Consider the following 113,366-nt stretch of genomic DNA (forward strand, 5'->3'; position numbering starts at 1 on the left):
ACGAGGACGGGCGGCCCGGCCGGGCGCCGGCATGGCGCGAGCGCGGCGGGCGCATGGGCGAGCGGATGGCGACGCCCGGATGCGGGCGCGCCGGTGCGGCCTCGGGACGGTGGTCCGGAGGGTGGGATGGGGCGGCGGCTGAGCGTGGTCAGTGGCTGAGCGGGGAAGGCGGGCTCGCCCGGCGAAGGGCGGAGGTCAGGCGGGCCTGCTCAGGGCCTGATCGAAGTCACGATGACGGAAGGGCGAGGGTCCGCATGCCGCGTCCCCTTGCTGCGGGTGACGAGGTCGGCGGATCGCAGGGACGGAGGACGATGGATGTCGGGCCGGTCCGGGCACAGCACCGCATGGTCAGAATCTGCCAAAGACAGGCGTCGGGGTCAACGGGATGGGGGCAGGCCGCCGCCCGGCCGGGCTCTCCCTCAATGCGGTCGCGGGCCTGCGACCTCGCCCTGGTCCGGCTTCACCCGGCCGCGGACGAAGCCCCGCGAGAGAGCGCCGGCGAGGCGGTCGATCTCGGTTTCGAGGTGGCGGATCATTACCAGAAGAGCACGCACGGCGGCGCGCGGGTCGCCGTCGCAGGCCGCGATCGCCTCGTCCACGGCGGCGTCCAGCGTCCCGATTTCATTGCTTCCGGTCATGGGGACGTCCTTGTCGTCGGGAAGTCCGGCGGCCGCCCGCCGGGCCCCGCGGTTCTAGGTCGGACAGGGCGGCGGAGTCTATAGAAATGTTCCATTTTTGTTCTTGATCGGAACCCTGTGCCGACCTAGCCTTGCGCAATCCGATCCAGGAGGCGCCATGCCAGCCACCACCCCCTCCATACCGGACGAGACGCCGATCCCGGCGGAGCGGCCTGGCGCCGCTCTCGCCGCGGAGCGGCCTGATGCCGCTCTCGTCACGGAGCGGTTCGACGCCGCCCTCGTCTTCGCCAGCCGGCTGCATCGCACGCAACTGCGCAAGGGCACGGCGATCCCCTATGTCGCGCATCTGATGGCGGTCTGCGCCCTGGTGTTGGAGAACGGCGGCACGGAGGACCAGGCCATCGCCGCCCTGCTGCACGATGCGGCGGAGGACCAGGGCGGCGAGGCCACCCTGGCGCGGATCGATCGGGAGTTCGGGCCTGCGGTGGCACGGATCGTCGCCGACTGCACCGATGCCTGGGTCGAGCCGAAGCCGCCCTGGCGCGCCCGTAAGGAGGCCTATCTCCGGCACCTGCCGGAAAAGCCCGCGGCCTCGCTGCTCGTCTCCCTCGCCGACAAGGTCCACAACGCCCGCTCGATCCTGGCCGACAGGCAGGCGGTCGGCGAGCGGATCTGGAGTCGCTTCACCGGCGGGCGCGAGGGCACGCTGTGGTATTACGGCGCCCTCAGCGAGGTGTTCCTGGCGCGCATGCCCGGCCGGCTGGCGGCTGACCTCGCCGCCGCCGCCGGGGCGCTGCGGGCCGGCTGATCCCGGCCGGCGCACCGGGGCTGCAAGTTGGACTGGAAAACGCGATGCACGGCAGTGTCCGATCGCCTCGGGACGTCTAAGATGCCCGCTGCACAACCCCGAGACGGAAGAGATTCGTGCTAGCCAAGGCCGAAGCGCAGACGCCATCCGCCGATCTTCTCGCCCTGGTTCGCGGCCGGCGGTTCTCGACCATCATGGCGGACCCGCCATGGCGCTTCCAGAACGCCACCGGCAAGGTGGCGCCCGAGCACAAGCGGCTCAACCGCTACGGCACGATGACGCTGGCCGAGATCCAGGCGCTGCCCGTCGCCGGCATCGCCGCCGACACCGCCCACCTCTATTTGTGGGTGCCGAACGCGCTGCTGCCCGAGGGGCTGGCCGTGATGCAGGCCTGGGGCTTCGCCTACAAGTCCAACGTCGTCTGGCACAAGATCCGCAAGGACGGCGGCTCGGACGGGCGCGGCGTCGGCTTCTACTTCCGCAACGTCACGGAGCTGATCCTGTTCGGCGTCCGCGGCCGCAACGCCCGCACGCTGGCGCCCGGCCGCAGCCAGGTCAACATGATCCAGACCCGCAAGCGCGAGCATTCACGCAAGCCTGACGAGCAGTACGAGGTCATCGAGGCCTGCTCGCCCGGTCCCTATCTCGAATTGTTCGGGCGCGGCGTCCGCAAGGGCTGGACCACCTGGGGCAACCAGGCCGACGAGAGCTACGAGCCGACCTGGAAGACCTATGCGCATCATTCCCAGGCCGGCCGCGGCCGCATCCTGGCCGATGGATAGCCTCACGCGTCGAGCTTCGCATCGGGCTCCGAGGCCTCGCCCTCGTCGATCAGGCGCTCGACCACCGCGTCCGGCTCGCCGAAGGTCACCAGGCTCGCGGGCAGGCCGATGAGCAGCAGCGGGCAGGGATTGCCGACACCGCGCTGCACCCTGTCCTCCAGCTTGCGCCAATGGGTCGTGGCGGCGCCGAACTTGTCCTGGACGAAGGAGGCGGCCCAGGCCTGGGCGAAGGAGACGCCGCCGCGCCGGCGCCGGTCATAGTCGGCGAGCTGGCGCCGGGTCGGGCTGAGGCCGATGCGCTCGAGGTCGGCCGGGCTCTCGATTCCCTTGTCGGCGGCGAAGCGCTGCACCATGGCGCGCATCTCGTTCTGCAGCGACACGCCGCGGGTGATCAGGATGCCGACCGAGATCGCTCCGTCGGCGTGCAGGCGCTTGTAGTTCTCCAGGTCGCGATCGAAGAACGGGTCCTTGTTGTTCCATTCGATCTCCAGCGCCAGCGTCCCGGCCGGGAAGCGGGCGATGTGGTCGACCTCGTGCGAAATCGACTCGCGCGCCACTCCGTCGATCGTCCGCTGCACCTCGAACTTGTGCTTGCGCCAGCCATGCTCGTGCAGGGCGCGGCGCAGGCGCTGCGTGCCCTTGGTCTCGCCGCCGCCCGAGCCGACGATCTCCTCGATCGGGATGGTGGCGCCGCGCAGGATCGCCTCCAGTTGCGCGCCGATCTCGGGAAAATCGACACTCAGGATCGCTTTGGCATGGGAATGGAACTCGACCTGGAAGCCATCGGCGCGCAGCGAATCGAACATGAGCCCGATGGTAGGAGCGGGCAGGGCGCCTGTCATCGCCCGCCGGGCAGCGGCGGCCGCTCGACCTGGGCAAAGTCGGCGAAGGCGCGCAGGGCCGGGCGTATCGGCCGCCGACCGGGACAGTGGAGACAGAGGCCCGGAAAGCGCCGGCGCCGCTCCCCGCCGCGCGCTTCAGCCGGCCGGCTGCTACGGCAGGTTGAGCTGCCAGGAGACGCCGTAGCGGTCGTTGACCCAGGCGAAGCGCCGGCTGAAGCCGGAACATCAGGAAGGGGTGGATCGTGTGCAGCGTTTGGCTGAAGCCCGCCCGGAGGGCGATGCCGCTCGGCGCCGACGTGGCCGGACCGCAGCCCTATCATGGCCCGGCCAGCCAGCTTCCGCCGCTGGCCGGGCGCTTCAGCCAGGATTTCGAAAGCCGGCAAACCACGGAATAGGCGGGATTGAACACGTTGGCGACGTCGTAGCGGACGGTCTGGCCGAGCAGGTGGCTGGCTGCGGTCTGGTCGAGGCCGAAATCCTCGCCCAGCCAGTGCAGCATCTCGGTGGTCGCGTGCTGCAGCGCCTGGTCGAGCGGCCGGGCATTGCCGACGGTGAAGATGTCGGTGGCGGTCTCGCCGCGCGGCCAGCCGAACTTCGCATGCTTGCGCAGGCTCACGGTGAACTCGATCTCGAAGCTGGTCTCGATGCCGGTGCCGGCGATCTCGCCGTCCCCCTGGCAGGCGTGCCCGTCGCCGAGGAAGAACAGCGCGCCGGCCGTGGCCACCGGGAAGGCGGCGGTCGTGCCCGGCCCGAAGCCGCGATAGTCCATGTTGCCGCCATGTTCGCCGCTGGTGGCGGTCGAGATCGCCTGGCCGAGCGCCGGCGCCACGCCGAAGCAGCCGATCATCGGCGCCAGCGGCAGGACGAGGTCGGCGACCGCGGCCGGCGCGTCGATGAGCCGGGCGGTGCCGGCCTGCCGATCGATCGCCCACAGCACTTCCTGGCGCTCCGGCAGCCGCGCCACCGCGCCCGGCTCGACCACGTTGGCGGCCAGCACCGAGAACGTCCAGCCCGTGTCGCGCGTCGGGGTCATCCGGTCGATCCGAACCAGCAGCGCATCGCCGGGCTCCGCGCCCTCGACGTGGAAGGGGCCGGTCATCGGATTGCCGCGCCGACCGCGCTGGGCGTTGTCCTGGTCACGGCCGGCCGCGTCGAGCGTGGTCGTCACCACGGTGTCGCCGTCGCCGATGGTCAGGACCGGGGCGAGGCTGGCCAGCACGTTGGAATAATGGGATGGCGTGAACCGATGCGTCGCCATGGCGGCCTCCTGCGCTTAACCACACAGGGCAAGGTCTGCCAGATCCGCCGGCGTCGGCAAAGCCCCTGTTGCGGATCGAGGACGGATCTGGCGGGGCGGAGTGTCCGCCCCGCGAGGTGGCTCCTGGCGGCTATTGCGCCTGGACGCGGAGCTGCCCCTTCATCTGCGGGTGGAAGCGGCGGCGTCCAGGCGGATCCCGTCGGCCGCGGCGTCGAATTCGGTGATGACACCGGTCGCGACGCTCGGCGCCGTATCGAAGTTGCCGTCGCCGTGCGCCTCGAGCGTTCGCACGTGAAGACGTCGCAGGCGATCGACAGGCTGAACGCCATCTCCTCGACCACGTCGCCGGCAGGGGATGAGGCCTGACGTCTTTACGATCGCCGGGAATGGCGCGGCGTGACGAACCGGCCCTGCGTGCTGCCGACGGCGAGCTCGAAGCTGTCGGCAATGCGGCGGGCGCGGTCGACGAACAGCTCCGCCGCCTCCGCCGGCAGCTCGGCCGCGGCCGTCGCCTCGAACAGGCCGAGCCAGCGGTCGAAATGCTGCGGGCCGATCGGCAGCGCCAGATGCGGCGCCAGCGGCCGGCCGTTGTAACGCCCCGCCTTCAGCATCACCGAGGCCCAGAAGTCGACGAGCTTGGCAAGATGCTCCGGCCAGTCGTCGACGGCCTGGTCGAAGATCGGGCCGATCAGCTCGTCGCGTCGCACCGCCGCGTAGAAAGCGTGCACCAGCCGCCGGATGTCGGCGTCGGTGACGAGGGGGCGGTCGACCGCCGCGGGGCCGCTTCCATCCATGTTCAGGCCATCTCCCACCGGGGCGAGCCCGGCGACGTTCCAAGCAGGGTCTCTCGAACCTGCTTGCAGTTGCAAGTTTGAGCCACGAGAAGCTGCTCAGGTGGCGCGGCCGTCGACAACCGATTGCTCGGTGACGATCGCATCCATTGGGATGTCGTGGGCCAGCGGGTGGATCGTCCGGATCGCCTGCTGGACATAGCCGACGCCCACGACATAGGGCTTCTTCGGCAGGGCTGCCAGCGTCCGGTCGAAATAACCGCCGCCATAGCCGAGGCGAAAGCGCGAACCGTCGAAGCCGACCAGCGGGGCGAGCACGATGTCGGGCGTGACCTCGGTGCCGCCCTTTGGCACCGGGATATTCCAGAAGCCGCGCTCCAGCAGCTCGCCGGGCTTCCAGCTGCGGAAAGCCATCGGTGCGTGTTTCTCCACCACCAGGGGAAGGGCGCAGGTCGCACCGCGCTCGGTGGCGGCACCGAGCCAGGCCCTGAGGTCGGGTTCGCCGCGCATGGGCCAGTAGAGGCTGACTACCCGCCCGGCGAGATCGGGCAACAGCGCGTCGAGGTGGCGGGCGATCCGTGCCGCGTGCTCCACCCGCACGGGCGACGGCAACTGCATGCGCTCGGCGATCAGCCGCTCGCGCTCGCCCTTGCGCCAGCGCAGGATGGCGCTGCGCTGCTCCGGAGGCGCCACCGCCACCGCCTCACCCATGCCCGGCGCAAGCTCGTGCATGAGACAGGCCGGCGAGGCATAGCCCTCGCCGGCTTCGTCGGCGTCCCTGCCGTCCATCGCCCATCCTCCTGTCCGTCAGCCGCGCTTCAGGTCGCGATTGCATCGGCGGCCAGGGCCTTGATCGCCCGCCGCAGCGACTTCAGTTCCTCGAAGCGCCGGGTGACGTCGCGCATCACCGCCGCCATGCCGAACGCCTCTCCGACCCCGTCGCGCAACAGCGCGACCGTGAACTCGACCGAAATCCGGCGGCCGTCCCTGGTCATCGCCGGCACGGCCAGGACGTCGCCTTCGCCGTAGCGGCTGTGGCCGGTGGCCATGACGCGGTGATAGCCCTGCCAGTGCCGTTCTCTCCACTCCTCCGGGATGACGATGTCGAGCGACCGCCCGAGCGCTTCGTCGCGCTCGAAGCCGAACAGCCGTGCCGCCCCGAGGCTCCAGAAGCGGATGATGCCGGCCCGGTCGGTGGCGACGATCGCTTCCGGGCCGTCCAGCAGGGCCTGGACGAGCGCCGGCGCCTCGAAGCCGGCGGGATCGGGAGGTGCGGCGGCGGTCATGATGGTCCTCCTCCCGCGGCGTCCAGGGCCTGCGCCAGGTCGTCGAGCAGGTCGGCCTCGCCTTCGAGGCCGATCGACAGGCGCAGCAGCGTGTCCGCGATCCCGGCCGCGCGGCGCGCCTCCGCGCCCATGCCGACATGGGTCATGGTGGCGGGATGGGCGACCAGGCTCTCGATGCCGCCGAGGGATTCGGCCAGGGTGAAGACGCGGACGGCCTCGACGAAGCGCCGGACGGCACCGGTGCCGCCGGCGATCTCGAAGCTGAGCATGGCGCCGAAGCCGCGCTGCTGCGCCGTCGCCACGGCATGGCCGGGATGCGAGGGCAGCCCGGGATAGTGCACGGCCGCCACCTGCCGGTGGCGCGCGAGGAAGGCGGCAACGGCGCCGGCATTGCGCTGCTGGTGCTCGATCCGCGGGAACAGCGTGCGCACGCCGCGCAGGGTCTGGTAGGCGTCGAAGGGCGAGCCGGTCACGCCGGTGACATTGGCCCAGGCGGCGAGGTTCGCCCCGTCCTCGGCGCGCGCCGCCACCACCGCGCCGCCGACCACATCGGAGTGGCCGTTGAGATATTTCGTGGTCGAGTGGATGACGAAATCGGCGCCGAGCCCGATCGGCTGCTGCAGGGCCGGGGACAGGAAGGTATTGTCCACGGCCAGTTCCGCCCCGGCGGCCTTGGCCTTGCGGGCGATGGCGGCGATGTCGACGACGCGCATCAGCGGATTGCTCGGCGTCTCGACCAGCACCAGCCTCGGCCGGGCGGCAAGGGCCGTGTCGAGCGCGGCTTCGTCGCTCTGGTCGACGAAGGTCACCTCGAACTGCCCCTTCGCCGCGCGCAGACCGAGCAGCCGGTAGGTTCCGCCATAGCAGTCGTGCGGCGCCACGACGCGCTCGCCCGGCTTGAGCCGCGACAGCACCAGGTCGACCGCCGCCATGCCGGTGGCGACGATGATGGCTGCCGCGCCGCCTTCCAGCTTGGCGAGCGTGTCGGCGAGCAGGTCCCGGGTCGGGTTGCGCGTCCGTGAATAGTCATAGGCGCGCGGCCGGTCGAAGCCTTCGAACGTGTAGCTCGAGGCCAGGAACAGCGGCGGGGCCACCGCGCCGTGGGCGGTATCCTGGCCGATGCCGTTGCCGGCGGCGATTGTTTCCAGCGATTTCCGCGACATGTCGGCTCTCCTCTCCCGCTCGTCCGTCAGCCCTGCAACTCGACCAGGCGCAGATAGGGGCGTTGCGCGGTCCAGCCTTGCGGGAAGCGCTCGCGGGCCGCGGTGTCGGACAGGCTCGGCGAGATGATCACCGCCTGCCCCGGCCGCCAGTTGACCGGCGTCGACACGGCCTGCGCATCGGTAAGCTGCAGGCTGTCGATGACGCGCAGGATTTCGGCGAAGTTGCGGCCGGCGCTCGGTGGATAGGTCAGGCTCAGCCGGACCTTCCGGGCGGGATCGATCACGACCACCGCCCGGACGGTGACGTTCGGGTCGGCGTCGGGGTGGATCATGCCGTAGAGGCTGGCGACCTTGCGGTCGGCGTCGGCGAGCAGCGGGAAATTCAGAGCGTGGCCCTGGGTCTCGGCGATGTCCTTGTCCCAGGCGGCGTGGGCGTCGAGCGGATCGACGGAAAGGCCGATGACCTTGACGCGCCGCCTTTCCCATTCCGGCTTGAGGCGCGCGACCTCGCCGAGTTCGGTGGTGCAGACCGGCGTGAAGTTGCGGGGATGGCTGAAGAGCACGCCCCAGGCCCCGCCGAGCCAGTCGTGGAAGCGGATCGGTCCATGGGTGCTGTCCTGGACGAAATCGGGGGTGGTCTGACCGAGCTGGACCGACATTGGAAAGTCTCCTTGCCTTGCATGCTGATCGCGGCCGGGCCGGATCAGCGGTTCGTGTCCGGTGGGGCGGTGCGGATGACGAAGTCGCCGAAATGCTCGTTGTCCAGCCGCTCGCGCGCGAACGCGCCGAGCCTGGCGTCGAGCTCGGCGAGGATCGCTTCCTCCCCGACATTCTCCAGCTGCATCCGGTTGAGGCGCTGGCCGTGGAAGCCGCCGCCGAGATAGAGATCGTAGCGGCCGGGTGCCCGACCGGTCAGCCCGATCTCGGCGATGTAGGGGCGCGAGCAGCCGTTCGGGCAGCCGCTCATGCGGATGGTGATCGGTTCCTCGGTCAGGCCGTGGCGCTCGAGGATCGACTCGATCCGCGTCACCAGGGCCGGCAGGTAGCGCTCGCTCTCCGCCATGGCGAGGCCGCAGGTCGGCAGCGCCACGCAGGCCATGGAGTTGAGGCGCAGGGCGCTCTCGCGGTTGAGGCTGCCGAGCCCGTTCTCGGCCAGCAGCGCCTCGATCTCGCCGCGCCGGTGCTCCGGCACCTCGGCGATCGTCAGGTTCTGGTTCGGCGTCAGGCGGAACCTGCCCTGGTGGACGCGGGCGACGGCTCGCAGGCCGTCCATCAGGGCGCGGCCGGGCCGGTTGGCGATGCGCCCGTTCTCCACGAACAGCGTGAGGTGGTGCAGGCCGTCCTCGCCGGTCTGCCAGCCCAGCGCGTCGCCGTTCGAGACGAAGCGATAGGGCCGCGCCGCGCCGAGCGGGAAGCCGAGCCGCCGTTCGATCTCCTCCTTGATCCAGGGCAGGCCGCGATCGTCGATCGTGTACTTGAAGCGGGCATGGGCGCGGTCCTTGCGGTCGCCGTAGTCGCGCTGCAGGCCGACCACGGCGTCGCACACCGCCAGCACCTGGTCCGGCTCGACAAAGCCGATGACGTCGGCGAGGCGCGCATAGGTCGACGGGGTCCGGTCGACGCGGCCCATGCCGCCGCCGATGGCGACGTCGAAGCCCTCGAGGCCGGTCGCGCCGGCAATGGCGATGAAGCCGAGATCCTGGGCGTAGACGTCGATGTCGTTGACCGGCGGGATGGCGAAGCCGATCTTGAACTTCCGCGGCAGGTAGGTGCGGCCGTAGAAGGGCTCCTCCGGCTCGGAGGTCGCCACCCGCTCCTCGCCGTACCAGATCTCGTGATAGGCCCGCATGCGCGGGATCGCATGGTCGCTCGCGCGCCGCGCCAGCTCGTAGACCTCGGCATGCAGCGCCGACAGATGCGGGTTGACCGAGCACATCACGCCGCGACAATCGTCGCCGCAGGCGGCGATGGTGTCGAGGAGCACGGCGTGCAGGCCCTGCAGCGTCGGCTTGAGGTCTTCCTTCAGCAGCCAGTGGAACTGGAAGGTCTGGCGGGTGGTCAGCCGCAGCGTCTCGTGCCCGTAGGCGCGGGCGAGCTCGTCGAGCTTCAGCCATTGCGCCGGCGTGCACACGCCGCCGGGCAGGCGCACCCGGGCCATGAACTGGTAGGCCGGCTCGAGCTTCTGGCGCCGGCGCTCGTCGCGAAGATCCCGGTCATCCTGCTGGTAGATGCCCTGGAACTTCATCAGCTTGGTGTCGTTCGGCGAGACCGCGCCGGTGAGCCGGTCGGTCAGGCTGTCGAGGATGGTGCCGCGGAGCTGGTCGCTGCCGGCCTTGAGGCTTTCGTCGGGGCCGAGCCGGTCGAGCGGCTGCGACAGGTCGCGGCTGCGGTCGGCGGGCGAGAGCAGGGCTGCCATGGCGGTGTCCTCAATACACGTCACGATGGTAGCGGTCGTCTCGTTGCAGACGCTGGAGATAATCCTCCGTCGCATCGGCGCCGAGGCCGCCCTGCGTCGCCACGATGCTGGCGAGAGCCAGATGGACGTCGGGGGCGAAGCGGGTCGCATCGCCGCAGACATAGAGATGGGCGCCATCCTCCAGCCAGGCGAAGACGTCGCGAGCCTGCTCCTTCAGCCGGTCCTGCGCGTAGACGCGGCCCTGGCGGTCGCGCGAGAAGGCGACGTCCATGCGGGTGAGCAGGCCGGCCCCGAGGAGCGCCTGCCACTCGGTCTGGTAGAGGAAATCGGTGCGGAAATTCCGTTCGCCGAACACGAGCCACGAGCGGCCTGGAGCGCCGCGCGCCTCGCGCTCCTGCATGAAGGCGCGATAGGGCGCCACCCCGGTGCCGGCACCGATCATGATGATCGGCACGTCGTCGGCCGGCAGCCGGAAATATGGAGTCTTCCGCACATAGACCAGCACCCTCGTATCCGCGCCGCAGCGCTCGGCCAGGTAGCCGGAAGCGACGCCGCACCGGGGTTCGCCGTGCAGCTCGTAGCGCACGGTCGAGACCGTCAGGTGGACCTCGTCGGGAATGGCCGCCAGGCTCGAGGCGATCGAATAGAGCCGCGGCTGCATCGGCCGCAGGCTGGCGACGAAGCCGGCGGCGTCGATGCCCTGGACCGGGAAACGGCGGACCACGTCGACGACATGATGGCTGCGCGAGAAGGCGGCCCGTTCGTCGGCCTGGCTCAGCCGCTGCAGCGCCTCGGCGCCCGACAGGGTCGCCCAATGGTCGAGGAAGCGCGGGGTGAGGAGGCCGATCTCCAGCTCCGTCTCCAGGGCCTGGCCGAGCGGCATCGTCCGCCCCTTGAGTTCGATGGGCATCGAGGCGGCGAGATCGAGCCGGGTGAGGAGGGTTTCGACCAGGGCGGGATCGTTGCGCGCGACGATGCCGAGCGCGTCGCCCGGCTCGAAGCTCAGGCCGGAACCGTCGAGGGTGAGTTCGACATGCCGGGTTTCCTTCGACGACCCCCGGCCGGTGAGGGCAATGTTCTCGATGACCGCGGCTGGAAACGGATTGTGCTTGCCGAAGGATTCGGCGGGGTCGCCCGGCGTTGCTGGCCGGAGCGCGGCGGCCGGGGCGCGAGGCTGTCCGGGCGCCAGGGCGGCGAGGGCCTCGGCCATCCAGGCGGATGCCGGCTCGTCGTCGCCGATGTCGCAGTCGATGCGCGGCTGCAGCCGGATGGCGCCGAGCTCCTCGAGGCGCCGGTCGAGCCGCTTGCCGGCCTCGCAGAACCGGTCATAGGTCGAGTCGCCGAGCGCGAGCACGGCAAAGCGCAGGCCCGGCAGCTTGGGCGCCTTGCGCCCTTCGACGAACTCGAAGAAGCCCGCAGCCGGCTGCGGCGGATCGCCGTCGCCGTAAGTGCTGGTGACGATCAGCAGGTCCTGCTCGTCCTTGAGCTGCCGGGTCTTGTAGGCCGCCATGTCGTGGAGGGCGACGGCGAGGCCGCGAGCCCTGGCCCGTTCGGCGAGATCCGCGGCCGCGGCGGCGCCGTTGCCGGTTTCGCTGCCATAGAGGATGGTGAGGCTGCGGTCGGCGGCGCCGGCCGGCAGGCCGGGGACGGGAGGCTCGGCTTCGACGGCGGCAGTGGCTCCGCCCGCCGCGCGCGCACCGTGCTCGAGGCCGGCCAGGAAGCCGCTGACCCAGACGAGTTGCCGGGGCGAGAGCGTCGTCGCCAGAGCCGTGAGCTGCTGCCACTGCGCTTCGATCAGCCCCGGCCCCTGAAGTTCGGAAATGCTCATGCTCGAGGTCGGTCTCGTTTTTTGACAGGAAAAATACGGGGTTTATTCCATTTCCATCCTCATCGTGGCATTTGCGATCACTGCAGACAAACGCATTTTGATTGCAAATAAACGCAGAAAATTTCATATGAATCCATGGATATCGGATTGGCCCGGACCTTCCTGGAAGTGGCGGCCAGCGGCAGCTTCATCGCCGCGGCCGAGCGCATGCATCTGACCCAGACGGCAGTCAGCGCCCGGATCCGCACGCTGGAGGATCTCCTCGGCCGTCGCCTCTTCGTCCGCAACAAGGCCGGCGCCCGGCTGACGCCCGCCGGCGAGCGCTTCGTGCGCCACGCCACCACTCTGATCCAGGTCTGGGAAAGGGCACGCCACCAGGTCGCCCTGCCGCCCGGCCGCAAGGACGGCGTCAGTCTCGGTGGCGAACTCAGCCTCTGGCATCCGCTCCTGGCCGACTGGCTGGTGTGGATGCACGGCCATTGCCCCGAAGTTGCTCTGCGCACCGAAATCGACGCGCCGGCGCGCCTGCTCGACCGCGTTCAGGACGGCTCGCTCGACCTCGCCGTGCTCTACAACCCGCCGCAACGCCAGGATCTGGTTGCGGAACTCCTGGTTGAGGAAAAGCTGGTGCTGGTGACGAGCGCCGCCGACGGCGTGATGCACCCCGAGCACTATATTCATGTCGATTGGGGCCCGGCCTTCGCGGCGAACCACCAGGCCGCCTTTCCCGAGCTTGGCAGTCCCCCGGTGTCGATCTCGCTCGGGCCGCTGGCGCTGATCTACCTCCTGAGCGTCGGCGGCTCGGGTTATTTCCGCATCGGCACGGCGCAACCTTTCCTCGACGACGGCCGCCTGCGCCGGGTAGCCGGAGCGCCGGAATTCTCCCACTCCGCCTATGCCGTCTATGCCATGCAGCGTGAGGGGCGCGTCGTGGAGCGCGCCCGCGAAGGCCTGCGGCAGGTGGTGGCCGGGCGTGAACGGCCGGGTCTCGCGGCCGTCATCGCGCCACGCCCGTTTTTGCCCCCTCCCTGAGGTCGGCCGGGACCATCCGTCTTGGGGGCCGTCCCGACGAGACCCTCCACCGCCGTCGGGAACGCGACTGGGACGGCGGCCGGCTAATTGTCTCCTAACAAACCATCGCAATCTTCCCCGGCGCGCGTTGCTGCAAGGGAGGTTCGGCCGTGGCCCTCTTCACCATCCAGATTGGCGAAGTTGCCGTCCTCACCTTTGGCGCAAGGGATCTCGATGAAGCCCGGATCTACACGCAGGCGCCTCGCTTCCGCGCCGAGATCGGCGTTCTCGACCATGCCGACGCCCCGCTCTGGAACGGCCGCGCCCGTTTCCTGACGCGACAGGCGTCCGAGCCGGAGCGCGACCGTTGGCGGGCCTCCTACAGGCGCGCGGTGCGGCAGGGGGAAATCGTTCCGGACGAGCGCGGCTTCGGCCTTTTCCTCGTGCCGGTGACCTGCAGGCCCTGCTGAGCCGTACATCCCGGCGTCGGCTGTGGCCGCCGCGATCCCGGCGCCGCGACGGCGCCTCAGCTTCTCGCGGGTCCGCTCGCCCCTCGCCTGACGATACGGTAGACGGACGCTGGAGGCAGGTTGCGCAGCGTCGAGCCGACGCGCACGGCCTCGAGGCCGGCGCGTTCGAGGATCGCCCCGGGGATCGGGCAGGACGGGCCATAGGTGAACTGGTAGAAGGCGCCGCCGGCCCGCAGATAGCCGAAGGCGCCGCGCAGGATGGCGATGACCGTTCGCGGCGACATCGACAGCATCGGCAGGCCGCTGACCACCGCGCCGACGGTCGCGGCCTGGAACAGGGCGGCTTCGCGCAGACGCGCCGCGTCCATGCGGAGCACGCGGGCCTGCGGAAAGCGCCGCTCGAGCAGCAGCGCGAAATCAGGACCGGCCTCCACGAGCGTCAGATCCCGTTCCGCCACGCCCTGCTTCAGCAGCGCGTAGGTGAAGACGCCCGTTCCGGGGCCGAGCTCGACCACCGGGCCGGTCTCCGCCGAGAGGTCCCGGGTTATCAGGGCGGCGAGGGCCGGGCTTGACGGCGTGACCGATGCGACGCGCAGCGGAGCGCCGAGCCAGGCGCGGAAGAAGGAAAGGGCGTCGGAAACGGGCATGTCGGCAGTCCCTCGCGAAGGCATCGCATGCCGATCCCGTCGAGGCGTCGTCGGCCGGCAGTAGCGGCCTTCGGCGGCGGACTGGTCGGGAATCGGCCCGGCGATGCGTCTTCGATCGGCGATTCCTTGTCTCGATCGCATGGCTGGATTGCGGCAGCCTGTCATTCCACGAGCGGTGCCCCTGGTCGCTCGGGTCCGTCCGGCGCGCCTGCCCTGTCATTTCCATGGCGAGCATCTAATGTGGCAGCGATGAGTCCCGGCGCGAGCACGGCCGGCGACCGGGAGGAAACCGCATGAGCGAGTCCAGTGCCGCCGAGGCGTTCGAGGCTTTCGAGCGCGCCGTCCATGATCGGATCGCCGCCGGCTATCACGAGGCGTTCACGCCGGTGACCGAGCGCGCCCATCCGCTGCTCCTGGCGCAGGCGGCCATCGGCGGAGGCGACCGGGTGCTCGACGTCGCCTGCGGTCCGGGCGTGCTGGCGGGCAGGGCCGCGGCCCTCGGGGCAGCCGCCACCGGCGTCGACCTGTCGCCGCGCATGGTCGGGCTGGCGGCCGGGCTCCATCCCGCGGCCAGGTTTCATGTGGCGAGCGCCGAGGCGCTGCCCTTTGCCGATGCATCCTTCGAGGCGGTGTTGTGCAGCTTCGGCATCGGCCATTTTCCTGTGCCGGAGCGGGCCTTCGCCGAGTTCGCCCGGGTCCTGGCGCCCGGCGGGCGCCTTGCCGTGTCCTGGTGGGAGGGGCCGTCGCGCTCGCGCATCAACGGCGTGTTCTTCGATGCGTTGCAGGAGGAAGGGATCCGCATCCCCGAATCCCTGCCGCCCGGGCCGGGCGCCTTCCGCTTCTCGGATGACGAGGCGCTACGCGCGATCTTCGCCGGCGCCGGCTTCTCGGCGCCGGCCATCACCGTGGAGGAGGGCATGCACCGCCTCCCGGACTTTGCGGCGCTGTGGTCGCTGGCATGCACCAGCTTCGCGCGGCTCGGCACGATCATCGCCGGGCTGGACGAGGCCGAGCGCGAACGCTTCCGGGCCGCCGTCGCCGCCCGGACGGCGGCCTACGGCTCCGGTCCGCTCGCCGTGCCCATCGCCTTCAGGGTGGCGTCGGCACGGCTTGCCGCCGAGGCCGCTTGATCCCTCCCTCGGGAGGCCCGGCCACCGGCGTGGCGGATCTTCAGTCCCAGTCCGGCGTATCCGAGCCCATCGGAGCGGCCGCCCGCGACCAGCGCATCGGCACGTCGTCGATGTGCAGCGGCGGCAGCAGCCGTCGGGCAGGACCCCAGGCCGTGGGCTCGGCGTTGCCCAGGTCCGCCTCGCTCTCGGCGGCCGGCGCTCCTTCGGAGACCGGCGCGGCATGCCCGGTCAGCAGCAGCCCGGTCCGCGCCAGCGAGGCCCTCGCTTCGAGGCCACACCCGGTTTCGTGCCGGGCGAGGAGGCCCAGCACGGCCGTAGCCGCCATGATGTAGCCTGTGGCGTGGTCGAGCGCCTGGACCGGCAGCGGCGTCGGGCGTCCGGCGCCGGCCGCGCGCATGCCCGCCTCGGCGATGCCCGTGCTCATCTGCACCAGGCTGTCGAAGCCGCGTCGGTTTCGCCACGGGCCGGACCAGCCATAGGCGTCGAGGCGGACGTCGATGAGGCCGGGCCGTATGCGGCGCCGGACCTCGGCGCCGAGCCCCCGCCGCTCCAGGGCGTCGCCGCGATAGCCGTGCACCAGCATGTCGGCCCCGGCCATGAGCTCGATCAGCCGGGAGTGGCCGGCCTCCGTGCCGAAATCGAGCCGGGCGGTCCGCTTGCCGACCATCAGCTCGGGAACCAGGGCCGGCTCGTCCCAGTCCGGAGGGTCGATGCGCAGGACCTGCGCACCATAGCCGGCCAGGAAGCGCGTCGCCACCGGGCCGGCGAGGACACGGGTCAGGTCGAGCACTTTCAGTCCCGCCAGCGGCCGGACCGGGGCGAAGGACCGGTCGGCCATGGCGCCGGCCTCGGTGAGGGTCCGCCCGACCAGGGGTTCCGCCGCGACGCAGCGCCCCTGTTCGTGGGCGGCCCATTCCGACATGGTGCGCATCCTCGCGGCGCAGCCTCCCGCGGCGACGATCGCAGTTTCCAGCGCCTCGGTGGGCCAGGCCGCGACCGCTCGGCGCACGCTGTCCTTGTCGGCCTCGACCGCCAGCACCGCGAGGGCCGCCCGGCGATGAGGCGGTGCATTGGTGTGCAGGCGGATCCAGCCGTCGGCGCCGGGGTAGTCGCCGGCAAGCGGGTCCCACGGCGGCGGTGGCGCCCATCCCTGCGGCCGCAGCGACATGTCGAACCAGAACGAGGCGAGCCGCCGGTCGACCGTGACGGCCGGCGGGGGCAGGCCGCGGACGCGGCTCAGCTCGGAGACGGCCAGCCCGGCCGCGGCGATGGACGCGGCGGCGAGATCGGTGACGGCGAAGGCCGACGGCAGGCTGCCGCGACCGGCGACATGCACGCGGCCGAGCGCGGCCGATGCGCCGCCTGCGGCCTGCCAGATCGCGGCCAGCATGCCGCCGAATGCCGTGCTGTCGCCCGTCTCGATTTCGTCCCGTCCGGTGGAATTCTGCGCCATGGCGCGCCTCCCGTTGCGATGAAAGCGGCGACACCGAAGGACGATTGAAATTAATCGTCAATCTTGATTACATGAATCAATCTGTTCCCGGAGCGTCGGCATGATTGCGTCCCTGTCCGCTGCCGAGGCGGCCGCCCGGCTCGGGGTAACGAGGCAGACGCTCTATGCCTATGTCAGCCGTGGTCTGCTTGCGGCCTTGCCCGGTCCCGACCATCGCGAACGGCACTATTCCCTTGAGGCGGTCGAGGCGCTCGCATCCGACAGGCGCCGCGGGCGCCGGCCGAAGGAGATCGCCAAGGCAACCCTCGACTGGGGGCTGCCCGTGCTCGAGTCCGGCCTGACGCTGATCCGCGACGGCCGGCTCTATTATCGCGGCCGCGATGCCGTGGTGCTGGCGCGGACCCACAGCGTCGAAGCGGTCGCGTCGCTGCTCTGGCAGATGCCGGAAGCCGAGGCCTTCGGTCCGATCGTGCCGTTCGGAAACGGCCTCCCGCTGCCGTCGCAGGAGGAGGGGCCGGACGACCTGATGCGCCGTTTCGTGCTTATGGCCGCCGACGACGGCACTGCGGCCTGGCAGGAGAGCCCGGGACGGGTTGCGGCCGGCTGTGGCGGGTTGGTCCGCAGCCTGCTGGCCTGCCTGCTCGGCCGGGCTCCGGACACGGCGCCGCTGCACGAGCAATGTGCCGTCGCCTGGGGCCTTGATGCCGTGGGTACCGACCTCGTGCGCATGGCGCTGATCCTCTGTGCCGACCACGAACTGAACGCGTCGAGCTTCACCGCCCGCTGCATCGCCTCGACCGGGGCGAGCCTGCGTGCCGCCGTGGTCGGTGGGCTTGCCGCCCTCTCCGGCGGCCGCCATGGCGGCATGACCACCCGGGTCGAAGCCTTCTGCCGCAGCCTGGCGGGCGAACGCCGGCCGGCTGCGACGCTGCGCCTTATGCTGGCGGCGGGCGTGGAGCTCCCCGGCTTCGGCCATCCGCTCTATCCCGGCGGCGACGTGCGGGCTCTGGCCCTGATGGAGGGGCTCCGGCCGGGGCAGCCGGAACCGGCCCTCGCCGAGGCCGTGTTCGAGCTGACCGGGCGCCGGGCCTCGATCGACTTCGCCCTCGTCGCCCTCCGACGCAGCCTGGAACTGCCCGAAGGCACGGCCTTCGGCCTCTTCGCCGCGGGCCGCTCCGTCGGCTGGATCGCGCAGGCGCTGGAGCAGCGCGCCGAGGGAGCGCTCATCCGCCCCCGCGCCGTCTATGTCGGGCCCGAGCCGGCACTGTTCCCAGCCGCGTCGCTCCCCGATCCGCCCGGCGCGTGAAGCCGGCCGGGCCGGACGAAACGTCGAGCCCGCGCGGGCCGGCCCTGGCGATGCCTTCGTCGGGACGCCGGACCGGTCAATCCACCCAGAGCCCCCGCTTGCGGTGCCATTCCTCGATCGACTCGACGGGATAGTGCTCGAAGGTCTGGTCGCGCGGGCCGATGACCGGCTCGACCCAGCCCGCTTTCGAGCCCAGCATGAGATGAGTGCGCTCCGGCGGCACCGGCAGTTCGCTGTCGATCGCCGATGCGAAGGGATGGACGAGGTCGGGCCATGCCTTGTCGTACACCCAGAGTGCCGTGCCGCATGCCTTGCAGTGGCGGCGCTCGCCGCTCGACACGTTGCAGTGCCCGTCCTCGCCGACGATTTCGGCATGGTACAGGCCGATCGCGCGCTTGCCCTTGACCTCGAGGGTTTCGGCGACACCCATGATGTTGATGGCGAAGCCGCCGCCGCCTGCGGTCTTGCGGCAGATCGAGCAATAGCAGAGCTGGTAGGGATGCGGGGTGTGGCTTTGCACCGAAAAGCGCACGGCACCGCACCGGCACGATCCCCTCAGTGTCAGCGGCATGGCTCGTCCTCCTGCTGCCGCGGCCTGGTTCGGGGCGCGGCCGGTCGCTGCATCCTCTCAGGTCCGGAGCCGTAGGGCCAGGGACGCCGCGTCGCCGCCCGGTCGGCCACGCGGGGTGCTGCGGCGGTCCGATGGCTCGCGCGCCTGAGCGCGGCTTCGGCGAGGTGCCGCCTCGGGGCCTCCGGTTTGAATATCCGGGCCTGATCCGATACGGCGTTCGGGCCAGCTTCGAACCCCTGGCGACGCCCCTGAGGGGATCGGGACGGTCCCCTCGTCCGAGGGCGGTGGCGAGTGGCGGCCCGTCGGGAACATCGGCTGCCTGCGGTCATTTGCTGGTCAGCAGGACGAGGAGGAACAGCCATGCCCGGGATCCGCATTCCCAAGAATGCCCTCATCCTTGTCGGCGATGGCGAGAAGGCGCTTTTCCTGCGCAACCACGGCACGGCCTTGAAGCTGCGGCTGGCGATCGAGGAGGTGCTGGAGCAGCGCAATCCGGCGACCCGCGAGCAGGGCACGGACCAGCCGGGGCAGTCCGTCGGCATCGCCGGCGGCCCGGGCAGCGCCCTGGAACAGACCGACTGGCACAGGCAGGCGGAGGAGCGCTTTGCGGTGGAGCTGGCAGGCCGGCTCTACCGGCAGGCGCATGACGGGGCCTTCGCGGATCTGGTGCTGGTGGCGTCGCCGCGGGTGCTCGGCACTCTGCGCAAGGCGATGCACAAGGCCGTTGCCCGGTGTGTCTGCGCCGAGGTTCCCAAGGAACTCACCGCCCTGCCGCTCGCGGAAATCGAATTGGTCCTGTCGGCCTGAGGCGCCGCCGACGCGGCGCCGTCGCGATTTCCATGGAATGGTCACATCGCCATCAGACCATGACCCGATTTCCCGGTCAGCTTCGCGTCGGTTTCGGCCGGCTCCCCCGCGATTCGGGGCACACAGCCGGGCGCCGGCTCGCCGCGGCGAGCCGCATGCGACCGCCGGAAGGCGGCAGACCCTGCCGGGTCGGCGGCACCAGGTCATGGGCCGCGACGTCATCCGTCCCATCGAAAGGATCACGCGATGAAGCTGACCTCCATCCGCATCGATCGTACCCTCGGCCAGATCGATGCCCAGGCCGTACCCGAGAACCATCCATCCGTGCCGCAGCTCAGCGAGATGTTCGGCGACCACACCTTCTTCCTCGACGGCAGTGGGTTGACCATCGTCGAACCGGCGGAGACCCGCGACGACGGGACGGAGACCGGGCGGGTGGTCAAGCTCGCCGGCTGGATAGACGAGAGCCGCAGCCGCCTCGTCGCACATGCGCGCGAGACGACGGATGTCGTCGTCTTGCTCGGCAAGGCGGCATAGCGGAGAGCCTCGGGCGCCGGTGACGGTTGGGCAGGTCCAGCGCGTTCCCGGTGCCCGGCCGGTCGCACCCGATCGGCAGGACAGAAATCCGGCTTGGCCGCGGTGGCGCGGTTCTGGCAAGACGAGACGCATCGTTCCGCCGTTCCCGGATTCCTGCCTTGCCCCTCCTTGCCTCGATCCGCGCCCGAGAAGCCGAGATCCGCCTCGCACTGCGCATGGCGTTCGCAGCGGGGCTCGGCTATACGACCGCCAAGCTTCTTGGCCTGCCGCAAGGCTATTGGGTGGTGATCACCGCCATCATCGTCATGCAGGCGAGCCTCGGCGGGTCGGTAAAGGCAGCGGCCGACCGCATGGCCGGCACGCTGGCGGGTGCGGCCTGGGGCACGCTGATCGCGGTCGCGGTTCCGCATCAGAGCCAGGTGACGCTCGGCCTGGCCATCATCCTGGCCATAGCGCCCATGGGGTTGCTGGCGGCGCTTCGGGCGAATTTTCGCATTGCGCCGATCACGGCTCTGATCGTGCTCGTGCCGATGAGCGGGCCCATCGCCGACCCCTTCGTCCACGCGCTGGAACGGATCGTCGAGATTGCCCTCGGCAACGTCATCGGCGTGGCCGTGGCCCTCCTGGTGCTGCCGACCCGAGCCCACGGCATCCTCAGCGCTTCGGCGGCCCGTATCGCCGACCTCAACGCGGACCTGATGATCGCTCTGATCGAAGGCCTGACCAGCGAGCAGGGGAGGCCGGGCCTGCCGGCGATCCATGCGAAGATCCGGGCTTCGCTCAAGCAATTGGAGACGGCCGCCGACGAGGCGACGCGCGAGCGCCGCAGCCATCTCAGCGATATCGTCGATCCGGAGCCGCTGGTGCGCACGCTCTATCGCGTGCGCCACGACTTGGTGATGATCGGCCGGGCCACCGCCAAGCCGCTGCCGGCGGCTGTCGGGCCGGATCTCCAGCCCAGCCTGTCCGGCCTGCGCGACGCGTCCGTGGCGGTGCTGCGTGCCGCCGCGGCATCCATGCGCAATGGCGCCGCGCCGCCGGACGTCGATGCCTTCGACGCCAGCTTCAAGGCCTACGTGGCCGAGATGGACGCTCTGCGCACCGCCGGCCGCACACGCAGCCTGGCCAGCGACGATGTCGGCCGGCTTTATGCGCTCCGCTTCGCCTTCGATCAGCTCGGCTTCGATCTGCACGACCTGGCGAACCGGATCGGCGAGCAGGTCGGCGTCCGCAAGGATATGCCGGTCGAGGCGACGGGGTGAGCGCCTGCCGCCGGCGCTTCCGCGAACGCGATGGCGCTACGGCTTGCCCGCGCCCGCCGGATCGGTTGCCATGAAGGCCGCAAACGCTTCCGTGAAATCGGGGTGCCAGCGCGACAGGGCCGGCCTGTTCAGGATGACGTCGTCCGCCGCCCAGCGGATGCGGCGCTCGTCCATGTCGCGGGTGACGTCGTTGTCCGGGCACAGGATGTAGAACTCGCCGCGCGCGACGGCATCCAGGCCGAATGCGATCACCTGCTCGGGCGTCCAGGCGCCGGCCGGTTTCTCGGAGACGCGCACCTTCGTGAAGCCGGTGAAGGTGAAGCCGGGTACCAGGAGATGGGCCGTCACCCGGCAGCCCGGCATGTTGCGCAGCTCGTGGCTGAGCGCTTCCGTCACCACCTTCACCCCCGCCTTGGTGAGGTTGTAGGCCGTGTCGCCCGGCGGGCAGGTGATGCCCTGCTTCGATCCGGTGTTGATGACGGCCCCCGGCGTGGCCTGGGCGATCATAGCCGGCACGAACGTCTGGACGCCGTTGATCACGCCCCAGAGGTTGACGTCGACGATGCGCTGCCAGCGCCCGCGGTCGCCGAAAAGCTGGCCGCCGCCCTCGGTGCCGGCATTGTTCATCAGGACCGCGACCTCGCCGAAGGCGTCGTAGGCGGCTTCCTTCAGGCGCTGGACATCCTCGAGCCGGCTGACGTCGGTGGCCACGGCGATCACGTCCTCGGGACGGGCGGCGATCGCGGCCAGGCTCGCGGCCGCGCTCTCCAGGGCAGCGGCATTCACGTCGGCAAGGCAGACCTTCATGCCCAGGCGCGCCAGATGCTGCGCCGCGGCAAGGCCGATGCCGCTGGCGGCGCCGGTGATCACGGCAGCGCGCCCTGCTGTCAGTGCGGGATGGGACATGGCGGTTCCTCTTGCGATCGTCGGGCAGGTCCGATCCGACCTTTCGCATCCGGCGCCGTTCCGGTCCAGAGGGGCAGCGCGTCCGCCGCTTCAGTGTCCGGCTGCTTCCCAGGCGCTCTCGTAGCGGGCCAGGAGGTCCGCCAGGGTCGGGATGTCGGGCATGGCGGCCATGTCGACCCGCCCGGCGATCCGGCCCCGCGACAGGACGACGACATCGTCGGCGACGTCGAAGATCTCCTGGACTTCCGTGCAGAAGACCACGATCGCCCGCCCGGTTCGGGCGACCTCGCGCAGCAACTCGTAGATGTCGGCCTTGCTGGAAATGTCGACGCCGCGGGTCGGCTCCTCGATCACGACGATGTCGGTGTCCTGTTCCATGGCGGCGCCCAGCACGACCTTCTGCTGGTTGCCGCCGCTGAGCGAGGTGATGGGATGGTCGGGACTCCCCGTCTTCACGCGGTAGCGCCGGATGCTGGTCTCCGCCACCGCGCCGATCCGCCCGAAGTCGAGCAGCGGCATCGGTGCGCTCAGCTTGCGCCAGCCCAGGCGGATCGCGAGGTTCTCGCCGACGCTCATGTTGTGGAACACCGTCTGGCGCCGGCTGGCGGCGAGATAGGCCACCGTCCGCTGATCCCGGCCGCCGGGATCGGCTCCGTTCATCGGCCGGAAGGCACCGATCGCCTGTGCCAGTTCCCGCGCGCCCGAGCCTTCCACGCCGGCGAGTGCAAGGATGCGGCCGGGCATCACGTCGAGGCTGATGTCGCGGAAGGCACCGATCCGGTCCGAGCAGCGCTCGAGCCGCAGCAGGGGGGCAGTCGTGCCGGAGCGAGTTTCGCTGCGCGGTTCCGCCGTCGTTGCCGCTCCGGCCTGGTTCGCCGTGAGTTCGGCCGCGATCGCCGTCTCGGTGATGTCGGCGCCGCGGATCTCCGCGCGGATGCGCCCGTCGCGCAGCACCAGCACGCGGTTGCAGCAGCGGACGAAATCATTGAGGCGATGGGTGATCAGCAGCACGATCTTGCCGCTTGCGGCGAGCTCGGCCATCGTCACGAACAAGGCCTGCGATTCCTCTTCCGTCAAGGCGGAGTTGGGCTCGTCGAACAGGAAGACGTCGGCCTCGCTCATGATCGCCCGGGCGATCTCGACGCGCTGCTGCACCGCCAGCGACAGGTCGGAAAGCTCGTAATGGGCGAAGGCAGCGATGCCGAGCCGCCGCAGCACGGCGTCGGCCGCGGCCGTGTCGGGCGCCATGCGGCCGAACCGGCGGCCCTCGCGACCGACGGCCAGGTTCTGGATGACGGTCATGTTCGGCCAGACATGCGGTTCCTGGTGGACCACCGCCACTCGGCGCCAGGCCTCGTCGACCCGCACGCCCTGCCGCGTCAGCACGATGTCGCCGCTGTCGGCTTTCTCCTCGCCGGCGAGCATGCGCGTCAGCGTGCTCTTGCCGGCGCCGTTGGGGCCGGCGATGCCGACGATCTCGCCCGAGGCGATCTCCAGGTCGAGACCGTCGAGGGCGCGCGTCGCGCCGTAGCGCTTGGTGATCGCTTTGCCGCTGAGGCGGATCATGCCGCTCCTCCGGCGCCGCTGCGGGCCGAGCGCTGGCCGGCGCTGCGGATCAGCTTCTGCGAGACGAGGTCGAGCCAGACGGCTCCGATCGTCACCAGGCCGATGAACAGGAGCTGGGCGAAGGAGCCGACGCCGAGCAGGGCGAGGCCGTTGTTCAGCAGCGCCAGCAGGATCACGCCCAGCAGCGTGCCGACGACCGTGCCGCGGCCGCCGTTGAGGCTGGCTCCGCCGATGACGACGGCGGCGATCACCGAGAACAGCAGAGAGCCGGACTGGCTCGGCCCGATCGAGCCGACATAGGAGAAGTCGATGATGCCGGCGAGCGCGGCCATCAGGCTGCTGAGCAGGAAGACGGCGTATTTGTACTTGCTCAGCGGCAGGCGGGCGACCCGGGCCGCGTCCGGATTGCCGCCCATCGCCACAAGCCTGAAGCCGAAGACGGTGCGATGGCGCAACACCCAGAACAGGACGAACGCGGCCACGAGCCAGAGCACCTCGGAGGGGACGTCATGGGCCAGGAGCGCGCCGCCCAGGCCGTGGAAGACGGAGAGCTCCCAGGCCGGAGGCAGCGGGTCGTTGTAGGCCGGGGTGAAGGTGGAGGCGTTGCTCGCCAGCAGCGACAGCCCGTCGGCGACGTTGAGCATGCCGAGCGTGGCGATGAACGAGGGCAGTCCTGCCTTCACCGTCAGGAAGCCGTTGACGAGGCCGGCGAGCAGGGCGAGGCCGATGCCGGCCGCGAGAGCGATCAGGAGCGGGGTGGTGAAGGGCAGGCTGCCCCCGCCCAGCCACAGGGTCGCGGTGACGATGCCCGCCAGCCCGTAGACCGCGCCGACGGACAGGTCGATCTCGCCGAGCAGGATCACCAGCATCTGTGCGAATGCCACCATGCCCAGGGCCACCATCGAGCGGACCAGGGTCATCATGTTTTCCGGGCTGAGGAAGGTCGAGCGCTGCGATTGCACGATCGCCGCGAGCAGGACGATGGCGAGCGCCAGGCCGAGGGTCCTCAGGCTGTTGAGGACCTTCTGCGTGCCCAGGAGGGCGACGAGGGATTGTTTCATGGAGGCTCCGGAGCCGCGGCGGCGGACGCAAGGGCGCCGCGCGGAGCCTGGGCTCCGCGCGGGACCGGTCGGTCGGGGTCAGTGCGCCTGCTTGAGGCGCTCGCGGCCGGCATCGACGCTGAGCTCGTTCTCGCCGCCCGCCTGGGTGATGACGATCGGGCGCAGGAACTGCAGCGGATCGGCCGGCGTCTCCCCCTTGGCCAGGAACTTGGCGCATTGCTCGACCGGCGCCTGCGCCTGATTGTCGAAGCCCTGGTCGATGGTCACCAGCGTCGTGCCCTCGGCGATGGCGTCGAGGATGGCGCCGCTCACGTTGAAGCCGGAGGTGTAGACCTTGCCGTTCAGCTTGAGGTTGCGGATGACGTTGCCGACGCCTTCGACGCCCTGGTCGGTGTGGAAGAACAGCGTCACCTCCGGATGGGCCGTCAGGAACGGCGTCACGGAGTTGAGGACTTCCTGCGTGGTGAAGTTCTTCCCGGTCGGGATGCCGCTCTTGGGATCGTTGAAGAACTTCGCATCGGGGAAGACCGACTTGTAGCCCTCGACGAAGCCGACCATTCGCTCCTGGGCCCAGGGCTGGTCGGGGGCGCCGCTGCCCATGGCGATCTGGTCGACGTTGACGTTCTTGGCCTTCAGCAGCTTCGCGGTGGCCTCGCCGTTGATCTTGCCGGCCTGGACCTCGTTCAGGGCGTAGAAGGCGAAGCGCTTGGCCTTCGGCGCATCGATGTTGAGCGTGAACACCGGGATACCAGCGTCGGCATATTTGTTGATGATACCGGTGAACTGGTTGGGCAGGGGCGGCTGCAGCGCCAGGCAATCCACCTGGCCGGAATTGAGCAGCGTCTCGAGCTCCGAGAGCTGCTTGGCCGTATCCGGGTTGACCGGGCCGACCATGCGGCAGGCGGCCGGCAAATCCTTGGCGGCGGCGTCGCACCCCTTCTTCATGCCGATGCGCATCTCCGCGCCCTGGATCGGAATGCCCGTGCCTTCGATGCCGACCACGATGTTGGCCGGCTCGCCCGCCTCCAGCTTCTTGACGATCCGCGGTGCCAGCTTGAACTCGCCCCAGGGCATCTGACGGGCCTTGGCTCCGTCGGGCACCGTCTTGTCGGCAGCATGGGCCGATGCGACCGCGCCGCCGATGCTCGCGGCCAGGGCCAGGGCGGTCACCGCCAGCAGGCGGTTTCTCAGAATGGGCATGTCAGGCTCCGTCCTCATCTGGAATTGTTCTGCTATACAGAATAGTGTTTTGTGCAATTGAATTCTTGTCGGCACGGACGAGCTTGTCAAGCCGCGGGCCGGCAAGCCGGTCGGCGAGGCAGCGGTGGGCTCGGCGAAAGGAGGGGCAGGCCGGCGCGAGCGGCCGTGCGCTGCCCGCAGGCCGCGCGATCAGCCGGAGGAACGGTGGCGGGTCGGGATCAGGCTTGGGGTGGGCCCTTCAGTGGCGGCAATACCGCGTGGGCGGGGCCGCCGAGAAGCTGGCTGATCCGGTCCGCATAGCCGCGGACCGTCGCGCCGAGCCTGTGGAGGTCTTCATCGCTGCGGTCGAGCCGCATGCTGGTCACGCTGATCGCCGCGACCGCCTCGGCACTGCGGTCGTAGACGGCCGCGCCGACGCAGACCACGCCGACATTGTCTTCCTCGTTGTCGAAGGCGTAGCCGCGGATCGCGGCCTCATCCAGGTCGGCCAGCAGCGCTTCCGGCGATGTCAGCGTCCTCTCCGTGCGGCGCGGCATGCCGATGCGCTTGAGGATGGCCATGACCTGGTCATGAGGCAGGCGCGACAGCAGCGCCTTGCCGACCGAGGAGCAGTGGGGCAGCTCGCGCCGGCCGAGGGAGGCCGTCATCCGGAACGGGCCGGGGGCGTCGACGCGCCCGATCGCCACGGCATAACCGTCGTCGAGGACCGCGAGGCGCGAGGTCAGCTGCGTGGCATCGGTGAGTTCCTGCAGGATCGGCGTGGCGATACGGGTGACGCTCATTTCCGATGCCGCAAGGTCGCCGAGATGGACCAGGGCCAGGCCCAGTCGATAGAGCCGGGCGCCGCCGATGCGGCTATCGGCGACGAAGCCGCGCGCCACCATGGTCTGCAGCAGCGTGAAGGCTGTGCTGCGCGAGACACCGATCGCTTCCGCGATCTCGCCGACGCCCATTCCCTTGCCGTTGCCGGCGGCCAGTGCCTGGAGCACGTCCAGGGCTCGGCCGACGCTCCGCAGCGGATATTTGTCGTCCGCCGTCTCCTTGGCTGCTGGCACCCAAGACGCTCCCGCTCGACCCGACGCGTCGGCCGGGTCACCGATTCCGCATCGATACCCACTCGGCAGGCTGGTTGACAATATGCCCGGCGCAGCCTAACGATTTGTATAACAGAACTTGGTTCTGTATAGCAGAACAATATCGCAAAGCTAGCGTCATGCCAGGACTTCGGCCGCGGTGCGAAGCGCCTCGATCCCTCGGCGGCATGACCGGGATTGATTTGGAGCGCTCGATGCGTCTGGTGCAGTTCAAGAGCCGCTCGGGAGAGCGCAAGGTCGGCATCCCCGGCGACGATGGTGCCCGGCTCGAGCCGCTCGCCGGCCCGGCCACGGTCTATGCGCTCGCCGAGCAGGCGATCGCGCATGGCGTCAGCCTTGCCGAGACGGTGCGGGGGCTGCCGCGCGAGGCGGCGGTCTCCTACGACGAGATCGCCGGGGAAGGACGGCTGCTGTCGCCGGTCGACCATCCCGAGCCGGCCCGGTTCTGGATCACCGGCACCGGGCTCACCCATATCGGCAGCGCCGATGCGCGCGACAAGATGCACGAGATCGCCCACGGCGCCGATGCCGACATGACCGACTCGATGAAGATCTTCCGCATGGGGCTGGAGGGCGGCAAGCCGGCCGACGGGGAAGTCGGCGTCCAGCCCGAATGGTTCTTCAAGGGCGTCGGAACCTGCGTGGTGCCCCCCGAAGCGGACCTGCCGCTGCCGGCCTTCGCCCTGGCCGGCGGCGAGGAGGCCGAGATCGTCGGGCTCTACCTGATCGGCCCCGACGGCAATCCCTGGCGGCTCGGATTCGCCCTCGGCAACGAGTTCTCCGATCAGGTGACCGAAGCCCTCAACTATCTCTACCTCGCCCATTCGAAGCTGCGCGCCTGCTCGATCGGGCCTGAGCTCCTGCTCGGCGCCCTGCCGCAGGACACGCAGGGTGCCATCCGCGTCGTCCGGGACGGCAAGCCGATCTGGGAAGGGGAGTTCCTCAGCGGGGAAAGCAACATGTCGCATTCCGTCCGCAACCTCGAGCACTACCATTTCCGCTACGACATGTTCCGGCGTCCGGGCGATCTTCACGCCTATTTCTTCGGAGCGCCGCTGCTGAGCTGCGCCAACGGCGTCGAGGCCCGCTCGGGTGACCTGTTCGAGATCGATGTTCCCGTCTTCGGCCGGCCGCTGCGCAACCGGATGGCCGCCGTGCCCGACGCCCCGTTCGTCGTGCGCTCTCTCTGACCGTCCGAGCCCGGCGTCCGTGCCGGGAGCCGTTCCGTTCGTTCGCCGGCCGGCTGCGCCTGCCGCCCGTTGCTTCTCCAATCCCGGGACCTTGCCATGGGCCTTCGCTTCGCCGTCGATACGGGCGGCACCTTCACCGACCTGATGGTCGCAACCGAGGCCGGCGTGCTGACCATGCACAAGGCCTCCACCACGCCGGCCGACCCGGTGGCCGGCGTCCTCGACAGTCTCAGGATCGCGGCAGAGGCGGAGGGCGAGGACCTGCGTACCTATCTCGGCCGTGGCGAGGTGCTGGTGCACGGCACGACCCACGCGATCAACGCCATCGTCACCGGCTCGACCGCGCGGACGGCCTTTCTCACCACCGAGGGGCATCCCGACACGCTGATCTTCCGCGAAGGCGGGCGGATGGAGCCGTTCAACTTCACGGTCCCCTACACCGAGCCCTATGTGCCGCGGGCCCTGACCTTCGAGGTGCCCGAGCGCATCGCCGTCGGCGGCAAGGTCCGCAAGCCGCTCGACGAGGATGCGGTGGTGGCGATCCTGCGCCGGGCCGCGGCGGCCGGCGTCGAGGCGATCGGCGTGTGCTTCCTGTGGTCGGTGGCCAACCCCGTGCATGAGCTGGCGGTCGGCGCGCTGATCGAGACGCATCTGCCGGGCATCCCCTATACGCTGTCCCACCGGATCAACCCCTCGATCCGCGAATATCGCCGGGCCTCCTCGACCTGCATCGACGCGTCGCTGAAGCCGGTGATGGGCGCATACATGCGCGGCCTCGAGCGGCGCCTGCGCGAGGCCGGCTTCGGCGGCCGCGTGCTGGTGGTGACCTCGCAGGGCGGCGTCATGGATGCGGCGCGGGCGGCGGAAGCTCCGGTGCATCTGATCAATTCCGGACCGTGCATGGCGCCGGTCGCCGCCAAGGCCTATGGCGGCGCCGATGCCGCACAGACGCTGATCGTCGGCGACACCGGCGGCACCACCTTCGACGTGTCGCTGGTCCGGCGCGGGCGGATCCCGCGCAGCCGCGAGACCTGGCTCGGCCAGCCCTTCCGCAGCCACATGACCGGCATGCCCTCGGTCGACGTCAAGAGCATCGGTGCCGGCGGCGGCTCCATCGCCTGGGTCGATGCCGGCGGCCTGCTGCATGTCGGACCGAAGAGTGCCGGCGCTGTGCCGGGGCCGGTGTGCTACGGCCGTGGCGGCACCCGGCCGACCGTCACCGATGCGGCCCTGGCTCTCGGTTTCATCGATGCGGAGTTCTTCCTCGGCGGCCGGATGGCGCTGGACCGGCGCGGCGCCGAGGCGGCCATCCGCCGCGACGTCGCCGAACCGCTCGGCAAGAGCCTGGAAGATGCCGCCGCCGCGATCATGGCGCTCGCCACCGAGCACATGGTGCAGGCGATCATGGACATCACCGTGAACCAGGGCATCGACCCGACGGAGGCGACCTTCGTGGCGGGCGGCGGGGCGGCGGGCCTCAACTGCGTCGCCATCGCCCGGCGCCTCGGTTGCCGGCGCGTGCTCGTGACGGAGGCGGGGGCGGCACTCGCGGCCTCCGGTGCCCTGATTTCCGATCTCAGCGCCCATTACCAGGCGATGTTCCACACCCGCAGCGAGGCCTTCGACTGCGACGGCATCAATGCGGTGCTCGCCCGGCTCAAGGCCGATTGCGACGCCTTCGCCGCCGGACCGGGTGCCGGCGCGGCCGCGGTCGAGATCGACTGGTCGACCGAGGCCCGCTACACCGACCAGGCGTGGGAAATCGAGGTGCCGCTGCGCCGGGCCGCCTTTGCGGGAACCGGGGATGTGGAGGCGCTCGTCGCCGATTTCCACCAGATGCACCAGGACATCTTCGCGGTGAGCGACAGCCAGGCCGGCATTGAGACCGTGAGCTGGAACGCCGAGGTGCGCTGCCGCATCGGTTCCGGCATGCCCGGCCGCCTCGCCTGGGACGAGCGCTCGGCGAAGCTGCCGTCCCGTCCGGTGCGCTTTGCCGGAACGGGCTGGATCGAGGCCGAGGTCTATCGGCTGGAGGCGATTCCGGAGGGAACGGAACTGTCGGGACCGGCGATCGTCGAGTCCGATTTCACCTCGATCGTCATCGATCCGGGGGCGCGGGCCCGGCGCGACGGGGCCGGCAATCTCGTGATCGACGTGCAGGGCTGAGGGAGGAAACGATGGCGCAGAGCGGACCCATGGACGGCTCCACCCTGGCGGTGCTGACCGCCCGCTTCGAAGGCATCGCCCGCAAGATGGCCAACACGCTGCAGCGCACCGGCCGCTCCGGCATCCTGACGATCGCGCGCGACTTCTCCTGCGTGGTCCTCACGGCCCGGCACGAACTGCTGGCCACGGCCGAGAGCCTGCCGATCCACGTCCTGCGCGGACCGGACATCATGGCCCGAACCATGACGCAGAACCATCCGGTGCTGAAGCGCGGCGACGCCTTCCTGCACAATTCGCCCTATCACGGCTGCACCCATCCGGCCGACCACTCGATCCTGATCCCCGTGATCGACGAGACCGGCGTGCACCGCTTCACCGTGCTGGCCAAGGCGCACCAGGCCGATTGCGGCAATGCCCTGCCCACGACCTACATGGGCGCCGCCAGGGACGTCTACAACGAAGGCGCGCTGATCTTCCCGGCGGTGAGGGTGCAGGCCGATTACGAGCATGTGATGGACATCGTCCGCATGTGCCGCATGCGCATCCGCGTGCCCGAGCAATGGTGGGGCGACTACCTGGCGACGCTCGGCGCGGCCCGGGTCGGGGAGCGCGAGATCCTGGCGCTCGGGGCCGAGATCGGCTGGGACCGGCTGGAAGACTATACGCGCCAATGGTTCGACTACAGCGAGAAGCGGATGATCGAAGTGGTGCGGGCCATGCCCAAGGGCCGGATGACGCGCACCAGCACCCACGACGCCTTCCCGGGCACGCCGGCCGAGGGCGTGACGATCACCGCCACGGTCGAGGTGAAGCCCGAGGAGGCGATGATCGAGGTCGACATGACCGACAATCCCGACTCTATGCCCAACGGCCTCAATCTCTCGGAGGCCTGCGCCCTGTCGGCGCCGATGATCGGCGTGTTCAACTCCATCGACCATACGGTGCCGAAGAACGAGGGCAGCTTCCGGCGCATCAAGGTGCATCTGCGCGACGGCTGCATCGTCGGGCGGCCGCGTCATCCCACCTCCTGCTCGGTCGCCACGACCAACATCGCCGACCGCGTCGCCAACCCGGTGCAGGCGGCGCTGGCCGATCTCGCCGAAGGGCTCGGCCAGGCCGAGACCGGGGCCCTGATCCCGCCTTCCTGCGGCGTCGTCTCCGGCGTCCATGACGGCAAGCCCTTCGTCAATGAGGTCTATCTCGGCTGCACCGGCGGCGCCGGGACGCCCTGGACCGATGGCTGGCTGACCATCCTTCATGTCGGCAATGCCGGCATGTGCTACCAGGACTCGATCGAGATCGACGAGTTGCGTCATCCGATCTTCGTGCATGCGCGCCGCCTCATTCCGGATTCGGAAGGGGCCGGCCGATTCCGCGGCGCGCTCGGCGCCTATTCGGAGTTCGCCCCGGTCGATTGCGACATGACGGTGGCCTATGTCAGCGACGGCAACGTCAACCCGGCTGCCGGTGCGCGCGGCGGGCTGGCGGGCGCGACCTCGGCCCAGTTCCGCCGGCGTGCCGATGGCTCGCTCGAGCCCGTGCCGGCCTGTGCCGAGGTGGTGATCGGCCCGGACGAGACCATGGTCTCGATCAGTTGCGGCGGCGGCGGATACGGTCATCCGCATGAGCGCGACCCGGCCAGGGTCGCGCATGATGTCCGGGAAGGCTGGGTCAGCACGGAGCGGGCCGCGAAGGTCTATGGCGTCGCCGTGTCGGCAAGCGGAGAGGTCGACGGCGAGGCCACGGCCCGCCTGCGCGGCGTCTGATCCCGGCCGGGATGTTTCAGGGGCCGGCGAACCCGGGGCGGTTCGCCGGCCTTTTCACGGCCGGTCGGTAAATCGATTTAATACGCCATTGACAGCCCGGGTCGATTGGTGAATCGTTACACTAAATCGTTTCATCGCCCGGCAGAGGCGAGATCACGGGAGGCCGGCCACCGGCCGTTTGAGCAGGCTGATGCAGCAGCGCAAGCCCACATCGATCCAGGACGTTGCCCGGCAGGCCGGTGTGTCGCCGGCCACCGTTTCCAACGTGCTGAACGGGCGCAAGGCGGCGACGGCGGAAGTCGCTGAGCGCGTGCGTGCGGCTGCGGCCGCGCTCGGATACGAGGTCGACCGGGCGGCGTCGCAGCTGCGCACCGGCAAGGCACGTGTCATCACCGTCCTCGTCCCCAGCCTCGACAATCCCTATTTCACCTCGATCATCGCCGCCTTCGAGCGGCAGGTGCAGGACGAGGGCTACGAGATCATCGTGGCGAGCTCGAACGAGAGCGAGGACATCGAGCGATCGCGGCTTGCTGCCCTCCTGTCATGGCGGCCGTCCGGGGTTGTCATCGTCCCGAATGCCGACAGCTTCTCCAGCCGCTCGGTCCTCGACGGCCTGGGTGTGCCCTATGTTGCGGTCGACCGCATCACTGAAGGCTTCGACGGCGACACTGTCGGCAGCGACAACCGGTCCGGCGGCAGCCAGGCGGCGGCGCATCTGCTCGAGGCCGGGCACAGCAACGTGCTGGTGGTCGCCTCCTCGATGCGCATCGCCAATATCCGTGAGCGCTGCGAGGGCATTGCCCGTACCTTCGCGGCGGCGGGACAGCCTGCCCCGCAAGTCCTCGAGGTCGGCCAGGGCTTCGAGGCGGTCGCGGACGGCCTGCGCTGCTGGCAGGCCGAGCATGCGGTGCCGACGGCGATCATCGCGCTCACCAACTACGCGACGCTCGGCGTCCTGGCCGACATGACCCAGCGGGGCATTCGCATCCCCGAGGACGTCTCCCTGGTCGGCTTCGACGACTATGCCTGGATGCGGGCCGCGGCGCCGCCGATCACGGCGGTGGCCCAATCCGTCGTACAGATCGGCGCCCAGGCCTGGTCGGTGCTGCGGGGCAGGATGGGCGACGGCACTGCGCCGGCCCGCCATTTGCGGCTGCCCTGCGAGCTCATCGTCCGGAACTCGACCCGCCGCATCGGCCCGCCGATGCGGCCGCGCCAGACCAAGCAGGGGCCGTAGCCGGCCCATCCGCCGCCAGACCCGATCGACAAGATCCAAGCGGACGACGACATGGCCCGTCGATGCCGGTGCCGACGCGCGTGCAGACCAAAGATCACCGGCAGGAGGAAAGAGGGATGAAGGGACTCATTCTCGGAACGGTCTCGGCGATGGCCTGCCTCGCCGCCATGGCGGCGCAGGCCGAAGAGATCGACTGGAAGGGCAAGCTCGGCGACCATGCCGGCGTCACGCTCAAGCTCGTCAGCATCAGCGATCCGTTCATCGAGGCGATCAAGGCGACGAAGGACGAATTCGCCAAGGTGGCCGGCGCCAAGGTCGAGGTCGACGGCAACGGTTATGACGCCCTGCACGACAAGGAATTGCTGAACTGCTCGCAGAATGACGGCAGCTACGACGTGATGCTGATCGACGGCATCTGGATCGGCGAATTCGTCGAGGCCGGCTGCATCGACGCCCTCGACGAGCGCATCGCCAAGGAAGATCCGAAGGTGATCGCCTGGGACGACTACACCGCGTCGGGGGCCGGCCAGGCCACCTGGGACGGCAAGAAGTACTGCCTTCCGATGGCGATCTACTACGAGCTGATGTACTATCGCACCGACCTCTTCGAGAAGGCGAAGATGGAGGTGCCGAAGACCTTCGACGAGTTGAAGGCCGCGGCGAAGTTTTTCACCAACAATCCGGATTTTCCCGGCGTCTACGGCTACGCGATGAACAATCAGCGTGGGGCCGCCGCCGGTCAGCAATATTTCGAATGGATCTTCAACGCCGGCGGCTCGCCGTGGAAGAGCAACGTGATCGGCGCGGCCGATCCCTATGCTGACATGACGCCGACGCTCAATTCGCCGGAATCGGTCGAGCTGGTGCAGTTCTTCAAGGACATGCTGAAGTTCGGCCCGCCCGGCGTCGAAGGCTTTGCCTGGGACGAGCGCGCCACGGCCTTCGCCAGCGGCAAGCTCGCCATGATGAACGACTGGTCGGTGCGCGCCCAGATCGCCAACGATCCCAAGACCAGCCAGATCGCCGGCAAGTTCGGCAGCGTGCTGATGCCCTCGAAGGCCGGCAAGCCCGTGCCGCCGGTCGGCGGCTGGGTGATGTGCCTCAACGCGCACGGCACCCAGAAGGACGCGGCCTGGGACTTCATGAAGTGGTATGCCAGCCCCTCCGAGCACAAGCGCTACGCCATGGCCGGCGGCACGCCGAGCCGCCTCAGCGCCATCAACGATCCCGAGCTGCAGGCCAAGTATCCCTGGACCAAGACGATCGCCGAGGCCCAGAAGACCGCATGGACGGAGGTGCGGCCGCGCATCCCGGCGACCTTCCAGCTGATCGACACGATCGGCGTCAATGTCAACAAGGCGATCATCGGCGAGATGTCGCCGCAGGACGCGATGAACGACGCCAACGAGAAGGCGACGCAGCTGCTCAAGTCGTCGGGCGCCCTGAAGTAAACCGCGCGGGCGGGGCGCCGCAGCCCCGCCCGATCATCCGCTCCACGTCGCGCCGGGACGTCCCGGCTCCCGGCGCGCCCATCGACGGACGGCCATGACACAGCGATCCGCCATCGACCTGCCGCAGGCACGGCCTCGGCTGCGCCTCCTCGGCCTGCCGCGGGACGACCGCGCGCAGCAGGCGGCCTTCATCCTGCCGACCTGCCTCGTCCTGATCTTCCTGACGATCTATCCGTTCGTCTATTCCGTCTATCTCAGCCTCCACCAGGTGAAGCTGACCACCCTGCACCGCGCCGTCTTCGTCGGCCTGCAGAACTACCATTTCCTCCTCACAGACGGCCTGTTCCTCAGGGCGCTGCGCAACACCGCGGTCCTCGCCGTCTCCTCGATCACGCTGGAGATCATCGTCGGCTTTGCCGCGGCCAAGGTCTTCCACGAGCTGACGCATATCCGCTGGGTCAGGGGCCTGCGCTCGCTCTGCCTCATGCCGATGATGGTGACGCCGCTGATCGTCGGCATGATCTTCGCCTACCTGTTCAACCCGACCCTCGGCATCGTCAACTACGTCATCCAGCTGGTCGGGCTGACGCCGGTCTCATGGTTCGGCGAGCCGGTCACCGCCATGGTCTCGATGATCCTGATCAACGTCTGGCAGTGGTCGCCGTTCATGATGCTCCTGTCCCTGGCGGCGCTGACCTCGATCCGCCAGGATCTCTACGAGGCGGCCCGGGTCGATGGGGCGAACTGGCACCACATCGTCTGGTCGCTGGAGATCCCCTCCATCCTCAACGTCGTGATGCTGGGCGTCATCCTGCGCCTGATCGACATGCTGCGTTTCTTCGACGTGATCTACGTCACCACGCGCGGTGGCCCGGGTGACGCCACCATGGTCGTGACGCTCTACGCCTACCAGCAGGACTTCCAGTATTTCCAGATCGGCATCGGCTCTGCCGCCGCCGTGCTCATCCTGGTCATCAGCATCATCGTCACCACCTTCGCCGTCCGCCTCTTGAGGAGGGTCGAGAATGCATAGCCTGCGCGTCCGGGATATCGGCCTCCTCGCCGCGGCTCTGGCCTTCACCCTGTTCTCGATCGGGCCGTTGGTCTGGATCGCGCTCAGCGCCTTCAAGACCACCAGCGACATCATCGCCATCCCACCGGTCTGGATTCCGGACTTCACCTATCTCGACAACTACGCCCACATCCTCGTCGACCAATGGCCGTTCCTGCTGAACTCGATCCTGGTGACGCTCGGCGGTACGGCGCTGGCGCTCGCGATGGCCATTCCCGCCGCCTTCGGCCTGGTCAACTTCCAGCTGCGCTTCAGCAATGCGCTGGCCGACTGGATCCTGTCGACGCGGATGATGCCGCCGATCGCGGCCGCCGTGCCGCTCTTCATCATCTTCCGCGGCCTCGGCATGCTCGACAGCGTCTGGGCGCTGATCATCGTCTATGCCGGCTTCAACCTGCCGTTCGCCGTCTGGGTCTCGATGTCGTTCCTGCGCCGCGTGCCGCGGGAGGTGATCGAGGCGGCGCGCCTGGACGGCTGCAGCTGGCTGCAGGTGCTGACCCGGGTGGTGCTGCCGATGAGCCTGAGTGGCCTCGTCACGGTCGCGACCTTCGTCTTCATCTTCTGCTGGAACGAGTTCCTGCTGTCGCTGTTCCTGACGACGCGCTCGGCCCGCACGCTGCCGGTGGTGATCTCCTCCTTCATCGGCACCGGCAAGGTCTACTGGGATCTGATCGCCGCGGCCTCGATCATCCAGTGCATCCCGCCCGTGATCTTCACCCTGTTCATGCAGCGCCACATCGTCTCCGGCATGACGATGGGCGCCGTCAAGGACTGAGCTCCCGCCCATCGCGTCCCTGGAGGATTCCGCCATGACCGTCCCGCAACGCGGCCTTGATCGCGCCGCCGTCGTCACCGGCTGCAGCCGCGGCATCGGCCGCGCCATCGTCAAGCGCCTGGCGGCCGAAGGCTATGCCGTGGTGGCCAACGATATCCCGGCGCAGAGGGCCTTGATGGAAAGCCTCCGGCAGGAGGTCGAGGCCGAGGGCGGGCGCTGCGAGATCGTCTATGCCGATGTCAGCAAGCCCGAGGAGGTCGACGCGCTGGCTCGGGAAGCCCTGGCCCGTTGCGGTGGCGTCGACGTGCTGGTCAACAATGCCGGCGTCCTGTCGGTCCGTCGGGTCGAGGACATAGAGCCCGAGGAGTGGGACCGCATGTACGACGTCAACACCAAGGGCACCTTCCTGGTGACCAAGGCGCTGCTCGGTCATTTCCACGAGCGCCGAGCCGGCCGCATCGTCAACATCGCCTCGATCGGCGGCAAGCGCGGCGGGATCGGCCAGGCCCATTACTGCTCGTCCAAGGCCGCGGTGATCAGCTTCACCCATATCCTGGCGATGGAAGTGGGACAGGACGGCATCACCGTCAACGCCGTGTGCCCGGGCATCATCGACACCGAGATGGGACGCAACAACTACCGGGACGAGGAGTCCTTGCGCAAGGTGCTGGAGAAGACCACGCTCGGCCGCCTCGGGGAGCCCGAGGACGTGGTCGGCGCCGTCTCCTTCTTCGCCTCCGACGACGCATCCTTCATCACCGGGCAGGCCTTGAATGTCTGCGGCGGCATTATCTTCCACTGAAAGCTCGAGACAATGACGAACAAGCTGGGACTGCACGCCTTCGTCTGGACCCCGGACTGGACACACGAGCAATCTGCCCGCGCCATCGGCAAGACAGCCGAGCTCGGCTATGACATCATCGAGATGTCGGCGCATGACCCCGGTTCGATCGACGTCGACGTCACGCGCCGCCAACTGGAGCAGCACGGCATCGGCATCACCGTCTCGCTCGGCCTCGACGCCGCGGCCGACATTTCCGACGGCGATCCCGAGAAGGCACGGCTCGGCGAGAAGCGCCTGCGCGAAGTGGTGTCGATCGCGCGTGACCTCAATGCCAGCCATGTCTGCGGTATCCTCTACTCGGCCTTCCAGAAATATGCGGTTCCGCCCACGAGCGCCGGCATCGCCCGCGCGGTCGAGGTGCTGCAGCGGGTGGCCGAGGATGCCGCCAGGAGCAACATCACCCTCGGGCTGGAGGTGGTGAACCGCTACGAGAGCAACGTGCTCAACACCGCCTCGCAGGCAGTGGAGATGTGCCGGCGCATCGGCGCGCCGAATATCAAGGTGCATCTCGACTGCTACCACATGAACATCGAGGAGAACGATGTCGAGGCGGCCATCATCGAGACCGGTGACCTGCTCGGCTACTTCCATACCGGCGACTCCAACCGCGGTTACCTCGGCACCGGCTCGATCGACTTCAAGCGCATCTTCCGCGCTTTGGTGAAGGCCGACTACAAGGGGCCGATCACCTTCGAGTCCTTCTCCTCAGCCGTGGTCGGTCAGCCGCTGGAGGGTATTCTCGGTATCTGGCGCAACCTGTGGGAGGACGGCGACGATCTGGCGCGGCACGCCAAGATGTTCACACAGGCGCATCTGAAGGCCGCGCATGAAGCGCGCAACCGGGGCCGCGGCGGCCTGGCCTGACCCGGCTCAGCCCGCCGCCGATGGTGCCGGCTGCAGGCGCTCGACCGGATTGCCTTCGGATCGTGGAGACGGGGCGGCTCGCCCATTCGGACAGGTGTCGGGATCGACGGTGACGGCGATCCCGACACCGCGCCGATGCGCGGCCATTGACTCGTCCTCGATTTCTTCTACGTTGAAACCGGTTTCACTGTCATTCCGGACGCAGCGTGCGGTTCGACCTCGGCATCCTCGCTCCGCATTTCGGCGTCCTCGCCGCTGGGGCGCTGCTGACGGTCGAGGTCTGCGCCCTGTCGCTGGTCGGCAGCGTCCTGCTCGGGGCGATGGTGGCGATCGCGCGCACCTCAGCCTCGCCGCTGCTGCGGCGGGCGGCGTTCGTCTATGTCGACGTCTTCCGCAACGTGCCGTTCATCGTCCAGCTGTTCTTCTTCTATTACGGACTGCCCGAGATCGGGCTCTACCTCGATGCCTTCAGCACCGGGGTGATCGCCCTCTCCATCGCCGGCGGCGCCTACGCGTCGGACGTCATCCGCGCCGGCATTCTCGCCATCGACAACGGCATCCTCGAGGCCGCAGAAGTGAGCGGCCTGTCAAAGCGCGTCGTCTTCACCCGCATCGTGCTGCCGATCGCGCTGCGCACCTCGGTCCGCCCGCTCGGCTCGGTACTGATCAACATGATCCTCACCTCGTCGATCCTCTCGACCATCACGCTCAATGAGCTGACCGGCCAGGCCAGGATCGTCGCCTCGGACACGTTCCGGCCGTTCGAGGTCTATGCGGTGCTGCTGATCGTCTACGCCGCGCTCACCTATCTCGTGGCCATCGGCATCGGCCTGCTGCACCGCCGGCTCAACCGCGACATGCTGGAACAGGTGAGCTGATGCGGTTCACCGAGTTCACTCCGTTCGACCTCGTGCTGCTGGCCAAGGGGCTCGGCGTCACCCTTGGCCTGTTCCTCGCCACCGCGCTGATCGGCGCGGCCGTCGGCATCCTGTGGGGCGTGGCACGGTTCTATCGCGTGCCGGTGCTGACACAGGCGATCTCGTTCCTCGCCGAGATCCTGAAGAACTCGCCGGTGCTGGTGCAGCTCTTCCTGGTGTTCTTCGGCATTCCCGCCGTCTTCAAGATCGACGTCACGCCTGTGCAGGCCGCGGTCATCACCCTCTCGGCCAACACGGCCGCCTTCGTCTACGTCATCGCGGTGGCCGCCATCGAGTCGATCGGCCGCGACCAGATCGAGGCGGCGCGCGTCTTCGGCCTGACGCGTTGGCAGGTGCTACGCCGGGTGATCGCGCCGCAGGCCGCCGCCTTCTCCGTCGGGCCGCTGACGGCGCTGCTGGTCAACCAGTTGCAGGTCACCTCGCTGATCTCGGTGATCGGCGTCATGGATCTCGCCCGGGTCGGCGCCACCCTCAACATGCGGACGCTGAAGCCCTTCATCGTCTGGACCGTGGTGGGCCTGCTCTACTACCTCGCGGCCAAGCTCGTTGCCGGGCTCGGCGCCCGGTTCGAGAGCCGACTGCGGGCGTACAGCGCCTTCCGGGGGCTTTGACATGCTGAAGGTCGAGAATGTCCGGAAGGCCTTCGGCGGCACCACCGTGCTCGACGGCGTCAACCTGACGGTCCATCCCGGCCAAGTGGTGTCGATCCTCGGCTCGTCCGGCTCCGGCAAGTCGACCCTGGTGCGCTGCATCAACGGGCTCGAGAAGCTCGATGCCGGTCATGTCACGGTCGACGGGTTCGATGTGTCGAAGCCGCGGGAACTGGCCGAGGCGCGCAAGCGCTCCGGCACCGTGTTCCAGCTGTTCAATCTCTACCCGCACATGACGGCGCTGGAAAACATCACCCTGGCGCCGGTCGAGGTGCTGAAGCGGCCGAAGGCCGAGGCGGCGGCCGAGGGCCGGGCGCTGCTTGCCTCCGTCGGCCTTGGCGACCGTGCCGACGCCTACCCCTCGCAGCTTTCCGGCGGCCAGCGCCAGCGCGTCGGCATCTGCCGGGCCCTGGCGATGAAGCCGAGCTATCTCCTGCTCGACGAGGTCACCAGCGCGCTCGATCCGGAGATGACCGCCGAGGTGCTGGCGATCCTCGCCCGACTTGCGGCCGAGGGCACCACCATGCTCTTCGTCACCCACGAGATCGAGTTCGCCCGGCAGATCTCCGACCGCATCGTCTTCCTGGAGAAGGGAACGCTGCTGGTCGACCTGCCGACCCGCGATTTCTTCGACGCTGCCGGCGGTTTCGCCCAGCCGCGCATTGCCCAGTTCCTCTCCCGGATGCGGAAAGACTGACGCCTCATGCTGTTCATCGCCAACGCGGAAGGCTGGCCCGGAGTGCCGACCACGGTCGAGATGCTGCGATCCGGCACCGACAGCCTCGCGGCCCTGGTCGCCGGCATCGGCATGGTCGAAGCCGAGACGCGGGTGCGCAGCGTCGGCCGCGGCGGCTGGCCCAACATGCTCGGCGAGATGGAGTGCGATGCGGCGGTGATGGACGGCACGACGCGGGAGGTCGGTGCCGTCGGCGCCGTGCCGCACACGCTTCCCGTGGCGCGCCTGGCGCTGGAGGTGATGCGGCGCCTGCCGCATGTCATGCTCACCGGCGCCGGCGCCCGGCGCTTCGCCAGCGAGATCGGCCTGCCCGTCGAGGACGTGCTGCTGCCCGACAGCAAGCGCGTCTGGTGGGAACGGCTGGCGCGCGAGCTCAGCCCGGACGAGGCCACGCGGTTCCCCGAGATCCCGCTGGCGCCGCTGCTCAGGACGATCACCGATCCGGAGCGCGTGCGCGACACCACGGTCTACCTCAGCGCCGACACGGCCCGCGGCATCCACGCGGCGACCTCGACCTCCGGCTGGGCCTGGAAATATCCCGGCCGGCTCGGCGACAGCCCGATCCCCGGCGCCGGCTTCTATGCCGACAGCCGCTACGGCGCCGCCGCCTGCACGCATACCGGCGAGATGACGATGCGCTGCGCCACAGCCCGCACCGTCGTGCTCGCCATGAAGCTCGGCCGCTCGCTCGGCGACGCGGTGAAGCTCGCGGTCGAGGAGCTTGACGACCTGACCGAGGGGTTCCTGGGCGGCGTGGTCATCCACGCTGTCGACGCCCGGGGCAGCCACGAGGTCGTGAATGTCCGGTGCCAGGGCGAGATCGCCTACTGGCTCTGGGACGACACCATGGCGGAGCCTGAACTCCGTCCTGCAAAGACCATTTAGGGGGAGAGGACCATCATGCAACGCTTCCTGACTGCCCTGGCCGCCCTGGCGCTTGTCGCCGGCGCCGCCGTCCCGGCGATGGCCGGCATGCTCGAGGACATCCGCGGCCGCAACGTCGTGCGCATCGGCGTGTCGCTGGGCGGCGAGCCGATCGGCTTCCGCGACGCGGAGAACAACCCGGTCGGCTACGACGTCGACGTTGCCAAGCGGCTCGGCGAGAAGCTCGGCGTGCCGGTCGAGTTCACCGATGTCTCGGGCGACGCCCGCATCTCGATGCTGGTGTCCGGCCAGCTCGACATCGTCGTCGCCAACACCTCGGCGACACTCGAGCGCGCCAAGAGCGTCAATTTCACGATTCCCTACAATCGCGCCGGCCTGCGCATCATCGTCCAGGCCGATTCAGGCATCACCAGCCTGGAGGGCCTCAGCGGCAAGAAGATCGTCGTCGGCCGCGGCACCACCGGTGAGACCTTCATCAAGAAGGCCGTGCCCGGCGCAGAGCTCGTCTATGTCGACCAGTTCGCCCCCGACGGCGTGCTGCAACTGCAGCAAAAGCGCGTCGACGCGGCGATCGAGGATTCCTCGCTCCTCGACTATCTCGCCACCAAGAACCCGGCGCTGGCGACGCTGCCCGGCCTCTACTCCAACGATCCGATCGGCATCGCCGTGGCCAAGGGCGACCTGGACTTCGTGCGCTGGCTCGACATGTTCGTGTCCGACTACATCCAGTCGGGAGCCTACGAGGCGAACTACAAGAAGTGGTGGGGCGAGAAAGCCAATCCGCCGGCCCTCAACCCGCTGTGGTAAGCCGGCGCCGATCCGCGCTTCCGCCGGCCAGGCATCGCGTCGGGCCGCCCACCCGAGGAGAACCCATGACCGCTCACCTGCCGCGCGCCGTCGAAATCTGCGTCGAGAATACCGATGGCCTCGTCGCCGCCCAAGAGGCCGGCGCCGACCGGGCCGAGCTCTGCGCCTCGCTTCTGGAGGGCGGGCTGACGCCGAGCGCCGGCATGGTGCGCGAGGCGCTGCGGCGGGCGGCCATCCCGTTCTTCGCCATGGTGCGGCCGCGCGGCGGCGACTTCCTCTATTCCGAGATCGAGTTCCAGGCGATGCTGGAGGACGTGAAGGCCTTCCGAGACATGGGCGTACCCGGTGTGGTCGCCGGCTGCCTCTCGCCCGACGGCACCATCGACGAGGCGCGCATGGCCGCGCTGGTTGCCGCCGCCCGTCCGATGAAGGTCACCTGCCATCGCGCCTTCGACATGACCCGCGACCACGTCGAGGCGATCGAGGCGCTGGTGCGTGCTGGCGTCGACCGCGTGCTGACCTCGGGCCGGCACGACACGGCGCTGGAGGGGCTGGCGGTGCTTGCCGAGACGGTGAAGGCGGCGGCCGGCCGCATCGTCGTCATGGCCTGCGGCGGGCTCGACGCCGGCAACATCGCCCGGGTGCTCGACGAGACCGGCGCCGACGAGGTGCATTTCGCCGCCCTCCGCAACGAGCCCAGCGGCATGCGCTTCCGCAACCCGGCGATCGGCATGGGCGGTACCGACCTCGAACGCGAATACACCAATACCGTCACCTCGGTGGGCGCGGTGCGCGCGACCATCGCGGCGGCGCGCCGTCGCTGAGCCGCCATTGCCGGAGGCCGATGGCGACATCATGTCGGGCCGGCGGGTTGATGAGGGCGCGGGCATGGCGCAAGACAGAGGGCGGGTCGGTTCGCTCACCATCGCCGACGTCGCGGAGCGCGCCGGCGTGTCGCGCGCCGTCGCCTCGCGCGCCCTGTCGGCGGAGCCGCGTCCGGTCTCGGCCGACAAGCGCGAGCGGGTGATCAAGGCGGCGGCCGAGCTCGGCTTCCGGCCGAACCTGCTCGCCCGCAGCCTTGTCTCCAAGTCGGTGAACCTGGTCGCGGTGGTGGTCAACCATATCCACGACCTGTCCGACGTCGACCTGTTCGACCTGCTGCTCGACGAGATCCAGTCCGTTGGCAAACAGGTGATCCTCATCCGTGTCGGTTCTGCGGGCCGCGTCGAGGAGTTCCTGCGCCAGGGCATCGCCTATCACGTCGATGCGGCGCTGGTCTTCTCCGACTTCGCCGATGCCCGAACCGTGCGGCGGATGTTCCGGTCCGACCATGTCGTCATGCTCAACGGCCGGCACGACCGGTTGTCGCCGGCGGTCATTCCCGACGAGGCCGGGGGCATCGCCGAGGCCGTGGCCGATGCCGCCGGCAAGGGCGTGCGCACGGCCGGACTGCTCACCGGCCGCCAGTCCTCGGAGATCGAGCGCATCCGCATCGCCGCCTTTCGGCGGAGCCTGGCCGACCGCGGTATCGCGATCGTCCGCGAAGTCCAGGGCGACTATTCCTATGCCAGCGGCCATGCGGCGGCCGCAGCCCTGGTGGGCAGGGAGCCGCCCGACGCGGTGTTCTGCACCTCCGACGCCATGGCCATGGGCGTGCTCGACGCCCGCCGCGTCGACTTTCCCGGCAACCGTCCGGCGCGCTTTCGGCTCTACGGCTTCGACAATCTGTCGCTGACCGATTTCGACGCCTATCCGATCGCCTCGATCGGCTACGACAAGCACGACTATGTGCGCGAGATCATCCGCATCCTCATCGAGCCCGGGACGTTCGGAGGGCCGCGCAAGCCGGTGACGGTGCCGACCGTGTTCGTGCCGCGGGCGACGGCCTGAGCGCCGGCCGCCTCACCCCTTGACGGCGCCGCCGGTCAGCGACCGTCCGATATGGCGATAGGCCAGGAGGCTGATCACCAGGGGCGGCAGGGTGCTGACGATCATCACCGCCGCGGCGATGCCCCAGTTCACGCCCCCGCCGCTGGCCGAGAAGAAGAAGGAGGCGCCGACCGTCATCGGCACGGCGCGCTGCGTCGTCAGCATCAGCCCGAACAGGAACTCGTTCCAGGCGTAGATGAAGGCCAGGATCAGGCTGGAGGCGATCACCGGCGCCGAGAGCGGCAGCGCGATGCGCAGCAGGACCGCCACCGTGCCGGCGCCGTCGATACGGGCGGCTTCCTCGATCTCGATCGGCAGCTCGCGCAGGCTGTTGACGATCAGCACCAGGACGAGCGGCAGGTTGACCAGGCACAGGATCAGCGCAAGGCCGATGCGGGTGTCGAGCAGCGCCAGCTGCTGGTACATCAGGTAGATCGGGATCGAGAAGATGATCAGCGGCACCGCCCGCAGATTGGTCACCAGCGGCAGCAGCCAAGTCTCGCCCAGCCCGTGGCGGACGATGGCATAGGCGGCGGGAAAGGCCAGCACCACCGAGAGCACCGCGCCGAGGCCGGCAGCGATCAGGCTGTTGCCGAGATAGTGGACGATGTCGAAGCGGTCGGCGATGGCGAAGATGGCGCGGTAGTTCTCCAGCGTCGGCTGCTCGATCGCCAGCGAAGGGTTGGAGGCGATCTCGCCGGCGCTCTTGAACGAGGCGATCAGCGTGGCGATGAACGGGAAGTTCAGCGCGAAAGCCGCGACGGCGAACACGACGAGGCGCAACAGCATCATCACAGGTGAGGAGGTTCTCATCGGCGGGCCCTCCCCAGGCGCAGCAAGCCGAACAGCACGAGAAAGGACAGCACCAGCAGGATCAGCGAGGCGGCGACGGCGACGCCGATGTCGTTGCGGCGGAAAAAGGCCTCGTAGATGAAGATGCTGATCGTCGTGGTCGAGCCGCCGGCGCCGCTGCCGGTCAGCACGTAGACATTGTCGAACACGCGGAAGCTGTCGATGAAGCGGAAGAAGAAGGTGACCAGCACCGTTGGCAGCATGATCGGCAGGTCGACGAAGCGCAGCGCCTGGAGCGGGCCGGCCCCGTCGAGCGCCGCGGCCTCGCGCACCTCGTCGGGGATGGCGCTGTAGGCGGAATAGAGGATGAGCAGCGCGAACGGCGTCCACTGCAGCACCTCGATCACCACCAGGGTGCGGAAGGCGTTGTTCACGTCCAGGAACGCCGGGCTGTCGCCGGTGAACAGGTAGAAGTAGTAGGGGACGACGCCGACGAATTCCTGCAGCACCAGGCGATACATCAGCCCGACCAAGGCTGGCGCCAGCATCATCGGCAGCATCAGGATCGCCATGAGCCACGGGCAGCGGGCCAGCAGCGGCGCCAGGAAGATCGCCAGGAACAGGCCGAGGGCCAGTTGCGCGACCGAGGCGAGGGCCGCGAACTTCAGAGAGAAGCCCATCGCGTTCCAGAAGCCCGCGTCTGCGAGCACGGTGGCGAAATTGCCGAGGCCGCGAAACGAGGGCGCGCGCAGCGTCTCGAAGGTGACGTGCGAGACGGCGTAGACGAGGTCGATGACGAGAGGCAGCCCCAGCAACGCCAGCAGGAACAGCGTCATCGGTGCGAGCAGGAGATAGGGCGTTCGCCGGTCCGCAGTCTCCATGGGCTCTTTCCGTTGGGGGAGGGAAGGGCGGGATGCCGAAGCGTCTCCCGAAACGAAGCACCAACCTGGGCCGTCATGGCCGGCTAGTCCTGGCCATGGCGAGTTGAGAGGTCGCGCCCAATCGACAACAGCGGCACTTGTTCTCGGACGACACCGACGAGCCCTCTCCAGTCGGGAGAGGGCTCGGCTTGTCCGGTCCTATTTCTTCAGAAGCCCGGTCATCGCCTTGGTCGCCTCGTCCAGGGCGGCGTCCAGCGTGGTGGTGCCGCCCCAGTAGCCGGTGAAGGCCTTGGCTTGCGCCTCGTAGACGGGGAGGGCGCTGGCCGAGGTTGCGCCGGTCATGACGTAGCCGTACTGGCCGGCGAAGGCGCCGAGCTTGGCCAGGTCCGGTCGCTCCGGCAGCTTGTCGGTCACCGCGGCCGAGGCGGCGGGCGAGCCGCCCGCCTTGGCATAGGCCGCGATCGCGTCGGGGCTGGCCAGCCAGTCGAGGAACTTCGTCGCGCCCGCCTTGTTGGCCGAGGCCTTGTTGAGGCCGAAGCCGAGGCCGTGGATGTGGGTGAAGCGGCCCTGCGGACCCGAGGGAGGCGCCACGGTGCCGATCTTGCCGGCGACGACGGGGTTCTTGTCCTTGTTGTCGAGGTCGGCGAAGGCGGCGTTCCACTGCAGCATGGTCGCGACCTGGCCCGAGCCGAACGCGGCGTTGGCCTCGGCGAACTCGGCCGAGAGCGAGTCCTTGGGCGAGGCGCCGGCGTCATAGAGCTTCTTGTAGAGCTCGAGCCCGGTCCGGTAGGCCGGCGAATCCACCGTGATCTTGCCGGAGGCATCCATCCAGTCCCCGCCATAGGCGCGCGGCAGCGACTGGAACACCATCATGTTGAACAGGAGGTTCTTCATCTGCAGCGCCGTGCCGTAGCGCACGGGGCTGCCCGGGTTGATGCTCTTGGTGAAGAAGAGCGCCGTCGCCGCCCAGTCGTCCCAGGTCCAGGCGTCGGGGTCCTTCGGGCTCAGCGCCTTGCCGAGATATTTCTGGGCGATCTCGCCATAGGTCTTCTTCCAAGCCTCGTCCGTCTGAAGCTTGTCGATCAGGTCCTTGCGGAAATACATGAAGTGCAAGGAGAGGTCGGTCGGCACGCCATATTGCTTGCCGTCGAACTCCATGGTCTTCAGCACCTTCTCGCCGAACACGTCCTTGGCCGCGGCCGGCAGGGTGATCGGGTCCATGAAGGGCGCATATTTGCCGATGGCGTAGGTCGCCAGCAGGTTGAGGTCGAACTCCTTGGAGCCGGCCGCGAGGTCCGCCTGCAGCTTGTCCCAGAAGCCGTCGCGGTTGAAGAAGATCAGCTTGACCTTGTCGGCGTCCGCCAGGCCGGCCTGGGCATTGTAGATCTCGGCGACCTTGCGCAGGGCTGTCTCCTCCGGGCCGCCGGGCCAACCGAGGACCGTCACCTCGGCTTGCGCCGCAATCGACCCGGCGCCCATCAAGGCGCACAGCCCGAACAGGGCGGATGTCAGCAGTCTTCTCATTGTTTCCCCTCCAACGCGCTGCTTGCTGCGGATGCGAGATCGGCGATGCCGATGAGGCCTGCATTCGGGCCGAGCGCGGCGGCACGAAGATCAGGCCGGACGTTCTCCGGCGCGGCCGCGACGGCCCGGCGCAGCCGGTCGAGGTAGCCGGGCGCCAGGCCGAGGCCGCCACCGATGACGAAGAGGGCGGGATCGAGCTCCAGCTGCAGGGCCCGCAGCCGCAGGGCGACCGGTGCGATCACCCGGTCGAGCAGCGCCGCGGCCCAGGGTTCGCCGGCCGCGGCCGCGGCGGTGATCGCCGGCGGCGCTGCGTCATGCCCGGCGTCGCGGGCCAGGCGGGCCAGGGCCGCGCCGGACCCGACCTCCTCCAGCAGCCGCTCGCCGCCCGGAGTGCCGACCGGGCCGATGCCGACATGGCCGGCGAGGCCGCGATGGCCCGCGATCAGTCGTCCGCCCTGGACGATGCCGCCGCCGATGCCGGTCGAGATGGTGAGGAACAGCATGTCGGCGCCCTGGCCTGCGCCGTGGCGATGTTCGCCCCAGGCCGCTGCCTGGGCGTCGTTGCGGGCGAGGACGGGGACGCCGAGACGCGCCGCGAGCGCCTCGACAAGGGGAAAGCCGGCGGGGACTGGCAGCGTTCCCGGGTTGAGCGCGAACCAGCGCCCGTCGCGTACGCCGCCGGTGACGGCGACGCCGGCGGCGACATACTGCCCGCGCCAGGCCGAGGCGAGGCCGGCGACTGCGTCCATCCAGGCCTCGACGTCGGCGTTGCGGGGTGTCGCGACTTGGCCGATATCGAGAATCCGGGCCTGTTCGACCAGCGCCGCCAGGATCTTGGTGCCGCCGAGGTCGATGGCGAGGACGGGCCCGGTCGCCATGGCTCAGCTGCCTCCCGGCACGGCGGGACGGGACCGCTCCATGGCGGCTGCGAACCAGGCGGTGATGTGCTCGGGCCGAGTCACGGCCGAGCCGACCACCACCGACCAGGCGCCGGCCTGCCGCGCCGCCTCGATCTGCTCGGCGGTGCGATAGCGTCCCTCGGCGAAGACCGGTGCGCCAAGGCCGGCGCAGGCTGCCACCAGCGCGATGTCCGGGTCCTCCGGCACGGCGCCGTCCGTGTAGCCCGAGAGCGTGGTCCCGACGACCTCGCTGCCCGCCGCCAGCGCGGCCCGCGCTTCCGCCGGGGTGGCGATGTCGGCCATGGCGATGCATCCGGCCCGGTGCACGGCGGCGACGAGGTCGCCGACCGCCGCTGGCCTCGGCCGGTGGGTGGCGTCGAAGGCAACGATGTCGGCGCCGGCTTCGGCGAGGGCCGAGACGTCGTCCTTGGTCGGCGTGATGATGATCGGTGTCGCCGGATCGACACGCTTGACGAGGCCGATGATCGGCAGGCGGGTTGCGGCCCGGACGGCGCGCACGTGATCGATGCCCTGGATCCGCAGGCCGGCCGCGCCGCCGGCCTCGGCCGCCAGCGCAAAGGCGACGACGATGTCGGTGCGATCCATCGGGCCGTCGATGACCGGCTGGCACGAGACGACGAGCTTGCCTTCGAGGCGGTCGAGCACTGTCTCCACGCTGCGGATCCCCATCATCGAATGTGATGACGCATCATAGATCAGGATGAACCGGTATGCAACCAGTATAGGACCAGTTTGCAAACAGGTCCTCGGCAGGGCCTGGAGCGTTTTGCGATTTGACGGAATCGCGTCAAGTCGCAAAGACGCGTCGAAACAGGGAGCTGGAGCAAAGCGCGTTTCCACCAAAACGCGCTTTGCTCTAGCGATGCAGCTCCATCAGGAAATCGTATCGGTCGCCGCGATAGCGGCTGCGGCAATATTCGACGGCGCGGCCATTGGCCAGGAAGCAGCGCCGCTCGATCTCCAGCAACGGTGCGTGCCGGGGAAGACCGAGGCGCCTGGCTTCCTCCACCGTCGCCACGGTCGAGCGCATGCGCTGCAGGGCGCGCACCGGCACATGGCCCTGTGCCTCCAGCGTGGCGTAGAGCGACGCCTCCACCAGCTCGGGGCTCGGCAGGAACTCGGCCGGCACGACGGACAGCTCGATCGCCATCGGCTCGGCATCCGCCGTCCTGAGGCGATGCAGCCGGCAGACTTCCGCGCCCGGAGACAGGCCGAGCGCCATCGCCTCCGCCGGCAGGGCGGTGCCCCGTTCGCGACCGAGCCAGACCGTGCCCGGCACGTGGCCACGGGCGCTCATGTCCTGGGAGAAGCTGCTGAACTGGGAGACCGGCTTTTCCACGCGGTCCGCCACGCTGGTCCTGGCGCCCTGGCGCTGCACCAGCAGCCGGTCGTCGACCAGCGCCTTGATGGCCTTGCGGACGGTGACGCGAGAGAGGTTGAGGCGCTGGGCGAGATCGCGCTCGCCCGGGATGGCCGTGCCGGGGGGGATCAGCGCCTCGCGGATGGCACCGCGAAAGGCGCCTTCGAGGCGCTGGTACAAGGCGGTCGGGCTGGCGCTGTCGAGCCTGGCTGCGCCGCGCAGATAGGCGACGAGCTGTTCCGTCTGCTCCGGCGTCGCTCCGGACTCCGACTCGGTCATTCCAGGCCTCGATACGGCCGCCCCTGTGGCGGCCCGGGCGATGTTCTAGCGCATAAGCCCCGCGGCTCGGAAGCGGCCCGTAATCTCTGTGACCGCATCCGAATTTGGGAAGCTGACGCTACGCGGATCCATCCTCCGAGGCCTTGTCTTTCTTCCGCCGAGGCAAAAGGGCCGCCGAAGCGTATGGTTGGAGGGCAGGACCCAGCCCGGGAAGGCTACCTCCGACGCCGGCCGGTCATTGCCGATCGCCCGACCAGGGCCGAGCGCCCAACCAGGGCCGAACGTCCTGTCATGGCCGAGCGTCCCGTCAGATCCCCGTCCTCGTCTCCCGTCACGTTCACTGCGCCGAGCTCGGCATCGAGCAGGATGTCCTCCAGCCAGCCGGAGGTGACGTCGATGCGTAGCATCTGGTCGAGCTTGTCGTAGCCCCACATGCGCACGCCCGAGGCAAACACCTGGTCCTTGAACTCGACGCCGAGCGTGCTCAGGTCGATCGGATCCTGCCCGGCGGTGACGGGATAGCCGGGGCCGTGCACGAGGAAGATCGCCGGCGCCGACATCTTGTAATAGTTGCCCTCGTAGCTGAAGCCGTAGATGTTGGCGAGCCTCGCCCGGTACGGATCGCGATCCTCCGGTGCCAGGTTGGCGGCGAGCTGGTTGCGCGGATAGTTGAACTGTCCCAGAACGTCGGCATTGTTGGCTTCGTTGAGCTGCAAGCCGAGGAATTCGCGTCCGAACAGGCGGACCAGGGAAGGGGCAAGCAGGTTCTCGTCGAAACGGGGGCCGGGTCCGCCTTCGGCGGTGCTGCTGGGATTGCTGGGGTCCGCCATGGCTGGTTCCTTTCCGTCTTGCCGCCGGGGTTGCGGGACAGATTACTAGACGGGTGACCTAACGCCAACTCACAATGCGGGTCTGTTCGAAATCGCACTGCGGTGCGTGTGCGGCATCAGCCGGCGCGTGGCGATGAAGGTGTCGGCGTGCGCGCAGCGGCAGTCGTGCTGCCGCTTGGCCGCCGCCACCCGCCGCGCCCGTTCCGAATAGGGCAGGCGCCGCCATTCGCTTTCGGACAGGGGGAGGCCGGCATGCAGGATCGGTCGCGGCTCGATGCCGCGCCACAGGAAATCATCGATGAAGGCGTCGGTCTGATCGGCCCGGCCAAGGCGGATGCTCGCCTCGATGAACCGGGCGGCAACGCGATCGAAGGTCAGATCCTGCGGATCGAGCGTCAGCATCACATGCGCCATGCAGGCGCCGATCGTGTCGCGTGCCTCGAGCAGCGAAGCGCGGAAAGCCTCGGCGAAGAGCTCGAACTGCCGTGCCGAGGCCCTGTTCACCCAGTCCAGCGACGCCTCGACCTCGTCCCGTCGCCAGAACCTCGTATCGAGATGCGGGGCGATGGCTCCGCGCCGCACCAGCCCCTCCTGGTAGAGATCCACGAGCGCGTCGAAAATGGCGCCGGTCAGCGGCTGCGCCAGGTGGTGGGCGTTGCGGTCCTGGCCGGCCGGGTCGATCCAGCTGCCGTCCGTCGCAAGGCGGAGATCGGCGACGTCGGCCATCTTCACGATATTGTCGGCGGTGCGGATCTGGTCGAGGTCGGAGATCTCGCCGATGCGGCTGACGAGATTGAGAACGTAGAGATTGCCCGAGGTCTGTGCCAGGAGGCGGTCGATGACGCTGTCGAAGTGCAGGGCCGAGACCAGAGCGACGAGATCGGAGAAGGATTCGTGGAAGGCGAGGAACTGGCCCGACAGCCGTTCGGGCGGCGGCACGCCGACCTCGGAGAACAGCACGGCATGCCCCATCTCGTGGGCGATGACGTCGAAGTTCAGGCAGAAGAGCAGGGCCTCGCCATCCCCCTCGATCTTCCGTCCGGTCTCGATGAAACCGGGGCCGGACTGGGCATTGTCCCAGTCCACCACCGGGACGAGCTCGACGAGGGGATAGGCGGCGGCGTGCCACCACGCCACCCGCCGGCCGAGATAGGCCTGCCAGATGTCGAGCGTGTGCCGGGCGCAGCCGAAGAGGTGAGCGGACAGGAATTCCGGCGTGTCCACGGCGATATGGTCGAAATGCCCGTGCCGGTCGGGGCGGGCAGGGGGCAGCACCGCGCCCGCATAGGGTGGCATGTAGGACGGCGGATCATAGGGCAGGGGTTTGTCGCACGGGTGGACGGCGTACATCGTCCGATCGGTTGGGCCGGGGCCGATGCTGCCGGGCGGCGGCGCCAGCGCCACCACTTCCGGCTCCCTGTAGCCGGCGGCATATTGCGGATAGATGCGGAAGCGCGTGCCGGCGAACGTCATGGATCCCTTGCCCCGCTGACGAAGACGAATTCGCGCCAGACCGCGTCCTCGAAGGCCTCTGCATGAGCGAAGCCGACGGATGCGGCATGGGCGGCGACCGAGGCCGGCGTGCCCGCCCCGAGGCGCGTTTCGAAATACCACGAAAGGGCGCCGTCGCGCAGCGGCCCCGACGGGCGGACAGCATCGCCGCCGGTCGCTGCCGCCTTGTCGCGGGCACGGCGGGACAGCATGGCGAAGGCGCCGGTCAGGCGCAGATGGTCGAGCACGGCTCGCCTGAGGCGTCGGGGCGGCACCTCGGCAAGGCCGTCCTCGGCCGCGGCCTCGGCGGCGACGAGGCGCGGCAGGTCGCGGGCGCCGGAGGCATTGTCGCCGAGCCATGCGTCGATCGAAGCGCGGCTCGCGAGGCCGCGCCGCCGCCGGAAGCGGGCCAGCGCAGCCCCGGCATCCGTTTCCTCCGAGGGCCGGCCGACGGCCATGCGTCCCATGGCGGCATAGGCGGCGTCGCGCCAGGCCTGCGGGTCGAGGCCGAGTTCCGCCAGCACCGCAGCTTCGTCCGGCGAGGCGTCCGCTTCCTCTTCAGCCTCCACGAAGCGCTCCCAGACCAGGGCCCTCTCCAGCTCGAACGGGACCGGCTCCGGCGCCGCTTCGCCGCGGGCGAGACGGCCGATGAGCTCGGCTGCGTCGCGAGCCTTCTGCGAGACGCGATGGCGTTCCAGCCAGGCCGGGAGGACACCGGCCCGGCCGGCCTCGATTTCGGCCCCGGCGGCTTCGGCCAAGCGGGCGAAGCTGCGCTCGGGAAAGTGCAGGCGTTTCATCGCAGCCGCGAGCCGGTCACGTTCGCCGCGGTCGATCAGCCCATGAGCCTCGGCGAGCGCCAGCGTCTCGCGCAGGTCGACCATCGCGTCCGAGACCGCCATGCTGCCGAGCGCCTCGGGCGCGTGCGCCACCGCCACTTCGTCATCGTCCTCGAACGGGTCGTCGAACGGCGGATAGCGGCCGGCGCGGAAGGCAGCGCAGATCTTGCCGACGCCGATCATGCCGTAGTCCGCGAGCTCGGCGGCGCGCAGGGCGCCCATGCTGGCCGCGCCGAACATGGCGACGCCCTGGCCCAGGGCCCAGAGGATTTCGCGGTGCCACACCGCCGGCACGTTCAGGAACAGGCCGTCGATCAGGCCGATCCGGGCCGGCCGATAGTCACGCACGGCGCGATAGACATCGCCCTGCCGGGCCGGAGGCAGGAAGCGAGCCCCAGGCAGCAGCGCCTTGGCCTCGGCGAGGCCGAGGGAGGGGCCGAGGAAGATGACGACGGGGCCGCTCATCGTGGCACCGTTCGGCGTGGGCTGGGAATAAGAGACCGCTCATCAATAAGTGACTCAACGTGGGCGTCGCCTTTCTCGGAAGCGCCATGGTCCGGCCCTATCCTAGCGTCTACGGGGATAAGTCCGGCCTTGGCGGTCGAGAGGGGGTGTTCGACCGATGACTGTAACGAAGCGCTTATTCCCGGACGCCCCGTTCCCTGCGCCCGCCGGCCGGGCACATATTCCCCGTCCGGCTGCCAGGGGCCTTCCAGGCCCGGCACGATGGCACGGCCGACCGGGATGCCGAGTTCGGGCCGGGTCAGGTCGACCCAGACGGCCTGGGCGAACCCTGCCTGCCGGAGGCGGTCGAGGATCGTCGGAAGCGGGGAGGCCGCTGCCGCGGTCCGGGGCGGCGGCATGGGGTGACGCGGTCCGCGGCCGGCAGCGGCGAGCCAGGCTCTCGCCTGCGCGGCCCAGCGCGCGCGCTCCCGCGCCTCGTAGGAGTCCGGTTCGAAATCGTCCCGCGCCCCGGAAATGCGGGTGAGGCGTCCCTGCACGGCTTCGAGCAGGGCGCGCGCCAGCGCCGCCGCCGGATCGGCGTGGCATCCGGCGCCGAGCTCGGCCGCGACACCCTCGGGGTCTCCGTCGGGCGCGGCGACGAGGCAGACGAAGACCGGCAGGCCGATATCGGAGGTGGCCTCCCAGGCGGCGACGCCGAGGCCCACCCCGGCGAGATGCCGGAGCAGCGCGGCGCAGTCACCGTCTCCGATCGTGCCGAGGTCGACGGGCCGGGCGCGTGGGCCGAGAGCGCCGCCGGCGCCGTACCAGAGCGCGACGGCATCACGCTCGATCGCCTCGCACAGCCCGTGCGCCATCGCCCCCTCCGGCGTGGCGCCGGCGCCGAGGCCGTTGGTGGTGGCCTGGAACAGGCCGCTGCCGGCCGGTTGCGCGGTGGTGTAATCGGCATGGACGAGCTCGTAGGGCACCCAACACCGGCCGCCGTCCATGAGGTCCCGCCCCTCGATCCACAGGAAGCGCTCGCGCTCCGGATCGGCCTGCCCCGGCGCCCGGGGAAGCGCCGAGGGATCGACGGTCGGCACACCGAGTTCTCCCCGCCGTCCCCATCGCAGCGGCGCGTCGATGGCCTCGGCATGGCAGGCTTCCGCCGCTTCCATCAGCGCGGAGACCTTGGCGGCGGCGAGGCTGAAGCCCTTGCCCTGGTGCACGGCCAGGGAGCGCGAATTGGGCCGCACCGCCGCGGCCACCGGGATGCCAACGATATCGAGCCCGGTCAGGACCGCGAGGCGGGTGATGCCGAGAGCCGGCATCAGCGGCAGCAGCCGGGCGAGCACCACCTCCGGATCGCCGGTTCCGGCCTGCGGCAGGTCCGCGCCGGCCACGCGCCCCGATGGGACTGCGGGCCGGGGCGGAGCCGTCATGCCCATATCCAGGGCGCGAAGGGGATGTCCGACGGGCCGCCGCCGGACCGGGGCGCTGCCTCGAGCAGCTTGCCGGCGTCGCGCAGGTCGAGGCTGCCATTGCCGACAATCGGGACACGGGCCGCCCTGAGGGCGGCGAGGGCTTCGTCGAGCCGGCCGAGCCGCGCGGCGAGGCGCGTTTCGCTGATGGCGGTCCGCAGGATCAGCATCTGCGCGCCTTGCTGCTCGGCGATGCGACGCGACTCGGCATAGGCGGCGCCGGCCGCTTCGATCTCCGCCGGCGTGGCGGCCAGGATCATGTCGCCGGTCATCCGCCAGACCTCGGGCAGCCAGTTGCTGAGGCCGACCGCATCGAATTCCTGCCGCGCCGTCTGCAACTCCTCCAGGGCCCGGGCCGGCTGGCCTGCGGCGGCAAGCACGTCGGCGTAGAGGCAGACATAGATCGGAAAATCCTCGATGGTGTTGATCCGGCGCTGCTGGCCGAGGCCCTTCTCGAGCATCTCCAGGCCGCTCGTCGGATCGCCCAGCATCGCGATGGCCCAGCCGCGGAAGATCAGGCCCTTGGCGGCATGATCGGCAAAACCCCGGTCCGAGGCGAAGCCGATCAGTTCCTCCGCCTGCCGCAGGGTGCGGGCATGGTCGCGCCGATAGCTCTGGTGCAGCAGCGCCATGTCCATGGCGTGCATCGTGCTGCCGAGATGGCGCAGTTCCCAGGCCCAGGCGAGCGACTTCTTCTCCTCGGCGCTGGCTGCGTCGAGCCGGCCCTGCATCCAGTAGGTCTGGGCGGCCGAGCCGTGGGCGCAGACCTTGGCGTCGTGATTGCCGTAGAGCGAGGCATGGTCGCGGAAGTCGCCGCTTTCATAGATGGCGAGGCCGGCCTCGATATGCTCGCAGCAGCGCTTCAGGTCGCCCGCCATATAGTGGCTGGCCCAGTTGCAGTGATGCGCCTGCAGCAGGAATTCCGAATCCTGGCGGTTGCGGGCGCGCTGGTAGAGCGCTTCGGCGCGGCCCTTCATCACGTGATAGTTGCGCGAGACGCGCCACCAGCCCCAGTAGATCGGAAACTGCCGGTCGCCGCCGTCCGGCATGCCGAGGCAGATCTCATAGGCCTCGTGATAGAGCGCATGGGCGTCCTCCGAGCCCGTCCCCTTGACCGCGAAGAGGGCGGGGCCGAGCAGGGCGACCAGCTCCAGCCTCAGATCCAGGTTCCGGGGTGTCTGCGGCAGGGTCTGCAGAAGCTTGAGGCCGCGCTCCAGCAGCCGCGTCGCTTCCAGGGGGGCGGAGCCGGCGAGGCTGCGCCGGCCAGCCGCCAGCCAGTGCGGCACCGCCTCCTCGCCGAGGCCGGCCTCGGTCAGGTGCACGGCCAGCAGTTCCGGCTGCAGCTGCGTCGCCTCCGGATCCAAGGCCTGGATGGCGTGGGCGGCGCGGGCATGCAGGCTGCGCCGGCGCTCGCGCAGCAGGCTGTCATAGGCGGCGTCGCGCACCAGCGAGTGGCCGAAGGCATAGCAGGCCTGGCCCGCGACCGTCATCGGCCGCAGCACATCGGCCCCCTGCAGTGCGGCCAGGGCCGCCTCCAGTTCCGGACCGGCGATCTCGGCCACCGCCGCCAGCACGTCGCTGCGCACGACACGGCCGATGACGGCGGCGACCTGCGCCAGCTCCTTGGCCGAGCCGGAATGGTCGAGGCGCGCCACGAAAGCCTCATGCAGCGAAGCCGGGATCGACACGGCGCCGCTCTGGTCGAAGCCGACCTTGCTCCAGTCCACGAGCGTCTGCGAGCGCAGGAGCGGGCGGACGAACTCCTCGATGAAGAGCGGCACGCCGTCGGTCTTCTCGGCGATCCGGTAGGCGACCTCCATCGGCACCGGCTGGTCGCCGAACAGGCTCTGGACCATGGCGGCGGCCTCGTCATGGTCGAGCCTGGCGAGCCGCAGCGTGGGGATCGCCGCCGTGGCGGTCCAGTCGCGAACGTCCGGGGTCTCGCGCGAGGTCAGCACCAGCAGGATGGGCAGCGTCCGCGCCTTGTCGAGGATCAACTGGAGCAGGTCGCGCGACGATGGGTCGAACCAGTGCAGGTCCTCGACCAGGACGCAGAGCGGCCCCTGGCTCGCCGGTGCGAAGAGCTGCTCCGCCAGCACCTCGAACTGGAGCTGCTTCTGCCTTTCGGGGGAAAGCTCGCCCTCCACCTCGGGCGGCACCAGGCCGAGCAGCCGGCCGATCACCTCGGCCGCCCGGTCCCGGCTGGCCGGCGGACCTCGCATCACCGACCGCAGTTCTTCCAGGCCGATCTGCGAGGAGGTCCCGGTGGCGGCGCGGCTGGCCAGCGACCGGAACTGCAGCAGGAAGGGGTGAAGCGGGGTGTTCTCGCTGAACGGCGATCCCGTCAGGGTGACGACCGTCGCCAGCCGCTCGCGCCGGACCGCCAGGAAGCGCTCCACCAGGCGCGACTTGCCGATGCCGGGCTCGCCCAGCACCAGGACGGCGCCGCCCCGTCCGGCGTCGGCATCGGCCCAGTGTTCCTGCAGCACCGAGAGCTCGTTCTCCCGGGCGAACAGCGGAGTAAGGCGGATCGGCGTGCCGGCCGCGGTCCGGGCGCGTTCCTGCGTTTCCTTGATCACGCGGAACACGTGCTGGGACTGGCCGAACCCCTTCAGCTCCGGTCGCCCGAGATCCTCGCATTCGAACAGGGCCGCGACCCGCTCATGCGTCACCTCGGAAATGGCGATGCCGTTGGGAGGCACGATGGTCTGCAGGCGGGCGGCGAGATTGGGCGTCGAGCCGACGATGGTCTGGCGGTCGGCGAAGCCGGCCGTCAGCAGGTCCCCGACGATGACGCGGCCCGTGGCGATGCCGATTCGCGCCTGCAGCGGCGTCTCCGCCCGCGGACGCAGCGTGCAGATGCCGTCGACGATCTCCAGGGCAGCCCGCACCGCCCGCTCCGGATCGTTCTCATGGGCGATGGGGTAGCAGAAATAAGCCAGGATGCCGTCGCCGACGAAGCGCACGACATTGCCGCCGTAGCGGGCGATGATGGCGCTGCAGAATTCGCGATAGTCGCGGATGACCTCCAGCATGTCCTCGTCGTCGAGCCGCTCGGCGAGAGCCGAGGAATCGACGAGGTCGACGAAGGCGACCGTGAGGGGACGCCGTTCCGCCGGCGTCGGCGCCGGCCGCTCGAACATGGCGGGCTGGACCCCCTGCAGCGTCTCGCGAAAGCGCTTGCGCTCGCTGATGGTCAGCTCCAGCTCGCGCAGATCGGCGTCGGTGAGGTCGGCGAGGTGATGGATCTCGATCCCATGCGCCTGGAACGCGCCGAGGCGGTGCGTCAGCCCGGCCGCCCGGAGCAAGGCGTCGATATCGAGGGAATTCGTCATCGCGCGGAGCCTTTCAGACTCAGCTTTGCCGCGCAACAGGTATCCACTTGATTGACTCATGGCAGGCGGCAGGTATGCCAGTGTTCGTTGGAATGTCCAGCACCGCGATTACCGGACCATCCGCTCCGGTGCGTCTGTGCCGATCGACACGATGCCGCGAGGCCGCACAATAGCCCAGGATGAGCAAAAGGCCGATAGCTAGGCCGCGCCGCTGCATCGACGGCGCTGCGGCGGCCGCGGACATGCCGGGGGACCTCATGACGGACAGGCAGGATCGAACCACGGTCGAGACGGAGAGCCGACCGTCTCCCGCCATCGTCCTGGCCGCGACCCAGGCTCCGCTCGCCGATGCCTGGGAGGCGGCGTGCGGTGACCTGCCCGGCGTGCGCATCCATCGCGGCTCCATCTTCGAAGTGGCCTGCGACGCACTCGTCAGTCCCGCCAACAGCCACGGCTTCATGGATGGCGGCATCGACGCTCTCTATTCCCGTCGCTTCGGTTGGGACGTGCAGGCGCGGCTTCGCCGCCTGATCCTCGAGCGGCACCACGGCGAGCTCCTCGTCGGCAGGGCCGAACTGGTCGAAACCGGCAATGCCGGGCATCCCTACCTGATTGCCGCGCCGACCATGCGGGTGCCGATGGTGTTGGACAGGGGATCCGTCAACCCGTTCCTGGCAACGCGGGCCGCCCTGCTGCTCGTCCGGCACGGCTCCTTCCCGGCCGGAGACCGGGCGGGCGAAAGGATAGCGCCGCATGTCCGGACGGTCGCCTTTCCCGGCATGGGGACGGGCGTCGGGCGGGTCCCATTCGAGATCTGCGCCCGGCAGATGCGGGCGGCCATCGAGGACGTTCTTCTTCAAACCGTGCGCTTGCCGTCGAGCTGGGCGGAGGCGAGCGAGCGTCACCAGCTTCTGTACACCGACCACCCGGTCCGGCTGCAATCTTGACGGTCACGAGGCCACACAGGCGACCCGGCAAACAAGGACAGGAAACGGATGGGCTGGGCTTCATCCCATATCGAGCGGCTGAAGGCCGGGCAGACCGTGCAGTTCCGCCCGCGCGGAGGCTCCATGGCCGGGATCATCGCCAGCGGCCAACTGGTCACGGTCGTGCCTATCGCCCCGGACGAAACGATCGCCAAGGGCGACGTCGTGCTCTGCAAGGTCCGCGGAGCCGAATATCTCCACCTGGTCAAGGCGGAGCGCAACGGCAGCTACCAGATCGGCAACAATCGCGGCGGCATCAACGGCTGGACCAGCCGCGCCAATATCTTCGGCCGCTTCGTGCGCGATGCCGGGACCGATTCGGCAGGCGGCGAGGCGGGAGCGATGGGGCATTCCCGGCGGGCCGGCCCGATCCGATCAGCTTGACTATGCTCGCCCCCGATCAAAGGGGCGGGGCGTGCAGCGGCGCCGGTCCAAGGCGCTTGACGGGCCGGGAAAAGGGCGTCCCACTGGTCGGCGGAGATGGTAGCCGCGACGGGGAGATTTCTGTGATGGAGCAAGGTCGTGTCCTGCGCCGCATGCGCCTGCTCGCGGGCCTGAAGCAGGACCATCTGGCCGATCTTCTGGGCGTCGACCAGGCGACCGTGTCCCGCTGGGAGCGCGGCCTGCTCAAGCCGTCGGCAGCCCACGCCGCAGCGATCCAGCGCCTGCTCACGGCTTCGGCGGCTCCGGCGCAGGATGCCGCGCTGAAGCGCCTGGTTGAATCCTCGACGCAGCGCGTGCACCTGATCTGCGACCGGACGCATCGCCTGCTCGCGGCCTCCGCGGCGCGGCGCGCCGAGTGGCGGGCGGACCCGGCCGATTTCCTCGGCCGTTCCCTGCTCATCTATGCCTCCGCCGAGATCCTGGCCGCCGAGGCGACCCTCGGCGAGCGCGGCTGGCGCGAGGGACGGCTGACTTCGCTCACGGTCGACACCGGCGCCAACGGCGATGCGGTGCTGCCGATCCTGCCCGGACAGGTGCTGTGGGAGCGTCTTGCCCTGTCGGACGGCACCGCCGGACGCCTGGTCACGACCCTCGCCTGACGCGGGCAGCCGGCTGCATATTTTATGCGTCGCCCGGTTTCGAAGCCGGCTGCTAGTCTTGCGCCCGACACGACTCTTCGAACGCGGGACGGGCCGCCATGACCATTCTTGTGACGGGAAGCGCCGGGCATCTGGGCGAGGCCCTGATGCGCAGCCTGCGGCAGGCGGGGCGGCCGGCCCGGGGCGTCGACATCAAGCCCTCGCCCTTCACCGACGCCGTCGGCTCGATCGGCGACCGCGACTTCGTCCGCCGGCAGATGGCCGGCGCGCGGGCGGTGATCCACTCGGCCACCCTGCACAAGCCCCATGTCGCCACCCACGGTTACCAGGACTTCGTCGACACCAATGTCATGGGCACGCTGGTCCTCCTGGAGGAGGCGAGGGCGGCGGGCGTCGCATCCTTCGTCTTCACCTCGACGACCAGCACCTTCGGCTCGGCCCTGACGCCGGCGCCGGGCCAGCCGGCGGCCTGGGTGACGGAGGAGGTCGTGCCGATCCCGCGCAATATCTACGGCGTCACCAAAGTGGCGGCCGAGGGGCTGTGCGAGCTGTTCTTTCGCCGGCACGGCCTGCCGGTGATCGTGCTGCTGACCTCGCGCTTCTTCCCCGAGGCGGACGACGACGCCCTGATCCGCGGCGGCTACGAAACGGCCAATGTCCAGGCGAACGAGATGCTCAACCGCCGGGTCGACATCGCCGACGTGGTCGACGCCCATCTCCTGGCGGTCGAGGCGGCGCCGCGGATCGGCTTCGCCCGCTATATCGTCTCGGCGACCACGCCGTTCTCCCCCGGCGACCTGGCCGACCTGCGGCGCAGCGCCCCGGATGTCGTTCGCCGGCTCTTCCCCGGATGCGAGGCGCTGTACGCCGCCCGTGGCTGGAGCTTGTTCCCGCAGATCGAGCGTGTCTACGTCAACAGCCGGGCGCGCGAGGAACTGGGCTGGCGGCCAGGACATGATTTCGCGCAGGTGCTGGCCAGCCTGCGCACCGGAGCGGATTTCCGCAGCCCTCTTGCCCGCGCGGTCGGCAGCAAGGGCTACCATGACACCGCCTTCCCGGAAGGCCCCTATCCCGTGGCGTAGGCCCGGTCCGGGATCGTCCTGCGTCGAGCGGCCGGCCGGGCGACGAGATCCCGTGGCGCCGGCCGGCCGCTTGCGCGCCGCGCGCGCGGGCTCTAAGGTCCGCCTATTCCCCCGACATCGACCACCCGGGCTGCGCCCCTGGAACGGTTGCGCCGCAGCGGCGCGGCCCCCCCAGGCGGGATTGTCCCGACCTTTCCTGAAATCGACAGGCGACCGCGTGCGGCGCGGGCGCCTCGCATCGCGAACGTGCCAATGAAACGATACGTGCTGACAGGAGCCCCCGGCGCCGGCAAGACCAGCCTCCTGCGCCTCCTGGAGACCCGCGGCCACGCCGTGGTCGAGGAGGCTGCGAGCGACGTCATCGCCCTGGCCCAGGCGCAAGGCGTTCCCGCCCCATGGACCGATCCGGCCTTCGTCGACGCGGTCGCCGGCCTGCAGCGGCGGCGCGAGGCGCGCGCTTCGGCCTGTACGGATCGCATCGTCCTCTTCGACCGTTCGCCGATCTGCACCTGGGCGCTCGCCGTCTTCCTCGGCTACGAGCCCTCCGCCGGGCTGCTCGCGGAGATCGAGCGCATCGAGCGCGAGGGCATCTATCAGCGCCGGGTTTTCTTCGTCCGCAACCTGGGCTTCGTCACGCCGACCGAGGCCCGGCGGATCAGCTTCGAGGAGGCGCTGCGTTTCGAGGCGGTGCATGCCGAAGCCTATCGGCGCTTCGGCTATGATTGCGTGCCGGTCGAGGCGGCCGGTCTGGAAGAACGGGCGGCCGTGATCGAGCGCGAGATCGGGCTTGCGTCCGGCTTGCCGGCGGGCGCGGCCGTCGGCGGTGGCGCATACCGCGACATGTGCTAGCCTGCGAACCGTGGCAACCGGAGTCGCCCGCCGATGCGGCGGCGCCCGGTGGCCGGAAACAGGAGCAATGGCAGCGGTATGCGCCATCTTTCGATCACAGGCGCGGCCTTGGGTCTCCTCGTCGCCGTGTCGTCGTCGGCGGTCGCCGCGCCGGCCCGCCAGCCCGGCCTGTTCCAGGGCTTTTCCGGCAACAGCGACCAGCCGATCAGCATCACCTCCGAGAACCTCGAGGCCGACCAGGCCGAGCAGAAGGTGGTGTTCACCGGCAATGTGGTGGCGACGCAGGGCGAGTCGGTCCTTCGTTCGCGCAAGCTGACCGTCTTCTACAACGATACCGCCGACAAGGCCGCCGCACAGGCGACGCCGAGCGAGCAGGGTCGGTCCATCAAGCGGCTGGAGGCGGACGGTGCAGTGACCGTGACCTCGGCCGACCAGAAGGCGCAGGGCGACGCCGGCGTGTTCGACATGGCCAGGAACACGGCAAGCCTCACCGGCAACGTCGTTCTGACCCAGGGACAGAACGTGGTGCGGGGCAAGCGCCTGAATGCCAACCTCGAGACCAATGTCGTGCGCCTGACCGGCGGCGTGCATGCCCACTTCGTCCAGGAGCAGCAGGGCAAGCCGAGCCGCGCCAAGCGCAAGCAGGGCCGCCGCGCGCCACTGTCCTGACGGCGCGGCGTCACGGCCGGCGCAGCAGCGCCAGCGCCGTGGGTTCGTCGGTGACGAGGTGCGTGACGTAGCCGCCGGCGAGCGAAGCGCGCAGGGCGTTGACCTTGTCCGGGCCGCCCGACACGCAGATCCGCTGCGGCACGGCCGCCAGTTCCTCGAGCGTGACGCCGATCAGCCGGTCATGGTGTTCGCCGTGCACCGGGCGGCCGTCGATGTCGACGAAATGGCTGGCAATGATGGCGACCGCGCCGCGCGCGACATAGGGAGCGATGTCGGCGCGGGTGAACATGCCGCTCTCGAAGATGGTGCCGTCCGTCGTCAGGTCGGCGACGCCGAACACCACCCGGTTGCAGGTGCGGGCAAGGTCGAAATGACTGACGAGGGCGGGTTCGGCCATCAGCAGCGCCCTGACCGCCGGGCTCGAGACGAACATCGGCGCATGCAGGTGGTTGCAATGCCCCTGCAGCCGAGTGGCGACGTTCAGTGTGCACAGTTCCGGAGAGAAGGCGTCCTTGGCCGTCAGGCTGCCGGTGACCTGGATCACCTCGATGCCGGAGAGCGGCGGGGATGGAGCCGGTACCGCCTTGGACAGCGCCAGGACCGTGCGGCCGAAGGAGACGCCGAGCCGATCGCCCGAGCGCAGCTCCCGCGCCAGCAATTGCGCGCCCGCAGCACCGATCCGCTCGGACGGATGGCCGGTGCCGCCATCGTCGGGGATCAGGACGCAGTCCTCGAGGCCGTAGCGAGCGCCGAGGTCGCGCGCCAGGCTGACGCGCTCGAAATGGCCGGGGTCCAGTGATACATGCACCACCCCGCGCCGGCGGGCTTCGCCGAGCAGGTTGACGACCGTGGCGCGCGAGACGCCGATGAGCGCGGCGATCTCGCTCTGCGTCAACTCGTCCTGGTAGTAGAGCCAGGCTGCCGCGACAACGGGGTCGAAGCCCAGGCCCTTGAGGGCCGTCGGCCTGCCGCCCTCCGCGGGTGCTTTGTCGGGACCCTGGCGTCCCTTTCGTGCGGGCGTGGAAGCCTCCATGGTCTCCGTTCGCGGACAACGTCTTCATGCGCCACGCCGACCTACCCCCTTCCCGAAGGGAGGAGGGAAGACGCAGGCGTCACGGCGAGATCGCAGGCATGCATGGCTCGCATTGTCGTTGGCAAATGTCAATGATCAGTTACATATGACATTGACAGCGCTCGCATGTGCATGAGAGGTTTCGGGAGACAATGGTCCGCCGCCGGTTGCCGTGGGAAATTCTCCATCGCGGCGGTGGGAAGGCCGGGGCTGCGGAAGCGAAGAAGCAGATGAGCGACTACGACTACATCGTCGCCGGCGGCGGCAGCTCCGGCTGCGTCACGGCGAGCCGGCTGGTGCGTGACCACGGCGCACGCGTCCTGCTGCTGGAGGCCGGGCCGGAAAAATCCAGCCCGATCCTGGCCATGCCGGCCGGCTACATGAAGTTCCTGGCGAGCGACGCCTACCTGACCATGCACAAGTCGGCGCCGCAGCCCCAGCTCGACGGCCGGGCGCCGATCATTCCGCAGGGGCGCGTGCTGGGCGGCGGCAGCGCCGTCAATGCCATGGTCTACATGCGCGGCCAGGCTGCCGACTACGACCGCTGGGACCGTTATCTCGGCCAGGGCTCGGGCTGGAGCTATCGCGACCTGCTGCCGCATTTCAAGCGCCAGGAGGACAATGACCATCTCGCCGGCGAATTCCACGGCGTCGGCGGCCCGTTGAAGGTCTCGCATCTCGGCCATCACTGCGCCATGAGCCAAGCCTTCGTGCGGGCGGTGCAAGGCCTGGGCTATCCGCACAATCCCGACTTCAACGGCGCCCAGCAGCGCGGTGTCGGCTTCATGCAGCACACCATCGACGGCGCCACACGCCGACGCTGCAGCGCCCGAGACGCCTTCCTTGCGCCGGTTATGGGCGATCCGCGCCTCACGATCGTCGCCGGCGCCAGCGTCACCGGCGTGATCATCGAGAAGGGGCGGGCCCTCGGCGTGCGCTATGTCCATGCCGGCCAGGAGAAGGAAGCGCGTGCCGACGCCGAGGTCATCCTCACCGCCGGCTCCTATATCACGCCCAAATTGCTGATGCTGTCGGGCATCGGCCCGGCCGCCCACCTCAAGGAGCACGGCATCCCGGTGAAGGTCGACCTGCCCGGAGTCGGGCAGAACCTGCAGGACCATCACGAGGTGCCTGTGATCGCCGCCGCCAACGGTTCCTATGGCTATTTCGGCCAGGACCGCGGCCTGACGATGCTGCGCAACGGCCTGCAGTATCTCCTGTTCAAGTCCGGCCCCGTGACGACGACGGGTGTCGAATCCTGCGCCTTCGTCGATCCGGAGGAGAGCGGCGAAGAGGGCACGATCCAGCTCTACTGCGTGCCGACGGTCTATCTCGACCGTGATATCTCCGGCATCGAACCCTGCGAGGGCGTGACGCTGACGCCGGGCGTGATGCGGCCCAAGGCGCGCGGCTCGGTGAAACTGCGTTCGGCCGATCCGGCGGCGCCGCCGCTGGTCGACTGCAACTTCTTCGGCCACCCCGACGACCTGCGCCTGCAGGTCGCGGGCGTGCGCTTCGCGCGCAGGATCATGGCGACCTCGCCGATGCGCGAGCTCCTCAGCGGCGAGCTCTTTCCGGGGCCGGGCAAGGTCTCCGACGCCGACCTCGAGGCTCATTGCAAGCGCATGGTCAAGACCACCTACCACCCCTGCGGCACCTGCCGCATGGGTCCGGACGGAGATCCCGAGGCCGTGCTCGACGCCAGACTGCGGGTGAGGGGCGTCGAGGGCCTGCGCGTCTTCGACCTGTCGATGATGCCGACCATCGTCTCCGGCAACACCAATGCCCCGGCCATGGCGGTCGCCGACCGGGCGGTGGCGCTGATGATGGGCTGAGCGCCGCCCCTGCATCCGGGGCGTCGGCCGCCGCGGCGGTTCGCACCCGCGGCCTCGCTTGGAGGCCGGGGAGCGGCGTGGTAAGGTGTCGGCTTCGTGACCATTGCGTTGTTTGGAAGCTCGGCCTCACCCAGCATCGGGGAGACGCTGCGATGACGAACGTCGAATGGACGATCAAGGCGCGCGAATTTGCCCATTGCAACTGCGCCTATGGCTGCCCCTGCCAGTTCAATGCCTTGCCGACCCACGGCAACTGCACAGCCGTCATCGGCATTGCCATTGACCGCGGCCATCACGGCACCGTGCGGCTCGACGGGCTGAAGGCCGCAGCCGTGTTCTCCTTCCCGGGCGCTTTGCACGAGGGGCACGGCACAGGCGCCGTCGCGATCGACCAGCGGGCCGGCCCGGAACAGCGCAAGGCCCTGCTGCGCATCTTCGGCGGTGAGGACACCGTGCCCGGCGGCACGATCTTCCAGATCCTGTCGACCGTGACCGAGACACTGCATCCCCCGATCTTTGCCGACATCGATCTCGAGATCGACGTGCCGGCGCGTGCCGCCCGCCTGCGCGTGCCGGGCTTCATAGAGGCACGGGGCGAGCCGATCCTGAACCCGGTGACGGGCGCGGAGCATCGGGTTCGCATCGATCTGCCGCACGGCTTCGAATATGCCCTGGCGGAGGTCGGGCGCGGCTGGGCCAAGACATCCGGGCCGGTCATGCTCGACCTGAGCGATTCCCATGCTCATTTCTGTGAGCTCGACATGACCCAGGACGGCGTCGTCCACTGAACGCCGATGCCAGGCGCGGCCCTTGAAGGCCTGCTGCGGCGCGACCGCTGGGTCATCGTCGCCGCCCTTCTCGCCATGACCGGGCTGGCCTGGGCCGACATCCTGCGGCTTGCCGCCGGGATGCCGGCGGGTACGGGCGCGCCGGGGGCCGACACAGCGGGCATGGACATGCCCGGCATGGATATGACCGGTGGGATGAGCGCGCCGTCGGAGGCCCTGCCGCAGGCCTGGTCTGCTACCGATTTCGGCTTCACCTTCGCCATGTGGGCCGTGATGATGGTCGGGATGATGACGCCCTCCGCGGCGCCGATGATCCTGATCTATGCGCGGGTAGCGCGGCAGGCGGTCGAACGCCGGCAGCCCTTTGCCGCGAGCCTGTGGTTCGTGGCCGGATACCTTCTGGCCTGGTTCGGCTTTTCGCTCGCCGCCACCGGGGCGCAATGGGGACTGGAGAGCCTGAAGCTGATGACGCCCGCCATGGCAAGCGCCGGCCGCGGCCTGGCCGGCGGGCTCCTGATCGCCGTCGGCCTCTACCAGTGGACGCCCTGGAAGCATGCGTGCCTCGCGCAATGCCAGGCGCCGCTCGCCTTCCTGCAGAGGCATGGCGGCTTCTCCGGCACCGTGCTCGGTTCGCTGAGGCTTGGCGCCCGCCACGGCGCCTACTGTGTCGGCTGCTGCTGGGCGCTGATGGCGCTCCTCTTCGTGGGCGGCGTGATGAACATTCTCTGGATCGCGGCGATCACCATCATCGTCCTCCTGGAGAAGCTGGCGCCGGCGGGCGCGGTGATCGCACAGGCCGCGGGCGCTGCCTGCATTGTCGCCGGCACGTGGCTGCTCGTCACTCTTCCGGGGTAGGGGGAATGCGGCCCGCAGGCCGGCACAGGCCTGGCCTCGCGTACGGCGGATGTCTGCCGCCCTCCGTCGTCAAATCGCCATCGACGCACGGGATGATGGCGGATTGAGCCGATACCGGGAAGGGGCTTGCCCATGACCGACATCATCGTTCAGCCCCGCGCGAAAGTTCTGCCCAAGCTGGCGCGGCCGCGCCTCCACAAGGTGATCCTTCTCAACGACGACTACACGCCGCGCGAGTTCGTGGTCGTGGTCCTGAAGGGGGAATTCCGCATGGACGAGGGCCAGGCCCAGCGCGTCATGCTCACCGCCCACCGGCGTGGCGTCTGCGTCGTCGGTGTCTTCGCCAAGGACATCGCCGAGACCAAGGCGACCCGTGCGACGGATGCCGGCCGCAGCCAGGGCTATCCGCTGCTGTTCACCACGGAGCCGGAGGAGTAGGGGCGGGGCTGCCAAACCTGCCTGGTCGGGCTTCAAGTCCGCAGACGGTCTCGTGCTTCCATGAGGACAAAACCCAACAGGTTATCGCCCTGCCATTGCAACGGGTCGGCAGCTCGCTCATCGTCCGCGGCCAAGCCGATACCCCAGACACGGTCAAGCGGGCTCGCCTCGACGAGGACTTGATCCCGGGTCGACAGCAGGAATGCGCGCAGGGCCGGATTTTGCCCGAACTTGTGGACGCTGCCTTCCGTCACGATGCGCCGTTTGCAGTCGTCCCATGCTGCCGAGTCGAAGCCGCGCACTTTCCGACCGAGTTCCTTCGCCTGCTTGGGACTCGCTGCCGCGAGGATCTGCTCGGCCGTTTCCACGTCTCCGAAGGCCCTTGCCTTCTGCGCCATCATCCAATGCTCGGCGGTGGGATATTCGACCTCGTCGACCACGAATGGGGCAGGCCACCATTGGCTCAGGCAAGAATTCGTGATCCGCCCGTCTGCAGACGGGCGATGACCCCAGAAGAAGAGCAAATCCGGCAGTGCTCCAATGCGGAACTCGGCCTCAAGCCAGGATCGATCATAGCCCATCGGAGGCAAGGGCCACACGCGCTGGGCGATTGTCAACCCCGGGTCTGCTGGCGAACGCCACCCGCGCCTTCGCTCAGTCCCGGTTGCCCAGCCTCTGCAGCGCGCCGTAGAGGTCCGGCCGGCGGTCGCGGAACAGGCCCCAGGACCGTCGCTGATGGGCGATGGCGTCGAGATCGAAGGTCGCGGTGACGATGCCCGGCGTGGCGCGGTCGGCTTCCGCCAGCTTGGCGCCGGTCTGGTCGGCGATGAAGGAGGAGCCGTAGAAGGTGATGCTGGTTCCCGCCCGGCCGTCCTCGATGCCGACACGGTTCGAGGCGAGCAGAGGCATGACGTTGGCGCCGGCGTGGCCCTGCATCACCCGCTGCCAGTGATCGCGGGAATCGAGACTCGGGTCCTGAGGCTCCGAGCCGATCGCGGTGGGGTAGAGCAGGATCTCGGCGCCCTGCAGCGCCATGCTGCGCGCAGATTCCGGAAACCACTGGTCCCAGCAGATGCCGACGCCGATCGTTCCGACGCGGGTCTTCCAGACCTTGAAGCCGGTATCGCCCGGGGAGAAATAGAACTTCTCGGTGTAGCCCGGGCCGTCGGGGATATGGCTCTTGCGGTAGTTGCCGAGCACGCTGCCGTCGGCGTCGATCACGGCGAGGCTGTTGAAGTAGACCTGCCCGGCCTGCTCGAAATAGCTGACGGGCAGGACGACGCCGAGCTCGGCGGCCAGCCGCGAGAACCGCGCGATCAGCGGATTGTCCTGAAACGGCCGGGCCAGGGCGAAGAACGCGTGCACCTGATCCTGGCAGAAATAGGGCGTAGCGAACAACTCCTGCAGCAGGACGAGGCCGGCCCCGGCGGCCCTGGCCTCGCGGACCAGCGCCTCGGCCTGGTCCAGGTTGGCAGCCTCGTCCCAGCTGCAGGCCATCTGGGTGGCCGCGACGGTCACTGTGCGCATGTGGAACGTCCTTTCTGACGCCGGGCTGGTCTCAGGAGCGCCGCTGCGGCGCATAGACCGGAAGGGTGATGCAGGCGACGTTGCCGCCGCCCAGAAGGATCTCGCGCGAGTTCTCGATGCCGACGATCTCGTGATCGGGAAAGAGACCGGCGAGCGTCTGCCTGGCGGCGGAATCGAGGGGCGAGCCGAACTCCGGCACCACCACGACGCTGTTGCCGGGATAATAGTTGATGTAGCTCGCCGCGATGCGGTTTCCGGCCGGGCGCGCCCAGGTCGAATCCACCCTGTCGATCGTCTCGCTTTCCTCCGCCGTCATCTCGATCGGCAGGGGGTGAGGCAGCCGATGCACCTCCAGCGCCCGCCCGCGGGCGTCGCGGGCCGAACGCAGGACCTCCTCGGCCTCCCGGACGATGTCGTATTGCGGGTCGTCGCGGTCGTCTGTCCAGCTCAGCACCACTACGCCGGGCTTGACGAAGCGGCAGAGGTCGTCGACGTGGCCGTCCGTCTCGTCGAAGGCGAAGCCGCGCGGCAGCCAGATGATGCCGTCGACGCCGAGATAGTCGCCGAGCTGGTGCTCGACCTCGGCCTTGCCGAGATGGCCGTTGCGGTTGCGGTTGAGCAGGCACTGCTCGGTGGTGATCAGCGTGCCCTGGCCGTCGCATTGCAGTCCGCCGCCCTCGGCGATCAGCGGCGAGCGGTAGCGGTCCAGTCCCTCGATCTCGAGCAGCTTGCGCGCAACCAGGTCGTCGAGGTCCCAGGGGCTGTAGAGGCCGCCGTCGAAGCCGCCATAGGCGTTGAACGTCCAGTCGACGCCCCGCACCTCGCCCAGGTCGTTGAGGACGAAGTTGGGTCCGCTGTCGCGCAGCCAGGAATCGTTGGTCGACATCTCCACCACCCGCACCTGGCCCGGCAGCCGGGCACGCGCGTTCTGCCATTGGCGGCGGGACACGGCGACGGTGACCGGCTCGCTCCGCGCAATCGCCGTCGCCACCGCGACGAACAGGGACTGAGCCGGCTTCGCCCCGAGGCGCCAGGTGTCGGGACGCTCGGGCCAGATCAGCCAGCAGCCCGCCTTGGGCTCGAACTCGCCGGGAGCGCGAAAGCCGTCCTGTTTCGGTTTGGTGGTGAGGGTGCGCGACACGGGCGGGATCCGGAGGTTGACGGCGAGGAAACGGCTGGGATCAGACCTTTCCGGGCGCGTCCGGTCAATGTCCCGTTTGGGGTGAAGCCCCGGGCGCGGCAGGTTTGCGAGCTCCCCACCGATCGCCGAGATGCTGCTATCCCTCCGCATCCACCCCCCGGACCAGGGCGATGTCGCGGCGCCTGAGGGACCGGCGGCGGGGTGAGGGGCCGCCGCGCCGTGCCCAGCTGCATGGCCTGCCGCAGGCCGGCGAGGTCGCCGAATTCCACCGCCATGCCGAGCCCTCGTGCCAGCAGCCGGCCGGCGTGTCGGCGGCGAGCAGGGTAGCGCAGCGCCAGCACGTGCTTGCACGGGAACTTGCGGCTCGGGCAGGTGCATCTGTAGCCGGTGTCGGCGGGGGAGGCGACGATGCGATAGGGCGTCGATCCCGAACCGAGGCACTCACCTCAAAGCAGGGAGGCGCCGTCGTCGCGCGGCAGCAGCGGCCAACTGGCCGGCTTCGTCAGTTTCAGGGCCGCGGACAGCGAATGCCGCAACCTGCAATCGTCCGGGGCACGATCGCCGCGGCGCCGCGCTATGCGGCGCCTGCGGTCGCCCGGACGGGATGGCCGAGGACGGTCAGGGCCTCGCGCGCCAGCTCCAGTGTCGCATCGACCGGCAGGAGCGATGCCGCTTCCCGCGTGCGGGCGGCATGCGCGACCGGCAGCTCCGTGCAGGCAAAGACGACGGCGTCGCAGCCATCGGCCGAGAGCGTGTCGAGGGCGTCCTCCAACCCGACGGCGGCTTCCCCGATCCGCCCGCCCTTCACAGCGGCGATGACGCCGTCGATGCCGGCCTGCAGCGCCGAGCCCGGCGGCGGCCCGGGATCGAAGCCCGCGGCCGACAGGCGCCGCTGGTAGTAGCCCGAGGCGTGCGTCCCGCGCGTGCCGAGCACTGCGACGCGGGCGCCCGGCGCCAGTCGGCCGGACAGGGCGCGGATCACGCCGTCGGCGATGTGCAGCAGGCGGGCGCGGCTGATACCCGCCAGCGCGTCGTACCAATGATAGGCGGTGTTGCAGGTGATGACGATGCACTCGACGCCGAGCCCGTCGAGCAGCCGGACCGCGTCTTCCAGCTCGGCGAGCGGGCTGGCGCCCAGGCCGAGGATGGCGGCGCTGCGGTCGGGAATCTCCGGTGCGCTGACCAGGACGAGCGGCAGGTGCTCGCGGTCGCGCGAGGCCTGGGTGAGCTCGGTCAGCTTGGCAAAGAAGTCGACCGAGGCCAGCGGTCCCAGCCCGCCGAGGATGCCGAGTCGCAGCTTGGGGCCGCGCCGGGTCATGCCGGCTCGGCCGCGGCCGGAAGCACGTCGTCTCCCGCTTGCGTGGTCTCGCCCTGGGGCGGGGCGATCGCGGCCGTCGAGCCGCTGACGGTGATCACCACCGCCAATGTCCTGAGCGTATCGGTGGCGGTGTCGACTGCGACGAACAGCACGAAGGCCGCATCGAACGGCAGGCCGAGATAGCCGCAGATGATGCCGATCTGGGCAATGGTGGTGACGCCGCTCATGCCGGCCGTGGTCGGGCCGAGAAGCAGGGCGATCAGGCCGACCAGGACGATATCGGCGGGCGACAGCGCCTTGCCGTAGAGCTGGGCGATGAAGATCGGCGCGATCGTGAACATCAGCACCGGCCCGACCCGCAGCAGTGCCGTCTGCAGCGGCACCAGCAATTCGACCACGGCGCGGCCGAAGCCGAGCCGGCCGACCAGCGTCTCGATCAGCAGCGGCACGCAACTGACGCTGCTGCGGGTGGCGATCGCCATCACCAGCACGTCCCGATGCGCGCTCAGCACCCGCCAGGGCGATTGGCGGGCCTTGGCCGAGATCACCGTGAAGGCGGCCACGGCGAGGAGGAGCGTCGACAGGCCGAGCACGACAAGGAAGCCGATCATCAGGCCCAGGGCCTGGACGCCGATCGAGGCCGTCTGCTGGGCGATCATGGCGAAGGTCGCCAGCGGCAGCATCAGGTTGAACCAGTGCGTCAGGATCAGGCAGGTGCGGTAGATCGTGTCGAGCGCCTGGGCGAAGGGTTCGGAGACGCCCTGCGGCACGCGCCCGACCGCGAAGCCGAACAGCAGCGCGAACACCAGGACCTTGATCGTGTCGCCCTCGGACAGGGCCTTGAACACGTTGTCCGGCACGAAGCCGAGCAGCATGTCGACCATGCCCGGCTCCACGGTCTTGTGTTCCGGCTCGCGCAGCGTCATCTGCAGCTCGGTGGCGATGCCGCCGCCGTTGTTGATGACGTGGCCGAAGGCGGCCGAGGTCGCCGGGTCTCGGACGGTGCCGGGCTGGAACAGCAGGGTCAGGGTGACGCCGATGAGGGCCGCCGCGATCGAGATGCCGACCACGGCGCCGGCCACCTTGGCGACATAGGTGCTCGCCTTGGGGTCGCGGATGAGCGAGCGCAGGCTGAAGATGATGGAGGAGACGATGAAGGGCAGCACCACCATCTTCAGGAGGTCGATGTAGAGCTTGCTCAGCGGCCCCATCGCCAGGGCGAATTGGGGAGCGGAGAGCCCGACGCCGACGCCCGCGGCGATGGCGACGACCACGGCGACGGGCGAACGCATGAAGCGCAGGATCGGAGGAAGCATGGTCAGGGGGCCGTCATCTGCGTTGCCAGCTGCCTGGCGTCTGGACCCTTCTTCACCATGCGCTCATAGCGGGCGAGAATGGGATCGACGGAGGTGCTCTTCACCTCGTTGGCGATGTACATGTCGAGGAAGGCGGCCAACTGGACGGAGCCGGCCGGCACGGCGATGCCGAGCGTGTCCTCCAGGTCGAGCAGGGTGACGGTGCGCAGCGTCAGCGAAGCGGCCGGGTCGTTGATCAGGATCTTCTTGATCTCGAGCTCGTCGCGATAGGCGGCGACAATCTGACCCTCGTTCAGCGCGGCGAGCACCTTGTCCCAGGACGGGAACTCGATGATGTCGGCCTTCGGGAAGTTGGCTCGCGCGAACCGGGCGAAGGACGAGCCGTGGATCACGCCGAGATTGCCGGTGTAGTCGCGCAGCACCGTGGCCGGGTCCCGGCCGCGCGCCAGCTCGGCGAAGCCGACCCGGTTGAGGGCGAGCGCATGCTTGAGCACGAGATAGGGCCGCGTATAGGTGACGATGCGCGCCCGGTCGAGCGTGCGGCTGAGCTTGCAGATGGCGACATCGGCTCCCCCCGCGGCGATCGTGTCCACGACGTCGTCGAAGCTGTCGCCGGAGCGCGTGAACACCGCCTTGACGCCGATCCTGGCGGCGATGTCGCGAGCCATGTCGATGTCGGAGCCTTCGAGCTCGCCGTCGCGGACATAGTAGAAGGGTACGGAATCGAAGGCGGGCAGGGCGATGCGCAGTTCGCCGCGGGCCATGATGCCGGCAAGATCGGCGGTCGGCGCCTGCGCTGCGCCGGGAGTGGTCATGCTCGCAAGGCCGAGGAAGGCGAGCATGGCAAGGATGAGACGCATCGTCACGTGTTTCCGGGAAAACCTGTCGCCGCTACAGCAAAGCGCGTTTTGGTGAAACACACTTTGCTCTAACTCCTTGTTTCGACGCGCCTTTACGATTTGACGCAATTCCGTCAAATCGCAAAACGCTTTAGGGCATGGGAATCCGGTGCGGCCGCCCCAGCGGCCGACCGGATCATGGAAGCCCGGCCACGATGTTGGAATCCTTCCTCTTAAGAGGCCATGAAAAATTCGGTGGAATTCAAGTTGAAATCGAGCAACCGGCCCGTTCGAATTCCGTATGGCATGATGTACTGCGGTTGGAATGCAACCTTGAATAATGTCAGGCAGGGCGCGTTGCAGATCTCTGCCGTCGCCGGCATGACGGACTCTCTCAGGGCACCGGCGCGACCTTGCCCACCGACCGGCGGCCTTCGATGGCGCGATCGACCTGTGCTGCCCGGCTCAGGCGAAGGCAATGGCGGGCACGGCCGCGCCGGCGAGCACGCGGTGATGCTCGACATGGGTGGTGCGTTCGACCAGGAAGCGATCGTCCTCGGGATAGTAGCGGGCAAGCTCCGGCTCGTCCCCGGCAAAGGCTCGGATGGCGTCCATCGATGTCCACCAGCTCAGCGTCGTGACGTCCGTCGTTCCGTCGCCGCGGTCGCGCATGAGGATCTGGAAGCCCAGATTGCCGGGCGTCCGGGCATAGCCGTCCCCGCCCGTCTGCAGGATGTAGCGGGCATATTCGGTCTGCTCATCGGTCCGGATCCGGCTGGTCCAGATGCGCAGAATGACGGTGTCGGTCTGCATCGCTCTTCTCCTCATCTGCAATGGGCGATCGTGTGATGGGGCTGGCTCCTCGAGATGGTGACGGCGCCTGGTGCCGGCCACCGAATGGCGGTCAGGCGGCGCGGCGGTCGGCCGCGGCCGGCGAGAGGTCGATGTTCGCGTCGCCCCAGGCCTTCAGGGCCGCGATGACCGGCTCCAGGCTCCGGCCGCGGGGCGAGAGGCTGTATTCGACCTTTGGTGGCACCTGCGGATAGACCTCGCGCAGGATCAGCCCGTCCCGCTCCAGCTCCCGCAGCTGGTTGGTCAGCATGCGCTGGGTGACGCTGGGCAGGCGGCGGCGGATTTCGTTGAAGCGCAGCGTGCCTTCGAACAGGTGATAGAGCACGACGCCCTTCCACTTGCCGTCGATCAGGCTCAAGGCACCCTCGACGGCGCAGCCCGGGCTGCAATCCAGTCGCTTGTGGCGGATGCGCGGCATCACGGTATCCTTTTCGACACTATGGACAGTTTATGTGCGTTCTTGCGGTCGGGCAATGTACGCGTCATCTGTCCCTCCATCAGCACAGGAGGACGTCCATGCGCGCCGTCGGTTTCCAGACCCCGGGTCCGATCGATCATCCCGCCGCCCTCGTCGACATCGAGCTGCCGAAGCCCGAGGTCGCGGGGCGCGACCTTCTGGTCGAGGTCAAGGCGGTGTCGGTGAACCCGGTCGACACCAAGATGCGGGTTCGCACCACGCCCGATCCCGGCTCCTGGCGGGTGCTCGGCTGGGACGCCGCCGGCATCGTCGCCGCGGTCGGGCCGGATGCGACGCTGTTCAAGCCGGGCGACGCGGTGTTCTATGCCGGTGCGCTCGGGCGGCCGGGCACCAATGCCGAGTTCCATCTCGTCGACGAGCGCATCGTCGGCCGCAAGCCGGCCTCGCTCGGCTGGGCCGAAGCGGCGGCCCTGCCGCTCACCGCCATCACGGCCTGGGAGGCGCTGTTCGACCGGCTCGACGTCGGGCGCCCGGTGCCGGGCGTCGCACCCGCCATTCTCATCGTCGGTGGTGCCGGCGGCGTCGGGTCGATCGCCGTCCAGCTCGCCCGGCAACTGACGGATCTCACGGTGATCGCCACCGCCTCACGCCCGCAGACGCAGGCCTGGGTGCGCGACCTCGGCGCGCATCACGTCGTCGATCATGGCCGGCCGCTCGGCGCCGGGATCGCGGCGCTCGGCCTCGGCGCGCCAGCCTTCGTGTTCTCGACCACCGGCACCGGCCAGCACCTTGCCGAGATCGCCGGGCTGATCGCGCCGCAGGGGCGCCTCGCCGTGATCGACGACCCGGAGGTGCTCGACATCAACCCGTTCAAGCGCAAGAGCGTCTCGGTGCACTGGGAGTTCATGTTCACTCGGTCGATGTTCGAGACGGCCGACATCGCGGCGCAGGGCGCCCTCCTCGCCGAGGTGGCGCGGCTCGTCGACGCCGGGACGCTGCGCACCACCTTCGGCGAGCATTTCGGCCCGATCACCGCCGCCAACCTGAAGCGCGCCCACGCGCTGCTCGAGAGCGGCCGCGCCAGGGGAAAGATCGTGCTCGAGGGATTCGGAGCCGGCTGATAGTGGCGCGTCGTCCTTGAGGAGGCGCGCCTTCGTCTCCTGCGCCACGGGCGTCCGGCGTCCTCATCGTCGCCGGGCCGTGGCCGTAGCGTCTGCCATCAGCTCGCGACGCGCGAGGCCGCCGACATCAGGTCCTGTGGCGTCGGCGCGCCGAACAGGTACTTGCCGCCATCCGCCACCTCGGTAAAGGACCATCGTATGATTCCGTCGCGGTCGAGCAGGAACTGGCCGATGAGCTGGCCCATGCCGGTCGCTTGCATCTGCTGGTCGGCATCGGTCACATCGTAGGCGTCCATCTTGTTGAGGGCCGCGATCGCCGCCATTGGATCGAGCGGCTCGGGCAACTCGCCGGTCACATTGATCTTCATCGACATCATCTGGCTCATTGAAATCTTGCGCGGCCAGTCGCTTTCGTCTTGCGTGAATTCGAGGTTGGGCAGGCCGAAGGCGCGGTGCGACGCACGTTCGGGGTCGGCCGCGGCCAGCAGATCCGGCATCGGGTGATAGCGGAAATAGAGGCGCGCGCGCTCGATCGGCGTGTTGACCACGGTCAGCAGGTCGATGCCCCTCTCGCGCAGCGCCGGCTGGAGCTGCGCCATCGCGGCGATATGGCGCCGGCAATAGGGGCAATGGAGCCCGCGAAAGATGCCGATGAACACCGGCGTGCGGCCACGATAGTCGTCGATTGCCACCTTGCCCTGTCGGGTGATCGTGTCGAGCACGACATTGGGCACGGCGTCGCCCGGTTGGAGCGTCCGATCGGGCTGAGACATGGACATGACGATAGTCTCCCTCTCCTAATCAAGAAACGGCAGTACGACGAGTGCGCCAGGGTCGATCTCGTGTCGGTCGCAAAGCTCTTGTGCCAAGCCGAAATAGCGCTCGGCTTCTTTCATGTCGTCGCGGCCGAGGTAGAGCGTCGCCAGCCCATCATAGCAGGGGAACAGGAGCTGAGGCTCGCCGCTCTCGCGCGCCACCTCGAGCGCCTCGTGGTAATAGCGGAGCGCGAGGTCGGGTGCGTTGTGGCACTGGTGGATCTGGGCGAGCACGGTCAGCGGCACCGCGAGGTGCTCGCGCTGGTCGAGGGCGCGGTCGATCTCGATCGCCTTTTCGGCGGCGGGTACACCCTCGTCGTTGCAGCGCGCGGTGAACATGCAGCACGCGACCGCGAGATTGGTGTAGAGCCTTGCCTGGAAGCCGAGATCGCCGATGCGTGTCGCGACCTCGAGGCCGCTGCGGCAGACCGCGATGGCGCGCCCCGGATCGACCAACGCATAGAGCACGCCGAGATTGGTATAGGCGCGGCACACCACGCTTTGCAGGCCGGCCGCCTCGGCCACGGCCACGCTGCGCTCGACCTCGCCTACCGCCTCGACGGCGTGCCCGAGACGGGCGAGGGCGACACCCTTCGTGTTGAGCGCGTCGGCGACCGCCCGTGCGGCTTCGACCCCGAGCTCGCGACCCAAGCCGGTTGAAGAGGCCTCTGCATAGCCGATCGCCTCGGCTGCCCATTTCACAGCCCCCGCATGGTCGCCCATGCGAAAGGCGAGGCGGCCGCGTGCTTGTGACAGATGCGCGCGCTCGATCGGCGCATCGATGTCCTCAAGCATGACGAGCGCCTCGCTGTAGCGCGCCTCGGCCTGATCGCGCCGGCCGCCGTCCCACAAGAGGCCACCGACCTTGCGCATGATACGCGCCGCTGCAGCGTGATCGCCGGAGTCCCGATAGGCGCGCAACGCCACGTTGTAGTGGTCGTGCGCGGTCTCGCGTCGGCCGATCGGACGGCACAAATCGGCGATGCGCTCGCAGAGCACAAGCTGCTCGGGCTCCTGCTCGTCGGCCTCACGCAGGGCCGCGAGGGCCCGTTGGTAGTGGCGGATGGCGTCGTCATTGGCGTAGGCCGCACCGGCCCGATCGCCGGCAAGACTCAGGAAGCGTGCGCCCTTTGCCTTCTCCTCGCTCAGGCAGAAATGGTGGCCGAGGGCGATCAGGTCCTCGAGCCGCTCGACACCGGCCGGCAAACGCGCTTCGAGCGCACGCCCGATGCGGCCGTGCAGCTCCATGCGGCGCTGCACCAGGAGGTTCTGATAGACGACGTCCTGGAACAGGGATTGGGTAAAGCGGAACCGCCCGTCGAACCCCGAGCCCGGCTCCTCGTCGATCAGCTCGGCATCGAGCAGGAGCTCGAGCTGGCTGCGCACCTGTGCCGGGTCGCTCGCAATCGCGCTAAGAAGCGCGGCATCGAAGCGCGGGCCGACGACGGCGGCCTCCTGGGCGAGCGTGCGCGCCCCGCGCGGCAGCCGGTCGAGCCTGGCGAGCAAGATGCCCTGGATGTTGAGGGGAATTTCGGCCGCGCCGTCGCTGGCGAGCGTGCGCCAGCCCGAGCCCTCTCGCGCCAGCGCGCTGTTCTCGATCAGACTGCGGACGATCTCCTCGAGAAAAAGCGGATTGCCGCCGGCGCGCTCGACGATCCGCCCGCGCAGCTCCTGCGCGAGAGGGGAACCCGCGAACAGAGCTCCGATCAACGCATGGCTTGATGAAGTGGGCAGGGGCGGGAGCCGGATTGCGACGTGGCTGGTGCGGCTGGTGGTGAGGGCACCGGCATCGAACGCCGGCCTATGGGTCAGCACCATCATCAGCCGGCTGCGGTCGAGGCGATCGGCGAGCAGGCGAAGCACCTCGAGCGAAGCCGCATCTGCCCAATGCAGGTCTTCAACCACGAGAAGAACCGGCGCGTGCGCCAGTCGCCGCTCGAAGAGCGTGCGTACGGCGAAGTGGATCTGGCGCTTGAGCTGCTCGGGCTCGATCTGGCTCTGCCCGGCCTCGATCGCACCGAGCCCGATGACATGGTCGAGGGAGGGCATGAGCTCGGCGCCCTCAGACGGCGACAGCCCGAGCTCGGCGATTCCCGCCGCCAGTTTTTCGCGCGTCGCCGCCGCGCCATCCTTCGGCGCGATCCCGTAGGCGCTACGCAGGATCGCATCGAGCGCGCCGAAGTGCCGTTCGCCGAGCGGCGAGCAGGCCGTGCGCCGCACGACCACCGAGCCGAACCGCTCATCGTCCTCGACCCGCGCCAGGAGTTCGCGCACCAGGCGCGACTTGCCGATGCCGGCATCGCCGATCAGGCGCACGACATGGGCCTCGCCCGCGACCGCCCGTTCCAGGCAATCGAGGATGCGGCTGAGTTCGGTGTCGCGACCGATAAGGGGCGCGCTCAGGCCGAGCGCCTCGAGCCCGCGGGCTTCGCGCGGGGCGTCGAGCGGACCGATCAAGCGGTACACCGGATGTCGGCCGCTCTTGCCCTTGAGCGCGACCTCGCCCATCGACTCAAAGCCGAAGGCATGACGGGCGAGGCGGTAGGTCGTCGGGCCGACAAGCACCTCGCCGGCTCGCGCGAGGGACTGCAGGCGCTGAGCTGTGTTCACCGTGTCGCCGGTGACGGCATAGGCATTCGCACTGCCCTCACCGATGCCGCCGGCCACCACCCACCCCGTATTGACGCCGAGGTGGAGCATGAGCGGCAGGCCGGCGCGCCCGCGCCAGCGGGCATCGAGGCCTGCCGTCCGTTCGAGCATGGCCAGCGCCGCCCTGAGTGCCCGCTCGGGGTCGTCCTCATGGGCGTGCGGTGCGCCGAACAGGGCGAGCAGGGCGTCGCCGACGAATTTCTCGACGAAGCCGCCGAACTCGAGCACAGCTGCAGTCAGCTCTCCGAACAGCTCGTTCTGCAGCGCACGCGTGACCTCAGGGTCGAGCTGTTCGGAGAGGGTTGTAAAACCGCTGAGGTCCGCGAACAGGATTGTGACGGTGCGCCGGTCGACCTCGCCCGCGAGGACCGGCATGGCGGGGCGTGGCGCAGCCCGAACGGGTCGGAGCGGCTCTGCAGAAGCGGCAGGAGAAGGGGGCGGCGCAACTGGCAACGCTTCGATCGGTTGGGGCGACGGAACCTGTTTCTGCCCGCACTTTGGACAAAACGCGAAGTCGGGCGGGCAGGCATAGCCGCAGCCGACGCAGCGAGCGGGCTGGCGCGCGCCGCATTTCGGGCAAAACGCGAACTCTGCCTGAATGACGAAACCGCAGCCGACGCAATTCATCGATCTGGCGTTCTCCAATCCAAGACCGTCGGAGTGCAGAGGCTGGAGAGTTTCTGACATTGTGACCAAGTGCCCAAGCGGAATCGTGCGGTCCGCATCCGATCGAGCATCACCCCGGGGGCAGGGACCCACGAGGCGTCGGCCGCCCGATGACGCCTCCATGTCTGTTGCCGGCAAGAGCGCATCGCTCAGGCGGCCGGAATGATCGGCTCCTTGCCGCCCATGCGCGGCCTTCATGGTCCCGTCCGTATTCGCCGACCGCGGCCACCATTTGTCAGGAACCCTGCCCGGCATGCCGGAAATGGCTTGCGCTTGCTAAGCAGCCTCTCGTGGCTCTCTCCACGATTGATTTTGCGTTTTTTCATGCAAAATCAATGCCGCTCAGTGTCTTAAGTGTAGGCAGGTTCGGGAGAACCTGCCTAGGCGACATGACGATCCGCTCAGTTGCCGGCCGCGCTCAGGATCGCCGCCCTGATCCTGGCATAGGTCCCGCAGCGGCAGATATTGGTGATGGCGGCGTCGATGTCGCCGGCGGTCGGCCGGGGGACGCGGGCGAGCAGCGCCGTTGCGGCCATGATGAAGCCGGGCTGGCAATAGCCGCATTGCGGCACCTGGTGTTCGATCCAGGCCTGCTGCAGCCGCGACGGGCCGTCTTGCGATACGCCTTCGATGGTGGTCACGGCGCGGCCGGCCGCGTCGGCCACGGTGTAGCTGCAGGAGCGGATCGCCTCTCCGTCGAGCAGCACGGTGCAGGCGCCGCATTGGGCCACGCCGCAGCCGAACTTCGTGCCGGTCAGCCCGAGATGGTCACGGATCACCCAGAGCAGCGGCGTCGACGGATCGACGTCGACGGAAGCGCGGGCGCCGTTGAGCGAGAGGTCGAAGACGGCCATGGGGACCTCACCGGGCGGTTTTTCCGAAGCTGCTGACCACGCCCGCCCTCGCCAGCGGCAGGCGCCGATGGCGGATGCCGGTCGCCGAGAACAGGGCATTGCACAACGCCGCCGGCACGCAGACCGGACCGACCTCGCCGAGCCCGCCGATCGCCGAGCGGTTCTCCAGGAAGTCGGTGACGAGCTCGGGGACATCGGGCAGGGAGGCGACGCGGTAGCCGTGGAAGTTCGTCTCGCGCGGGGCGCCCTTGTCGAAGGTGATCTCCGAGTAGAGCGCGGCCGACAGGCCCCAGACCACGCCGCCCTCGATGGCCGCGGCCGCGTTGATCCGGTCCAGCACCCGGCCGGGGTCGCACACCGAGACGATGCGGTGGATGCGGAAGGCCTCGCCGTCCATCGATATCTCCGCCACCTGCGCCAGGCAGGAGCCGAAGCATTCGGCGAAGGCGATGCCGAGATGGCGCCCCGGCGCCTTGCGGTCCCAGTCGGCCAGCTCGGCGGCCCGGTCCAGCACGGCGAGGGCGGCCGGCTCTGCCGCCAGCAGGCGCTGGCGATAGCGGTAGGGATCGTGGCCGCCGCGATGCGCCAGTTCGTCGATGAAGGATTCCAGCGCGAAATTGTTCGGGCCATGGCCGGTGGTGCGCAGCACCATGCCGGGGATCCCGGTCTCCAGCATGCGATAGTCGATGCGCCGGCCGGCGATGGCATAGGGATGGCCGACCAGCCCTTCGACGCAGAGCTCGTCCACCATGCCGGGCTTCAGCGGTGCCGGCGTCACCGCCGACAGGATGCTCGGGGCGACGAGGCGGTGGTGGAGCGCCGCCGGCATGCCCTCGCCGTCGAGCGCAGCCTTGAGCCTGAGCGCGAAGGCCGGTCGATACCAGTCCTGGCGAAAATCCTCCTCGCGCGACCAGATCAGCTTCACCGGCCGGCCCACCGCCCTGGAGCACAGCGCCGCCTGCGCGACGAAGTCGGCCAGCAGCCGGCGGCCGAACCCGCCGCCGAGATAGGTGCGGTGGATCGTGATGCTTTCGGGCGGCAGCTGCAGCACGGACGCCAGGACCACCTGCGTCATCTGCATGCCCTGCGTCGGCGCCCACACCGTCGCTCCGTCCGGCCTGACCGACACGGTGGCGTTCATCGGCTCCATCGGCGCATGGGCAAGCCAGGGCGAGACATAGGCGGCCTGTGGGTGGTCGGGCGCGCCGTCCAGCGCCTTGAGCGCTTCGCCCTTGTCCTCCGCGACCGCCCAGTCCGGCCCGTCGGCGAAGGCGTCCTCGTAGAGGCGAGCGAGGCTGGCGTCGTCGTGCGCCGTGCCGTTCCGCCAGGTCGCCTCGACGGCTTCGAGCCCGAGCCGGGCCTGCCAATAGTGCTCGGCCACCACGGCGACGACGTTGCCGAGGGACAGCACGGCGAGAACGCCGGGCATGGCCCGGGCCGCCCGGTCGTCGAGGGCGGCGATCGCGCTGCCGATCGCCGGGCCGCTGCTTGCGGCGGCATGGACCATGCCTGGCACCTTGACGTCGATGCCGAACTCCGCTTCGCCGCTGACCTTGGCCGGGATATCGAGGCGCGGCAGCGAGCGGCCATGGCCGACCAGGCGCCACTCGGATTCGGGGTTCACCCGCGGCGAGGCCGGCACGGGCTGTGCCGCCGCCGCGAGCCGCAGCTCGGCGAAACCGAGCGAGCGGCCATCGGCCGGGTGGTGCACGGCACTGTCGCGGACAAGCAGGGCCGAGACCGGAGCGCCCCAACGCTCGGCCGCCGCCCCCGCCAGCATCTCCCGCGCGGCCGCGGCCATGCGGCGGATCAGGGCATGGTAGGAACGGATCGATTCGGCATTGCCGGTGAACTGCCAGCCGTAGACGGGGTGCCGGTAGGGCTCGCCGGCCGGCGAGAACACCACGTCGCAGCGCGCCCAGTCGGCACCGAGCTCGTCGGCCATGATCGCGCCGAACGTGGTGAGGATGCCCTGGCCCATTTCCGAATGGGCGCATTGCAACCTGACCCGGCCGTCGGCGCCGATGGCGATCCAGGCGTTGATCGGGGTCGGGGCGTCGTGTGTTGCAGCCTCGGCCAGCACCATGTCGCCGTCCAGGTGCCCGACGACGAGCACGGTCAGCCCGGCGCCGATCCCCTTGAGCAGGCTGCGACGCGACGGCGTCATGGCGAGGCGGCCTTCTCGTCCGGGCAGGGTGTTCCCGCGGCGATCCAGGCCGTCAGCGCCTGCCGCGTCTCCTCCACCGACAGCGGCGGCGGCGTGCGCTCCTTGCCCGGCATCCAGGCCCACAGCGCGAGCGGGTCCGAATTCAGGTGCTGGAACAGGGCTTGCGGGCTGCGGTTGCCGTTCTTGGCGCGATCGAGGATCGCCCGGCACAGCGCGGCCTGGGACAGGCCCTGCCAGCCCATCGAGCGCGGCGGCATCTGCCAATGCGGGGCGCCGGGTATGCCGATGCGCTCGTTGTTGCGCTCGGTGTGGCAGGCGACGCAGCGCATCCCCGGCACACCGCGGCCGTCGGTGCCGCGCTGGACGTTGAAGGCATGCACGCGCATCAGGTCGGTCTGGGTCGGACGGTCGTCGCTGCGGTGGCAGTTGAGGCAGCGCGGGCTCTGCAGCACCGCGGCGAGCGGCGCAAACGGATGCGCCGCCGCCGGCTGCTGCCCCGCCCCCGGCCAGGCGAGGCCCGCGGGAAGAGCCGCCAGAATCGTGGCGGAGCCCATCCGCAGAAACCGGCCGAACAATGCCTGCGCGCCCGTCACGCTCATCCCCCGTCGGTGCCGCCCCGTCGGCGGCGCGGTGATCCCCGGCCCTCGCGGCCAGGGATCTTATCTGGTTCCCGGCTCGGCTCAGACAAGAGCCCGCCCGGCGCGGCGCCGCGAGGCGCGCCGTCGTTCAGGCCGTGGCCGCGGACCGACCCCTTGCCCGCGGTCGGAGCTGCAGCCAGGCCACCACCGCCAGATTGACGCAATTCCACAGGAAGCCGTGCAGGAAGGCGATGCGGTACGAGCCGGACAGGTCGTAGATCAGTCCCGCCGCCAGGCCGCCGACGGCCATGCCGAGCACAGTCGCCATCAGCACCAGGCCGATGCGGGTCCCCGCTTCCCGCGGCGGCAGGAACTGGCGGATGATCACCGCGTACATCGGCACGATGCCGCCCTGGAACAGGCCGAACAGGCCGGAGATCACGAACAGCGACGACAGGCTGTTGAAGAACAGGTAGAGCAGCAGCGCCAGGGCCTGCATGGCCGAGCCGAGCATCAGCATCGGCCCGGCGCCGATTCTGTCGGCGACCGCGCCGGCGGCCAGCCGGCTGACGACGCCGAGCCCGAGCATCAGCGACAGGAGCTGGGTGCCGATGGCCACGCCATAGCCCAGGTCGCCGCAATAGGCGACGATATGGACCTGCGGCATCGACATGGCCATGCAGCAGGCGAAGCCGGCAATGGTGAGAAGTCCCTGCAGCTTGTTCGGCGACAGGCCGAGCTGGCCGCGCGCCGCCGCGGTGGCGGCTTCGGCCGCGGCGATGGCGCCCGCCGCCGGCCGCCGGCGCAGCAGGAGGCCGATCGGCATCATGATGGCGGCGGCGACGACGCCGATGCCGACATGGGTGGCGCGCCAGCCCTGCGTCGTCTGGAAATGCTGGATGATCAGCGGCCAGACCGTTCCGGCGAGGTAGCTGCCGGAGGCGGCCATGGCCACGGCCAGCGCGCGTCGCCGGCGGAACCAGTGCGACAGGTCCGAGATCAGCGGGGCGAAGCCGGCCGCCGCCCCGACGCCGATCAGGAGGCCGTGGGCGAGCGCGAACTGCCACAGGCTGGTCGAAAGGGCGGCGAGGACATAGCCGGCGAGCAGCAGCACGGCGCCGAGCTCGATCGGCGCGACGATGGTGTAGCGGTCGGCCAGCCGGCCCATCGCCACGCCGCCGAAGGCGAAGCCGAGCATGGTGAGGGTGAAAGGCAGGGAGGCGCCGCCGCGCAAGGTGTCGAATTCGACCTGGATCGCCGGCAGCGCGACGACCACGGACCAGGTGCCGACGCAGGCCGTGGTGCCGACGATCAGGGAGAGGCCGAGCCGGAGCCACGCGTAGCGCGAATCGACATCGTCGGTGGACTGGCCGAGCTTGGCTGCTGTCACGGGCGGGAATCTTCTCAGCTTCGGCCTGGCGGCCGTTCGGCGGCGCGGGCGCGCCGGGGGCAGTGAAGCTGCAGCGTCTCAGGCGGCAGCGGGCGCGGCAAGCGCAAAAATGCCGCGCTCCCCCGGACATCGGCATGCCGCGGCTCCCATGTCCGGGGCTGGCGGAAATCAGGCGCTCACCGGGGGTTTGCGGTGCTTCCACGGCATCTGCTGCTCGAGCTGCGACGAGGCGGCCAGCACCGTCGCTTCGTCGCCGTAGCGGCCGACCAGTTGCACGCCGATCGGGATGTCGCCCTGCGCCCAGCCCAGCGGCAGCGAGATCGCGGGCAGGCCGGACAGGTTGAACGGGAAGGCGAAGACCGCGTCGGTCCACTTGGCATTGTAGCGGTCGAGATCGGTTTCGGACATGTCGTAATAGCCCATCGGCCTCGGCAACTGGGTCAGCGTCGGCGTCACGAACAGATCGTAGGGATGGAGATCGCCGACGATGGCGCGACCGATCTGCCGCAATTGCTCGACGTCGCCGACATGGGCGATGCCGCTGGTCGCCCGGCCGCGCTCGATGATCGCCCAGGTCACCGGCTCGACGTCATCCTTCGTCACCGGCCGGCCGACCAGGGCCGCCAGGGCTCCGAACGTCGCGGCCGTCTGCACGCAGGTCATGCGCGTATAGGTCTTCCACGCCGCGTCGGCATCGAACGGCATGTCATGCTCCTCGACGCCATGGCCGAGCCCTTCCAGCGTGGCGACGGTCGCCAGCACCGCGGCCTTCACCTGCGGGTCGATCGCCGTGCCGTTCGGCGGCGTGACGGTGAAGCCGATGCGCAGCCGGCGCGGCGCCTGCGCCGAAAGGGTCAGCCAGCTGCCCTCCGGCACCGGCGGCGTGTAGGGATCGCCCGGCAGGGCGCCGGCCACCGCATCGAGATAGGCGGCGGTGTCGCGCACTGTCCGGGTGCCGCACAGGAAATAGGCGCCGCCGTACCAGTAGTCGCCGAACGGCGCGAGGGTGACGCGGCCGCGCGAGGGCTTCAGGCCGACGATGCCGCAGCACGAGGCCGGCACGCGGATCGAGCCGGCGCCGTCGCTGGCTTCGGCGATCGGCACCATGCGCGAGGCCACCGCCGCAGCGGTGCCGCCGCTGGAGCCGCCGGCAGTGATGCCCTCGGCCCACGGATTCCGGGTGACGCCGTAGAGCTTGGGCTCGGTGGAGATCGACCAGCCGTTTTCGGGGGCGTTCGTCTTGCCGACCAGCATCAGACCGGCCGCCTTGATGCGGCGCACCAACTCGCTGTCGGCGGTGGCCACCGCGTCCTTGAGATAGGCGCAGGAATTGGTGATCGGCGTCCCGGCCCAGGACGAGGCGAGTTCCTTGAGCATGAAGGGCACGCCGGCGAAGGGGGCGCTGCGATCGACCGTGGCCGCCGAGGCGCGGCCGATGTCGTAGAGACGGTGGACCACGGCGTTGAGGCTGGGATTGAGCCGTTCGATCAGCGTGACCGCGGCCTCGACCAGTTCGGCCGGCGAGACATCGCCGCGCCGCACCAGCCCGGCCAGTTCCAGCGCGTCGGCCTCCGCATAGGTTCGCAGCAGGCTTTCGGTGGCAGCGGCCATGTCTTCCTCCCCGGATCCATTCATGCTTTGGGCGCGGCCGGACGGTCGCGCCGTCGATGTCCTGGCGCCGGGAACGCCCCCCGGCCGGCGCGTCAGGCCAGATCGATCGCGCGCTGCTCGGCGATGCTCTGCTCGGCCGCCAGCACGATGCGCAGGCTGTTGACCGCCGCGTCCATCTGCTCGGTGAGATCCAGATCCTCGCGAATGGCGCTGAGGAAGAAGGCCTGCTCGCGGTCGCAGAGCTCCTGATGGCCGGGCTCGTCCTCCATGCTGAGGATCTCGTCCGGCCTGGCGAAGGTCTTGTCCGGGCCGACGGCCGCATGGTGGATGCGGATCGCATCGGTCTTGGTGTGCCGGTCGATATCGGCGCTGTCGGAGAGTTCCTCGGCCTCGTGCGTGCTCTGGGTCTGCCCGGCGACGATCGAGACTGCGCCGTTGGGTCCGATCACGTCCTTCACGAAATAAGCGGTCTCGCTCATCATCGGGCCCCAGCCAGCCTCGTACCAGCCGACGGAGCCGTCGTCGAAGGTGACGTGCAGGTGGCCGTAATTCTGCTTGGCGGCATCCGCCCACAGCTTGGCGCCGATGCCGTGGACGCGTACGGGCTTGGCTCCGGTCAGCTGGCACATCACGTCGACATAGTGCACGCCGCAGTCGACGATCGGGATCAGCGAGTCGATCAGGTTCTTGTGCCAGGACCAGGCCGCGCCGCTGCTCTGCTGATTGAGGTTGAGGCGCATCACCAGGGGCTTGCCGAGGGTCTTGCCAACCTCGATGAATTTGATCCAGGAGGGATGGACGCGCAGGATGTAGCCGAGAACCAGCTTGCGGTTCCTGGCCCGGGCGGCGGCGACCACCTTCGCGGCATCCTCGATGTTGGTGGCGAGCGGCTTTTCCATGAACACATGGCAGCCGGCGTCGATCGCCTTCAGCGCATATTCGGCATGGGTGTTGGGCCAGCTGTTGATCGAGACGGCGTCGGGCCTGGCCTCGCGCAGAGCCTCGTCGAAATCCTCATAGCGCGGATAGCCCTCCAGCCCGGCCGGGACCTTGGCGCTTTTCATCGCACGGCTCATCAGGCCGACGATCTCGAAGCCGTCGAGCCGATGATAGGCGCTGGCGTGCGAGGCCCCCATGTTGCCGAGGCCGACCACCAGAATTCTCACCTTGCCGGACATCGTTTCCTCCCGATCCTTGCCTGCATATCGGCGCGGGCGGCGCGTCTTGCGCCGCCCCGGCCGGTGTTTCCTGCCGGTCCGTCCCGGCTCATATCGCCGCGTCGAACAGGTGCGCCTTGATCCCGTCGACGTCGAGCGCCGCGAAGTCCGGCGACAGCTTGGCGCTGTCGGCATCGGCCTTGACCTTGGCCTTGTCGAAGCTGTTCGCCGGGCCGATCAGCTCGTTGGTAAGCACGTCCTCGGCCTTCACCGGCGTCGTGATCTGGCCGATCGTATGGATGGTGTCGAAGAAGCCTTGCCAGCTCGCCATGTCGTGCCAGCCCCAGCCCTGGCGCTTGTCCATGTCGCCGCGGAAGACGTTGATCTGCTGCAGGATGGAGGTGGTGCCGAGCTTGGGGCCGAGGTTCTTGGCCAGGGTGGGGAACTGCTCGAACACCGCCTCGACGGCAGCTCGCGGGTTCTGGTAGCCGAATTCGAGGCCCATGGCCCAGCCCCGCAGATATTTTTCCAGGAAGGCCTTGCGGTCGGGATCCTCGAGGTCTGCAGTGCGCACCACGAAGGTGTTGGCCGGGAATTTCGAATTCTGGACGCCGAGCCAGTATTCGAAGTCGAGGCCGGTGGCGATCCATTCGGCCCGCAGGCCCTCCCAGGAGAGGGCGGCGTCGCCCTGGCCGCCGGCGAGCGCCGTGCCCCATGTCGGCCAGCCCGCCTCGACATATTTGACCTTCTTGACATCGACGCCCTGGGAGGCCAGCAGCGGATCGGTGATCGCCTGCCAGGCGGCCGAGCCGAGCAGGATCGTCTTGCCCTCCAGGTCCTTGAGGTTCCGGGTGCCCTGACCCTTGCGGAAGGCAAAGCTGAACGTGTCGCGCGCGCCCATGTGGAACACGGATTTCAGCTTCATGCCGTTCTGGATGGCGAAGGAGAACACGCCCGGCGAGGGAAAGCCCATGTCGGCCTGGCCGACATCGACGAACTTCACCGTCGCCGTGCCGTCCGAGGGACCCGGCTGCATGTCGGTGGCGAGATCGCCGAAATAGCCGAGCTTCTTGGCGGCCCAGTAGGGATAGTCGTCGAGCACTTCCAGCGTGCCGCGCGGCGAGATCCAGGTGAACGTCTCATAGGGCGCGGCCGCGGCAGCGGTCGGGTATCCGGCTGCGCCGATCGCGGCGGCGGTCACGGCGCCGCCGGCGCCGACCTGCAGGAAATAGCGCCGGCTCATTCCCGCGCTGCGACGGATGGCACTGTTCGTGGTCATGGCATTTCCCCTCCTGTCGGTTGCTGTTGTCGTTGACCCGCCGCTGCCGGCGGGCTGCGCGCTCTCCGCTCACGCTTCCCAGCTCGCCCATTTCTTCCCGATCAGGAAGAACAGGGTGTAGATGAGGATGCCGAGAATGGAGAGGATCAGGACCACCGCGAAGAATTGCGGCATCTGGATCATGGATGAATAGGTGGTCAGCCGGTTGCCGAGCCCGAAGCCGCCGCCGACCATCTCGGCGCCCACCGCGGTCAGCAGGCCGAAGATCGCCCCGATCATCAGGCCGACCAGGATCATCGGCAGCGCCATCGGCGCCCGGATCTTCCAGAAAATCTGCAGGGTGCTGGCGCCGTAGGAGCGGGCAAGGGCGATCTTGGCGCTGTCGACGCGGCGAAAGCCGGTCGCGGCGTTGATCATCACCATCGGCCCGGCCGCCAGCGCCACGGCGATGATGCGAGGCGTGTAGCCGAAGCCGAAGCGCAGGATCAGCAGCGGCACGAGGGCCAGCATCGGCGTGGTCACCAGCAAGAGGATGTAGGGGGCGATGATCTTCTCGACGAAGGGGAACTGGGTGACCACCGCCGCCAGCACCAGGCCGACGACAGCGCCGATGGCAAAGCCGGAGAGGAGTTCGACCAGCGTGTGGCCGAGATGCGGGGCGATCAAAGGGAACTCGTCCACCAGCGCCAGGGCGATCAGGCTCGGCGGCGGCATGATGTAGTGCGGCACCTTGAACAGGCGCAGCGCCAGCTCGGCTCCGCCGATCACCACCACCGCCACGGCAAGGATGGCGAGGATCTCCTTGCCCGACTTGACGCCGGGGCCGCCGGCGAAGGCCGACAGGTTGGTGAGGCTGACCTCGCCGCCTTCGCCGGCCCGGGCCTTGGAGAATTCGGGGATAGGATCGCCTGCGCTCACGACACGAGTCCTCGGCTGACGGTTCCGGCCTGCGCCCGGGAGCGCGATGCCAGGCCGGCCCGCTCCCCGACGATGTCCAGCTTGATGGTGTTGGTGAGGTCGAAGACCTCTTTCGTCGCCATGATCTCCAGCGAGCGCGGCCGCGGGAACGGCACGCGGTATTCGCGGGCGACGTGGCCCGGCCGCGGGCTGAGCACCACCACCTTGTCGGACAGGAAGATGGCTTCCTCGATGCTGTGGGTGATGAAGACGATGGTCGTCTTGGTCTCCAGCCAGATCTCCTCGACCAGTCGGTTCATCTCCTCGCGGGTGAAGCTGTCGAGTGCGCCGAAAGGCTCGTCCATCAGCAGGACCGAGGGCTTCAGCGCCAGGGCACGGACGATGGCGGCGCGCTGCTGCATCCCGCCGGACAGTTCGCGCGGGAACTTGCCGCCGAACCCGTCGAGCCCGACCCGGTCGAGGAGATGGGCGATCCAGGCACGATCCGGCTGCGTGCCCTTGATCTCGAAGGGAAAGCGGATATTGGCGTCGAGATTGCGCCAGGGCAGCAGGTTGGCTTCCTGGAAGACGAGGCCGATGTCGGGATGCGGGCCGACGATCCTCTTGCCGTCGAGCAGGATCTCGCCGCTCGTCAGCCCGTGCAGGCCCGACATCGACCACAGCAGCGTGGTCTTGCCGCAGCCCGACGGACCGACGATCGAGACGATCTCGTTGGCCCTGACATCGAGGCTGCAGCGGTCGAGCGCCGGCAGATCGCCGGACGCCGTGCGGTAGACCTTGGTCGCGTCCCGCACGTCAAGCTTCGGGGTTGCTGCGTCGCCCGTGTTCATGCGCCCCTCGAAGATCGCGCGATGGCCCGGCGGGTCCCCCATCGGCAGGCGAAGCCTGTAACTATCCAACTTGGCTGTCAAGGCATGAGCGGAATCATTTCACGCCGTGATTGTGTGCGGTGCAATAAATCGTTGGAATGGTTTGAATTTATGTTTGCTTGAAGGTGATGTTGCTTTCCTACATACTGCTTGCGCCGATTGGGTGCGCCGGACACGTGGCAGCCGCCGACCCTGCACAATGGGGCTCGCTGATGACCGAGGCTGATGGCGGCGGACGGCAGATGGCGGGCGGCGATCCGGGAGCGCAGGAGCAGGTCGGGCGCATTCCCGACATCATCTCGCTGGTGAAGGACTGCTACCCTGATCTGCGCCCGGCCGAGCGCCGCGTCGCCGACGTGGTGCTCGACGACGTCAAGTTCGCCGTGGACGCGTCCAACGCCGCGCTGGCGCGGCGGGCGGCGGTGAGCGAGCCGACCGTCACCCGGTTCTGCCGTGCCATCGGCTGCGAGGGGGTGCGCGACTTCAAGCTGAAGCTGGCGCAGAGCCTGGTCGTCGGCGCGCTCTATCTCAGCCGGCCGCCGGCGACCGGCGGCGAGGGCGGCATGCCGTTCTGGACCGCCGTGTTCGGCGAGGCGCGCCGCGCCCTGGAGGAGGCCGAACGGCAACTCGACCCGGCCCAGGTGCTGATGGCGGCCGAGGCTCTGGCCAAGGCCAGGCAGGTGGCGGTGTTCGGTCTCGGCGGCAGTTCCACCGCCCTGGCGCAGGAGACCCAGTATCGCCTGTTCCGGTATGGCATTCCCGTCAGCGCCCAGTGCGATCCCTACCTCATGCGCATGAGCGCCTCGACCTTGCGGCCGGGCGACGTGGTGATCGCCATTTCCCAGACGGGCCGCACCCGCGAGGTGATCGAGGCGGTCGAGCTTGCCCGGCACTACCGTGCCCAGACGATCGGCGTGACCGCGCCGGAAACCGATCTGGCGCGTGCCTGCGCCATCCGGCTGGCGGTCGCGGTGCCGGAATATCCCGACACGCTGAAGCCGACCGCGTCGCGCTTCGCGCTGCTGGCGGCGATCGACCTGATGGCGGTCGCCACCGGCTACATGATGAACGGGCCGGCGCGCGAGGCGGTGCGCCGCATCAAGTACAATGCCCAGATCCACCGGACCGGGCGGGAGATGGAACCGCTCGGCGACTGAGCCGCGTCCTCACGCGCCGCGAGTTGAGACGCGCACGTCGGACGGCGTGACGGCGTAGCGCCGCCGGAAGGTGCGGTTGAAATAGGACAGGTCGTTGAAGCCGACATCGAAGGCGATGGTGCTGATCGAGCGGTCGGCGAAGCGCGGGCTCGCCAGCATGCGATGGGCGCGCGCCAGCCTCTGCTCCAGCACGAAGTCGGAGAAGGATCGGCCCTCGGCTTCGAACAGCTTGCGGAAATAGCGTTCCGACAGGCCGTGGCGTGCGGCGACCCGTTCGGCCGACAGGTCGCGGCTGCCGAGATTGGCGACGACGTCGGTCTTGATCGCCCTGAGCCGGGCGGCGCGCACGCCCCGGCCCCTGGCGGTTTCCGTTGCGTCGGCGGTGGCGCCGGCTGCAAGGGCGACGAGATCATGGACATGGCTCACGGCCAGGCTGCGCAGTTCCGGCGTGGCGAAGGCCTTGGCGTCCTGCAGCAGGCCGACATAGCTCACCAGCAGCCGCAGGGCTTCGTTGTCGGCGGGGATGGGCCGCATCAGGGTGGCCGACAGGTCGTCGATCAGCGGTTCCAGCAGATTGGCGGGCATGCACAGATTCACGCAGCTGAAATTGGTTTGCATCGTGTTGGAGCCGACCTCGGCGCAGGTCGTCAGCAGGGCTTGTCCGTCCGCGATCCGCTCTTCCCGGCCGCGATGCTTCATCACGCTGGCGCCGCCGATGGCCACCAGCAGGACGAGGTCGTCGCTGTCGATATGGCGGACGGTATGGTGGGCGCTGAACGGTGAGGACGAGCCCGTAACGATACCCAGGCCGGGCATGGCGCAGAGCCGCACGTCCATGCGCGGCTGCTCGCGCCGCAACGGCTCGAGGTCGACCTTCAGGATGGTGCGGCCATAATTCTCCCGCAGCACCTCCACGCAGTCGTGGGGAGGCAGGGCGTCGGCCGAGATGTGAAGCGAGGTGAACGGGGCCATGGACAGGTCTTTGCCTCAAACCGGAACGGAGAAGCGAGGCCTTGCCGTTGTCGCGGGCACAAGCCCGGCCCGCGGCATCCGGTGGCCGCGTCCCGGCGCCGCGCCGCCCTCGCCGTCGCGCCGGCCTGCATCGACCGGGCTTGGCGCAGCCGCGCCATCATCGAACGGAAGCACTGATCGCATGCGTCTCTTCAACCACCCAAGCCGTTGTTCGAGGCGGGCACGGCCGGCTTCGCTCCGCGTCCCGATCGGGTGCGCCGGCATTGCGCCGCCGCGACCTCCGTTGATATCCGGTCATTCCCATCGACGGCGCGGAGCCGGTGTGCTCGATCGCACAGGCAGAGCAAGCGGCATGGCCGGCGGGCGCTTCCCCGCCCGGGATCGGAGCGGCGGATCGGCCGATCACGGCCTCCGCCGCGGCAAGGAACAGCCTGCTTGCGCGACGCTTGGAGGTAATGTCCAAATACCTTTGAACTGAATTCAAAGGCGGGATGCGGCGATGAACAACCGGGCGGGCGAGATGGAGGTGTTCGTCGAAGCGGCGGAAAGCGGCAGTTTCTCCGCGGCCGGCCGCCGGCTCGGGCTCTCGCCCTCGGCCGTCAGCAAGGCTGTGACCCGGATCGAGGATCGGCTCGGGGCACATCTCCTGGTTCGCTCGACCCGCGTGCTGCAGCTGACGCCGGAGGGCGAGATCTATCTGCAGCGCGCCAACCGCATCCTGGCCGAGATCGAGGAGACCGAGAATGTCGTCGCGGGCGGCGCCGGCGCGGCGCCGCGCGGCAAGCTCAGGGTCAGCGTCTCGACCGGCTTCGGCGTGCGCCATGTCGTGCCGCTGGTGCCGGATTTCCTCGCCCTGTTTCCGAAGGTCGAGCTCGACCTGTCCGTGACCGACACCGTCGCCGACCTCGACGACGAGCGCGCCGACATCGCCATCCGCTCCGGGCCCCTGCGCAACTCGATGCTCAAGGCACGCAAGATCATGGAGAGCCGGCGGGTCCTGGTGGCTTCGCCGGCCTATCTCGATCGGCACGGCGTGCCGGGGGCGCCGGATGACCTCGACGGTCACAATTGCCTGACGTTCAATTTTCGCCGCGGCACCGATGGCTGGCCGTTCCGCGATCCCGGTTCCGGAGCGACCTATGCCAGGCCGGTCCCTGGCAATGTCCAGACCGACAACGCTCCGACGATGCGCCGGCTCTGCCTGTCGGGCCTCGGCATCGCCCGGCTCGGCCAGTTCCACGTCCAGCCGGATCTCGACGCCGGCACGCTGGTGCCGCTGCTGGAGCCCTACAATCCAGAGGATACGGAACTCGTCCACGCCGTGTTCGCCGGACACGACCACCTTGCCGCTCGGATCCGTGCGTTCATCGACTTTCTCGTGGACAGGATCGATGCGCGTGCGACGATGCGGCCGGCTGGCGGCGGGGCGCGGACCTGATCGAGGGAGATCGGCGATGAACAGCATGCTCAATCGGCGCATCGTGCTGGCCTCGCGACCGTCGGGAGCGCCGGTCGCGGCGAATTTCCGTCTCGAGGAGGCGCCGGTACCGAGTCCGCAGGCCGGGCAGGTCCTGCTGCGCGTGCTCTTCCTGTCGCTCGATCCCTATATGCGCGGACGCATGGACGCCGCGCGCTCCTATGCCGCGCCGGTCGAGGTCGGCGACGTGATGGAAGGCGGCACGGTCGCGCAGGTCGTCGAGTCCAGCCACCCGGACTATGCGCCCGGCGACATCGTCCTCTCCCATTCGGGCTGGCAGGCCTACGCTCTTTCCGATGGCGCCGGCCTGCGCAAGCTCGATCCGGCCGCCGCGCCGGTCTCGACGGCGCTCGGCGTGCTCGGCATGCCCGGGTTCACCGCCTATGCCGGCCTGCTCAACATCGGGCGGCCCAAAGCCGGCGAGACTGTCGTGGTGGCGGCGGCGAGCGGCCCGGTCGGCTCGGCCGTGGGGCAGATCGCCCGCATCAAGGGCGCGCGCGCCGTCGGGATCGTCGGTGGCCCCGACAAGCTCGCCTTCGTCCGGGACGAGCTCAAGTTCGATGCCGTCGTCGATCATCGCGCCACGGACTTCCCGGAACGGCTGCACCGGGCCTGCCCGGACGGCATCGACGTCTATTTCGAGAATGTGGGCGGCGGCGTGTGGGACGCGGTGTTCCCGTTGCTGAACGAGTTCGCCCGCATCCCCGTCTGCGGCCTGATCGCCCAGTACAACGCAGCCGGCCCGTTCCCCGGTCCCGACCGCCTGCCGCTGCTGATGCGCCAGGTCCTGTCCAGGAGCCTGACCCTGCGCGGCTTCATCCAGCGCGAGTTCGCCGACCAGCGGCCGGCCTTCTACCGGGAGATGGCGGGCTGGATCGCCGATGGCCGCGTGCGCTACCGCGAGGACATCGTCGAAGGACTCGACGCGGCGCCCGAGGCCTTCATCGGCCTGCTGCAGGGACGCAATTTCGGCAAGCTGCTGGTCCGGGTGTCCGCCGCCGGCTGAGGGGCGGCTCGGCCGCCATCCCCGGCGCGGGCATGGGCGAAGACCGGCGGGCGGGAGGACCGCCTTGCCATATCGGCCGATCGGCGCGACAGTCCGCGAAAGCAACGATCTGGGAGGATCGTCGTGCGAGAGGAACAGGCGGCGCACATCCATGAACTGGTGCGCGCTGCGAACGGCCATGCGACCCGGCGTGACGCCATCATCCAGGATTCCTGGCTGCGCTGCGTCTCCGAGCACAAGCTCGACCCGGTGACGCTGCGCGATCCGTGCATCGTCACGCGGGCGCTGCTGCGCGAGCATCAGGATGCCATGGACGAGTTCCTCCACACCGCCCGCTTCGGTCTGGAGACGCTCTACCGCCAGGTGGCGGGCCTCGGCTACGTCCTGTTGCTGACCGACGCCAAGGGTATAACCGTCGACTTCATCGGCGACCCGACCTTCAACAACAACCTGATGCGCGCCGGCCTCTATCTCGGCGCGGATTGGAACGAGGGGCACGCCGGCACCTGCGCGGTCGGCACCTGCATCGCCACGGGCGAGCCGCTGATCGTGCACCAGACCGACCATTTCGACGCCACCCATATCCCGCTGACCTGTACGGCAGCGCCGGTGTTCGATTGCAGCGGCGATCTCGCCGCGGTGCTCGACATCTCCGCTTTGCGCTCGCCCGAGCCGAAGGAAAGCCAGTTCCTGGCCCTGCAACTCGTCAAGTCCTTCGCCCACAAGATCGAGATCGCCAACCTGCTGAACCGCTTCCGTGACCAGTGGATCCTGAAGCTGTCTGCCTCGCTCGAATTTGCCGATGTCGACCCCGATTTCGTCGTCGCCGTCGATGCCTCCGGCCGCATCATGGGTGTCAACAACCGGGCGCGGCAGCTCTTCCTGCGCGAGGGGCAGCGCGGAGGACGCCAGCGCGGCGACCACGGCCCGATCGGCCGGTTGGTGAGCGAGCTGTTCGATTTCGGTGTCGACGACCTGCCGCGCTTCGCGCATTCGCGGCCGACGACCCAGCGCGCCGTCCGCCTCGTGGCCAGTGGCACCACCCTGTTTGCCCAGACCCTGCCGCCGCCGGCTCCGTCCCCGTCGCGCGCGGCGGTCGCGCCTGCCCCGGTCCTGCCGAAGGCCCTGCAGGCCCTGTTCAGCGGCGATGCCCAGATGCAGGACGTTGTCGGCCGTGCCGCCAAGCTGGTCAACACCCAGATGAGCCTGCTCATCCATGGCGAGACCGGCACCGGCAAGGAGCACCTGGCCAAGGCCTTGCATGCCTCGAGCGCGCGTGCCGGCAAGCCGTTCGTCGCCGTCAACTGCGCGGCGCTGCCGGAAAGCCTGATCGAGGCAGAGCTCTTCGGCTACGAGGCGGGCTCCTTCACCGGAGCCAGCGGCAAGGGCAAGAAGGGCCTCGTCCTCGCGGCCGACGGCGGCACCCTGTTCCTTGACGAGATCGGCGACATGCCGCTCGCATCCCAGACCCGGTTCCTGCGCGTGCTGGCCGAGCGCGAGGTGACGCCTATCGGCCGGACGCGGCCGATGCCGGTCAATATCCGCGTCATCGCCGCCACGCACCGCGACCTTGTCGAGGAGGTGAAGGCCGGCCGGTTCCGCGAGGATCTGTATTTCCGCCTCAACGGTGCCGTGCTCGCCCTGCCGGCGCTGCGCCGGCGTGCCGACCTGGAATGGCTGATCCGCGAACTCCTCGGCAAGCGCGAGGGAGCCCCCGCCCGCCTGTCGCCGACGGCGATGAACGTGCTCAAGGCCTATGGCTGGCCCGGAAACATCCGCGAACTCATCAATGCGCTCGACTATGCCTGCGCCGTGGCGGGAGGCGGGCTGATCGAGGTCGAGGACCTGCCGGACAGCGTCCGGTCCGCGAGCTTCGGCGACGGCTGGCCCGCGTCGCATGCGCCGGTATACGCTTCCTGCGCCGCCGTACAGTCGGCCGGGCAGGGCGAGCGCCTCGAGGCCGTGCTCCGGGCGCATCACTGGAACGTCTCGGCCGTCTCGCGAGAGCTCGGGCTCGACCGCACCACGGTGCACCGCCAGATGCGCCGCCACGGCATCGTGCCGCCGCACCGGCGCGATTGATCCGGCAGCGTCGGAGCGCGCGCGAGGACCGGTCCGTGCTCCCCGATGACGAGGCGCCTGTCCGGAGCGGGTGTGCGGCAGGACGCCGCACCTGTTGCATGAGACGCCACAGGTGCGGCAGGCGCACCACGCCACAGTTCGAGAGGGCGAGGGCCTATCCGCCTGTAAAAACAACAGGTTGAGGATTCGCGTCAGTCTGGCATCGTCCTTGCTGTCTTTCCGGCAACGAAAAACAGCCAGGGAAGAAGGCCGATGTCGCCTCAGATGGCGCCCATGGTCGGCATCATCGCCAATCCGGTCTCGGCCCGCGACATCCGGCGGGTCGTGGCCAATGCGAGCAGCCTGCAGATCGCCGACCGGGCCAATATCGTGCTGCGCGCTCTGGCGGCCCTCGCCGCCGGCGGCGTCGGACGGGTGCTGATGATGCCGGAGCGGGGCGGCATCCGCGGCCATGTCGTGCGCGGTATCGAGCGCTCCCGCGCCGCCGGCGAGACGCGCTTTCCCGAGCTGTCCTTCCTCGACATGCCGGTCACGGGCACGGTGGAGGACACCAGGCGCGCGGCACGGCTGATGGGCAAGGCCGGCGTCGCGGCGATCATCGTGCTCGGCGGCGACGGCACGCACCGCGCCGTCGTCCCGCAATGCGGCAGCGTGCCGATCGCCGGCATCTCCACCGGGACCAACAACGCCTTCCCCGAGCATCGCGAGCCGACGATCGTCGCGCTGGCGACGGCCCTGTCGGTGTCGGGCTGCGTCCCTGCCGGCATTGCCTTCGCCCTGAACAAGACCATCGAGGTCGCGGTCGACGGTGCCGAGCCGGAGGTCGCGCTGGTCGACGTCGCTATCGTCACCGACCGCTATGTCGGGGCGAGGGCGCTGTGGCGCGCCGACACCTTCCGCGAGCTCTTCGTCACCTTCGCCGACCCGGAGGTGATCGGCATGTCGGCGATCGCCGGCCTGATCGAGCCGGTCGCCCGCGACGAGCCCGGCGGCATGATGGTCCAGCTCGGTCCGGCGCATCTTGCCCCTGTCGTGCTGCGGGCACCGATCGCGCCGGGCATGGTCGAGCCGGTCGGCATCGAGGACTGGCGCCGCATGCCGGCCGGCGTGCCGTTCTCGCCGAGCCTGAACGCCGGCGCCATAGCCCTCGACGGCGAGCGGGAACTGGCCTTCGACGGCCACCAGACGGTCGCCATCACCCTCGTCGACCGGGCGTTCCGCACCGTCGACGTGGCCGCGGTGATGCGCTTCGCCTCGACGCGCGGACTGATGCGCGCCAGCGGCCGGCACTTTGCAACAGCCTGAAGAACCAAGGAGGAACTGCCATGTCCAACAACCCCTTCCCCTTGTCCCGGGAGGAGCTCCTCAAGGCCTACCGGACCATGCGCACCATCCGCGATTTCGAGGAGCGGCTGCATGTGGAATTCGCCAAGGGCGACATTCCCGGCTTCGTGCATCTCTATGCCGGCGAGGAGGCCTGCGCCACCGGCATCATGATGCACCTCAACGACCTCGACCGTATCGCCTCGACCCATCGCGGCCACGGTCACTGCATCGCCAAGGGCGTCGACGTCCATGAAATGATGGGGGAGATCTACGGCAAGAGCTCGGGCTCCTGCCGCGGCAAGGGCGGCTCGATGCACATCGCCGACCTCTCCAAGGGCATGATGGGAGCCAACGGCATCCTCGGCGCCGGCGCACCGCTGATCTGCGGCGCCGGCCTGGCGGCAAAGTTCCGCGGCGACGGCGGTGTCGGCATCACCTTCTTCGGCGACGGCGCCTCGAACCAGGGCACGGTGCTGGAGAGCATGAACCTCGCCGTGGTCTGGAACCTGCCGGTGATCTTCGTGGTGGAGAACAACGGCTATGCGGAATCCACCTCGGTCGACTACGCCACCGGCGTCGATTCCTACGTCGACCGTGCCTCGGGCTTCGGCCTGCCGGGCGTCACGGTCGACGGCACCGACTTCTTCGCCGTCTACGAGGCGGCCGGAGAGATCGTCCGCCGGGCGCGCGAGGGCGGGGGACCGGCCCTGCTGGAATGCAAGATGATCCGCTTCTTCGGCCATTTCGAGGGCGACGCCCAGACCTACAAGGCCAAGGGCGAGAACGAGGCCAACCGCGAGACGCGCGACTGCCTCAAGCTGTTCGCCGCCCGTGTCACCGAGGCCGGCGTGCTGGGCGCGGCCGACCTCGCCCTGATCGACCGCGAGGTGGCGGCTCTGATCGACGATGCCGTGACCTCCGCCAAGGGGGCGCCGCTGCCGCTGCCGGCCGAGCTCCTGACCGACGTCTACGCCTCCTACTGACAGCCCGACATCCCAGATTTCCGGAGGATTCAACCATGGCCCGCAAGATCAGCGTCAAACAGGCGATCAACGAGGCGCTGGACCTCGAAATGCGCCGCGATCCCACCGTCATCCTGCTCGGCGAAGACATTGTCGGCGGCGCCGGGACGCCCGGCGAGATCGACGCCTGGGGCGGCGTGCTCGGCGTCACCAAGGGGCTGCACGCCAAGCATGGCGGGCGGCTGCTCGACACGCCGTTGTCGGAATCGGCCTATATCGGCGCCGCCATCGGCGCGGCCGCCTGCGGCATGCGCCCGGTGGCGGAACTGATGTTCCTCGACTTCATGGGCGTGTGCTTCGACCAGATCCTGAACCAGGCGGCCAAGTTCAAGTACATGTTCGGCGGCAAGGCCACGACCCCGGTGGTGATCCGCGCGATGGTCGGCGCCGGCTTCCGCGCCGCGGCGCAGCATTCGCAGATGCTGACCCCGCTCTTCACCCATGTGCCCGGCCTGAAGGTCGTATGTCCTTCCAACGCCTATGATGCCAAGGGCCTGCTGATCCAGTCGATCCGCGACAACGACCCCGTCATCTTCTGCGAGCACAAGAACCTCTACGGCCACGAGACCGATGTGCCGGCAGAGTCCTATACAATCCCGCTCGGCGAGGCGAACGTGGTGCGCGACGGCCGGGACGTCACCATCGTCAGCTACGGCCTCACCGTGCACCGCGCCGTCGAGGCGGCGGGCAAGCTCGCCCGCGACGGCGTCGAGGCCGAGGTGATCGACCTGCGCACCCTGTCGCCGATCGACTGGGACACGGTGATCGAGAGCGTGGAGAACACCGGTCGCCTGGTCGTGGTCGACGAGGCCAATCCGCGCTGCTCGATCGCCTGCGACGTCGCCGCCTACGTCTCCCAGCACGCCTTCGGCGCGCTCAAGGCGGCGCCGCAGATGGTGACCGCGCCGCACACGCCGGTGCCGTTCTCGCCGGTGCTGGAAGACATCTACGTCCCGACCGCCGATGCCATCGCCGCCGCGGCGGCGCGGACCACCGCCCGCGCGCTGGCCGCCTGAGCCGGAAGCCCGCGCCTTCCACGGACGTCATCGCCGGGGCCGACGGCCCCGGACGCACCAATCGTTCCCAAACGCCGTGTCGCGGGTCCGGCAGCCGCCGAGGCCGACGCCGACCCGCGACTCCACGAGGAGATCCAGATGAACACGGAACGCATCAAGCCGATCGTCATGCCCAAATGGGGGCTGTCGATGTCGGAGGGCAAGGTGACCGGCTGGCTGATGCCCGCCGGTTCCAGGGTCGCCGTCGGCGACGAGATCCTGGAGGTCGAGACCGACAAGATCGCCGGCGTGGTCGAGGCGGGCGACGCCGGCACGCTCCGGCGCATTGTCGGCGAGGCCGACACCGTCTATCCCGTCAAGGCGCTGCTCGGCGTGCTGGCCGAGGACGACGTGCCGGATGCCGAGATCGACGCCTTCGTCGCCGGCTATGTTGCTCCCGCCGGCGACGACGAGGAGGAGGCGGAAGCGGCGCCACGCTATCATTTCGTCGAAACGCCGGCCGGCACGCTGCGCTACGCCAAGCGCGGGGATGGGGCGGAGACCGTCATCCTGGTCCATGGCTTCGGCGGCGACCTCGACAACTGGCTGTTCAACATCGACGCCCTGGCCGCCAAGGCGACCGTCTACGCCCTCGACCTGCCCGGGCACGGCCAGTCGGAGAAGGCGCTGAAGCAGCCGACGCTGGCCGGCCTTTCGCAGGCTTTGATCGGCTTCATGGATGCGCTCGACATCAAGGCGGCACATCTCGTCGGCCATTCGATGGGCGGGGCGATCGCCCTGCGTACCGCCATCGACGCGCCGGACCGCGTGCGCTCCCTATCCCTGATCAGCTCCGCCGGCCTCGGGCCGGAGATCAACGGCGACTACATCACCGGCTTCGCCACGATCAACAGCCGCCGCGAGCTGAAGCCGGTGCTGGAGCAGCTCTTCTTCGATCCGGGCCTGGTCAGCCGCCAGCTCATCGACGACGTGCTGAAGTACAAACGCCTCGACGGGGTCGAGGCCGCCCTGTCGGCGCTGTCGTCGAACCTGTTCGCCGGCGGCCGGCAGGCGGAGGCCCTTGTCTCCGGCCTTGGCGCCGCGCCGCCGACCCTGGTCGTCTGGGGCGCCTCCGACCGCATCATCCCCGCCGCTCATGCCGCGGCGCTCGGCGCCAGGGCGCGGGCCGAGATCATCGACGGTGCCGGCCACATGGTGCAGATGGAGAAGGCGAACCGGGTCAACGAGCTTCTGCTTCACCATATCGGCGGGTGAGCCGCAGGCTCCCGCCGTTCCATCCACCCACCAGACAGCAACGGCCGCGTCTCGGCGGCCGAAAGGAGGATATGCCATGCCGACAAATCTGAAGGGCAAGAGCATCGTCATCACCGGCGCGGGCCGCGGCATCGGCGCCACCATCGCCCATGCCCTGGCGGCCGACGGCGGCCTGATCACCATCGCGGATTCGTCGCAGGACAATGCCCGCTCGACCGCCGAACAGATCCGGGCGGCCGGCGGCGCGGCCATCGCCGTGACGGTCGACGTGCGCGAGCGCAAGGGCGTGCGGCACATGATCGACGAGGCTGTAAGGGCGCATGGCCGGCTCGACGTGATCTTCAACAATGCCGGCGTGGCCCAGACCATGCCCTTCCTCGACATCACCGAGGACGACTGGCGCTTCGTCACCGACGTGAACGCGCTCGGCGTGCTGATCTGCATGCAGGAAGCGATCAAGACGATGATCGCCCAGGGCGGCGGCGGCAAGATCATCAACACGGCCTCGATCGCCGGCAAGCAGGGCTATGAGCCCCTGGCCCATTACTGCGCCAGCAAGTTCGGCGTGGTTGCCCTGACCCAGGCAGCGGCGCGCGCCTTCGGCGCGCAGAAGATCAACGTCAACGCCATCTGCCCCGGCGTGGTCGCCACCGACATGTGGAAGGTGATCGACAAGGGTTTCCGCGATCACGGCCTGACCAAGGGCGAGAACGAAGCCTTCAACCAGTTCGCGGCGACGGCCGTGCTCGGCCGCTCGTCCCAGCCGGACGACCTCGTCGGCGTCGCCCGCTTCCTGGCCTCGTCGGATTCGGATTTCATGACCGGCCAGTCGCTGCTGGTCGACGGCGGCATGGTCTTCGTCTGACGATCGTCACGGGTAACGCGGCCGCAAGAATCCTTGGTGCGAGACTTCCGTCCTGGCCGGGACAAGCCTGGCCTGGACGATTGCGGGGGCGTCGCCTTGACCGCCACCCGTGCCTGGCCTTTGTCGCGTGACACAGCGGCCGCGCATCGGGATCGCTGCGACAGTGCATGATGGCCATTTCCTTTCCCGCCGAAACCGGCGATGCTGGTTGCCATGCGGTAAGAGGAACCGTCCATGCCCCTGCTCCTCGCCTGCCTTATCGGCATCGTTGCCGGCCTGCGCGCCATGACGGCGCCGGCGGCGGTCAGCTGGGCCGCGCATCTGGGCTGGATCGACCTCGGCGGCACATGGCTCGCCTTCCTCGGCTACGCCTGGACGCCCTGGATCCTGACGCTGGCCGCCCTCGCCGAGTTCGTCACCGACCAGCTGCCTTCGACGCCGAGCCGCACGGTGCCCGTGCAGTTCGGCACGCGCCTCGTCGTGGGCGCGGTTGCCGGCGCCGCGATCGGCGTGTCCGGCGCCGCGCTCTGGCCGGGGGCGGTCGCCGGGGTGGTCGGCGCCGTCATCGGCACGCTCGGCGGCCGGGCGGCCCGCGGGCGGCTCGCCGAGGCCTTCGGCAGCGACCGTCCGGCCGCCTTCCTGGAGGATGCGGTCGCCGTCGTGGTGGCGCTGCTGACGGTGGCGGCGGTCCGATGAGCCGCTTCGACGCGATCATCATCGGCGCCGGCCAGGCCGGCCCCTCCCTCGCCGGGCGCCTGACCGCCGCCGGCATGTCGGTGGCGATGGTCGAGCGCAAGCTCTTCGGCGGCACCTGCGTCAACACCGGCTGCATGCCGACCAAGACCCTGGTGGCCAGCGCCTATGCCGCCCATCTCGTGCGTCGCGGCGCCGATTACGGCGTCATGCTCGACGCGCCGGTGCGCATCGACATGGCCCGGGTCAAGGCCCGCGCCGACACGGTGTCGCGCAACGCCCGCACCGGCGTCGAAGGCTGGCTGCGCGGCATGGACCGCTGCACGGTGTTCACCGGTCATGCCCGCTTCATCGGACCGGACAGCGTGCGCGTCGGCGAGGAGGTCCTGACCGCGCCGCGCATCTTCGTCAATGTCGGCGGCCGTGCGGTCGTGCCGGACATGCCGGGCGTCGACACGGTGCCCTATCTCACCAACACCTCCATCCTCAGGCTCGACCGGGTGCCGCGCCATCTCGTGGTGATCGGCGGCAGCTATATCGGCCTCGAATTCGCTCAGATGTATCGCCGCTTCGGTGCCGCCGTCACCGTCGTCGAGAAGGGGCCGCGCCTCGTCGCCCGCGAGGACGAGGATGTCTCCGAGGCCATTCGTGTCATTCTGGAGGGCGAGGGCATCGCCGTGCGCACCGGCGCGGCCTGCATCCGCTTCGCGCCCCATGCCGACGGCGTGGCGGTCGGGCTCGATTGCCGCGAGGGCGAGCCGGAGGTCGTCGGCTCGGACGCGCTGCTCGCCGTCGGCAGGCGCCCGAACACCGACGATCTCGGGCTCGACCGGGCCGGCGTGGCGACGGACGGGCGCGGCTTCATCACGGTCGACGACGGCCTTGCCACCAATGTCCCCGGTATCTGGGCGCTCGGCGACTGCAACGGCCGCGGCGCCTTCACCCATACCGCCTACAACGACTTCGAGATCGTCGCCGCCAACCTGCTCGACGGCGAGCAGCGCCGGGTCAGCGAGCGTGTGCCGGCCTATGCACTCTATGTCGATCCGCCGCTCGGTCGGGTCGGCATGACGCAGGCCGAGGCCCATGCCACCGGCCGGCCGCTGCTCGTCGGCTTCCGGCCGATGACGCGGGTGGGCCGGGCGGTCGAGAAGGGGGAGACGCAGGGCTTCATGAAGGTCGTCGTCGACGCCGGCACGCAGAAGATCCTCGGCGCCGCCATTCTCGGGCCGGGAGGCGACGAGGCGGTCCACGGCGTCCTCGACATCGTCAATGCCGGCCTGCCCTACACCGTGCTCCAGCGCGCCGTGCCGATCCATCCGACCGTGTCGGAGCTGATCCCGACCATGCTCGGCGAGATGAAGCCGACGCCGGGAGCGACGCCATAGGCGACGGCCGCTCCGTCCGCTCGCGCCTCAGCGATGGTCCCGGCGCCGTGCCGGCGTCGGGTTGCCGAGGCGGAGCGCGGCAACGAATGCCACGACGAACAGCGCGCCCGTGAAGGTCGCGACGGCCGGCCAGCCGCCTTCCGCCCAGAACCAGCCGCCGGCCGAGCCCATCAGGCTGGAGCCGAGATAATAGGCCAGGAGATAGAGCGAGGCGGCATGGCCCTTGGCGTTCGTCGCCAGACGTCCGACCCAGCCGCTGGCCACCGAATGGGTGACGAAGAACCCGACCGTCAGGATGACGATGCCGCCGATCACGCCGGCCAGGGCGTGCAGGAGCGTCAGGGCGAGTCCGGCGACGGCGATTGCGATGCCGGCGAGGAGGACTCTGCCGCGCCCAAGCCTGTCGGCCAGGACGCCGGCCGCCGAGGATGCCGCGGCGCCGAACAGATAGGCGACGAAGATCAGGCTGACCTGCGCCTGGTTGAGGTCGTAGGGCGGCGCCGCCAGCCGGAATCCTGCATAATTGTAGACCGTGACGAAGGCCCCCATCGCCAGGAAGCCGATCAGGAACAACCAGGGCAGGCTGCCGTGGGCCAGATGGCCGAGCCAAGCCCCGAGGTGGTACCTCGCGTCGAAGCCCGGCCGCCGGACGAAATTGCGGGATGGCGGCAGCAGCATGATGAAGCCGATCGCTGCCAGCATGCCGACGGCGCCAAGCGTGCCCAGCGCCACGCGCCAGGAACTGAACTCGCCGAGCACGCCGACGCCGACGCGGCCGATCATGCCGCCGAGGGCCGTGCCGCCGACATACAGGCCCATGGCCGAGCCGAGACCGCTCGGGTGGATCTCCTCGGCAAGATAGGCCATCGCCACCGCCGGCACGCCGCCGAGCACGACCCCTTCGAGCGCCCGGGCGGCAAGCAGGGCATGCCAGCTCGGAGCCAGGCTCGCGGCAATGTTGAGGAGGGACGCGCCGCCCATCGTCGCGAACATCAGGCCGCGGCGGCCCAGCGCCTCGGAGAGCGGGCCGGCGCACAGGATGGACAGCGCCAGGAAGCCGGTCGTCAGCGAGAGCGCCAGCGAGCTTTCGGCCGGGGTGATGTCGAACTCGGCGGTGAAGGCGGGCAGCAGCGGCTGCACGCAGTACATCAGCGAAAAGGTGGCGAAGCCGGCCAGGAACAGGGCGAGGCTGGTGCGCCGATAGGCACGCGAGCCGCTTTCGATCCATGAAGGCGCCGGCTGCCGCCGCCGTCCGCCGGAGGGGCCGCCCTCGGTCATGCCGCTGCCGAAGCCGGCTGAGATTTCATTGCTGGAACGGGCATCCATCGCGGCCATCTCGTATGCTGCGGGATATTTGACGCCGCATGGACCGCCGGTCCAATATATGATGCTGGCTTTCTCGATAGCTTTTGGCACTGATGGAGCTGCGCCACATCCGCTATTTCCTGGCCGTCGCGGAAGAACGGAACTTCACCCGCGCCGCGGCTCGGGTCGGCATCGGCCAGCCGCCCCTCAGCCAACAGATCAGGGATCTGGAGGCCGAGGTCGGAGCCGCGCTGTTCCATCGCATTCCGTCCGGGGCGGAATTGACGGAAGCGGGCCGCGCCTTCCTGGATCATGTCGGGGGCATGCCGGCTCAGGCCGAGCGTGCCGTGCGCGCGGCCCGGCGTGCCGCGCGCGGGGAAGTCGGATCGCTCCGTGTCGGCTTCACCGGCTCGGCTCCCTTCAATCCGGCGGTGACGTCGACGATCAGGTCCTTCCGTCGCGCCTATCCGGACGTCGACCTCACGCTCGAGGAAGCGAACACCACCCGCCTGATCGCCCGCCTCAGGGATGGCGAGCTGGACGCCGTCTTCCTGCGCTCGGGATCGGCGGAGGGCGAGGATCTGCGCGTGCGCCGCCTGGCGTTGGAGCCCATGCTCGTCGTCTTGCCGTCGGGCCATCCGGCGGCTGCGTTCGCCGAGATCGATCTCGCCTTGCTGCGCAACGACGCGTTCATCCTCACCCCGCGCGCCGTCGGGCCGACGCTGTACGATACGGTGATCGCAGCATGCCGGCGGGCAGGCTTCGAGCCCATCCTCGGCCAGTCGGCCCCGCAGATGAGCTCCGTCGTCAACCTCGTTGCGGCGGAGCTCGGCGTCGCCCTGGTCCCGGCATCGATGCGGCAACTGCAGGTCACCGGAGTCGTCTACCGCGACGTGCAGGGCGAGGCGCCGATGGCGCAACTGGCGCTGGCCTATCGCCGTGGCGAGACCTCGACCGTCGTCCGCAATTTCATTGCGCTGGCCTACTAGGCGCTTCTCGTGCTCTCGCCACGATTGATTTTGCATCCTCAATCCAAAAACAATGCTGGTCCGACTCACAAATGCAGGCAGGTTCTCTCTCGAACCTGCTTGGGGCGCGAGGTCGAGGCGCGCTTCGGCACGCCCCTGTCCGCGCGCACCACGCGGCGGGGCGGCCTGACCGAGGCAGGCGCGGCCATGGCGGCCCGGGGAGCCCGGGGCCGCCGCGATCGGCGGTCGAACGGAATGGGATGTCGATGAACGTGCTCGTAACGAGCTTCCTGGTCACGGCCTGTGTCTTCGCCGGCGGGCTGGCGGGGCTGCATCTCACCCGGTTGCTGCCGCAGGCGCATATGACGAAAGACACGCAGGACGTGATCCGGCTCGGCACCGGCATGCTGTCGGTGCTGGCGTCGCTTGTCCTCGGTCTGCTCATAGCCACGGTCAAGACCTCCTTCGACAACAGCGACACGGCCGTGCGCGCCTACAGCGCCGACCTGACCATGCTGGATACCGCCCTGCGCAATTATGGCGACGAGGCGCTGGTGGCGCGGCGCCAGCTACGCGACTACACCCGCACCTTCCTGCACAACACCTGGCCGGACCAGGGCGCCAGCCCGTTCCTGGTCGAGCATCGCGAGGCCGGCGAGATGCTGGAAGGGGTGCGGGATGCGATCCGCGCCCTGGCGCCGGCCAATCCCGACCAGCGCTGGCTCGCGGACCAGGCCTTGCAGGTCTCGACTTCGTTGATGCGCCAGCGCTGGTTGTCGATCGAGCGGTCGGAGCCGAGCGTGCGGCCGGTCATGATCGTCATCCTCGTGTGTTGGGTCACCGCCATCTTCGCCAGCTTCGGACTGAACGCGCCCTGCAACGAAACCGTGTATGCGGCTTTCCTGGTCTGCGCGCTCGCCATCGGCTCCTCGATCTTCCTGATCCTGGAGCTGGACGGTCCGTTCGACGGGGCGATGCAGATTTCGAGCCGGCCGGTCGAAGCCGCGCTGGCGCACATGCTGCCATAGCGGCTCGGAGGATCATCCCAGCCCGATGCGCCTGGCGCCCTGCCGGAACAGCGCCTCGGCGTCCGGCGCGAAGCGGAACGTTGCCAGGAAGTCGTCGGCGCAATAATGGGGCAGTGTCGCGCGGATGGCGGCACAGAAGCTGCGACCTTCCTCGATCCGTCCGGCCAACGCCAGGCAATGGGCGGCGATCGCCAGGATGATGGTGTGTGCGTTGGGGCGCGCGGCCGCCTTGACGGCCCACTCCGCGGCTTCCTCGAACTCGCCGAGGCGGACATGGGCCATGGCCCGGGCTCCCAGCATGCCGAACAGCAGCGGATCGAACGGGCTGAGATGGCGCGAGTGATCGGAAGAGCCGATGGCGGCTTGGGGATCGCCCGACTGGGAATGGACGAAGGATAGCGCATAGTGCCCGAGAGCGAAGTTCGGGCTGAGGTCGACCGCCTTTCCCAGCTCGTGCAGCGAATCGTCCTGTCGTCCGCGCAGCCACAGGGCCCGGCCCATCGCCCAGTGGGCCGAGGGGTTGAGGTCGTCGGCAAGGAGGCTCCGGGAGGCCGCTTCGAGGGCGAGGCCGCCCTCGCGGTCGCGATCGCCCCAGCGCTGGAAGCCGCTTTGCCAATGGGTGAAGGACAGGCCGGCATGGGCGCGGGCAAATGTAGGATCGAGCCGGACGGACAGCTCGAAGAAGTGCCGGGCCTGCTCGTTCTCGGCCTTGGTGAAGCGATACATGTGCCAGAGGCCGCGATGATAGGCTTCCCAGGCATCGAGCGAGTTCGGCGGCTTGAGGATGGCGCGGTTGCGCTCGGCCGTTTCGATCTCGGACGCGATGGAGGAGACGATGCTGTTGCCGATCTGGTCGATGACGAGGAAGGTGTCGTCGGACCGGCAGTCGAAGGTCTCCGCCCAGACGATCCGGGCCGTCTCGACCTCGACGAGGTCGACCCGGACCAGGATGCGGCCGGCTTGGCACCGCACGGTGCCCCCTGCGATATAGTCGACGCCCAGCCTGCGTCCTGCTTCCTCGGGACCGATGCCCTCGCCCGCAAGGGCGAAGACCGAGCCGCGTGCGATGATGAAGAGATCCCTGAGCTTGGCCAGGCGGGTGATGATGTCGTGGGTCAAGCCATCCGCCACTCCGCCGCGGGGGCCTGTTTCTTCGGCGAAGGGCATCACCGCGAGCGAGGCGCGGCGGGAAGGGGCGGCATGTCCGGCATCCGGTCGCGCTGCCGGTGCCGCCGCTGGCAAGGCGTGGCTCGGCCGTTGGGCCCTGGCGAGGCGCCAGGCCTCGCGGACGGGGGCGAAGTCCAGCCCCTCGGCTTCGAAGAGCCGCTCCGCTGCGGCAAGGTGGGCCTCGCAGGCATCGGCCTGCCCGCGCCGCGCGAGGATGGCCAGGAGGGTGAGATGCGCGCGCTCGTCCAGCGGCGCGAGCTCGACCCAGCGCTCGGCATGGGTGGCCCTCTCGTCGCCATCCGCCGGCAGGCTGGCGACCAGGCGCTCCCGCAGCGCCGCATGCAGGGCCCGGCAACGGCGCCGCTGCGCGGCGAGCCAGGTGTCGAAATGCGGGCAGTGATCGAGGACCAGCCCCTCCAGGAAGTCGCCGGCGAAGAGTCGCGACAGCGCCCGCAGCCGCTCGGGATCCAGCGCTTCGAACCCCGCCTCGGCGGCCGCCGTGATCTCGGCGACGTCCATCCGGCAGCCGGAAAGATCGAGCGCCAGCATCTCGCCCGCCGCAACGATCCGGCGATGGCCGGCCTCGTCCAGGATGGGACGCAACCTGCTCAGGCACCAGCGCAGTTCGCTGCGCGGGTCGTTGGGGATGTCCCACAGCAGGTCGCACAGCCGGCTGCGGCTGACGGGATGGGGGGCCAGGGCGAGATAGGCGAGAAGCGCGCGCAGCTTGCGCGACGCCGGAAGGTCCAGCGCGGCGCCCGCCCGGCGGATCGTCAGGGGACCGAGCAACTGCAGCTGCAGGCCGGTCTCCGCTCCGCCCTCGCCTGACGAAGCGGATTCCACGCGCGTTTCCACGCCCCCTCCAACGTTGGCCCCATTGCAGCTGTTCTATCACCGAACCCGGGGAGCCGCATCCGCGTTGCTCCCTTCGGGAGCGACTGCAAGTCTGCTGCGAGCGGAGCAGGGGCGGTCCGGCTCGCCATGACCACTGGAGATAGCACCGATGTCCTCTGAAACCGCTTGCAGGACCACGGCCGGCCGCGGCCGCCTCTTCGACAGCATTCTCGACACCGTCGGGGATACCCCGGCGATCCGCATCAACAATCTCGCCCCGGCCCACGCGACGATCTATGTGAAGGCCGAGTTTTTCAACCCGGCTGCCTCGGTGAAGGACCGGCTGGCGCTCAACATCATCGAAGAGGGCGAGCGCTCCGGCGCCCTGAAGCCCGGGCAGACCGTCGTCGAGGCCACCAGCGGCAACACCGGCATCGGGCTGGCCATGGTCTGCGCGCAGAAGGGCTACCCGCTGGTCGTGACCATGGCCGACAGCTTCTCGGTCGAGCGGCGCAAGCTGATGCGCATGCTGGGCGCCAAGGTCGTGCTGACGCCCAGGGCGCAGAAGGGCGTCGGCATGTACAAGAAGGCGGTCGAATTGGCCGAGGCCAATGGCTGGTTCCTGGCCCGGCAGTTCGAGACCCGCGCCAATGCCGCCATCCACGAGGCGACGACGGCGCGAGAGATCATCAACGATTTCGCCGGCTCGCGGCTCGACTGCTTCGTCACCGGCTACGGCACCGGCGGCACCGTCGTCGGCGTCGGGCGCGTGCTGCGGCGGGAACGGCCGGAGACACGGATCATCCTCAGCGAGCCGGCCAATGCGCAGCTCCTCGGCAGCGGCCGCGTGCAGGAACGGACGGCCGACGGCGCGCCTGCCGTCAGTCATCCGGCCTTCGAGCCGCATCCGATCCAGGGCTGGACGCCGGATTTCATTCCCTATGTGCTGCAGGAGGCGATCGACGCCTCGCTCTATGACGAGATCGTGCCGGTCGCCGGCGCCGAAGGCATGAAATGGGCCAAGGCGCTGGCGCAGCAGGAAGGCATCTTCACCGGCATATCCGGCGGCTCCACCTTTGCCGTGGCGCGCGCCGTCGCCGAGGAGGCCCCGGCCGGCTCCGTGATCCTGTGCATGCTGCCCGATACCGGCGAGCGCTATCTCAGCACGCCGCTGTTCGACGGGGTCGAGGCGGAGATGGACGAAGAGGAGCTCGCCCTGTCCCGCTCGACGCCCGGATACCAGTTCCCGGCCGCCTGACGGTGCAACGCAGGAGGATGCCATGGATGGAGGACGGGCCGACTCGGGCGTGACAGCCGAGGAGACGCTCGATCCGGACGATTGGGCGAGCGTGCGGGCGCTGTCGCACCGGATCATCGACGAGGCCGTGTTCTATCTCGGCGATATCCGCAATCGACCGGCCTGGCGGGAGACGCCGGCGGCGGTGAAGGTGCTCTTCGACGCGCCGTTGCCGCGCCAGCCGGCGCCGTTGGCCGAGGTCTATCTCGAGGTCGCCAAGACCGTCATGCCCTATCCCATGGGCAACATCCACCCGCGCTTCTGGGCCTGGTACATGGGATCGAGCAATTTCACCGGGGCGCTCGCCGACTTCCTGGCGGCGATCCAGGGCTCGAACCTCGGCGGCGGCAATCATGCCGCCGCCTTCCTGGACCAGCAGGTGGTGAACTGGTGCAAGGAGATGATGGGGTTCCCGGCCTCGGCCGGCGGCACGCTGGTCAGCGGCGGCTCGATGGCCAACCTTGTCGCCCTGACCGTGGCGCGCAACGTCAAGGCCGGCATCGACGTGCGCGAGCATGGCGTCGCCGCGATCGACAAGCCCTTGCGCTTCTACGGCTCGGACCAGATCCACGGTTGCCATCGCAAGGCGGTCGAAACGCTCGGGCTGGGAAACCAGGCCCTGCGCCGTATCCGGACCGACGCCGACCTGCGGATCGATCTCGCCGCCCTCCGGGCGGCGATCGCCGAGGACCGCGCCGCCGGCTTCCGGCCCGCCTGCGTGATCGGCACGGCCGGCACGGTGAACACCGGCGCCATCGACGATCTGCAGGCCCTTGCCGAACTGGCGGCGGCAGAGGACCTCTGGTTCCATGTCGACGGCTGCATCGGTGCGCTCATCGCCGTCGCGCCCGGGAACGCGCACCGGGTTGCCGGCATCGAGCGCGCGGATTCCCTGGCGCTCGACCCGCACAAATGGCTGCACGCCCCGTTCGAGGCCGGCTGCGCCCTGGTCCGCGACGCCGCCGCGCATCGGGCCGCCTTCGCGACCACGCCGGAATATCTGCAGCCGGCGCCCCGCGGCCTCGCCGCGACCGATTGGCTCTATGACTACGGCCTGCAGACCTCGCGCGGTTTCCGGGCGCTGAAGATCTGGA

At 69.3% G+C, this 113,366-nt stretch carries 103 protein-coding genes and 2 pseudogenes (1 of these 105 only partly in view); 51 read left to right on the forward strand and 54 right to left on the reverse strand.

Annotation, left to right across the window (positions count from 1 at the left end; all coding sequences use genetic code 11):
- Positions 1-419 precede the first annotated feature (419 nt).
- On the reverse strand, positions 420-638 hold the full coding sequence (locus AC27L4_RS04450) for a hypothetical protein (RefSeq protein WP_487140738.1): 219 nt from the start codon (positions 636-638) through the stop codon (positions 420-422).
- A gap of 157 nt (positions 639-795) precedes the next feature.
- Between AC27L4_RS04450 and AC27L4_RS04455 the strand changes: the two genes are divergently transcribed.
- Together AC27L4_RS04455 and AC27L4_RS04460 are read left to right on the forward strand one after the other, a co-directional pair.
- Positions 796-1,446, forward strand: coding sequence for an HD domain-containing protein (locus tag AC27L4_RS04455; protein ID WP_487140739.1), 651 nt, complete (start codon positions 796-798; stop codon positions 1,444-1,446).
- A gap of 116 nt (positions 1,447-1,562) precedes the next feature.
- Positions 1,563-2,228, forward strand: coding sequence for an MT-A70 family methyltransferase (locus AC27L4_RS04460; protein WP_487140740.1), 666 nt, complete (start codon positions 1,563-1,565; stop codon positions 2,226-2,228).
- Positions 2,229-2,230: 2 nt separating this feature from the next.
- On the opposite strand, the gene AC27L4_RS04465 is transcribed toward AC27L4_RS04460, so the two are convergent.
- The 11 genes and pseudogenes from AC27L4_RS04465 to AC27L4_RS04515 all read right to left on the reverse strand — a co-directional run bounded on the left by AC27L4_RS04465 (position 2,231) and on the right by AC27L4_RS04515 (position 11,812).
- On the reverse strand, positions 2,231-3,034 hold the full coding sequence (locus AC27L4_RS04465; protein ID WP_487140741.1) for a BglII/BstYI family type II restriction endonuclease: 804 nt from the start codon (positions 3,032-3,034) through the stop codon (positions 2,231-2,233).
- Positions 3,035-3,220: 186 nt separating this feature from the next.
- Positions 3,221-3,280: pseudogene (locus AC27L4_RS04470) on the reverse strand (VOC family protein); the annotation flags it as partial.
- A gap of 106 nt (positions 3,281-3,386) precedes the next feature.
- Positions 3,387-4,328 (reverse strand): acetamidase/formamidase family protein, encoded by a 942-nt coding sequence (locus AC27L4_RS04475; protein WP_487140742.1) that lies wholly within the window; start codon positions 4,326-4,328, stop codon positions 3,387-3,389.
- Positions 4,329-4,487: 159 nt separating this feature from the next.
- Positions 4,488-4,619 carry a hypothetical protein gene (locus AC27L4_RS04480; protein ID WP_487140743.1) on the reverse strand — a complete coding sequence of 44 codons (132 nt, stop codon included), beginning with the start codon at positions 4,617-4,619 and terminating at the stop codon, positions 4,488-4,490.
- 80 nt (positions 4,620-4,699) lie between these two features.
- On the reverse strand, positions 4,700-5,122 hold the full coding sequence (locus AC27L4_RS04485; RefSeq protein WP_487140744.1) for a group III truncated hemoglobin: 423 nt from the start codon (positions 5,120-5,122) through the stop codon (positions 4,700-4,702).
- A gap of 96 nt (positions 5,123-5,218) precedes the next feature.
- Positions 5,219-5,908 carry a 5-formyltetrahydrofolate cyclo-ligase gene (locus tag AC27L4_RS04490; protein ID WP_487140745.1) on the reverse strand — a complete coding sequence of 230 codons (690 nt, stop codon included), beginning with the start codon at positions 5,906-5,908 and terminating at the stop codon, positions 5,219-5,221.
- 29 nt (positions 5,909-5,937) lie between these two features.
- Positions 5,938-6,405, reverse strand: coding sequence for a PAS domain S-box protein (locus AC27L4_RS04495; protein WP_487140746.1), 468 nt, complete (start codon positions 6,403-6,405; stop codon positions 5,938-5,940).
- Positions 6,402-7,568 (reverse strand): cystathionine gamma-synthase, encoded by a 1,167-nt coding sequence (gene metB / locus AC27L4_RS04500; RefSeq protein ID WP_487140747.1) that lies wholly within the window; start codon positions 7,566-7,568, stop codon positions 6,402-6,404. Before metB ends, AC27L4_RS04495 begins: the two co-directional genes overlap by 4 nt.
- Positions 7,569-7,594: 26 nt before the next feature.
- Positions 7,595-8,227, reverse strand: a complete 633-nt coding sequence (locus tag AC27L4_RS04505; RefSeq protein WP_487140748.1) for a peroxiredoxin — start codon at positions 8,225-8,227, stop codon at positions 7,595-7,597.
- 44 nt (positions 8,228-8,271) lie between these two features.
- Positions 8,272-9,984 (reverse strand): assimilatory sulfite reductase (NADPH) hemoprotein subunit, encoded by a 1,713-nt coding sequence (gene cysI, locus AC27L4_RS04510; RefSeq protein WP_487140749.1) that lies wholly within the window; start codon positions 9,982-9,984, stop codon positions 8,272-8,274.
- A gap of 10 nt (positions 9,985-9,994) precedes the next feature.
- A complete protein-coding gene (locus AC27L4_RS04515) occupies positions 9,995-11,812 on the reverse strand; it encodes an assimilatory sulfite reductase (NADPH) flavoprotein subunit (RefSeq protein ID WP_487140750.1) in 1,818 nt (605 codons plus the stop codon).
- A 135-nt stretch (positions 11,813-11,947) separates the two neighbouring features.
- Between AC27L4_RS04515 and AC27L4_RS04520 the strand changes: the two genes are divergently transcribed.
- Positions 11,948-12,844 (forward strand): LysR family transcriptional regulator, encoded by an 897-nt coding sequence (locus tag AC27L4_RS04520; RefSeq protein WP_487140751.1) that lies wholly within the window; start codon positions 11,948-11,950, stop codon positions 12,842-12,844.
- A 149-nt stretch (positions 12,845-12,993) separates the two neighbouring features.
- Entirely contained in the window at positions 12,994-13,293 is a 300-nt protein-coding gene (locus AC27L4_RS04525) for a hypothetical protein (RefSeq protein ID WP_487140752.1), read from the forward strand.
- 56 nt (positions 13,294-13,349) lie between these two features.
- Here AC27L4_RS04525 and AC27L4_RS04530 read toward each other — a convergent pair whose 3' ends face one another.
- Positions 13,350-13,940, reverse strand: a complete 591-nt coding sequence (locus AC27L4_RS04530; protein ID WP_487140753.1) for a class I SAM-dependent methyltransferase — start codon at positions 13,938-13,940, stop codon at positions 13,350-13,352.
- A 293-nt stretch (positions 13,941-14,233) separates the two neighbouring features.
- On the opposite strand from AC27L4_RS04530, the gene AC27L4_RS04535 reads away from it, so the two are divergent.
- Positions 14,234-15,070, forward strand: a complete 837-nt coding sequence (locus AC27L4_RS04535; RefSeq protein WP_487140754.1) for a class I SAM-dependent methyltransferase — start codon at positions 14,234-14,236, stop codon at positions 15,068-15,070.
- Between the two features lie 40 nt (positions 15,071-15,110).
- Here the strand turns inward: AC27L4_RS04535 and AC27L4_RS04540 are convergent, their stop codons facing one another.
- A complete protein-coding gene (locus AC27L4_RS04540; protein WP_487140755.1) occupies positions 15,111-16,523 on the reverse strand; it encodes a CoA transferase in 1,413 nt (470 codons plus the stop codon).
- 100 nt (positions 16,524-16,623) lie between these two features.
- Here AC27L4_RS04540 and AC27L4_RS04545 point away from each other — a divergent pair, with 100 nt between their 5' ends.
- Positions 16,624-17,829, forward strand: coding sequence for a citrate synthase (locus AC27L4_RS04545; RefSeq protein WP_487140757.1), 1,206 nt, complete (start codon positions 16,624-16,626; stop codon positions 17,827-17,829).
- A gap of 76 nt (positions 17,830-17,905) precedes the next feature.
- Here AC27L4_RS04545 and AC27L4_RS04550 read toward each other — a convergent pair whose 3' ends face one another.
- The gene (locus AC27L4_RS04550; protein ID WP_487140758.1) at positions 17,906-18,400 is read right to left on the reverse strand and encodes a GFA family protein; all 495 of its coding nucleotides are present in this window, start codon (positions 18,398-18,400) and stop codon (positions 17,906-17,908) included.
- Positions 18,401-18,760: 360 nt separating this feature from the next.
- Here AC27L4_RS04550 and AC27L4_RS04555 point away from each other — a divergent pair, with 360 nt between their 5' ends.
- The 3 genes from AC27L4_RS04555 (at position 18,761) to AC27L4_RS04565 (ending at position 21,006) form a co-directional block, all read left to right on the forward strand.
- Complete coding sequence (locus AC27L4_RS04555; RefSeq protein ID WP_487140760.1) at positions 18,761-19,207, forward strand: baeRF12 domain-containing protein; 447 nt, start codon at positions 18,761-18,763, stop codon at positions 19,205-19,207.
- Between the two features lie 246 nt (positions 19,208-19,453).
- Positions 19,454-19,744: a hypothetical protein gene (locus AC27L4_RS04560; protein ID WP_487140761.1), complete on the forward strand. Its 291-nt coding sequence runs from the start codon at positions 19,454-19,456 to the stop codon at positions 19,742-19,744.
- Positions 19,745-19,902: 158 nt separating this feature from the next.
- Entirely contained in the window at positions 19,903-21,006 is a 1,104-nt protein-coding gene (locus AC27L4_RS04565) for an FUSC family protein (RefSeq protein WP_487140763.1), read from the forward strand.
- 36 nt (positions 21,007-21,042) lie between these two features.
- On the opposite strand, the gene AC27L4_RS04570 is transcribed toward AC27L4_RS04565, so the two are convergent.
- From AC27L4_RS04570 to AC27L4_RS04590, 5 genes are all read right to left on the reverse strand, one after another.
- Positions 21,043-21,912 (reverse strand): SDR family NAD(P)-dependent oxidoreductase, encoded by an 870-nt coding sequence (locus AC27L4_RS04570; protein ID WP_487140764.1) that lies wholly within the window; start codon positions 21,910-21,912, stop codon positions 21,043-21,045.
- Positions 21,913-22,002: 90 nt separating this feature from the next.
- The gene (locus AC27L4_RS04575) at positions 22,003-23,478 is read right to left on the reverse strand and encodes an ATP-binding cassette domain-containing protein (protein WP_487140765.1); all 1,476 of its coding nucleotides are present in this window, start codon (positions 23,476-23,478) and stop codon (positions 22,003-22,005) included.
- On the reverse strand, positions 23,475-24,539 hold the full coding sequence (locus tag AC27L4_RS04580; protein WP_487140766.1) for an ABC transporter permease: 1,065 nt from the start codon (positions 24,537-24,539) through the stop codon (positions 23,475-23,477). Before AC27L4_RS04580 ends, AC27L4_RS04575 begins: the two co-directional genes overlap by 4 nt.
- Before the next feature lie 78 nt (positions 24,540-24,617).
- Positions 24,618-25,739 carry a sugar ABC transporter substrate-binding protein gene (locus AC27L4_RS04585; protein WP_487140767.1) on the reverse strand — a complete coding sequence of 374 codons (1,122 nt, stop codon included), beginning with the start codon at positions 25,737-25,739 and terminating at the stop codon, positions 24,618-24,620.
- 218 nt (positions 25,740-25,957) lie between these two features.
- Positions 25,958-26,794: an IclR family transcriptional regulator gene (locus AC27L4_RS04590; RefSeq protein WP_487140768.1), complete on the reverse strand. Its 837-nt coding sequence runs from the start codon at positions 26,792-26,794 to the stop codon at positions 25,958-25,960.
- A 233-nt stretch (positions 26,795-27,027) separates the two neighbouring features.
- On the opposite strand from AC27L4_RS04590, the gene araD1 reads away from it, so the two are divergent.
- The 16 genes from araD1 (at position 27,028) to AC27L4_RS04670 (ending at position 44,104) form a co-directional block, all read left to right on the forward strand.
- Positions 27,028-28,023, forward strand: coding sequence for an AraD1 family protein (gene araD1 / locus AC27L4_RS04595; RefSeq protein WP_487140769.1), 996 nt, complete (start codon positions 27,028-27,030; stop codon positions 28,021-28,023).
- Positions 28,024-28,119: 96 nt separating this feature from the next.
- Positions 28,120-30,189 (forward strand): hydantoinase/oxoprolinase family protein, encoded by a 2,070-nt coding sequence (locus tag AC27L4_RS04600; RefSeq protein WP_487140770.1) that lies wholly within the window; start codon positions 28,120-28,122, stop codon positions 30,187-30,189.
- An 11-nt stretch (positions 30,190-30,200) separates the two neighbouring features.
- Positions 30,201-31,955, forward strand: coding sequence for a hydantoinase B/oxoprolinase family protein (locus AC27L4_RS04605; RefSeq protein ID WP_487140772.1), 1,755 nt, complete (start codon positions 30,201-30,203; stop codon positions 31,953-31,955).
- A gap of 178 nt (positions 31,956-32,133) precedes the next feature.
- A complete protein-coding gene (locus AC27L4_RS04610; RefSeq protein ID WP_487140774.1) occupies positions 32,134-33,192 on the forward strand; it encodes a LacI family DNA-binding transcriptional regulator in 1,059 nt (352 codons plus the stop codon).
- Positions 33,193-33,308: 116 nt separating this feature from the next.
- Positions 33,309-34,643: an extracellular solute-binding protein gene (locus AC27L4_RS04615; RefSeq protein WP_487140775.1), complete on the forward strand. Its 1,335-nt coding sequence runs from the start codon at positions 33,309-33,311 to the stop codon at positions 34,641-34,643.
- A gap of 94 nt (positions 34,644-34,737) precedes the next feature.
- Positions 34,738-35,676, forward strand: a complete 939-nt coding sequence (locus AC27L4_RS04620) for a carbohydrate ABC transporter permease (protein WP_487140777.1) — start codon at positions 34,738-34,740, stop codon at positions 35,674-35,676.
- A complete protein-coding gene (locus AC27L4_RS04625) occupies positions 35,669-36,490 on the forward strand; it encodes a carbohydrate ABC transporter permease (protein ID WP_487140778.1) in 822 nt (273 codons plus the stop codon). The genes AC27L4_RS04620 and AC27L4_RS04625 overlap by 8 nt, the downstream gene beginning before the upstream one ends.
- 34 nt (positions 36,491-36,524) lie before the next feature.
- Positions 36,525-37,292 (forward strand): SDR family NAD(P)-dependent oxidoreductase, encoded by a 768-nt coding sequence (locus AC27L4_RS04630; protein WP_487140779.1) that lies wholly within the window; start codon positions 36,525-36,527, stop codon positions 37,290-37,292.
- A 12-nt stretch (positions 37,293-37,304) separates the two neighbouring features.
- Positions 37,305-38,198: a sugar phosphate isomerase/epimerase family protein gene (locus AC27L4_RS04635; protein WP_487140781.1), complete on the forward strand. Its 894-nt coding sequence runs from the start codon at positions 37,305-37,307 to the stop codon at positions 38,196-38,198.
- Positions 38,199-38,404: 206 nt separating this feature from the next.
- A complete protein-coding gene (locus AC27L4_RS04640) occupies positions 38,405-39,076 on the forward strand; it encodes an amino acid ABC transporter permease (protein ID WP_487140782.1) in 672 nt (223 codons plus the stop codon).
- Entirely contained in the window at positions 39,076-39,747 is a 672-nt protein-coding gene (locus tag AC27L4_RS04645; protein WP_487140784.1) for an amino acid ABC transporter permease, read from the forward strand. Before AC27L4_RS04640 ends, AC27L4_RS04645 begins: the two co-directional genes overlap by 1 nt.
- Position 39,748: 1 nt before the next feature.
- The gene (locus AC27L4_RS04650; RefSeq protein WP_487140785.1) at positions 39,749-40,483 is read left to right on the forward strand and encodes an amino acid ABC transporter ATP-binding protein; all 735 of its coding nucleotides are present in this window, start codon (positions 39,749-39,751) and stop codon (positions 40,481-40,483) included.
- Between the two features lie 6 nt (positions 40,484-40,489).
- The gene (locus AC27L4_RS04655) at positions 40,490-41,407 is read left to right on the forward strand and encodes an isoaspartyl peptidase/L-asparaginase (protein WP_487140786.1); all 918 of its coding nucleotides are present in this window, start codon (positions 40,490-40,492) and stop codon (positions 41,405-41,407) included.
- A gap of 15 nt (positions 41,408-41,422) precedes the next feature.
- Positions 41,423-42,214 (forward strand): transporter substrate-binding domain-containing protein, encoded by a 792-nt coding sequence (locus tag AC27L4_RS04660; protein ID WP_487140787.1) that lies wholly within the window; start codon positions 41,423-41,425, stop codon positions 42,212-42,214.
- Between the two features lie 65 nt (positions 42,215-42,279).
- Entirely contained in the window at positions 42,280-43,038 is a 759-nt protein-coding gene (locus AC27L4_RS04665) for a copper homeostasis protein CutC (protein ID WP_487140788.1), read from the forward strand.
- Between the two features lie 64 nt (positions 43,039-43,102).
- A complete protein-coding gene (locus tag AC27L4_RS04670) occupies positions 43,103-44,104 on the forward strand; it encodes a LacI family DNA-binding transcriptional regulator (RefSeq protein ID WP_487140789.1) in 1,002 nt (333 codons plus the stop codon).
- A gap of 12 nt (positions 44,105-44,116) precedes the next feature.
- On the opposite strand, the gene AC27L4_RS04675 is transcribed toward AC27L4_RS04670, so the two are convergent.
- From AC27L4_RS04675 to AC27L4_RS04720, 10 genes and pseudogenes are all read right to left on the reverse strand, one after another.
- Positions 44,117-44,956 (reverse strand): carbohydrate ABC transporter permease, encoded by an 840-nt coding sequence (locus AC27L4_RS04675; RefSeq protein WP_487140790.1) that lies wholly within the window; start codon positions 44,954-44,956, stop codon positions 44,117-44,119.
- Positions 44,953-45,816, reverse strand: coding sequence for a carbohydrate ABC transporter permease (locus tag AC27L4_RS04680; protein WP_487140791.1), 864 nt, complete (start codon positions 45,814-45,816; stop codon positions 44,953-44,955). The genes AC27L4_RS04675 and AC27L4_RS04680 overlap by 4 nt, the downstream gene beginning before the upstream one ends.
- Positions 45,817-46,014: 198 nt before the next feature.
- Entirely contained in the window at positions 46,015-47,340 is a 1,326-nt protein-coding gene (locus AC27L4_RS04685) for an ABC transporter substrate-binding protein (protein ID WP_487140792.1), read from the reverse strand.
- Positions 47,337-48,929 (reverse strand): annotated as a pseudogene (locus tag AC27L4_RS04690) (putative N-acetylmannosamine-6-phosphate 2-epimerase). Before AC27L4_RS04690 ends, AC27L4_RS04685 begins: the two are co-directional and overlap by 4 nt.
- A gap of 187 nt (positions 48,930-49,116) precedes the next feature.
- Positions 49,117-49,899: a GntR family transcriptional regulator gene (locus tag AC27L4_RS04695; protein WP_487140793.1), complete on the reverse strand. Its 783-nt coding sequence runs from the start codon at positions 49,897-49,899 to the stop codon at positions 49,117-49,119.
- Positions 49,900-50,114: 215 nt separating this feature from the next.
- Positions 50,115-50,729 (reverse strand): hypothetical protein, encoded by a 615-nt coding sequence (locus tag AC27L4_RS04700; RefSeq protein ID WP_487140795.1) that lies wholly within the window; start codon positions 50,727-50,729, stop codon positions 50,115-50,117.
- A gap of 69 nt (positions 50,730-50,798) precedes the next feature.
- Positions 50,799-52,202: a gluzincin family metallopeptidase gene (locus AC27L4_RS04705; protein WP_487140797.1), complete on the reverse strand. Its 1,404-nt coding sequence runs from the start codon at positions 52,200-52,202 to the stop codon at positions 50,799-50,801.
- Complete coding sequence (locus AC27L4_RS04710) at positions 52,199-53,521, reverse strand: TfuA-like protein (RefSeq protein ID WP_487140798.1); 1,323 nt, start codon at positions 53,519-53,521, stop codon at positions 52,199-52,201. Before AC27L4_RS04710 ends, AC27L4_RS04705 begins: the two co-directional genes overlap by 4 nt.
- The gene (locus AC27L4_RS04715) at positions 53,518-54,939 is read right to left on the reverse strand and encodes a YcaO-like family protein (protein WP_487140799.1); all 1,422 of its coding nucleotides are present in this window, start codon (positions 54,937-54,939) and stop codon (positions 53,518-53,520) included. The genes AC27L4_RS04710 and AC27L4_RS04715 overlap by 4 nt, the downstream gene beginning before the upstream one ends.
- A complete protein-coding gene (locus tag AC27L4_RS04720; protein WP_487140800.1) occupies positions 54,936-58,313 on the reverse strand; it encodes an ATP-binding protein in 3,378 nt (1,125 codons plus the stop codon). Before AC27L4_RS04720 ends, AC27L4_RS04715 begins: the two co-directional genes overlap by 4 nt.
- A 179-nt stretch (positions 58,314-58,492) precedes the next feature.
- On the opposite strand from AC27L4_RS04720, the gene AC27L4_RS04725 reads away from it, so the two are divergent.
- From AC27L4_RS04725 to AC27L4_RS04750, 6 genes are all read left to right on the forward strand, one after another.
- Entirely contained in the window at positions 58,493-59,260 is a 768-nt protein-coding gene (locus AC27L4_RS04725; RefSeq protein ID WP_487140801.1) for a macro domain-containing protein, read from the forward strand.
- A 48-nt stretch (positions 59,261-59,308) separates the two neighbouring features.
- Positions 59,309-59,683, forward strand: coding sequence for a hypothetical protein (locus AC27L4_RS04730; RefSeq protein WP_487140802.1), 375 nt, complete (start codon positions 59,309-59,311; stop codon positions 59,681-59,683).
- 125 nt (positions 59,684-59,808) lie between these two features.
- Positions 59,809-60,342: a helix-turn-helix transcriptional regulator gene (locus tag AC27L4_RS04735; protein ID WP_487140803.1), complete on the forward strand. Its 534-nt coding sequence runs from the start codon at positions 59,809-59,811 to the stop codon at positions 60,340-60,342.
- 98 nt (positions 60,343-60,440) lie between these two features.
- Positions 60,441-61,424: an NAD-dependent epimerase/dehydratase family protein gene (locus AC27L4_RS04740; RefSeq protein ID WP_487140804.1), complete on the forward strand. Its 984-nt coding sequence runs from the start codon at positions 60,441-60,443 to the stop codon at positions 61,422-61,424.
- Between the two features lie 264 nt (positions 61,425-61,688).
- Positions 61,689-62,273, forward strand: coding sequence for an AAA family ATPase (locus AC27L4_RS04745; RefSeq protein WP_487140806.1), 585 nt, complete (start codon positions 61,689-61,691; stop codon positions 62,271-62,273).
- A 78-nt stretch (positions 62,274-62,351) separates the two neighbouring features.
- Positions 62,352-62,942 carry an LptA/OstA family protein gene (locus tag AC27L4_RS04750; protein ID WP_487140808.1) on the forward strand — a complete coding sequence of 197 codons (591 nt, stop codon included), beginning with the start codon at positions 62,352-62,354 and terminating at the stop codon, positions 62,940-62,942.
- 10 nt (positions 62,943-62,952) lie between these two features.
- Here AC27L4_RS04750 and AC27L4_RS04755 read toward each other — a convergent pair whose 3' ends face one another.
- Positions 62,953-63,975 (reverse strand): sugar-binding transcriptional regulator, encoded by a 1,023-nt coding sequence (locus tag AC27L4_RS04755; RefSeq protein ID WP_487140810.1) that lies wholly within the window; start codon positions 63,973-63,975, stop codon positions 62,953-62,955.
- A gap of 269 nt (positions 63,976-64,244) precedes the next feature.
- On the opposite strand from AC27L4_RS04755, the gene AC27L4_RS04760 reads away from it, so the two are divergent.
- The 4 genes from AC27L4_RS04760 to clpS all read left to right on the forward strand — a co-directional run bounded on the left by AC27L4_RS04760 (position 64,245) and on the right by clpS (position 67,930).
- Positions 64,245-65,849, forward strand: a complete 1,605-nt coding sequence (locus AC27L4_RS04760) for a GMC family oxidoreductase (RefSeq protein WP_487140811.1) — start codon at positions 64,245-64,247, stop codon at positions 65,847-65,849.
- A gap of 152 nt (positions 65,850-66,001) precedes the next feature.
- Positions 66,002-66,637 (forward strand): DUF1326 domain-containing protein, encoded by a 636-nt coding sequence (locus tag AC27L4_RS04765; RefSeq protein WP_487140812.1) that lies wholly within the window; start codon positions 66,002-66,004, stop codon positions 66,635-66,637.
- 6 nt (positions 66,638-66,643) lie between these two features.
- Positions 66,644-67,492 carry a DUF2182 domain-containing protein gene (locus AC27L4_RS04770; RefSeq protein WP_487140813.1) on the forward strand — a complete coding sequence of 283 codons (849 nt, stop codon included), beginning with the start codon at positions 66,644-66,646 and terminating at the stop codon, positions 67,490-67,492.
- Between the two features lie 132 nt (positions 67,493-67,624).
- A complete protein-coding gene (gene clpS, locus AC27L4_RS04775) occupies positions 67,625-67,930 on the forward strand; it encodes an ATP-dependent Clp protease adapter ClpS (protein ID WP_487140814.1) in 306 nt (101 codons plus the stop codon).
- Positions 67,931-67,962: 32 nt separating this feature from the next.
- Here the strand turns inward: clpS and ybiA are convergent, their stop codons facing one another.
- The 9 genes from ybiA to AC27L4_RS04820 form a co-directional block, all read right to left on the reverse strand.
- A complete protein-coding gene (gene ybiA / locus AC27L4_RS04780) occupies positions 67,963-68,547 on the reverse strand; it encodes a riboflavin biosynthesis intermediates N-glycosidase (RefSeq protein ID WP_487140815.1) in 585 nt (194 codons plus the stop codon).
- A gap of 37 nt (positions 68,548-68,584) precedes the next feature.
- Positions 68,585-69,457, reverse strand: a complete 873-nt coding sequence (aguB, locus tag AC27L4_RS04785) for an N-carbamoylputrescine amidase (protein WP_487140816.1) — start codon at positions 69,455-69,457, stop codon at positions 68,585-68,587.
- Between the two features lie 31 nt (positions 69,458-69,488).
- The gene (gene aguA, locus AC27L4_RS04790) at positions 69,489-70,598 is read right to left on the reverse strand and encodes an agmatine deiminase (RefSeq protein ID WP_487140818.1); all 1,110 of its coding nucleotides are present in this window, start codon (positions 70,596-70,598) and stop codon (positions 69,489-69,491) included.
- Positions 70,514-71,008 carry an SWIM zinc finger family protein gene (locus AC27L4_RS04795; RefSeq protein WP_487140979.1) on the reverse strand — a complete coding sequence of 165 codons (495 nt, stop codon included), beginning with the start codon at positions 71,006-71,008 and terminating at the stop codon, positions 70,514-70,516. Before AC27L4_RS04795 ends, aguA begins: the two co-directional genes overlap by 85 nt.
- Before the next feature lie 164 nt (positions 71,009-71,172).
- Positions 71,173-71,916, reverse strand: a complete 744-nt coding sequence (locus tag AC27L4_RS04800) for an aspartate/glutamate racemase family protein (RefSeq protein ID WP_487140819.1) — start codon at positions 71,914-71,916, stop codon at positions 71,173-71,175.
- Positions 71,913-73,232 (reverse strand): dicarboxylate/amino acid:cation symporter, encoded by a 1,320-nt coding sequence (locus AC27L4_RS04805; RefSeq protein ID WP_487140821.1) that lies wholly within the window; start codon positions 73,230-73,232, stop codon positions 71,913-71,915. Before AC27L4_RS04805 ends, AC27L4_RS04800 begins: the two co-directional genes overlap by 4 nt.
- A 2-nt stretch (positions 73,233-73,234) precedes the next feature.
- Positions 73,235-74,092: a substrate-binding periplasmic protein gene (locus AC27L4_RS04810; protein ID WP_487140822.1), complete on the reverse strand. Its 858-nt coding sequence runs from the start codon at positions 74,090-74,092 to the stop codon at positions 73,235-73,237.
- A 444-nt stretch (positions 74,093-74,536) separates the two neighbouring features.
- Entirely contained in the window at positions 74,537-74,884 is a 348-nt protein-coding gene (locus AC27L4_RS04815; RefSeq protein ID WP_487140824.1) for an antibiotic biosynthesis monooxygenase family protein, read from the reverse strand.
- A 91-nt stretch (positions 74,885-74,975) separates the two neighbouring features.
- Entirely contained in the window at positions 74,976-75,341 is a 366-nt protein-coding gene (locus tag AC27L4_RS04820; protein WP_487140825.1) for a winged helix-turn-helix transcriptional regulator, read from the reverse strand.
- Positions 75,342-75,439: 98 nt separating this feature from the next.
- Here AC27L4_RS04820 and AC27L4_RS04825 point away from each other — a divergent pair, with 98 nt between their 5' ends.
- On the forward strand, positions 75,440-76,462 hold the full coding sequence (locus AC27L4_RS04825; protein WP_487140826.1) for a zinc-binding alcohol dehydrogenase family protein: 1,023 nt from the start codon (positions 75,440-75,442) through the stop codon (positions 76,460-76,462).
- Between the two features lie 98 nt (positions 76,463-76,560).
- Here the strand turns inward: AC27L4_RS04825 and AC27L4_RS04830 are convergent, their stop codons facing one another.
- From AC27L4_RS04830 to AC27L4_RS04880, 11 genes are all read right to left on the reverse strand, one after another.
- Complete coding sequence (locus AC27L4_RS04830; protein WP_487140827.1) at positions 76,561-77,241, reverse strand: peroxiredoxin-like family protein; 681 nt, start codon at positions 77,239-77,241, stop codon at positions 76,561-76,563.
- 18 nt (positions 77,242-77,259) lie between these two features.
- Entirely contained in the window at positions 77,260-80,553 is a 3,294-nt protein-coding gene (locus tag AC27L4_RS04835; protein ID WP_487140828.1) for an ATP-binding protein, read from the reverse strand.
- Positions 80,554-80,993: 440 nt separating this feature from the next.
- Positions 80,994-81,446, reverse strand: coding sequence for a (2Fe-2S)-binding protein (locus AC27L4_RS04840; protein WP_487140829.1), 453 nt, complete (start codon positions 81,444-81,446; stop codon positions 80,994-80,996).
- A gap of 7 nt (positions 81,447-81,453) precedes the next feature.
- Positions 81,454-83,613, reverse strand: a complete 2,160-nt coding sequence (locus AC27L4_RS04845) for a xanthine dehydrogenase family protein molybdopterin-binding subunit (protein ID WP_487140830.1) — start codon at positions 83,611-83,613, stop codon at positions 81,454-81,456.
- Positions 83,610-84,212 carry a hypothetical protein gene (locus AC27L4_RS04850; protein WP_487140831.1) on the reverse strand — a complete coding sequence of 201 codons (603 nt, stop codon included), beginning with the start codon at positions 84,210-84,212 and terminating at the stop codon, positions 83,610-83,612. Before AC27L4_RS04850 ends, AC27L4_RS04845 begins: the two co-directional genes overlap by 4 nt.
- Before the next feature lie 127 nt (positions 84,213-84,339).
- Entirely contained in the window at positions 84,340-85,581 is a 1,242-nt protein-coding gene (locus AC27L4_RS04855; protein ID WP_487140832.1) for an MFS transporter, read from the reverse strand.
- 168 nt (positions 85,582-85,749) lie between these two features.
- A complete protein-coding gene (locus tag AC27L4_RS04860) occupies positions 85,750-87,192 on the reverse strand; it encodes an amidase (RefSeq protein WP_487140833.1) in 1,443 nt (480 codons plus the stop codon).
- A 92-nt stretch (positions 87,193-87,284) separates the two neighbouring features.
- Positions 87,285-88,370, reverse strand: coding sequence for a Gfo/Idh/MocA family oxidoreductase (locus tag AC27L4_RS04865; protein WP_487140835.1), 1,086 nt, complete (start codon positions 88,368-88,370; stop codon positions 87,285-87,287).
- A gap of 88 nt (positions 88,371-88,458) precedes the next feature.
- On the reverse strand, positions 88,459-89,628 hold the full coding sequence (locus AC27L4_RS04870) for an ABC transporter substrate-binding protein (protein WP_487140837.1): 1,170 nt from the start codon (positions 89,626-89,628) through the stop codon (positions 88,459-88,461).
- Positions 89,629-89,697: 69 nt separating this feature from the next.
- Complete coding sequence (locus AC27L4_RS04875) at positions 89,698-90,546, reverse strand: ABC transporter permease (protein WP_487140839.1); 849 nt, start codon at positions 90,544-90,546, stop codon at positions 89,698-89,700.
- Positions 90,543-91,376 (reverse strand): ABC transporter ATP-binding protein, encoded by an 834-nt coding sequence (locus AC27L4_RS04880; RefSeq protein ID WP_487140841.1) that lies wholly within the window; start codon positions 91,374-91,376, stop codon positions 90,543-90,545. Before AC27L4_RS04880 ends, AC27L4_RS04875 begins: the two co-directional genes overlap by 4 nt.
- Positions 91,377-91,627: 251 nt before the next feature.
- Between AC27L4_RS04880 and AC27L4_RS04885 the strand changes: the two genes are divergently transcribed.
- Entirely contained in the window at positions 91,628-92,572 is a 945-nt protein-coding gene (locus AC27L4_RS04885) for a MurR/RpiR family transcriptional regulator (RefSeq protein WP_487140842.1), read from the forward strand.
- A gap of 9 nt (positions 92,573-92,581) precedes the next feature.
- Here AC27L4_RS04885 and AC27L4_RS04890 read toward each other — a convergent pair whose 3' ends face one another.
- Positions 92,582-93,544, reverse strand: coding sequence for a helix-turn-helix transcriptional regulator (locus AC27L4_RS04890; protein WP_487140844.1), 963 nt, complete (start codon positions 93,542-93,544; stop codon positions 92,582-92,584).
- Between the two features lie 499 nt (positions 93,545-94,043).
- On the opposite strand from AC27L4_RS04890, the gene AC27L4_RS04895 reads away from it, so the two are divergent.
- From AC27L4_RS04895 to AC27L4_RS04940, 10 genes are all read left to right on the forward strand, one after another.
- A complete protein-coding gene (locus AC27L4_RS04895; protein ID WP_487140845.1) occupies positions 94,044-94,982 on the forward strand; it encodes a LysR family transcriptional regulator in 939 nt (312 codons plus the stop codon).
- Positions 94,983-94,998: 16 nt separating this feature from the next.
- Positions 94,999-96,027, forward strand: a complete 1,029-nt coding sequence (locus AC27L4_RS04900) for an NADP-dependent oxidoreductase (RefSeq protein ID WP_487140846.1) — start codon at positions 94,999-95,001, stop codon at positions 96,025-96,027.
- 123 nt (positions 96,028-96,150) lie between these two features.
- A complete protein-coding gene (locus tag AC27L4_RS04905) occupies positions 96,151-98,109 on the forward strand; it encodes a sigma-54-dependent Fis family transcriptional regulator (protein WP_487140848.1) in 1,959 nt (652 codons plus the stop codon).
- 252 nt (positions 98,110-98,361) lie between these two features.
- Complete coding sequence (locus AC27L4_RS04910; RefSeq protein WP_487140849.1) at positions 98,362-99,414, forward strand: NAD(+)/NADH kinase; 1,053 nt, start codon at positions 98,362-98,364, stop codon at positions 99,412-99,414.
- Between the two features lie 20 nt (positions 99,415-99,434).
- The gene (locus AC27L4_RS04915; protein ID WP_487140850.1) at positions 99,435-100,418 is read left to right on the forward strand and encodes a thiamine pyrophosphate-dependent dehydrogenase E1 component subunit alpha; all 984 of its coding nucleotides are present in this window, start codon (positions 99,435-99,437) and stop codon (positions 100,416-100,418) included.
- A gap of 35 nt (positions 100,419-100,453) precedes the next feature.
- The gene (locus tag AC27L4_RS04920) at positions 100,454-101,473 is read left to right on the forward strand and encodes an alpha-ketoacid dehydrogenase subunit beta (protein WP_487140851.1); all 1,020 of its coding nucleotides are present in this window, start codon (positions 100,454-100,456) and stop codon (positions 101,471-101,473) included.
- 138 nt (positions 101,474-101,611) lie between these two features.
- On the forward strand, positions 101,612-102,727 hold the full coding sequence (locus AC27L4_RS04925; RefSeq protein ID WP_487140852.1) for an acetoin dehydrogenase dihydrolipoyllysine-residue acetyltransferase subunit: 1,116 nt from the start codon (positions 101,612-101,614) through the stop codon (positions 102,725-102,727).
- 76 nt (positions 102,728-102,803) lie between these two features.
- The gene (locus AC27L4_RS04930; protein WP_487140854.1) at positions 102,804-103,592 is read left to right on the forward strand and encodes a glucose 1-dehydrogenase; all 789 of its coding nucleotides are present in this window, start codon (positions 102,804-102,806) and stop codon (positions 103,590-103,592) included.
- Positions 103,593-103,826: 234 nt separating this feature from the next.
- Positions 103,827-104,288: a DUF4126 family protein gene (locus AC27L4_RS04935; RefSeq protein WP_487140856.1), complete on the forward strand. Its 462-nt coding sequence runs from the start codon at positions 103,827-103,829 to the stop codon at positions 104,286-104,288.
- Positions 104,285-105,673, forward strand: coding sequence for an FAD-containing oxidoreductase (locus AC27L4_RS04940; RefSeq protein ID WP_487140858.1), 1,389 nt, complete (start codon positions 104,285-104,287; stop codon positions 105,671-105,673). The genes AC27L4_RS04935 and AC27L4_RS04940 overlap by 4 nt, the downstream gene beginning before the upstream one ends.
- A gap of 27 nt (positions 105,674-105,700) precedes the next feature.
- On the opposite strand, the gene AC27L4_RS04945 is transcribed toward AC27L4_RS04940, so the two are convergent.
- Positions 105,701-107,008, reverse strand: coding sequence for an MFS transporter (locus tag AC27L4_RS04945; protein ID WP_487140860.1), 1,308 nt, complete (start codon positions 107,006-107,008; stop codon positions 105,701-105,703).
- An 83-nt stretch (positions 107,009-107,091) separates the two neighbouring features.
- Between AC27L4_RS04945 and AC27L4_RS04950 the strand changes: the two genes are divergently transcribed.
- Together AC27L4_RS04950 and AC27L4_RS04955 are read left to right on the forward strand one after the other, a co-directional pair.
- Complete coding sequence (locus AC27L4_RS04950; RefSeq protein WP_487140981.1) at positions 107,092-107,967, forward strand: LysR family transcriptional regulator; 876 nt, start codon at positions 107,092-107,094, stop codon at positions 107,965-107,967.
- 245 nt (positions 107,968-108,212) lie between these two features.
- A complete protein-coding gene (locus tag AC27L4_RS04955; protein WP_487140861.1) occupies positions 108,213-108,974 on the forward strand; it encodes a bestrophin-like domain in 762 nt (253 codons plus the stop codon).
- A 12-nt stretch (positions 108,975-108,986) separates the two neighbouring features.
- Here the strand turns inward: AC27L4_RS04955 and AC27L4_RS04960 are convergent, their stop codons facing one another.
- Entirely contained in the window at positions 108,987-110,984 is a 1,998-nt protein-coding gene (locus AC27L4_RS04960; protein ID WP_487140863.1) for a transcriptional regulator, read from the reverse strand.
- 160 nt (positions 110,985-111,144) lie between these two features.
- Here AC27L4_RS04960 and AC27L4_RS04965 point away from each other — a divergent pair, with 160 nt between their 5' ends.
- Positions 111,145-112,233 (forward strand): PLP-dependent cysteine synthase family protein, encoded by a 1,089-nt coding sequence (locus AC27L4_RS04965; protein ID WP_487140865.1) that lies wholly within the window; start codon positions 111,145-111,147, stop codon positions 112,231-112,233.
- Between the two features lie 22 nt (positions 112,234-112,255).
- On the forward strand, positions 112,256-113,366 hold the 5' portion of the coding sequence (locus AC27L4_RS04970) for a pyridoxal phosphate-dependent decarboxylase family protein (RefSeq protein ID WP_487140866.1). The gene runs 374 nt beyond the window's last position; 1,111 of the gene's 1,485 nt are visible here — the first part of the coding sequence; its start codon is at positions 112,256-112,258; its stop codon lies beyond the right edge, outside the window.

The sequence above is a fragment of the Labrys sp. Lb11 genome (genome assembly GCF_057554225.1).

Bases quoted from the DNA above. Each gene is read 5' to 3' on its own strand.
- AC27L4_RS04575 (WP_487140765.1), bottom strand. From the start codon at position 23,478: ATGATCCGCCTCAGCGGCAAAGCGATCACCAAGCGCTACGGCGCGACG.
- AC27L4_RS04810 (WP_487140822.1), bottom strand. From the start codon at position 74,092: ATGCGTCTCATCCTTGCCATGCTCGCCTTCCTCGGCCTTGCGAGCATG.
- AC27L4_RS04520 (WP_487140751.1), top strand. From the start codon at position 11,948: ATGGATATCGGATTGGCCCGGACCTTCCTGGAAGTGGCGGCCAGCGGC.
- AC27L4_RS04620 (WP_487140777.1), top strand. From the start codon at position 34,738: ATGACACAGCGATCCGCCATCGACCTGCCGCAGGCACGGCCTCGGCTG.
- AC27L4_RS04530 (WP_487140753.1), bottom strand. From the start codon at position 13,940: ATGCCCGTTTCCGACGCCCTTTCCTTCTTCCGCGCCTGGCTCGGCGCT.
- AC27L4_RS04560 (WP_487140761.1), top strand. From the start codon at position 19,454: ATGAAGCTGACCTCCATCCGCATCGATCGTACCCTCGGCCAGATCGAT.
- AC27L4_RS04455 (WP_487140739.1), top strand. From the start codon at position 796: ATGCCAGCCACCACCCCCTCCATACCGGACGAGACGCCGATCCCGGCG.
- AC27L4_RS04665 (WP_487140788.1), top strand. From the start codon at position 42,280: ATGACCGCTCACCTGCCGCGCGCCGTCGAAATCTGCGTCGAGAATACC.
- AC27L4_RS04650 (WP_487140785.1), top strand. From the start codon at position 39,749: ATGCTGAAGGTCGAGAATGTCCGGAAGGCCTTCGGCGGCACCACCGTG.
- AC27L4_RS04735 (WP_487140803.1), top strand. From the start codon at position 59,809: ATGGAGCAAGGTCGTGTCCTGCGCCGCATGCGCCTGCTCGCGGGCCTG.
- AC27L4_RS04630 (WP_487140779.1), top strand. From the start codon at position 36,525: ATGACCGTCCCGCAACGCGGCCTTGATCGCGCCGCCGTCGTCACCGGC.
- AC27L4_RS04485 (WP_487140744.1), bottom strand. From the start codon at position 5,122: ATGGATGGAAGCGGCCCCGCGGCGGTCGACCGCCCCCTCGTCACCGAC.
- AC27L4_RS04845 (WP_487140830.1), bottom strand. From the start codon at position 83,613: ATGACGCCGTCGCGTCGCAGCCTGCTCAAGGGGATCGGCGCCGGGCTG.
- AC27L4_RS04750 (WP_487140808.1), top strand. From the start codon at position 62,352: ATGCGCCATCTTTCGATCACAGGCGCGGCCTTGGGTCTCCTCGTCGCC.
- AC27L4_RS04680 (WP_487140791.1), bottom strand. From the start codon at position 45,816: ATGGAGACTGCGGACCGGCGAACGCCCTATCTCCTGCTCGCACCGATG.
- AC27L4_RS04465 (WP_487140741.1), bottom strand. From the start codon at position 3,034: ATGTTCGATTCGCTGCGCGCCGATGGCTTCCAGGTCGAGTTCCATTCC.
- AC27L4_RS04490 (WP_487140745.1), bottom strand. From the start codon at position 5,908: ATGGACGGCAGGGACGCCGACGAAGCCGGCGAGGGCTATGCCTCGCCG.
- AC27L4_RS04570 (WP_487140764.1), bottom strand. From the start codon at position 21,912: ATGTCCCATCCCGCACTGACAGCAGGGCGCGCTGCCGTGATCACCGGC.
- AC27L4_RS04505 (WP_487140748.1), bottom strand. From the start codon at position 8,227: ATGTCGGTCCAGCTCGGTCAGACCACCCCCGATTTCGTCCAGGACAGC.
- AC27L4_RS04605 (WP_487140772.1), top strand. From the start codon at position 30,201: ATGGCGCAGAGCGGACCCATGGACGGCTCCACCCTGGCGGTGCTGACC.
- AC27L4_RS04700 (WP_487140795.1), bottom strand. From the start codon at position 50,729: ATGGCGGACCCCAGCAATCCCAGCAGCACCGCCGAAGGCGGACCCGGC.
- AC27L4_RS04955 (WP_487140861.1), top strand. From the start codon at position 108,213: ATGAACGTGCTCGTAACGAGCTTCCTGGTCACGGCCTGTGTCTTCGCC.
- AC27L4_RS04615 (WP_487140775.1), top strand. From the start codon at position 33,309: ATGAAGGGACTCATTCTCGGAACGGTCTCGGCGATGGCCTGCCTCGCC.
- AC27L4_RS04670 (WP_487140789.1), top strand. From the start codon at position 43,103: ATGGCGCAAGACAGAGGGCGGGTCGGTTCGCTCACCATCGCCGACGTC.
- AC27L4_RS04760 (WP_487140811.1), top strand. From the start codon at position 64,245: ATGAGCGACTACGACTACATCGTCGCCGGCGGCGGCAGCTCCGGCTGC.
- AC27L4_RS04825 (WP_487140826.1), top strand. From the start codon at position 75,440: ATGCGCGCCGTCGGTTTCCAGACCCCGGGTCCGATCGATCATCCCGCC.
- metB (WP_487140747.1), bottom strand. From the start codon at position 7,568: ATGTCGCGGAAATCGCTGGAAACAATCGCCGCCGGCAACGGCATCGGC.
- AC27L4_RS04920 (WP_487140851.1), top strand. From the start codon at position 100,454: ATGGCCCGCAAGATCAGCGTCAAACAGGCGATCAACGAGGCGCTGGAC.
- AC27L4_RS04475 (WP_487140742.1), bottom strand. From the start codon at position 4,328: ATGGCGACGCATCGGTTCACGCCATCCCATTATTCCAACGTGCTGGCC.
- AC27L4_RS04915 (WP_487140850.1), top strand. From the start codon at position 99,435: ATGTCCAACAACCCCTTCCCCTTGTCCCGGGAGGAGCTCCTCAAGGCC.
- AC27L4_RS04655 (WP_487140786.1), top strand. From the start codon at position 40,490: ATGCTGTTCATCGCCAACGCGGAAGGCTGGCCCGGAGTGCCGACCACG.
- AC27L4_RS04865 (WP_487140835.1), bottom strand. From the start codon at position 88,370: ATGTCCGGCAAGGTGAGAATTCTGGTGGTCGGCCTCGGCAACATGGGG.
- AC27L4_RS04545 (WP_487140757.1), top strand. From the start codon at position 16,624: ATGATTGCGTCCCTGTCCGCTGCCGAGGCGGCCGCCCGGCTCGGGGTA.
- AC27L4_RS04930 (WP_487140854.1), top strand. From the start codon at position 102,804: ATGCCGACAAATCTGAAGGGCAAGAGCATCGTCATCACCGGCGCGGGC.
- AC27L4_RS04585 (WP_487140767.1), bottom strand. From the start codon at position 25,739: ATGCCCATTCTGAGAAACCGCCTGCTGGCGGTGACCGCCCTGGCCCTG.
- AC27L4_RS04900 (WP_487140846.1), top strand. From the start codon at position 94,999: ATGAACAGCATGCTCAATCGGCGCATCGTGCTGGCCTCGCGACCGTCG.
- AC27L4_RS04890 (WP_487140844.1), bottom strand. From the start codon at position 93,544: ATGGCCCCGTTCACCTCGCTTCACATCTCGGCCGACGCCCTGCCTCCC.
- AC27L4_RS04580 (WP_487140766.1), bottom strand. From the start codon at position 24,539: ATGAAACAATCCCTCGTCGCCCTCCTGGGCACGCAGAAGGTCCTCAAC.
- AC27L4_RS04800 (WP_487140819.1), bottom strand. From the start codon at position 71,916: ATGACCCGGCGCGGCCCCAAGCTGCGACTCGGCATCCTCGGCGGGCTG.
- AC27L4_RS04935 (WP_487140856.1), top strand. From the start codon at position 103,827: ATGCCCCTGCTCCTCGCCTGCCTTATCGGCATCGTTGCCGGCCTGCGC.
- AC27L4_RS04725 (WP_487140801.1), top strand. From the start codon at position 58,493: ATGAGCAAAAGGCCGATAGCTAGGCCGCGCCGCTGCATCGACGGCGCT.
- AC27L4_RS04805 (WP_487140821.1), bottom strand. From the start codon at position 73,232: ATGCTTCCTCCGATCCTGCGCTTCATGCGTTCGCCCGTCGCCGTGGTC.
- AC27L4_RS04870 (WP_487140837.1), bottom strand. From the start codon at position 89,628: ATGACCACGAACAGTGCCATCCGTCGCAGCGCGGGAATGAGCCGGCGC.
- AC27L4_RS04895 (WP_487140845.1), top strand. From the start codon at position 94,044: ATGAACAACCGGGCGGGCGAGATGGAGGTGTTCGTCGAAGCGGCGGAA.
- AC27L4_RS04755 (WP_487140810.1), bottom strand. From the start codon at position 63,975: ATGGAGGCTTCCACGCCCGCACGAAAGGGACGCCAGGGTCCCGACAAA.
- AC27L4_RS04600 (WP_487140770.1), top strand. From the start codon at position 28,120: ATGGGCCTTCGCTTCGCCGTCGATACGGGCGGCACCTTCACCGACCTG.
- AC27L4_RS04645 (WP_487140784.1), top strand. From the start codon at position 39,076: ATGCGGTTCACCGAGTTCACTCCGTTCGACCTCGTGCTGCTGGCCAAG.
- AC27L4_RS04860 (WP_487140833.1), bottom strand. From the start codon at position 87,192: ATGGCCGCTGCCACCGAAAGCCTGCTGCGAACCTATGCGGAGGCCGAC.
- AC27L4_RS04695 (WP_487140793.1), bottom strand. From the start codon at position 49,899: ATGACCGAGTCGGAGTCCGGAGCGACGCCGGAGCAGACGGAACAGCTC.
- AC27L4_RS04830 (WP_487140827.1), bottom strand. From the start codon at position 77,241: ATGTCCATGTCTCAGCCCGATCGGACGCTCCAACCGGGCGACGCCGTG.
- AC27L4_RS04555 (WP_487140760.1), top strand. From the start codon at position 18,761: ATGCCCGGGATCCGCATTCCCAAGAATGCCCTCATCCTTGTCGGCGAT.
- AC27L4_RS04675 (WP_487140790.1), bottom strand. From the start codon at position 44,956: ATGAGAACCTCCTCACCTGTGATGATGCTGTTGCGCCTCGTCGTGTTC.
- AC27L4_RS04550 (WP_487140758.1), bottom strand. From the start codon at position 18,400: ATGCCGCTGACACTGAGGGGATCGTGCCGGTGCGGTGCCGTGCGCTTT.
- AC27L4_RS04840 (WP_487140829.1), bottom strand. From the start codon at position 81,446: ATGGCCGTCTTCGACCTCTCGCTCAACGGCGCCCGCGCTTCCGTCGAC.
- AC27L4_RS04710 (WP_487140798.1), bottom strand. From the start codon at position 53,521: ATGAGCGGCCCCGTCGTCATCTTCCTCGGCCCCTCCCTCGGCCTCGCC.
- AC27L4_RS04740 (WP_487140804.1), top strand. From the start codon at position 60,441: ATGACCATTCTTGTGACGGGAAGCGCCGGGCATCTGGGCGAGGCCCTG.
- AC27L4_RS04495 (WP_487140746.1), bottom strand. From the start codon at position 6,405: ATGACCGCCGCCGCACCTCCCGATCCCGCCGGCTTCGAGGCGCCGGCG.
- AC27L4_RS04765 (WP_487140812.1), top strand. From the start codon at position 66,002: ATGACGAACGTCGAATGGACGATCAAGGCGCGCGAATTTGCCCATTGC.
- AC27L4_RS04535 (WP_487140754.1), top strand. From the start codon at position 14,234: ATGAGCGAGTCCAGTGCCGCCGAGGCGTTCGAGGCTTTCGAGCGCGCC.
- AC27L4_RS04720 (WP_487140800.1), bottom strand. From the start codon at position 58,313: ATGACGAATTCCCTCGATATCGACGCCTTGCTCCGGGCGGCCGGGCTG.
- AC27L4_RS04770 (WP_487140813.1), top strand. From the start codon at position 66,644: ATGCCAGGCGCGGCCCTTGAAGGCCTGCTGCGGCGCGACCGCTGGGTC.
- AC27L4_RS04705 (WP_487140797.1), bottom strand. From the start codon at position 52,202: ATGACGTTCGCCGGCACGCGCTTCCGCATCTATCCGCAATATGCCGCC.
- AC27L4_RS04835 (WP_487140828.1), bottom strand. From the start codon at position 80,553: ATGAATTGCGTCGGCTGCGGTTTCGTCATTCAGGCAGAGTTCGCGTTT.
- AC27L4_RS04940 (WP_487140858.1), top strand. From the start codon at position 104,285: ATGAGCCGCTTCGACGCGATCATCATCGGCGCCGGCCAGGCCGGCCCC.
- AC27L4_RS04965 (WP_487140865.1), top strand. From the start codon at position 111,145: ATGTCCTCTGAAACCGCTTGCAGGACCACGGCCGGCCGCGGCCGCCTC.
- cysI (WP_487140749.1), bottom strand. From the start codon at position 9,984: ATGGCAGCCCTGCTCTCGCCCGCCGACCGCAGCCGCGACCTGTCGCAG.
- AC27L4_RS04685 (WP_487140792.1), bottom strand. From the start codon at position 47,340: ATGAGAAGACTGCTGACATCCGCCCTGTTCGGGCTGTGCGCCTTGATG.
- AC27L4_RS04515 (WP_487140750.1), bottom strand. From the start codon at position 11,812: ATGAGCATTTCCGAACTTCAGGGGCCGGGGCTGATCGAAGCGCAGTGG.
- AC27L4_RS04850 (WP_487140831.1), bottom strand. From the start codon at position 84,212: ATGAGCGTGACGGGCGCGCAGGCATTGTTCGGCCGGTTTCTGCGGATG.
- aguB (WP_487140816.1), bottom strand. From the start codon at position 69,457: ATGCGCACAGTGACCGTCGCGGCCACCCAGATGGCCTGCAGCTGGGAC.
- AC27L4_RS04925 (WP_487140852.1), top strand. From the start codon at position 101,612: ATGAACACGGAACGCATCAAGCCGATCGTCATGCCCAAATGGGGGCTG.
- AC27L4_RS04820 (WP_487140825.1), bottom strand. From the start codon at position 75,341: ATGCCGCGCATCCGCCACAAGCGACTGGATTGCAGCCCGGGCTGCGCC.
- AC27L4_RS04715 (WP_487140799.1), bottom strand. From the start codon at position 54,939: ATGACGGCTCCGCCCCGGCCCGCAGTCCCATCGGGGCGCGTGGCCGGC.
- AC27L4_RS04730 (WP_487140802.1), top strand. From the start codon at position 59,309: ATGGGCTGGGCTTCATCCCATATCGAGCGGCTGAAGGCCGGGCAGACC.
- AC27L4_RS04910 (WP_487140849.1), top strand. From the start codon at position 98,362: ATGTCGCCTCAGATGGCGCCCATGGTCGGCATCATCGCCAATCCGGTC.
- clpS (WP_487140814.1), top strand. From the start codon at position 67,625: ATGACCGACATCATCGTTCAGCCCCGCGCGAAAGTTCTGCCCAAGCTG.
- AC27L4_RS04815 (WP_487140824.1), bottom strand. From the start codon at position 74,884: ATGCAGACCGACACCGTCATTCTGCGCATCTGGACCAGCCGGATCCGG.
- AC27L4_RS04660 (WP_487140787.1), top strand. From the start codon at position 41,423: ATGCAACGCTTCCTGACTGCCCTGGCCGCCCTGGCGCTTGTCGCCGGC.
- AC27L4_RS04945 (WP_487140860.1), bottom strand. From the start codon at position 107,008: ATGGCCGCGATGGATGCCCGTTCCAGCAATGAAATCTCAGCCGGCTTC.
- AC27L4_RS04450 (WP_487140738.1), bottom strand. From the start codon at position 638: ATGACCGGAAGCAATGAAATCGGGACGCTGGACGCCGCCGTGGACGAG.
- AC27L4_RS04885 (WP_487140842.1), top strand. From the start codon at position 91,628: ATGACCGAGGCTGATGGCGGCGGACGGCAGATGGCGGGCGGCGATCCG.
- AC27L4_RS04540 (WP_487140755.1), bottom strand. From the start codon at position 16,523: ATGGCGCAGAATTCCACCGGACGGGACGAAATCGAGACGGGCGACAGC.
- AC27L4_RS04880 (WP_487140841.1), bottom strand. From the start codon at position 91,376: ATGAACACGGGCGACGCAGCAACCCCGAAGCTTGACGTGCGGGACGCG.
- AC27L4_RS04950 (WP_487140981.1), top strand. From the start codon at position 107,092: ATGGAGCTGCGCCACATCCGCTATTTCCTGGCCGTCGCGGAAGAACGG.
- araD1 (WP_487140769.1), top strand. From the start codon at position 27,028: ATGCGTCTGGTGCAGTTCAAGAGCCGCTCGGGAGAGCGCAAGGTCGGC.
- AC27L4_RS04635 (WP_487140781.1), top strand. From the start codon at position 37,305: ATGACGAACAAGCTGGGACTGCACGCCTTCGTCTGGACCCCGGACTGG.
- AC27L4_RS04625 (WP_487140778.1), top strand. From the start codon at position 35,669: ATGCATAGCCTGCGCGTCCGGGATATCGGCCTCCTCGCCGCGGCTCTG.